The sequence below is a fragment of the Sulfurovum sp. AR genome (assembly GCF_000296775.1).
Lineage (GTDB): Bacteria > Campylobacterota > Campylobacteria > Campylobacterales > Sulfurovaceae > Sulfurovum > Sulfurovum xiamenensis.
Map to the genome: position 1 here is coordinate 1 of NZ_AJLE01000007.1, position 112,814 is coordinate 112,814.

Genomic DNA, 112,814 nt, shown 5'->3' on the forward strand with positions numbered 1-112,814 from the left:
TGAAGTTTAAAATTTCATAAGATTTACTTATCTAATTTTATTTGACAATTAATTTAAATGATTGTACACTTTGTCATTAAACATATTATGTTGATAACTACTAGGAGGAAGGGAAAGATATGAACACTCATTATGAAGAAACACCTACTATTTCTGCTATAAGAGAAGGATTTACAATGATCGAATTGATCTTTGTCATTATAGTTATAGGTATACTAGCTGCCATTGCGCTTCCTAGGCTGGCTGCAGTGAGAGATGATGCGGAACTCGCCAAGGATGTCTCTAATATGAGAGTTTGCATTGGTGATGTTGGGAGTCATTACACTTCAACTGGTCATAACTTAGCGGCAGGTGATTCTGAGTCCTGTGATAATGTTGTATGTTATACGATAACTTATGGAACAGACAATTCAGACTTTACAGTGACCGCAAATCCTGATGGTGCCGAATTTTGTTCAAATATAGTTGAATTTGGCGGATACTTAGAAGGCACATACCAAGTTAAGGGCACTGGTATCAGTCTTTAATTATTTCTAAAAATACAAAATCAAAACAAAGGAAATTTTATGCAGAAAATGCAATCTTCATTCAAAATAACACTTTTACTTTATCTTCTTGTGCTCATACTCCCTTTTAGTTTTTATTTTACCTATACCTCATTCCAAACAATGCAAAATGATACAAAGGTTGTACGACTTGTCAGCCAGATATCTGGTGCTATAGAAAATCTTGCAATCCGTCCTTCAGAACAGGAGAGTACGCAAATGATCACAGAGGTCAATAAAAAACTTCAACATATCTCTGAATGGGTGATGGATAATGATGATTCTGAACTCTATATAGGTGCAACAAAACTTTCTAAAGATTTTTCAGATGTGCAGTCTTGTTGGAATGCCTATATAGAAAAACTTTCAGGAGAAGATGAAAATACTATCAAACCGCATTCTCTTGACTGTTATGATTTAACCGAGAATTTAGCCATTATTATCGAAAAAATGGTTTATCTGAAACAGAATAAGATCATCAATGTATTTTACATGAGTCTTGCACTTGCTATGATCTTTGCTCTTTTGATGATCTATCTAGTAAGAGCCTATATTCATCAACAGATGAAAAAACATGCCATTCATGACCATGAGACCAAGCTCTTTAACAAACAGTATTTTTGTGCTGAACTGAAAACCTCTTGTGCCAGAGCGGTACGGAACAACGCTCCCCTCTCTCTTCTCTCTATTTCTATCGATGATTTTGGAAAAGAGAGTAAACACTATAGTCAAAAGATGCAAGCATACCTGCTTAAAAGCTTTGGAGGGTTGATCACCTCTTTGATCAGAGAAAGTGATGTGGCATGCCGATATGACGACAATCACTTTTCTATACTTCTGCCAGATACATCAGAAGAAAATGCATTGATTTTGGAGAAACGTGTACGTGAAACACTTGAGAAACACGATTTTGGTGCGATACCGGAACTCAACTTCAAGTTTGCAACAGCTCATCTTCACTACAAAGAGACACCTGAAGCATTCATGGGGCGTATCGAAACGTTGTTAAAATAAACCCCGGAATGGTTTTTTATAGACCATCCAGAGTTTCAATAAGCAGTTCGATCTCATTTTCATAAGAGGTCGCCTGTTTGGCTAACCGCAGATAGGCCTTAAGCAGCTTATCTGGCTTGTTGTCTTGATGTAAGTTTACTCCTGCTGCTTCTAAGTCCTTGTTTACAAAGTCTGCAAAATCATCTTCAAGTTTGATCTCATAACGATTTCCTGAAACAGTAAGTCCAACATTTTTCATGGTATACCTTTACTTATACTTATCTTTATGCTAAAAGTGCTTCAACCTGTGCAATGATCTTCTCTATCTCTGCATCTTTCTCTTCAAGTTCTGTTCTGAGAGCTGCTATTTGTGCCTCTTGTGCATTTTGAGATCCAGATACATTTGCAAGTTCTGCTTTAAGTTGAGCATTTTCACTTTTCAGTGCTTCATGGTCTGCTCTCCACTGTTCTATCTTCTCTTGTAATTTTTGTAATGCTGCCATTGTATTCTCCATAATTTCTTTGTGTTATAATAGCAAAAATTTAAAAAGAAACAACATAAAAGTAAAGGTTTATTTTGCCAAATTTCACGGTATCAAGTCCATACCAACCTGCCGGTGATCAACCCCAGGCCATAGAGACACTTTCACGCTCCATAGAGGCAGGAAATCAATACCAGACCTTGCTTGGTGTTACAGGTTCAGGGAAAACCTACACCATGGCAAAGATCATAGAGAAAACAAAAAAACCCACCCTCATCATGACCCATAACAAAACGTTGGCAGCACAACTCTACTCAGAGTTTAAAAGCTTTTTCCCCAACAACCATGTTGAGTACTTCATCTCATACTATGATTATTATCAGCCCGAAGCCTATCTACCACGACAAGACCTATTCATAGAAAAAGACTCTTCCATCAACCAGGAGTTGGAACGTTTGCGTCTAAGTACAACAGCGAACCTGCTCTCACATGATGATGTCATCGTCATCGCTTCAGTCTCTGCCAACTATGGGTTGGGTAGTCCTGATGACTACCGCTCCATCGTACAGAAACTTTGTGTGGGAGATGAGTATAACCAAAAAGCCCTACTTCTTAGACTTGTAGATATGGGGTACAAACGTAATGACGAGTTCTTTGACAGAGGTGATTTTCGTGTGACAGGTGAGGTCATAGACATTTACCCTGCCTACTCTGAAGAGTTTGCCATACGTGTAGAGTTTTTTGGGGATGAGATAGAAGCCATCTATGGCTTTAACTCACTCACTGGAGAAAAAGAAGAAGGTGTCAAAGAGGTCACCATCTACTCGGCCAATCAGTTCATTGTCTCTAAAGAGAAACTTGCCCGTGCCGTCAAAAGCATAGAAGAGGAACTTGAGGAGAGACTTGCATACTTCCAAAAAGAAGACCGTATGATCGAGTACAACCGTCTCAAACAGCGTACGGAGTTTGATCTGGAGATGCTGGAAGGTACAGGGATGTGTAAAGGTATCGAAAATTATTCCCGACATCTTACTGGGAAAAAAGCAGGAGAGACACCTTATACCATGATGGACTACTTTGAAGCAATGCACGATGATTATCTTGTTATTGTAGATGAATCCCATGTCTCTTTGCCACAGTTCAGAGGGATGTATGCAGGAGACAGAAGCCGTAAAGAGGTCCTGGTGGACCACGGTTTCAGACTCCCTTCTGCACTGGACAACCGTCCATTGATGTTTGACGAGTATATCCATAAAGCACCTCATTTTCTCTTTGTCTCAGCTACCCCTGCTCCACTTGAACTAGAACTTTCTTCCGCCGTAGCGGAACAGGTCGTACGCCCTACAGGACTGCTTGACCCGGAGATAGAAGTCATTGACAGTACGTACCAGGTCGAAAACCTCCATGACAAGATGAAACCGGTCATAGCACGCGGTGAACGTGTACTTGTCACAGTGTTGACAAAAAAGATGGCAGAAGAGTTGACAACCTACTACAATGATCTTGGACTGAAAGCCCGCCATATGCATTCGGATATGGATGCGATAGAACGTAACCAAACCATACGTTCTCTACGTTTAGGCGAGTTCGATATTTTAGTGGGGATCAACCTGCTTAGAGAAGGACTTGACATTCCAGAAGTCAGTCTGGTCGCCATTCTCGATGCAGACAAAGAAGGGTTTTTACGTTCACGAACCTCTCTCATACAAACAGCAGGAAGGGCTGCAAGAAATGCCAATGGACATGTGCTTATGTACGCGAAAAAGATCACAGACTCCATGCAGTTCACCATCGATACCACACAAGCCAGACGAGAAAAACAGATCACCTATAATAAAGAACATGGCATTACCCCTAAGACCACACTCAGGGTCCTTGACACAGACCTCAAAGTAGAAGATGCAGGCGAACTCTACAATAAACAGAGCAAACTGGACAAAATGCCAAAAGCAGAGCGCCAACAAATGGTCAAAGAACTCAAGGCAAAGATGCTTGCCGCTGCAAAAAATCTGGACTTTGAAGAGGCTGCCAGACTACGTGACCAGATAGCAAAAATCAAAAAATTGTAGGTTTTTGCTATAATACACGTAAATCTTAAAGTATATAGGCAAAATGCATGGCGTTAGATCTCTCTTCTTCACAACTCTATTTTAACCGTGAACTCTCATGGCTGCAGTTTAACTCACGTGTTCTGGCACAAGCACTGGATGAACAACTACCACCACTTGAACGTCTTAAGTTTCTTGCTATCTACGGAACAAACCTTGATGAATTTTATATGATACGTGTGGCAGGGCTTAAGGCACTCTATAAAGCAGGGATACAAGAGACCGGGCCAGACAAACTGACGCCAAGTCAGCAGCTCGAACAGATACATGGATACCTACACAAAGAACACAAAGTGTTGGAATCATGTTACACTTCTATCATCTCTGAACTGCACACACATGGGGTCAATGTAAAGAACCACGATGCACTCAACCAAGATGAAAAAGTGGAAATAAAAGAGAAGTTCTTTAATGAAATTTATCCTGTGATCATTCCCATAGCCGTCGATGCCACACACCCTTTCCCTCACCTCAACAACCTTAGTTTTGGTTTGGCGCTGACACTGGAAGATGACTCTAAACATATCAAACATGGACTTGTGCGTATCCCTAGGATACTCCCTAGGTTTATACAGTTGGGACAAACATTTATTCCTATAGAATCTGTGGTTGAGCACTTTGCCTCTGAACTTTTCCCTGGATTCAGCCCTTTGGCCTCTACACCTTTCAGGGTCACAAGAAATGCAGATATCGAGATAGAGGAAGAGGAAGCCGATGACTTTTTAGAGATCCTTCAAGAAGGGTTGCGTTCCAGAAATAAAGGTTCGCTTATCCGTCTTGAACTCATCGATGGTGCAGACGCTGATCTGATCAACTTTTTACTCTCTCATCTCAATCTTGATGACAAAGATATCTACTCTTACAAAACGCTCCCACTTAACCTGGGAGGTCTCTGGCAAATCGTAGGGGATAAAGCACTCTCGCACCTTGTCTTACCTACATTTAGCCCAAAGATCCTGCCTCCGTTGAACAGTGAAAATATCTTTGAGGCGATCGAAAAACAAGACGTACTGCTTTACCATCCTTTTGACAGTTTTGAGCCGGTCGTAAAGTTCATTAAACAAGCTGCCGTAGACCCCGAAACGATCACTATACGTATGACACTCTACCGAGCCGGTCCGAACTCTCCTATCGTCAAAGCCCTTATCGATGCCGTACGTGATGGGAAACAGGTGATGGTACTTGTCGAACTCAAAGCAAGATTTGACGAAGAGAACAACTTGCGCTGGGCAAGAGCACTTGAAGATGTGGGTGCACACGTGGTCTATGGTATACCTGGGCTCAAAGTACATGCCAAGATCGCACAGGTGATCAAAAGACAAAATGGAAAACTGAAGAGTTACGTACATCTTGCAACAGGAAACTATAACCCTAGTACCTCGAAGATCTATACCGATATATCATATTTTACAACAAAAGAAATTTTCAGTACAGATGCGACGCACTTTTTTCACTTCCTCACAGGTTTCTCTACCCATACCAAACTTGATACGCTTTTCATGTCACCTACACAGATCAAGCCAAAGCTTCTCAAGCTCATAGAGAAAGAGTATAAACATGGATCTGAAGGGCATATCATTCTGAAAGCAAACTCTTTGGTAGACGCCGATATTATCAAAGCACTCTATATCGCTTCACAAAAAGGGTGCAAGGTTGATCTTATCATCCGTGGTATCTGTTGTTTAAGACCGGGGATCAAAGGCATCAGTGAAAACATTACGGTCTCTTCTGTCATAGGGAAATATCTGGAACATGCACGTGTCTACTTTTTTAAACACGACAAAATCAAATGCTACATCGCCTCTGCGGACCTCATGCCTCGTAATCTTGTCAGACGTGTAGAGCTTATGACCCCTATCTTGGAAGAGAACCTGAAACAAAAGATAGAGCAGATCTTGATGTTGCAGCTTGCAGATAATACCTTACGTTGGAAACTGCAAGAAGATGGAAACTACACCAAAGTACCACCTCTTGGTAAAACGGTCAACAACCATACTGTGTTGGAAGAGTATGTCAACAAGATTCATGATAAAACAAAAAAAGAGACACCTGACTATGTAAGCCGTTTGGCAAATCGTATATTAAAGGATAGTTAATGATCATAAAATTTAAAGAGTGGACACCCAAGCTAGGACCTAATGCCTGGATCGCTGCAGGATCTTCTGTGATCGGACGTGTAACCATGGGAGAAGATGCTGCTGTATGGTTTGGCTGTGTGGTACGTGGAGATGTGCACCACATTACCATAGGAGACAGAACCAACATCCAAGACCTCAGTATGATACATGTCACACACCATAAAAAAGCGGATATGTCAGATGGACATCCTACGGTTATAGGTAATGATGTCACCGTAGGTCACCGTGTCATGCTTCATGGCTGCACAATAGAAGATGCCTGTCTCATAGGTATGTCTGCCACCATACTTGATGGGGCTGTCATAGGCAAGGAATCTATCGTGGGGGCAGACAGCCTGGTCACAAAGAACAAGGTCTTCCCTCCCCGAAGTCTCATCATGGGAAGTCCTGCAAAAGTCGTACGTGAGTTGACAGATGAAGAAGTAGCAGAACTCTATGCCTCTGCTAAACGGTATGTCAGTTTTAAAAATGAGTATCAGTAGACATCAGCTATTCAAAAATGAAACAGATCATCACAAAAAGTCTACAGGATATGCTCTCTAAAGATGTCATCCTTTTTGTCATCAAGATAGGATTCATTTCATTCGCTCTTATACTGCTGTTCGCATGGAATATGTGGGGTCTATTGACAGACATTATTGCTTCATATCTTTCATGGATCCCCTGGGAATGGCTACAGACATCAGGAGCATCTGTAGCAACTTTTTCATTGACCTATATGCTTTTTATCATCATGGTCTCATTGCTTACTTCACTTTACAGTGAAAAGTTACTTCTCGCCTTAGCCAAAAAACGTTATCCTGATGTGCCTGTAGTCGGCAGTGCGAATATCACGATTTCTCTTTTCTTAACCCTGAAAGCAAGTATCGTTTTTCTCATGCTCTTCATCCTCACACTGCCCTTACTTTTTATACCTATATTGGGTCAGGTATTGATACTCTACCTGTGGTCCATCTTGCTCAAGGAGCCTACCATTTATGATGTAGGGGCGCTCTTCCTCAGTGACAAAACGGTACGCAAAGAGAAAAGGAAAAACACAAGGATATTGGCTATGATAGCTGCACTCTTTAACTATATTCCCTTAGTCAATATCTTTGCCCCAGTATTTGCACAGATACTGTTCCTGCATCACATTCTGGGAAAAGAAAATAACCTTTAACGCTCTTTTTCTTTTTTGATCCTTCGCTCTTTCTTACTGGAGACGGAAAAACGTAACAGTTCATCTGCACTCTTGACATATTCCGGCACTGTTTCCAAGCTTTTTTCCATCACCTTTGCAGCACATAGCGCATCGCTAAAAGCACGATGATGCGTAGCCGTTTCTATCTCTAAAAAATCTATCAGATAGGCAAGACCATACCGTTCGCTCTCAAAGGTACGTCTGGCAAGATCGATCGTACAGAGCTTAGGGTTCCCGATGTGCCCCAGGCCAAATCTGTCAAAAGAGGCATTCAAAAAACTATAATCAAAATTTGCATTATGTGCGACAAACACCGCATCACCCATGAAATGTCGTAATGCTGTCAATGCTTCTTTTCTAGTGGGTGCACCGATAAGATCCGTGGGTTCTATACCTGTGATCTTCGTAATATATTCCGGTAAAAACGCACATTCAACAAAAGTTTCAAAACGGTCTATGATCTCCCCGTTCTGCACCATCACTGCACCGATCTCTATGACCTGTGAAGTCCCTGGTTTACTCCCGTTCGTTTCTATATCTATGACACAATAACGCTGTTCTTTATGTGAAGTAAAACAGGTTTCAAGTCTATAATGTTCATCACTTAATTGAGAGATAGGATAGCCTGAAGCTTGAAGAAGAATGAAGATCGTTTCGGCATCTTCCAGTAGGGTTGTATACTTTGTAACAATATGTTTGTATTGTTCTTCATGCAATATGCCTCCATGTTTACGAAAGGCTGTAGTAAGTTCCTCAAAGACTTTTTGCATTGGCTATAAATTGTTGCACTTTTTTAGGGTCTTTTTTCCCCTTAATGGATTCTACACCAGAACTTACATCCACACCGTAAAAACCAAGTTGTTTCACTTGTTCCAGATTCTCAGGGGTTAAACCTCCCGCCAAAATGATCTTAGAACAATCTATGCCATTGAACCATTCAAGATTCAGACGTTCTCCCGCACCGCCATAGACTTCACTGTAAGCGTCTACCAACCGGTATCTGTCTTGGAATTTTGTTAGATCCTCCGGACCTTTTGCACGTACCACAGGCAAAGTCTGTAAACCGATGGCAGCCAAAGACTCTTCATCAACATCAAAATGGATCTGTGCACGTGAAATATCAGAATATCTACACACCGTATCGATCGTCTCTACACCTTCATTGACAAAAAGCCCTACTCTTTCCACAAAAGGGGGAAGTTGATCGATGATTCTTTTCGCTGCTGCCGGTGTGATGTAGCGTGGTGATTTATTATAAAAAACAAAACCCAATGCATCTGCTCCACACTCTACGGCATGCAATGCATCTTTCAAGTTGGTAATACCACAAATCTTCACTCTCATATACACTTCCCTTTTATTCTTATTTTAATGCAGAAATGGCTTTTTCTATACCGTCTGGATGTTTATAGACAAACGAACCGGCCACCACAACATCAACACCTGCTGCTTCCAACTCTTTGACATTTTCATCATTCACTCCGCCATCTACTTCTATCAGACATTTTGGATTGCGTTTCTCTATCAATGCTTTTAAGCGCTTTGCTTTTTCTACAACCGAAGGAATAAATTTCTGTCCTCCATAACCTGGATTCACACTCATGAGAAGTACCATATCTACCTCTTCAATTAAAAACTCTATCGCTTCAATCGACGTATGTGGATTCAGCGTGATCGCAGGACGTATACCCAACGCACGTATTTTTTGGATAAGTCTATGAGGATGTTTCTCCTCTTCGATATGAAACGATATAAACTCCGGTTTCAAAGGTGCGAAAAGGTCAACAAAAAATGTATTATTCTCTACCATAAGATGTATATCCAAAGGTTTGGTTGCAACTTGAGCTACTGCTTCCACAACAACAGGTCCTATGGTGAGGTTTGGTACAAAATGGCCATCCATCACATCGACATGGACAAGGTCACATCCACCCTCACAAATGGCGGCAACATCACGCGCCAAATGTCCAAAATCGGCAGAAAGTATACTTGGGGCTACTAACATAAATATCCTCTTGTGTTATTTTAATTTATTATAGCAAAATCAAACTTTTGACCTAGTGCTATGATACCGCATTACAGTACCATTCATCCAAGAATATGCTTATAAAAAATGTGCTGATTCTCTTATAAACTTCTCTATTTGTCCCTGTTTTCTATTTTGATACTTGCCAAAGAGGTATCTTAAGCAAATTTTATGCTCTAATCGTCTATAATCCCACAAAATATTCATCGTTTTACATTTGACTGATACAAAAACGATTAACTTAAAGGACATACTATGGCAAGAAGATGTGACATTACGGGGAAAGGCCCATTGACAGGAAACAACGTTTCTCACGCAAACAACAAAACAAAAAGAAGACAACTTCCAAACTTAAGATCTGTAAAGATCACACTTGAAGATGGAACAACTAAAAGAGTTAAAGTGGCGGCTTCTACACTTAGAACAATGAAGAAACGCGCTGCTCAAGCTGCTACAGCTGAGTAAGTCCCTACCTTTGGGACTCTGGCTGTGAAAGCCACACAAAAATTTAAAAAGTTTCTCGGTTGGAGAAGCGCACCCAAACCTCATATTACACTAAATGATGAGTATTATGGTCATTTAGCCCCCTTTAGACTACCCCTTATACTTACTGTAATTGTTATGCTTATCGGTACGATGGGCTATATGCTTATTGACGGTTTTCCACTTATGGATGCCATTTATCAAACAGGTATCACATTTACTACCGTAGGTTTCGGAGAGATAAAGCCCATATCAGATATGGGACGTATTTTCACCATCACGCTTATTATCTTTGGCTTTATTGTCTTTTCTATCGCTATAGGTATTATCGCAGAAGTCGTCAAAAAAGGTGAATTTCAAAAAACTGTCAAGGAGCGTAAAATGCTTTACGAAATTGCTAGACTTAAACACCATTTTATTGTCTGTTATCATAATGAATTTACGATACAGGTAACCAAACAACTTCGTGAAAACCACATCCCTTTTGTGGTGGTTGACCCTAGAGAAGATATGGAAGAGATAGCAAAGAAATACCATTACCCTTACTTTGTAACAGCTGAACCCCATACAGAAGAAGGCATCTTAAAATCGCACCTCTCTTCAGCCAAAGGTGTGATCACGCTTGCAGACAACATTGCGGACAATATTGCGACCATTGCTTCTGCAAGACTCTATGAATCAGAGATACACCGCGGGAAAAAGTTCCTTATCATTGCTAATGCCAAAAGCAGTGAAGATGACCAAAAACTGCTTAAACTTGGTGCGGACAAGGTCGTCACTGCAACGAAACTCATGGCACAGCGTATCAATGCTATGGCAGCACGTCCGGACATGGAAAACCTTCTCCAAGAGTTCCTTTACAAAACAGATACCCCTCTTGATATGGAAGAGGGAAAAGTCTTTAAAACATCATGGCTTGCACTGAAAAAAATCAAAACTGCCCGTTTTAGAGATGTAGCAAATGTGACTGTGATCGGTATACGTCAGAAAGATGGCAGATTTATCCCTATGCCCAAAGGTGATACGATCATTATGCCAGAATCCAAGCTTTTACTTATCGGTACAGGTGAAGGTATCGCTAAAGCAAAAAAGATCATCCGTAAAAAAGAAAAACCTGAGGAACTTAAATATGTATAAGCTTATTCCACTTGAAAACGGTCTAGAGAATGTAGAAGGATTCTTCTGTGGAGCGACCAATGTTGGTATGAGAAAAAAACCTGTCAACTCTGATAGTTCTGAACTAGATGGTGATGTTGCCTTTATACGAAGCGAAAAACCTTGTGATATCTCCGCTGTCTTTACGAGCAATACATTTCAAGCGGCACCTATCAAACATTTTCAAAAATATCCTAAAGATTTTCAAACCAACTTTGTCCTCATCAATGCCAAAAATGCCAATGCCATGACAGGGAATAAAGGTATAGAAGATATAGAATCCATTATGTCTATACTCAGCACCAAACAAAAAGTACTGAACCCTGTAATGAGTTCTACGGGTGTCATAGGATACCGTTTGCCTATAGACAAGATCACCTCTGCGTTTGATACACTGGACTTTAATGCTTCAAATTCGCATCAGGCAGCCCGTGCCATCATGACCACTGACAGCTTCAAAAAAGAGTTGGCATATCAAGTAGAACTTGAAGATGGCAACACATTTAATATCGCAGCTATCTGTAAAGGTGCAGGCATGATAAATCCTGCGATGGCTACCATGCTCTGTTTTGTCATTACCGATGCCAACATCCCCAAGTCTGACATGGATGAACTGCTTACAGAGGCAACAAAGAGCTCATTTAACCGCATCTCTGTAGATGGTGATACCTCTACCAATGATACGGTCATGTTACTTGCAAACAAACAAAGTTCCCATTACAACAAAGAAGCCTTTGCTGAAGCCCTCAACAAGATTATGTTTGAACTGGCGATGCTTATACTCAAGGATGGAGAAGGGGCTAACAAACTGGTAGCCTTTGAAGTCAAGGGTGCCAAGAGTGAAGAAGACGCGAAGAGAGCAAGTATGGCATTAAGTAACTCTCTTCTGGTAAAGACTGCACTCTTTGGAGAAGATCCAAACTGGGGACGTATTGCTTCAACCATAGGCGCATCCGGTATAGCCTGTGATGATGAAACCCTTACCATACATTATGATGACCTTCTTATCTACTCCAGTGAATTTAGGGAGTTAGACAAAGTACGTGAAGAGAAGGCATACAAGGTCATGAAACAAGAGCGTTTTAAAGTCACTTGTGATATCGGCTTAGGTGATGCCAGTTATACATCCTATGGCTGCGACCTGAGTTACGAATATGTAAAAATAAATGCAGAATACCGAACGTAAAAAATTGTAATTTTAACTCTTTGCTAACCACAAAAAAGTTATAATTATAGAAATATTAATACTAGGAATTACCATGTTACACGAATACAGAGATGAAATACACGAACTTAAACAAAGTAATGCACATTTTGCAAATATCTTTGATAAACACAATGCACTTGATCAACAAGTAGAGGATGCAGAAGCTGGTCGTACGGTTTTAACTGATGCAGAGCTTGAAACACTGAAAAAAGAAAAACTTCTTTTGAAAGACGAAGCGTATAAAATGATCTTAGACTATAAAAAATCTAAAGCATAATTATAGTCCTTAACATCCTATGGGCTCTTGCCCATATCTGAATTATCTTACCCTATACTCTCTTGAAACAATCTATAGGAATACCCATGAAATTATTAACATTTATACTTCTTATCACCCTCTTTACAGCAACTCAAGCCGTAGGACCTCAAGCTATCTACTATGGAAAAGTATTAGAAGTACAAAGTGCTATGGGATACAAATACCTTAAAGTAGATGAAAATGGTACTAAACATTGGGTCGCCATAGCAAATGCACCAGTTGTTTTAGGTGATAGGATCGGCTATGACAAGAGAACTGTAATGCATGACTTTAAGAGTAAATCACTGGGGAAAACATTTAAAGAGATCATCTTCGCCTCAGATGTTTATCTTCCTCAAAAAGTACAAAGACCTAAAAGTATGAAAGAGATGCTGGGATTAGGCCATCAAGATCCCCACAAAGGTATGAGAAGAGGTATGTCACCCGAAGATGAGGAAAAACCTGCAAAGCCCTTTGTGAAAAAAGACTCTTATACGGTTGAAGAGGTACATATGTGGAGAAAAAGTCTGGAAGGTCAGATCATCTCTTTAGAAGGTACTGTCTTTAAAGTCTCTCATCAAATCATGAAACGTGACTGGGTGCACATGGGCGATGGTACAGGTAATGAGAAAAAACTTACCGATGACCTGGTATTCACAGCTGCTTCAACCAGTATAAAAGCTGGAGACAAGGTCATTGCCACAGGTAAAGTTATTGTCAACAAAGATTTTGGATATGGTTACTTCTATAAAGTCCTGATCCAGGATGCTACATTTAAGGTGAAATAATATGGCTACGTTTAAAAGTATAGAAGCATTCCCGGAAGCGCTTCTAGAGACACTGGATATACTGGATTTCACTACGATGACCGAAATACAGGAAAAGGCTATCAGTCCTATCCTGGAAGGTAGAGACATTTTAGCGCAATCCAAGACAGGTTCCGGGAAGACATTAGCCTTTGGCTTGCCCTGTGTAATACAGACAGATACCAATAACTATAAACCTCAGACCCTTATCATTACCCCAACACGTGAACTCTCCGATCAAGTAGCGGTGGAACTGAGAAAAGTTGCAGCCTACAAATCCAACCTCAAAATACTGACTCTCTATGGTGGTGTGCCACTTCGTGCACAAGCCGAATCACTCGCCAAAGGGGCACATATCCTCATCGGTACACCCGGACGGATACAAGACCACTTGGCGAAAGGGACACTGATCCTTGACACTGTCAAAACACTTGTACTCGATGAAGCAGATCGTATGCTGGATATGGGCTTTTATGATGAGATAATCAAGATAGGGTCCAACATGCCACACACAAAACAGACCCTGCTCTTCTCAGCAACATTCCCGGAGAAAATAGAAAAACTCGCCAAAGCACTATTGAAACAGCCCATGACCATCAAAGTAGACACGGTTCAAGAGGGCGATAATATAGCTGAGATAGTCTATGAGACATCTGATAAATTGAAGACACTTACTACCCTGATCCAATCCTATAAACCAGAGTCACTCCTTATTTTCTGTAATACTAAGGCAGAAGTCGTTTCTCTCACTGATATATTACATCAAAAAGGGCATTCTGTGATAGACATCCATGGTGACCTTGAACAAAAAGACCGTAACGAATCTGTGATCGCTTTTTCCAATGGGTCCAAACGCATTATGGTGGCCACAGATGTTGCTTCAAGAGGTTTGGATATCAAAGACATCGAACTGGTCATCAATTATGATCTGCCCTTTGACCAAGAAGTCTACACCCACCGCATTGGACGTACAGGACGCGCAGATGCCAAAGGTACAGCCATCTCGCTCTATGGTCCAAGTGAGAGTGAAAAATGCGCTTACATTACCTCTGCTGCACGTACAGCAGAGATGAAAGAGTTACGTGTAGATGCAACTTTTAAGATGCTCTCTGAGTATGATACACTTTGCATTAACGGCGGTAAAAAAACCAAGCTTCGTGCAGGAGATATACTCGGTACTTTATGTAAAGAGATAGGTATTGACCCTAAAATGATAGGAAAGATAAATATTACAGACACAAAGTCGTATGTTGCGCTACATCATACTGTCACAGACAAAGTATTGAAAGCATTAAAGAAAACACCGATCAAAAAGAAGAGATATATCACCTGGATATTGAACTAATCTTCCAATATCTTTTGTCTTCTTTTGTGTCTCACGATATAGAAAAGTGTGATCAATATGACACAAAATAGTGCGATCAATGTGGCAGAATGAAGATACTCAGAGATAAGTGCTTCATTTGAGCCCAGTAGGTACCCTAAGGCCACTAAAACGATCACCCATATTCCTGCACCGAATCCGGAATAAAAAGCAAATTTAGCCATATTCATACGTGCAAGTCCTGCAGGCAGAGAGATGAGTTGCCGTATACCTGGAATGAGTCTACCGTTGAAAGTGGAGAGTTCTCCATGTTTAGTAAAAAAGGCTTCGAGTTTATCTAACGTTTCTTCTTTAATAAAAAAGTATCTTCCATAACGTAAAATGAACTTTCTTCCAAAATGCATCGCCAGATAATAATTAAAAAGTGCTCCTGCTACAGAACCCACTATACCCGCTAAAACTACCATATACAGGTTCATTTCACCTTTAAATGCCAAATATCCTGCAGGTATCATAACAATTTCACTGGGAAAAGGGAAAAAAGTGCTCTCAAGGAACATAAGAAGGAAGATACCCCAGTACCCCATATCACCAATGTAACTTACAATGGTTTGGGCAATCTCGTGTATCATAAAAAGGTATTAGTCACTATTCGCTATATGCGCCAACAGCTGTAAGTCTTTTATACCGCTGATCAAGCATTTCATCTACAGAAAGTTCTTTCAGTGCTTGTACATTCTCTAGGAAATACTTTTTAAGTACCTCTGCTGCGGTTTCTTTATCACGATGTGCACCTATAAGAGGCTCATCCAGTACATCATCTACCAAATTGTGTTCAAGTAGATCTGTTGGTGTGATCTTCAGTGCTTTCGTCGCAGCTTCTACTTTGCTCGGGTCATTCCATAAGATCGCAGAACACCCTTCAGGTGAAATAACGGCAAATACAGAGTACCGCATCATAGCAAGTTTATCAGCAACACCGATGGCAAGTGCTCCACCTGAACCACCTTCACCTATCACAACAGAAACCATAGGTACTTTCACAGAAGCAAATTCAAACAGGTTTTTAGCGATAGCCTCACTCTGACCTCTCTCTTCTGCTCCAAGACCAGGGTATGCACCCGGAGTGTCTATCAGCATCAATACAGGAATGTCAAATTTTTCTGCCATTTTTACTGCACGTAGTGCTTTTCTATAGCCTTCAGGATTTGGCATACCAAAGTTTCTTTTGATCTTGTTTTTAACGCCACGTCCCTTTTGTTCACCGATAAGCATCGTCTTCTGTCCATTGATCCAACCAATATAACATAAAATAGCCGGATCATCTCTAAAGGCGCGATCACCGTGAATTTCATACGCATCATCCATCAAAAGTCTGATGTAATCCAAAGCATAAGGTCTATCCGGGTGGCGGGCAAGCTGAAGTTTTTGAAAGTCACTCAGTGAACCATACGTCTTGTGTACTTCTTTGTCCAGTTCAGTTTGATACTTATTTACAGCCTCGATATTTTCTATGGCTTGTGCCGATACAAGCTCTTCTTGTATCGATTCAATCTTGCTCTCAAAGTCTAAATAAGTTGCCATGCATATACCCTTATATCTTCTTAAAGATAACTACGCCGTTTGTTCCACCAAAACCAAATGAATTACTCATAACAATATTGATATCTGCTTTTCTAGCTTCATTAGGTACATAATCCAAATCACAGTTTTCATCTGGCGTTGTATAATTGATCGTCGGAGGAAGTACCCCATCTCTCATTGCCATAAGAGATACGACTGCTTCAATGGCACCTGCTGCACCAAGACAGTGACCCACTTGACCTTTGATAGAACTTACCGGAGGACAGTTCTCTTTCCCCCCAAACAACTCTTTAAGTGCTGCAGTTTCATTTTTGTCATTGATCGGTGTTGACGTACCATGCGCATTGACATAGTCTACTTTTGGCTCACCTGCCATCTTATACGCACCCTTCATCGCTCTGAGAGGCCCATCCATCGTTGGTGTAGTGATATGGTTTGCATCACCGCTTTCACCAAATCCGATCAGTTCACCATAAATCGTTGCACCTCTTGCAACCGCATCTTCATACGTCTCTAATACCAATGCAGCGGCACCTTCACCCATTACAAAACCGTCACGACCACTGTCGAATGGTCTAGAGGCAGTTTGAGGATCATCATTTCTTGTAGAGAGTGCTTTCATTGCAGCGAATCCACCGATACCCACTTCACAGATAGCAGATTCTGCACCCACGACCAACATTTTATCTGCCGTACCGACCATGATAGATTTTGCAGCCTCACCGATAGCATGTGTACCTGCAGCACATGCAGTCACAGATGAAAGGTTTGGACCTTTAAGTCCTTGATAGATAGAGATAAAACCACCCAGCATATTCACCAAAGAAGATGGGATGAAGAACGGAGAGATCCTTCTTGGTCCTTTTGTTGCACATACGACTGAGTTCTTTTCGATATTTGGTAATCCACCAATCCCTGAAGCAGAAGCCACACCGAATCTCTCCATATCTACATCTTCTGGAAGTTTAGCATCTTCCATAGCTTCCAACGCAGCTTTAAGGCCAAGTTGTATAAATCTATCCGCTTTCTTTGCCTCTTTTGCATCAAGCACAGTGAGTGGATCAAAGTCTGTAATTTCACCAGCGATACTGACAGCATGCTTTTCTGTATCGAACGTCTCGATAGTTTTGATACCACATTTCCCTTCTAAGATTGCAGAAAATGCACTTTCTTTATCTAGCCCTAGAGAATTTATCATCCCTAAACCTGTCACTACAACTCTTTTCACTGGCTCTCCTATTCCATTTTATATAAAATATATATGAATATTTTTTGAAATACTCATATCTATTTTATCAAATCCCCCGAAGGGAACTTAACTTATACGTTTTCGATAAATTTGATAGCGTCAGCTACAGTTGCAATTGCCTCTGCTTGGTCATCAGGGATTTCGATATCGAATTTCTCTTCAAGTGCCATTACCAACTCAACAACATCAAGACTATCAGCCCCAAGATCTTCTACGAATTTAGATTCCTCTTTCACCTCATCTGGGCTCACATTTAGTTGCTCAACAACTACTTCTTTTACATCATCAAATAATGCCATTGACTTTCTCCTTAAGTTTGTTAAAAATACGGGTAATTATAACAAAAAAAGTATAAAAAGCTTATACGTTTCATCAAATAGGTGTTTGTACTATCCTAAAGTTGATTTTTTAATGAGGTAGTGGGAAGAGAAAGAAACATCTCTTCCCGTAGTATTAGATTAGAATTTATATTTTATATTTGTATAAAAATAACGTCCAGGCTCATTAAGAAGCATTACATCGCCACCACCTGCAGTAAGTAAAGTCAAATCTTTATAAGTGTTTGATACTGCATAAGTCTCATCAAATACATTGTCAATACCTACGGTAAGTTCAAAGTTTTTACCAAATTGTTTTGTTCCCTTTAGATTAAGTACGGCATACCCATCTAATTCTTGTTCACCATTGTCTGAATCAAAATCTGACCATTCATCAGATGCGACTATTTCTGCTCTCAATGCCAAACTATCATCATAGTCATAGTTTACTGCCAAGTTAAGCTTAAATGGTGGGATCTCAGGCATATCTGTATCTGATTGTCCACTTAGGGCATTTTCTTTTTCACCTCTTTGGTAAGACATTCCATAATCAAAGTAGAGTGCATCTGTTGCAACATATGTTCCACTTAAATCAAAACCATAGATAGTCGCGTCTACATTTTCAAATGAATGCATCATGTTGTTTGCATTATAGGCAATAAAATCATCTAGTTTCGAATAGAATGCTTTTGCTTTGATCGTAGCATTTTCATACTTCTTTTCAACACCTAGATCAAACTCATAATTAACGGTATTTTCCAAATCTGAGGTACCAACCATTGGGAAGGAAGGTGGCATACTCATCATCATCATCTGAATAAAATACAACTCTCTTGCATCAGGTACTCTTGATGATTTACCAAATCCGGCAAAATATTGAGTACTTTCATTCGCTTGATACGTTCCAAATATATAACCATTAAGTTCATTATAGTCATTATCTGGCTGTTGTGTAGTATTAGGATTCTGAGAAGTGATCTTCGTATCATCATATCTTAGCCCAATATCTAGTGTCAATTTATCCATTTTAATCTCATCTTTAAGGAAAAATGCATAATTTTTAGTATCTACATCATCAATACTCTTTGTACCAGACCAAGACCCCATTCCTATATATGCTCCATCCCAATTACGTATGCTATAGTCTAACCCTGCAGTAATAGTATGATTATCTACATCAAAACTGTTCTTAAGTTTTGCTCCCTGCATCTTCGTTGTAAGTGCATGTGTCGTTTCCATATTATTAGCAGAGTTTCTATATTTATTTGACATTGGATGATCCACTTCTGATTGAAAGAGTTTAAGGTTTAACTCTTTAGAATAAGTACCTAAATCCTTTGCAATATACTCGATATTATAAATATCTGAATCATCATAAAGGGCATCCATTCCAGAAGATGGGTACAATACATCATCACTTCTATTTGCTGTATAGCTCAATCTTAACTCTTGATTATCTGTGATATCCCAGAAAAGTTTCGCCATAAATGTCTTTTTCGTATAAGCGTCCATATCCTTGTATGCTGGCTGATAACGTGTCATATTAGAAACTCCTGCCTCTTCCATCTGCTCTGCAAAATCGTTACCGTCACCATCTTCATACTGTTCACTTTTCTCAGTTGAACCAGAAAGTAAAACTCTTACATTGTCTGTGATACCCCCACTAAGTGAAAATGCACCTTTTTGGTAGCCCCAAGATCCTAAACCTACGTTCAATTCACCTGCAAACTCTTCTTCTGGTTTCACTGTATGGATCTTTACATCTCCACTGAGTGAACCAAACTCTTCTACATTGAATGGACCTTCATTGATCTCAATATAATCTACATTGTTTGTCAATACATGAGAGACTGGCGGATCCATTCTGTTTGGACATGCACCATAGACTTTTGCGCCGTCTATTGTAATATTGATATTGTCTTTTTTCTGTCCTCTTAAGATAATATCATTTGCGACACCCGATCTTCTTACAAGTGAAACACTTGCTGACTGTTTAAAAAGTGCTTCTCCCAAATCGGCTGACTTAATGTCTTCTCCACTTACATCTTTAACCACTTCTGTATCTACTTTTGTGGCTACGTTTATCGATTCTAACTCAACTTCGGCAGCATTCAAACACACTGAACATACCAAAGAGAGGTAAATTCCCTTTTTCATATAACTCTCCTCACTTAATTTGAGTTATGGTGTCATAGTTGTGTTAATTAAGTGTTAAATCTATCTGATTTGATAGAGAAGTTTGATGGTAATACTTTTTGGTAGCGAAATAGGTGCATTTTTGGTATCTATAGGAAACGCACTTTTTACAGCATTACGTGCAGAACTATGGAACACTTTAGGCCCGCTTACAGAGATATTTCCCACTTGTCCATTGCTCAAAATAGTAAATTCAATCTTGATCGTACCCTGCATGCCTCTTCTTTGTGCAATACGTGGATATGATTTGTGCTTGTTTATTTTATCCCTGATACTTGCAAGAAATTGATTTTTCTGTGCAAGAGTGATGTTTGCTCTTCGTGAAGAAGCTTTTTGTCTCCTCTGTTTTTTCTTGGCGATTTTCTTACTCGTTCTTGTCTTCGCTTTAGGTTTTGGTTTTTTCTTAACCTCTTTTACAACCGGTTTAGGTATTACTTTTTGCACTACAGGTTCATGCGTAGGTTCCTCTTTGACTTCAGGCTCCTCCTCAGGAACAAGTTCTTTAATGATCTCAGGTTCAACAACAGGCTTTTCTTCGACAACAGGTTCTTCTTTAACGATAGGTTTCTCTATCACTTTTTCTTCTTTTATCTCCTCCTTTTCCACCTGTTCTACGGAAGCAACAGCTTCAGCTTGAAAAGAACATAAGCATAGCTGCGTCGTTTTCTCTTCTGTTTTTTGTGTTGAGACAAGATAACGATCTTCCATATAAAAAAACAAACTTATCATGAAAAGGTATATAAGTGAAGTGCTAAAATAAGAGATAAAATGGCGATGTTTTAACATATTTAGCATAGAAGAGTCTTTTTTGGGATGTATTATGACGGAAAAACGTTAAGGAAGTGTTAAAAAGAACAGAAGGAGTTTGTATGTAATGAGGGGGGTCATCCATACAAGACACCTTCTATGTTCCACTTATTTCGACGTAAAAGAATTATGACGAAGAAGTGTTAATTTAGTGTTAAGCTAAATAAATATTTTGCATTACTTTGTATTTGGATACTCAGGATGACAATATTCAGTACCGAGTGAACAACATCCATCAGCAATACCTTGATTTTTCAGCCCTTTGTCAAATGACCAGTAATGGTTATAGCTACCATCGCGCAAGAAACTGAATACTGTAACAATATCTGTTGCATTTTCAGACTCTGCTAATGCAATATCTCGGTTCAAATCATTCACATCTACTACTTCAATAATACATCCAACTTTAAGCGCATCTATTTCTGATGGAGAACCCTGTGCAACAAGATTCTCATAGAGTGTTTGTATCGCTGAAATATCATAGGTTCCCGCATTCATCTCTTCTATGGGTGTGTTCATATATCCTAAAGGTTCCAAATCCACATTGGTAAAATTCACATCATCACTCAATTTATATTTTTGAATAAGCTCTTGTACCACAGCAATATGCTGATATTCTCCATTACTTGCAATTTTTGTAAACTGTTCTGTACCATATTGATCATACAAAGCATTGTAGACATCATATGCTAATCTTTCTTCATTTCCCATATACGCAAGTGTATTAGTTAATTCTTGAGACAGTTTTGCAACAGGTGCATCAAGCGCAATTTCTACCTCAGTAGGTATTGAAGAGGATTCAACCACACTGGAAGATCCACCACCACATCCCATGATACTCAACACTAGACCACCAACCAACACACTTTTGAATAAACTATTTTTTTTCAATGTACACTCTCCTTCTCTTTATATTTCTAATATCATAGTAGAGAAGTGTTAAGTAAGTGTGAAATTTATAATAAAAATAATATGAATTTATATTGTTAAGCGGTGTGAACTTTCTCCATGTTTAAACTCACCGTAGTACCAACACCTTTTTCCGACTTGAAATGGATCTCTATACCCTCTTCATCACAATATGCTTTAACCAACGCAAGTCCTATGCCTTCCCCGTCTTTTCTATCATCTGCCTGATAATAACGTTCATGCACACGTAAAAGTTCTGTACTTCCCATACCCACACCCTGATCTTCCACACTTAATATATGGTTATGCAGTGTCACATGTATCGGTGCATCCTTGGAAGAATACTTCATTGCATTGGAAACAATGTTGTCAAACATCTGTTCAAAACCTATTTTATCTACTTCTACCTCATACTGTTCCAGACTGAGTTCAAACGGATTCCGTCTCTGATCTTTGAATACTTCGATCCTATCTTCAATTAATGATTGAAGATCAAAACGTTCTTTTTCTATCGTATGCATCTCTTTATGAATACTATAGACCAACTCATCATAGAGTTTTTTGAGTCTTACACTGGCATCTTCTATACGTTTGATACGCTTTAAGGATTTTTCATCTTCCATGGTTTTTTTTAACATGGATGTATTGGCTTTGATCGTAGAGAGCGGAATGTTAAGTTCATGAATAATATCATTGGTAAGAGAAGTCAGCGTATCTTCCATCTGTTTTTTAGGTGCAAAAATAAGTGTAGAGAGCACATATCCCCATCCTATGGCTACGAGTAGAACCAAAGCACCTGCTATAAAAAAATTAATCTCAATGATATTCCAATTCCCTAAAAAACGATACACGGCAGTCAGCAGCGTGAACATAGTCACAAAGTAGATGACCGTACCAACAATAATCTCTTTTCTCATTTAATGCTCATCTGGTACCCTACTCCGCGTACATTCTGTATCTGCGTAGGGAAATATTTTTTAAGTTGTGCGATATAGACTCTCAAGGCACCATCACTGGCTTCCTCTGAAGCACTCCAAAGACGTTCTTTGATTTGATCTAAAGGGACCACGCGTCCCTGACCTTCTAACAAAGTGAGAAGAAGTTCACTTCCTTTCATACTCAACTCCAGTACCTGACCATTTTGATACAAAGTCTTTGTCAATATATCGAACTGATACGCTCCTATCTGTACGATCTGACTGCGTACCTGTCTACGCAACACTGCCTGTATTCGCAGGAAAAGTTCATCCAGGTCGACAGGCTTCTGGATGTAATCATCTCCTCCTTTTTCAAACCCCTCTTTGAGCGATGCTTTATCTTCTCTGGAGGTAATAAAGATACAAGGGGTTTCATCTCCGCTTTGACGTAATTTTTCTAAAAGTTCAAAACCATTTTCATACGGCAGATTGACATCAAAAAGATAGAGATCAAAAATATGCTCATAGGTGAGATCAAGTGCACTATAGGGATCTAGGGCACAGTGTAGAACATGTCCCTCTTCTTCCAAAAAGTCTTCCAGGGTTTCATTGAACAGTTTATCATCTTCTAATACCAGTATCCGTGCCAATACTTTCCTTTGCTTGGATATTTCATCTATGATTATACCTCAAAGTTATTTACATGCTAATCCAATTTCATGCTATACTTTGATTTCAAACCCAGATGGAAGGTAAATTATTGAAACTCGATCAATCATTTTTAAAACATAAAGAGGGGCAGATCTTGCTGCTTGGACTTATGTTATTAGGCGGCTACTTCATTCTTGTTTTACTTTGTGCTATTTTTTATTCAGATTATTTTCAAGAATTACTCAGTATCACGGTCACGAATGTTATATTTGGACGAATGGCAGGACTCTCTATAGGTGTAGCTTCACAGATGAACACGACGTTTCTTGTGCTCTTCAACTTTTTCATTGAAACGATCATGGTTCTCATTTTATATCCGCTTTTCGTATTCAGTTGGAACAAGCTTGACTTCCTCTCATACCCTCCCCTTAGCCGATACCTGGAACGCTCTAAAATAAATGCCCATAAATATGAGCCCCTTATTAAACGTTATGGGATCATTGGGCTTATTTTATTTGTATTGACACCTTTTGCCATGACAGGTCCGGTGGCAGGAAGTTTTGTCGGATTTCTGATCGGATTTAGACATCGCGTGACTTTGACTATTGTACTTACAAGTACCTTTGTGGCGATCAATATATGGATCTATTTGATCAAGAATTTTGAAGAAGAACTGGTTGCATACAGTGACATACTTATGATAGGTCTGTTCATAGCTGTCGCTGTATTACTGTTGTGGTATTTTGTTAAGAAAAATTTTCGTTGAAATTTTTCTTGGATATTACATAAACATCCCGCCATTGACTTTAAGTGTCTCACCTGTAATGTAAGAAGAGTGATCAGAGAGCAAAAATGCCACGGCTTCAGCGACCTCTTTAGGTTCACCGAATCGACCCATCGGTATCTTGGCTGTGAATGCATCTTTGACCTCATCTTTAAGCACATCTGTCATCTCTGTCGCGATGAAACCCGGAGTGATCGTATTGTAACGGATATTCCTAGGTGCTGCCTCGATCGCAAAACTTTTTGTCATTGCGATCGTTCCGCCTTTACTTGCCGAATAATTCGTTTGCCCGGCATTTCCTGTTTCACCTACGATGGAAGAGATATTTACCACAGAACCAAAACGCTTTTTCCCCATCACTTTGAGCGCTTCACGACACCCTATAAAGGTCGATGTTAAGTTTGCATTGATCACATCCATGAACTCTTCCGTTTTCATACGCATCGCCAGTTTATCTTTAGTAATACCTGCATTATTCACAAGATATGCAAGTTCACCGTCTGCATCAACAATGCTTTTTATCCCCGCTACAAAAGCTTCATCATCACTTACGTCAAATCCTATCACTTCAGCTCTACCGCCTTCAGCTTCTATCCCTGCTTTTACAGCATTTGCTTCAGCCTCTCCGGAACGATAATTAATCCAAACTTTCAAACCGAAAGTTGCAAGCCTTTTCGCTATCTCTGCACCTATCCCTCTGCTTGCTCCTGTGACTAAAACATTGTGACCTGTAAATTTCATTTTGACCCTTTTTTTATACTTTTGATAAAATTGTACCATGTTTTTATGGTACAATTGCAGAAAGGACAGATGCATGGAAAATAAAATTAAAAAATCAGTAGCTACCTTACTTGCTCATATCATCAAAATTGATGATAGAGATATCGAAAAAGAAACACCGCTTTTCTGTAAACTGATGGAAATTGATTTTGGTTGTGGTCCTGAAGAAGCAAAAACCTTTTTAAAAGAAACCTTGCAAGAAGAGTATGACCTTGATGAGCATATTGCTATCATCAATGAGGCTTTATGTGATGACAAACTCAGCAAAATGCATATCCTCGAGCAACTGAATCATATTATCTACTCAGATACGATCACACCAAATGATTATGAAGAATTTGAAAAGATCAAAAAGGCACTTTTCTCCTGCTGATCTAAAAATCTGTCTTAGATCAGCGGTGCATCCATCTCTTCAGGTATATCCAACCCCATCAGTTTCAGTACTGTAGGTGCAACATTATTCAATCCACATCCCTCTTTTACTTCTGTGACGCCTTCAGCGATGACAAAACACCATACTTCACCTACCGTATGGTTGGTTAGTACATGTCCTTCACTGTCTTTCATCTCCTCACAGTTTCCATGATCAGAAGTAAGTACCACCGCATACCCATCCTCTTTTGCTTTATCGAGTATTAAGCCAAGTTCCGTGTCAACTGCATTTACCGCTTTAAGTGCTGCTTCATAGTTACCCGTATGACCTACCATATCTCCATTGGCAAAATTCACTACGATAAGATCATAGGATTCATCCATCGCCGTTCGTACGGCTTCACCCACCTCTGTTGCAGACATCTCCGGTTTCATATCATAGGTCTTCACATCAGGGCTTGGGATGAGTACCCTACTCTCTCCTATCATGGGCTCTTCCACACCGCCATTCAAAAAGAACGTAACATGTGCATACTTTTCTGTTTCTGCCGTGTGAAGCTGTCTCAGCCCTGCATCACTGACCACTTCTGCCAAAGTATGCTTCGGTGTCTCTTTAGGAAAGAGTATCGGATAAGGGAAAGTTGCATCATATTTTGTCATCGTTGCGATATTAAGGGGTGTAGCCTTGCATGCAAACTCATCAAAATGTGCATCTCCCAAAGCTGTTGTGATCTCACGTACTCTGTCTGAACGGAAGTTCGTGATAAGTACCACATCATCCTCTTCCATCCCTCCATACGATCCAAAGGCAACAGGTTCCATAAACTCATCGGTTTCATTCTTTGCATAACTCGCATCAATATACGCTTCCGGGCTCAATGAGGTTAACGGTGTGGCCTCAGCAATAGCACGATACCCTTTTTCCACTCTCTCCCAACGGTTATCACGGTCCATCGTAAAGAAACGACCGCCTATAGTTGCAATAGAGATATCTTCATCGCAGATCTCTTGTATTTGATCCACATAGGTTTTCGCCGAAGTAGGACTCACATCTCTCCCATCCGTGATCAAATGTAAAAAGACTTTTTTCCCTCTGCTTTTTGCAAGTTTTGCCAAACCGATCGTATGTTCGATATGTGAGTGTACGCCTCCATCACTCAGCAAACCTATCAAATGTACACGGTCACTCTTCTCCAAAATATCATTGAGCGCTTGGTTTTTTTCTATACTTCCATTTTCAAGTGCCAAAGAGATCTTTACCAGATCCTGGTACAAAATACGACCAGATCCTATGGTCATATGTCCTACTTCAGAGTTCCCCATCTGTCCTTCAGGCAGCCCTACGCTCAAACCATGTGTAGAGATAAGTGCTCTTGGTGCTGTTTCAAAAAGTGTGTCATAGGTAGGTTTAGTCGCATCCTTAAATGCATTACACGTACTGTCAGGTTTACACCCGATACCATCGGTGATGATTAAAACTGTTTTTTGTCTCATATTTTTTCTTTTCGTAGTATTTAATTGAAATAATAGTAAAATAAACTTTCTTAAATCTTTAATACAAAATTTTAAACGAAAGTCGCCCATGCTATACGAACTCTCCCAACTCTTAGATATTAATCTATTCGGATACATCTCAGTACGTGCAGGCGTTGCATTTTTTCTCGCTTTTATACTGACACTCTTTATCATGCCAAAATACCTTGCCTGGGCTATCTCAAAAAAAGCAAATCAACCCATCAGCAAATATGTGCCTGCACATGAAGGGAAACGTCATACACCAACCATGGGGGGTGCAATATTCCTGGTCTCTACACTCATTGCTGCCTTACTTACTGTAGACCTATCCAATATCTATATACTGGGCGGCCTAATCACGCTCATTGGTTTTGGTTTCGTTGGGTTTAAAGATGACCTGGGAAAAGTACTTGCAGGGGACAACCTGGAAGGCCTTACACCCAGAGGAAAGATGGGATTACAGATCATCGTTGCAGCAGTTTCCACAGGGCTGCTTCTCTACGGAGGGTTTCCAACAGAGTTCTATGTACCCTTTCTCAAAACACCTCTATTTGATCTAGGGTATGCAGCCATCCCTTTTTGGGTACTTGTGTTTTTGGCTACGACCAATGCGGTCAATCTTACCGATGGGCTTGATGGACTGGCAACGGTACCCTCTATCATTGCATTGGTTTCACTCGGCCTGATCATCTATGTGACAGGTCATGCCATCTTCAGTGAGTATCTACTGGTCCCGAACATCAAAGGTGTAGGGGAAGTGATGATACTTGCTGCCGCACTGATCGGTGGTCTGTTCGGTTTCTTATGGTACAACTGCTACCCTGCGGAGATCTTCATGGGAGATACCGGCAGCCTTGCGATCGGTGGTTTTCTGGCCTATCTTGCCATTTTAGGGAAAAGTGAGATCCTGCTTATTCTTATAGGTCTTATCTTTGTTATTGAAACTGTCTCTGTCATACTGCAGGTAGGAAGTTTCAAACTGCGTGGAAAACGTGTCTTCCTTATGGCTCCCATTCACCACCATTTTGAACTCAAAAAATGGGCAGAAAATAAGATCATCATCCGTTTTTGGATGATCTCTTTCATTGCAAACATCCTTGCACTCATCTCATTTAAGTTCAGATAATGATGAAACAGACAAAACCCACACTCTTTGGATATGGTCTTACTACCAAAGCGATCGCAAAAAAACTAGGCGGCGGTTGTACTTTTTTTGATGACAATGTCACAGAAGCCTATACGGACGAAGCAGGTAATCACATACTCCCTTCTGCTCTTTTTGATCCCGAAAAAAGTCTTTTGGAAGTCACTACCCCTAGCCTGAAACCTGATCACCCACTGATCAGATCTGCCAAAAACCTGCTCAGCGAATATGATTACTTTGAAAAAGAGATGCCTTTTAGCATCTGGATATCAGGGACCAACGGTAAAACAACGACCACGCAAATGCTGACCCACCTCTTGGCCAAACGTGGTGCACTCAGTGGAGGGAATATCGGTACACCTTTGGCAGAGCTCGATCCCAATGCCCCTATCTGGGTACTGGAAAGCTCTTCCTTTGCGCTTCATCACACCAAGACAGCCTCACCGGACATTTATCTTCTGCTTCCTATCACGCCGGATCATTTAGACTGGCACGAAACACCTGAAGCATACGAGGCAGACAAACTCAGACCTCTGCTCACTATGAAAGAGGGGGAACTGGCACTGGTACCCAAAGGGTTGAACCTTCCAAAGACCCATGCCTATGTCGTTGAGTACGACAGCAATGCATTTATTGAAGCATATTTTGGGCTGGATAGTAGCCAGTTGCGCTTCAAAGGTGCATTTTTGCAGGATGCGCTCCTTGCACTTGCCGTGACCAAAGTACTGTTTGATGAAGCAGATTATGACTTGATGAATGCATTTATACTGGATGCCCATAGACAAGAAGAGTTCAAAGACGCAAAAGGAAGACTCTGGGTCAACGACTCCAAAGCAACCAATCTTGATGCTACGATACAGGCTGTCAAAGGCTATGCCGACAAACACATCCATCTCATCCTGGGCGGAGATGACAAAGGTGTAGATCTGACCCCTCTTTTTGAAGTCATGGAACCGCTTAACCTTACACTATATACTATAGGGGCAAATGCTGACAGACTTTTAACCCTTGCCAAGAGATACCATGTGAAGGCTATAGAATCACTAACCATACAGAATGCTGTAAATCAGATAGACAATGTGCATACACAAGAGAGTGTTGCTCTTTTATCTCCTGCTGCAGCCAGTTTTGATCAGTTCAAATCTTATAAACACAGAGGTGAAACTTTTATGGCATTGGTAAAAGAATTAAAAAAATAATTTATTTTTTATTTTATGTGTCGATTTTTAAGTTTCAGCTGTTATAATTCTATCCACTTAAACAGACATCCCGTCTTTAAGTTGGCTCCATAGCTCAGTTGGTAGAGCAAAGGATTGAAAATCCTTGTGTCGGCGGTTCGATTCCGTCTGGCGCCACCATTAACCTTCAATAATCACCCAAAAAATATTAAAATCATTAACTAAAATCTTTAAAAATCTGTACATTTGCTTAAAAATCATTTAAAATAAGCTTCCTTCTGTAGATTATTTCCTATATGAAACCCTCTAAACCATACGTATACACGGGGCTTCTATACAATTATTAACTTTTTGTTAACTATTTATTAATTTTATTGACATTATTCAAGAATTTAGGTTATACTTGTGCTGTATTCAAACAAATTCAAGGAGATTACAATGAAAAAAACATTATTACTTTCAGTAGTAGCGTCAACAATGATCATGGCGGGTGGAGATATCGCTCCAGTTGAGCCAGTAGTAGAAGCACCAGCAGCGGCGTCTGCATGGGAATTCAGTGGAAATGCAGTAGTTTACTACCAATCAAATGATTACAATACATCAGATGTATTTGATCAAGAATCATCTCTAGCAACTGCTGGTATTGAGCTTAGAGCTACAAACAGCGATGTTTTCGCAGGAATCGGTGCAGGTGTTGCAGTAAACGGAGTTTCAACGCTTAACTTAGAAAACTTCATGGTTGATGGTGTTATGCAAGGTGCAGGTAATAACGTAGCTGGGAATGATGTTGATGATATCACTGATGGTGGGTGGATCTCAGAAGCTTACTTGACTTACGGATTTGGTAACACAGGTATCAAAGCAGGTCGTCAAACACTTCCAAAAGCACTTTCTCCATTTGCTCACTCTGAAAACTGGAACGTATTTAAAAATACGTATGATGCAGTGACAGTTGTAAATACTGATATTACAGATACTACTTTGGTATATGCATTTGTATATGGTGCAAACCAAAACGGTTATGGTACTAATATGTCTGACTTCAACCATGTTAATAACGATAAGACTGCTGGTGTACATATGTTAACTGCTCAAAACAAATCATTTGAGGGTCTAACATTGACTGGTACATGGTATCATGGTGCTGATCATTTACAAACTGAAACAGAAGATATGGATATCCTTTGGGGTGATGCAAGATTTACTGTTGCTGGTGTGAATGTAGCACTTCAAGGTGGTTCTGTAATGGGTGATGCTATTGCAGTTAATCCTGAGGACACAACTGCATTTGGTGCGCAAGCAGGTTATGACTTTGGTATGATCAATGCTTCAGTTGCATACTCAACTGTAAATGATGGGGATCTAGGTGTATTTAACATTGGTGGTCAACAAACAGTACTTTATACTCAAATGATCATCAATGAAGGAGCTATTGCTTCTGATAATGATACATGGGTAGTTAGAGCAGATATGGACGCACTTGGTGGTAACTTTGCTGCTGCATATGGTATGACATCTGATAATTCAGCTGCTAATTTAGACTACAATGAGTTTGACCTTACTTATACAACAAATGTATTTGAGAATGTTAATATAGCTGCTTCATATGTAAATATGGATACAGATGTACCTGCAGGTGCTGCAGATATAAATGCAGAAAATCTTGTACGTTTTGTTGCTAGATATAACTTCTAAGAATCACTCTTAACAACTTTAGGGTTCAGGCTTTTGCCTGGCTCTATCCTTTCTTTTTTTCTTTCCAAATTTTTACATTTTTTCTCTCTTATACATTTATCCTCTCTTTTTGCTATAATGCTGAAAAAGTTTAAAACACAAATGAGATATGTATGAATAAAAAATTACACTTGGTCAGCCTCGGCTGTACCAAAAACCTTGTCGACAGCGAAGTGATGCTCGGTCGTCTAAAAGAGTATGAGATCACCGATGACAATACCGAGGCCGATGTCATCATCGTGAACACTTGCGGCTTCATCGATGCGGCTAAAGAAGAGAGCATTAACACTGTACTGAACCTCCATGACGAGCGTAAAGAGAACTCCATCCTGGTAATGAGCGGATGTCTAAGCGAGCGCTACAAAGAAGAACTTCAGGCAGATATGCCAGAGATAGACATCTTTACAGGTGTGGGTGACTATGAGAAGATCGATGAACTCATCGCTTCCAAACAGAGTACCTTTTCTCCGGAGGTCTACCTTGCTACGGAAACATCCGGAAGGGTCATCACCGGTTCCAACTACCATGCCTACATCAAGATAGCAGAGGGGTGCAATCAAGCCTGTTCTTTCTGTGCTATTCCAAGTTTTAAAGGAAAGCTGCACTCACGCTCGCTCTCTTCTATCGTCAAAGAGGTAGAAAACCTTGTATCCCAAGGCTTTTATGACTTCTCTTTCATTTCACAGGACAGTTCCAGCTACGGACGTGACATGGGTCTAAAAGATGGACTGGTAGAACTCATCAAAGGTGTAGAAGCCATAGAAGGTGTACAATCTGCACGTATACTATACCTCTACCCTAGTACAACGACATTTGCACTTGTTGATGCCATCGCGGACTCTGAGGTATTCCAAACCTATTATGATATGCCTATTCAGCATATCGATGATGGAATGCTCAAAACTATGAAACGCGGCTTTGGAGAGAAGAAGACCATCGAATTGCTTGAGTACATGAAAAGTAAACCCGGTGCTTTTTTACGTACCTCTGTGATCGCAGGACACCCTGGCGAAAGTGAAGAGAGTTTTAATCGCCTATGTGACTTCATGGAAACCTTCGAATTCGACAGATTTAACACCTTCCACTATTCTAATGAAGAGACAACCGCTGCCTACACCATGGATCAGGTCGACGAAGAGACCATTGACCAAAGAGCACAAATTCTTGGAGAGATAGCAGAGAAGAGTACGCTCAAGTCACTTGAAAAGATGGTAGGTCAAACAGTCACTGTTGCTATAGATGGGGAAAGTGATGAACACGAGTACCTGCTTTCAGCTAGACCGCTTATCTGGGCCGTGGATATCGATGGAGAGATACTCATCAATGATACTTCTGATCTACCTGTGGAGTATGGAAAAAGATATGAGGCAAGAGTCACAGAGTTAGTGGGTACCCAGCTGCTTGCTACATTGATCAAGGCACTCTAAACAAGCTTATGTTTACACTCGACCTCTCACACCTCAAAGAGAAAAAGAATTTATTGGCTTTTTCTGGGGGTGTGGACTCCTCTGCACTCTTCTTTTTACTCTTAGAGAACCATATAAAGTTCGATATTGCCATAGTCAATTATGGTACACGCGAAGCAAGTGATGAAGAAGAGATGCATGCAAAAGCCCTTGCTAAAAAACATAAACTCTACTGTCACAGCATTAAAGCTCCATCATTTCACAGCCATTTTGAAAAACAGGCTAGAGACTTTCGCTATGAATTTTTTGAGTCCCTTATTACCATAGAGGGATACGATACCCTCATTACAGCACATCAGCTCAATGACCAGTTGGAGTGGCTGCTTATGCGACTTAGTAAAGGAGCAGGCTTAAGTGAACTGCTGGGCCTTGAACCTGTGACAAAGAAGAGACACTATGCCCTCATACGTCCGCTGCTCGCCTACAGCAAACAAGAGTTGCTGCATTACCTTCAAACCAATGGACATCCCTATTTCATTGATGAGAGCAATGCGGATGAAACCTATGAGCGCAATAAATTCAGAAAACACTTCTCCGATGCACTGATTGCTGAATACAAAGAAGGCATCAAACGCAGTATGGAATACTTGAGAAAAGACAAAGAGGTACTTGAAAGCGGATTTGAAACGCTCTACAATAACAAACTGCTACACATTGTCAAACTACATACTCCATCTGCCAAGGTCAAAGCAGCGGATATCACCCTCAAAAAACTCGGCTATCTCCTCTCGGCGAAACAGCGTCAAGAGATCGAAAAAGAACCCTCTTTGGTCATAGGTGGAGCTTGGAGTATAGTACAACAAGATGACCTGCTCTTTGTTGCCCCTTATCTCACTACTGATATGCCAAAGAAATTTAAAGAACTATGCAGGGTGTTAAACGTACCAGGTAAGATCAGGCCCTACCTTTTCAAGGAACATATTGATCCTTCAGAACTTGTTTTCAACTAGTGATCTTTTGCATCTGCCAAAGGATGCGCTTTCATATACTCTTGCATTTTTTTCACGCTTCCAAGCTTTGTATAAACCTGTGTAGTTGCCATCGTTCCATGCCCTAACAGTTCACTTACATCTGCGATACGTGCACCATTATTGAGCAGATGGGTGGCAAAAGAGTGTCGCAGTTGATGCGGTGTTACTTTCAGACCTTGTGCCTTGAAAAGTTTTGTAAGCATATAACGTAACTGTGCAGCGTTCATATGTGAATTTCCTTTTTCAAACAGATACTTTTTAGGAGATCTGCTCTTGATATATAGAGTGATGAGTGCCTGCAAACTCTCCAATAGAGGCAACTCTCTTACCTTGTTTCCTTTCCCATGGATCTGTATCCAGCCCTTATTGATATCTTCAAGTTTAAGACTACTCAGTTCAGAGATACGCAATCCCAATCCATACAGCATAGAAATAAGCAATTTCTCCTCTAGATTGGCACGACTCAATACTTCTTCAATGTAGTTCTCTTCAATGGGCTTAGGGAGGCTTTTAGGTACCTTTATCGACTCATCCCCAATAAGTTTGATATTCATATGACACTGATCTTCGAGGTATTTTGTAAATGAATGTACCGCTGAGAGTTTTTTGACGATGGTCTTTTTATGATTTTTAACGATCTTGAAACGAAAAGGGGTGATATCCAGTACAGTGACGCCATCTTCTTCATACACATGGCTCTCTTCGAGCATCTGCCTTAAAGCGATCTCATACGTCACGATAGACGTTTCAGAATAACCTCTGACATCAAACAGATAATTCAAAAACTCCTCAGATGCCTCTTGAAGTTTAGATTTCATCTTTTAATGTACCGTATGTGCCAACATTTTTTCACGTAAAAATGTTCTGGCTTCATCCATTTCCATCCCTTCCAAAGAAACATTTTCCAAATAGAAATCGATGGTAGTGAAAGGTTTGGGAATGACAAATTTATCCCAACTGCCAAGTTGCCAATACGCTTTAGGTATATAATTCACTATCAATACTGGTGCTTTTGCCTTGTGTGCCAAGGCTATCGCACCATCACTGATACTGTGGCGTGGGCCTCTGGGTCCATCAGGGGTGACCAGAAGATCATCCCCTTTTTTAAGTGCTCTAAACGCTTCTAAGAGTACCTGTTTGGCTCCCCGACTGCTGGATCCTCGCAAAGGTGCTATAGAAAAATACATCAATATCCTTGCGATCATCTCGCCATCAAAATGCCTTGAGATGATCCCTGAAGCCAACTGTTTTTTATGAAAATAGCGATAGGCTTGGGGAGACATCAGCAGTTCACCGTGCCAACAGACGACAATAGACTGTTCCTGTGTGATCTCACCTATAACATGAAAGTTTTTTTTAGAGGTCAACCAATAAAAACGCATCAGAAGATAGCCCAGCGGGGGGAGTAAGACTTGAGCAATGCTTCTTGAGAGTGTTTTAAACATTGGCTTTCCTAAACAAGCACTCCATCAAGAGCACCCCGAGAGGTTTTCGTCACTTTGACATCTACTATTTTACCTAAAAGCTCTTCACTTCCCTGAACAAAAAAGAGTTTACCGTCATCCGAACGTCCAGAAACCCTTCCGTTAGGCTTGAGTTCATCAAAATAGACCTGATGTACCGTACCTAACTGTGCATCCATGATCTCATCCAGGATCTCTGTATGTCTTGCCTGAAGTCGTGTCAACCTCTCTCCTGCTACATCGCTGTCTATCTGGTTATCAAACTCTGCTGCTTCAGTATGCGGACGAGGAGAATACTTGAATGAGAACATCTGCTCAAAACGTACTTTTTCCAGTACATCCATCGTATCTTCAAAGTCTGCATCGCTTTCACCCGGGAATCCAACGATAATATCTGTAGAGATGGTTGCTTCAGGACACAGTGTACGGATCTTTTCACAACGGTTCAGGAAATTCTCTTTGGTATATCCTCTTTTCATTGCTTTCAATAGTGAAGTAGATCCGCTTTGCAAAGGCACATGTATCTGTTTACATATCTTAGGATTAGAAGCAAACTCCTGAATAAAAGTATCATCCATATGTAAAGGGTGAGGAGAGGTAAATCGTATACGCTCTAACCCTTCTATCTTAGAGATCTTTTGTAACAACTGCGTAAAATCACAGCTCTCTTCGGAGGAACCGAACCGTCTTCCGTAGTTATTGACATTCTGTCCAAGGAGCATCACTTCCTTTGCACCGGAAGCCACTGCTTTGGTGATCTCCTGGACAATGAGATCAGAAGGAATGGAAATCTCTTCTCCACGAGTTGCAGGTACGATACAGAAGGTACAGGATTTATCACATCCTATGGAGATATTGACCATCGCCTTGTAAGGGTTGCTTCTGTACTCACCAAAAGCATAGGTACTTTCATCAAAATCTGTACTGACCTCTACAGCATGCTTTTTATGGACCACTTCAGTGATCTTCGAGACATTTCTTGCACCCAGTACAAAGTCTACAGAAGGTGCACGTTTGATGATCTCATCGCCTAAATGAGAAGCGGTACATCCTGTCACACCTATTTTTGCAGAGGGTTTTTTGTGTTTGTTGAAGACACCGATCTCTGAAAAGAGTTTTGCTACAGGCTTCTCTCTGACAGAACAGGTATTAATGATAATAAGGTCAGCATCTTCTAGATTTTCAGTGATTTCGTAGGATTCTTTTTGGTTCAATTCTGCGATCATATGTTCACTATCACGAACGTTCATCGCACAACCAAGTGTTTCTATAAATAATTTTTTACTCAAATGTTATCTCTTCTTTAATGGTGTAGTTTTCTGGACTAAAGCCCAAAAACTATGCTTACGCCAAGCCTACCTGAGAAGCAGTCTTATGCAATAATGTGTACTTCGTAGATATATTCATTATCATCCAGCCCGTACTTGACTTCTCTCATATATACAGAGAACCCTTTTTCTTCAAAATATTCAATTAACTCTTTCAGCTCTTTATGCGAGTTATCTTTATCAAAATAAAAGATAGATCTATTCGCTAGCTCGTCTTCTATTTTTTGCAACTCAATCGTTTTCGGCTTCGCTTTAAGTGTTGTTCTAGCAAGTTTCAGTTTCATCGATGGGTACCTTTTAAATTATATTATTTATTCTTCCGATTTATATAACAATTATACTTTATTTTCTGTAAAGCTTAGGTTAGCTATAATAATCAACTTCAAAAACAACACCTCCCAAGACGTTATTGACACTGTTATGTTACCTCTTGTAGCGGTATATTGTATTGATTAGAAAAAACATTTATAAATAGGAAAAATCATGGAAAAAATATTAGACATCATTGAAGCGATCGCACATGAAAAAAATATCTCCAAAGAGCATGCGATAGAAGCCTTTAAAGAAGCTTTGATCAATACAGCTAAGAAACTTACAAATTTTACAAGTACCTTTGAAGTGATCATTGACAATGATACAAAAAAATATTCTATCTATAAGGTCATCACCGTTGTAGCTGATGATGATGAACAACTTTATGTAGAAGTCGGGAAAGAGGGAAACAAGCAAGAAATCGAGTCTGACAGTTTCATTGCCCTATCCGATGCACAAGAGTTTGATGACTCTTTAGAGATTGGAGACCAGTTAAAAGAGGAATTTATCCTGGAAGAGCACGGACGTACAGCTTCAGCAAATCTTTTCAGAGAACTGGAGTATCATGTACAAAGACGTATAGAACAGGACTTGTTTGAAAAATACAAAGAACAAGTAGGTACAGTCATGTTAGGTACCGTTAACCGTGTGGATGCAGATGACAACACGCATGTTGAGATCGGTGAACTTAAAGGTATTCTTACACAGAGAAACCGTATCAAAGGTGAGAAGTTTAAGCGTGGAGACTCCATCCGTGCACTTCTCAGATATGTCAGTGTTGACCCGGATCATGGTCTTTTCCTGGAGCTGACAAGAACTTCACCTAAATTCCTGGAAGCACTTATGGCCAATGAAGTTCCAGAGATCGATGATGGTGTAGTGGAGATCGTTGCTGCAGCAAGAATCCCGGGAGAAAGAGCAAAAATAGCACTGAAGACAGAGCAGATGAATGTTGATCCTATCGGTGCAGCTGTGGGTGTCAAAGGGGTACGTATCAATGCAGTAAGCCAAGAGCTTAATGGTGAAAATATCGACTGTATCGAATTTTCTCCGATCCCTGAAGTTTTCATTACACGTGCATTGAGTCCTGCTATTTCACAAAGTATCAAAGTAGATGCAGATGCGAAAAAAGCAGTGGTCAATATTACAAGCGATCAAAAAGCAAAAGCGATCGGTAAATCTGGAATTAATATCCGTCTAGCCTCGATGCTTACAGGATATACGATAGAGTTGAACGAAATTGAAGGGGTCACAGAAAGACAAGTAGACAGTTCAGAAACTGCAGAAGCGACAAAAACAACTGATACATCAGCACTCGAAGATCTCTTTAGATAAAAGAGATGCGTAAAAAGTGAGTCGTTAACTCACTTTTTAATGCGACAAGTCGTACTTTATTTTACTTCTCGCCTATCATCGTAGCAAAACTCTCCACATCCAAAGACGCAGATCCAACCAAAACACCATCCACACCACGAATTGCAGTGATCTCTTGAATATTTGCTGGCTTGACACTGCCTCCGTAGAGTAATGGTTTTTGTACGGTTTGCTTTAACGCTTGATGGGTAGAAGCTATCTCTTCAACCGTGGCAGATCTTCCTGTTCCTATCGCCCAGATAGGTTCATAAGCAACAATAAGATCTTTATAGCTGATATCAATACCGTCAAACTGTGCCAACAGATACTCCATCACAGCTTCATCACCCTTTTCTCTTATCTCAAGCGGTTCACCGATACAGTAGAGTATTTCATATCCCTGCTCTTTAAAAAATGTAAATTTTTGGGCTACTTTATCTTGAGACTCACCTAAATGTTCTCGTCTTTCACTGTGTCCGATGAGTATGGTTTTGATACCAAATTCCTCAAGCTGCTCTGTACCTATTTCTCCGGTATATGCACCGTTTTGTGTCGGATAGGCATTTTGTGCACCAATCGTAAAATCACCTTCATACTTGCCTAAGGCTGTTGCAGGGGGGAAGATATAGACTTGGTCTTCGGGTTTTTTTGCAAGCAACTTTTCATTCAATACTTCAATGTATTTTTCCGTTGATGCTCTGGTATGATTCGTTTTAAAATTTGCTGCAAAAATCAATCAAAATCCTTTTAATCAAGTGCTTCAATTCCTGGCAGAGAAATACCTTCTATCAATTTCAGGCTTGCTCCACCACCTGTACTTACGAAGGTCATCTCATCTGCATCACCGGCACGTTGTGTTACATCGGCAGTGTCCCCACCCCCTACAATCGTCGTTGCATGTGTTTGTGCAATGTTATTTGACATGGCGAAACTACCTTTTGAATATCTATCCATCTCATAGACTCCCATAGGACCATTCCATATGATCGTTTGTGCATCATTGAGTGCTTCACGGAAAAGCCTTGAAGATGCAGGACCTATATCCAGTCCCATCCAACCTGCAGGGATCTCTTGTATAGGAAGAAATTTCACTGTCGTCTTCTCTGAAAACTCTGGCGCTACCACCACATCAACCGGTAAATAGAGTTTAACCCCCAGCTCTTTGGCTTTGGTCATAATACCTTTTGCTTCATCCAACAGATCATCTTCAACCAATGAAGTACCTACTTCATACCCTTGTGCCTTAAGGAAAGTAAAGGCCATTCCACCACCGATGATGATCTTGTCTACTTTATTGATAAGGTTTGTCAATGCCTGTAGCTTCCCAGATACTTTGGAACCTCCAACAACTGCAATAAAAGGACGAACAGGATTTTCAAGTACTTTAGAGAAGAAATTAATCTCTTTACTCATAAGGAAACCGGCTGCTTTATGGTCTGCATCAAAGAATTTGGTGATCGCATCGATAGATGCATGTTTTCTATGGCAGGCACCAAAGGCATCATTGATATAAAACTCTGCAAAACTTGCCAACTGTTCTGCAAATACCATATCATTTTCTGTTTCCCCTGCTTCATAACGAAGATTTTCAAGTAAAAGCATATCGCCTTCTTTCATAGCCGCTGCTTTCGCTTTAGCATCTTCACCCACGACATCTTCTGCCATAAAGATATCATTTTCTACTTTGAGTAAGGTGCGCAGTCTTTTTGCGATAGGTGCCAAGGAATACTTCTCTTCATACTTCCCTGGTTCCGGTCTTTCATAGTGTGAAGCAAGAATGATTTTACAGTCTCTGTCGATACAATAACGGATTGTCGCCAAAGCAGAACGTATACGTCTGTCATCTGTAATGTTCCCAAATTCATCCTTTGGTACATTAAAATCACATCTTATAAAAACTCTTTTACCATCAATCTTTAAATCTTTTAATGTTTTCATCTATTCCCTGTCTTACTTTTTACTTACATGTACTGCCATATCTACTAAACGGCGAGAGTATCCCCACTCATTGTCATACCAAGAGAGTACTTTTACCATGTTGTCTCCAATCACCTGTATAGTATCGAGCGGTACAACTGTACTTAACTCTTCACCCACAAAATCTTGAGAAACCCTGTACTCTTCATCTACACCTAAAATACCTTTATGTGATCCTTCACTGGCTGTTTTAAATGCAGCCTGTACCTCTTCAACTGTCACGTTTGTGTTAAGGGTTACCGTCAGGTCGACCATAGAAACATCCGGTGTCGGTACTCTTATCGCCTGCCCGTTCAACTTGCCTGAAAGTGCCGGAAGTACTTTAGAAATGGCCTTAGCTGCACCCGTTGTTGTAGGTACCAAATTGGTTGCTCCAGCACGTCCTTTTCTCGGGTCTTTTTTATGTTTTGCATCCAAAATAGGCTGCGAAGAGGTATAAGAGTGGATCGTAGTCATCAACCCTTTTTCTATACCAAATACATCATCCAACACTTTTGCTACAGGCGCCAGTCCATTGGTCGTGCAACTTGCATTGGAGATGATCGCTTCACCTGCATAATCCTCTGCATTTGCTCCAAGTACGAATGTTGCCGTGTCATCTTTTGCCGGTGCAGAAAAAATCACCTTCTTTACACCATTGTCCAAATAAGGCTGTACACTCTCTGCTGTCAAGAATGCCCCGGTACACTCTAGAACAAGATCAGCACCACAAGAGGCAAAATCCAGCTTAGAGAGATCACGTTCTGCAAATATCTTTGCTTTCGTTTTACCGATGTTCAAATATCCGTCGGCTACAGTGACATCATTACGTCTTCCATGAACGGAGTCATATTTTAGGTTGTACTGGATCATCTCATCGGTACCCGAAGCATTTACTGCAACAAGTTCAATATCATCCCTATCTGCAATAATACGCGCCACACATCTACCGATTCTTCCAAGTCCGTTAATTGCTACTTTTACAGCCATACTTTACCCTTATGATTATTATGCTAAAATTACGCAATTTTACAGTAAATGAGGTTAGTATTTGGTTAATCATCAAAAGCCTACTATAGCTATCTTTGGAGGGAGTTTTGACCCTCCTCACAAAGGACATCAACTTATCGTTGAAAAAGCTGTAGAAAAGTTGCAGATTGATCAACTGCTTGTCGTACCTGCTTATCTGAACCCTTTTAAAACATCTTCACTGGCTGATGCCTCTGCAAGGCTTGCTTGGTGTCATACACTGTTTGATCCCATAGAGCATGTGAAAGTAGATGATTATGAGATCAAAGAAGGCAAAAGTACCGTAACCTCACAAAGCGTAAAACATTTTAACCAGAGATACCATGTCAAGTATCTGATCATAGGATCTGACAACCTGTCAACATTGACAAAATGGCATGAATTTGAATGGCTGAATGATACAGTGACCTGGGTTATAGCAACACGGGATGATCACCATTTAGCTACGGATGAGCTAAAGAACTGGGAGGTTCTTCCTATAGAAGCACCTATGAGTTCAACGCAAATAAGAGAAGAAAAAGATTTACAATTTATTGACGAAAAGATCAGAGAATCTGTCAAACATATATTAGAAGGGCAACACCATATGACAATAGACGAAAGAATAGCAAACATCGTAAAAATACTTGACGATAAGAAAGCCGAAGAGATTGAGGTATTTAACCTTGATGATGCAGATTATATAGCAAAACGTGTAGTGATCGCTAACTCACTCAATGGAAAACACACGCTTGCACTTTTTGACCATCTCAAAAAAGAACTCAAAGAACAGGGGGAAACGTTTATCGCTTCAGACGCTACAGACGAATGGACCGTAGCTGACCTGGGAGATATCCTTATCCATATCATGATACCTGAATACAGACAACGCTATTCACTTGAAACATTTTTGAATGAACTTGTTGAGAATCAGAAAAAGAAAGATAGTGATCCTGCATAGATGAATTTCACTTCCAATACTGCAAATGACAATGATCTGTCATTTGCCTAACCTAACTCATGCCCTGAACCTGTCAACCACTCCAATAACAAAAACAAGCCTATGGTCACCAGCGGCGAAAAAATGATCCACCCAACATATCTCTCCCTTACAAGATAGAGTATCAATCCTCCCCATGAAATAATCATCAAGATCAAATGTGCCAGATATATGGACATGACCGGACGTGTTACATTCCCCGCAACTGCCAATGATAGGATAACAACAAGCGTAAGAAGTGCTGTAAAAAGTTTTTTGAGATTTTTACTTCGATGGTATTGAAAAAATATGATGCCAAGTGTAGCAAAGGTCACTAATATAATGAGTGCTTTCATCAATACTTCTCTCCTTTGAAGAAGCCAAATCCCTTCAAATTTTTGCTAAACGTTATAGATATTATAACTTATCGACCGTCTCGATCCCGAGTATATCCAATCCTTGTTTGATGGTCTTAGCCGTCAAGTCAGCCAAGAGTAAACGACTCATCTTAGTTACTTCATCAACACCCTCTTTGAGGATAGGATTCTGTTCGTAAAAACGCATAAAGAGTGTTGCCAGTTCATAAAGATAGGTCGTGATCTGGTTAGGTGCCGCATCTACTGCAGCACGGTCAAGTACATCTTCAAAACGGAGCAACATCGTAGAGAGTCTATGCTCCAATGCATCACCGATAATGATATCACCCTCCATAGGACCATCATACTTTCTGAAGATACTCTGGATCCTTGCATAGGCATACTGCATATAGAGTGAAGTGTTACCCTCAAAGCTCAACATCTTGTCCCAGTTAAAAATATAGTTGGATTCACGGTTGATCGAAAGGTCCGCATACTTTACGGCCCCGATTCCTATGATCTTGGCCAATCTTTCCAACTCTCCTTCCGAATAGTTCTCTTTGTCATTGATCGTCTCTTTGGCTTTTGCAACAGCCTCATCAAGCAATTCAATGAGTTTGACTGTACCGCCTTCACGTGTTTTGAATGGTTTTCCGTCTTGACCCATCATTGTACCGAATGCGATATGTTCAAGCTTCACATCTTCAGGAACAAAGCCTGCTTCTTTTGCCACCCTGAAGACCTGTTTGAAGTGCTCTCCCTGTCTTGCATCCACCACATAAGAGATACGCTGTGCCCCTAATGTCTGTGCTCTGTAGCGTAATGCAGCAAGGTCTGTAGTGGCATAGAGGTACCCCCCATCACCCTTTTGAACGATAACCGGGACTTCCTCGCCTTCCAAGAATACACATTGTGCACCGTCACTCTGTGTCAATAATCCTTTTTCATCCAGATCGCTGATCACACTATGCAGGTCATCATTGTAAAAACTCTCTGCACGAACATCTTCACGTGTCAGATTGACACCGAGTTTTTCATACACCTCTTCACAATGTCCCAAAGAGATATCTATAAATTTTTGCCAAAGTGCCAAACAATGGGTATCACCGCTTTGAATTTTTACCACATACTCTCTGGCTTTATCGGCAAATGCCTGATCCTCATCGAAACGTCCTTTTGCATCTTTGTAGAACTGCTCCAGGTCTTTTAAACTTACCGATCCCTCTTCATGTATCTCTTCGAGGTAGGCAATGAGCATTCCAAACTGAGTACCCCAATCTCCGATATGGTTTTGACGTATCACATCATCCCCTAGATAGGTTAAAAGGTTTGCCAGCGTATCACCGATGATAGAAGAGCGCAAGTGTCCTACATGCATTTGTTTAGCCATGTTCGGACCAGAATAGTCTACCACTACCTTGACAGGTGTTTCACGTTTTTCTACACCCAATCTGCTATCTTTACGTGCTGATTCACATTGTGAAGCAAGCCAAGAGGGATTAAGCCATAGGTTGATGAAACCGGGACCTGCTATCTCTGCTTTTTCGAGTATTCCGGTCAGATCAAGGTTTTCTATGATCTCTGTAGCGATCATCCTAGGATTCTTACCTAAGGGTTTAGCTAAGGCCATTGCCCCATTGAACTGGAAATCACCGAATTCGGCTTTGGTCGCTTCGGTGACACTCATAGGCTCGTGTTCTATACCCGCCTTGGTAAAAGCTTCTTTGATAACGTTATTGATCTGTTGTTTTAATTTCATTGGTCTTCCGTCATAGTTAATATGGAATTGTAGTAGAAAATAGCTTCATAGCTATTTGGAGGAATAATTATTTCAACACTGAGCAATGAACTGCTCAGTATCGAACTTAAGCGTTTTCGCTTTTTTTCTCTTCTTTTGAAGCTTCAACCTTAGGCTCTTCTTTAGAAGCGATCTCTTTAGGCTCTTCTTCATCTTCTTTGATTGCTTTCTTGAAGTCTTTGATACCTCTTCCCATACCTTTAGCAAGATCTGGAATCTTTTTTGCTCCGAAAAGAAGTACAACAATCGCTAATACGATCAATAGTTCCGGCATACTTGGCATACCCATGTTAATCCTTTATATTTCGCTACAGAGAGCATTAATTTGAATAATTATACTGCAATATGTTTAATCTTAGTTATTTGCCAACCAATGTTCAACAAATTTTTCCTCATCTTCTGCACTTTGTTTCAATCTCGCTGCCTTGGCCACGATCACAAAACGCTTTGTCGCTTCCTCCACTGTATCATTGATAATGGTGAAGTCATACTCACCCACTGCTTTGATCTCACCTTTTGCATTTTCAATACGCTTGACTATGACAGACTCATCATCGGTTGAGCGTGCACGAAGTCTTGTCTCCAACTCTTTGAGGGTCGGCGGTGTGATGAATGCGGATGTCGTAATATCGTTCATCTTTGCACGTACAAGCCTGTGGCCCTGCACATCGATATCGAATATCACCAGTTTTCCCTCATCCAAGGCTTCTCTTACAGGTTTGAGTGATGTACCGTAATAGTTACCGTGTACCTCCGCATACTCAAGAAAATTTCCTGCTTTGATATCTTCTTCAAAACTCTCTTTACTTACAAAAAATAATCTTTACCATCCTCTTCGCCTACTCTGGGAGCACGTGTGGTCGTAGATATGGAAAAATAATATTCACCGATCTCATCTGACGCTGCGTTGATAATGGTGCTTTTACCTGCACCGCTTGGACCTGAGAGTACTAAAATAGCCCCTTTTTGCATTATTGATCATCCTCTAATTTTATTTTGATTTTCGTCTCTTTGCCTTTTAAAAGTTTTTTTATCTTTTTAGGTTTCATCTGACCCAGTGCAACCCAGATCGCTACTTCGATACGAGAAAGTTCCTCTTCATTTACTCCTGTCTCCTGCTTTGTCTTAGAAAGTGTCCCCTCTCTCTCTTCTGGAGCATTTACAGCATCATAACTCAATTCTTCGACTATTTCATTCTCTTCTACGATCTCCAATCCGTCAGCGATCAGTTGTTCTTTGATCACTTCCACTTTACGCGCTTCATAGTCATCATCGCTCAAAGAGATGGTATTTTCATTCTCTTCTATCTCATCATCCATCTCTAACAATGCTTTGATCTTTGCTACTTCATCCCTGTCCAGTACTTCTGGAAGGCTCATATCCTCTTCCAGTTCCGACATAGTATCATCCTCTTTCTCTTCTGTAGATCTAGAAACAATATCCGGTAAAATCTCATCCTCTGCCTCTTCATTTTCTAAAGAGAATGGAAAAATAGAGATATCTTCTTCTATTGCAGTTTCTTCTTCTCTTTCATCAGCATCATTCGGAGTAATACTTTCAATCACATTGATGATCTGCGAAGGTAAAAATGGTTTCTTGATAGTCTCATCAAAACCCATCATCGCTTCACCAGCATAAGAGATAAAAACTTTTTTTCTTGCATCTAATACTTCAAGTAACACTTGCACATCATTGACATAAGAGACTTCATCCACAAAAATGATATCATATGACGCTTTCTTCACTGCATCTGCACTCACTACTTCATCCAGTGCTATATTTTCATCTCTTGTACAAAGTGCGAGCAATCTTGAGACAACAGGATTGATGTTAATGAGTAGAATGTTCATAAAAAGCTCTCTTGGATAATTTGTTATTATTATAATATAAATCTGGTTAGGAGTTGGTTGTTTAAAGATAATGTATTGAAGTAAAATAGGCCTTCTTATACGTTGTGTTCAGATTTTACGTGATTTTATTGCGTTATACATTCAGCAGTAAAAGAAAACGCGTGATTGATACAAAAAAGAAGTGGTACACCCATCAGGATTCGAACCTGAGACCTTCGGTACCGCAAACCGATGCTCTATCCAGCTGAGCTATGAGTGCACATTTAAAATGTAGTAGCGATAATTTAGAGCGCAATTATAGCAGAGAAATCTTTATTTATCAAGTAAATTCATAGGGCCAAATAATTTGATTGCTTTGGGGTTGGAAATGAATGTATGATTGTAGGGATGTTCCAGTTCGATCGTTTCAAATCTATCGAGTGAAAATTGTCTCTTTAAGTCCTTTGCATGCGTACCGAACAAGATAAGTTTTGGTGCATTCTCTTCCATAGCATTCAACAGTGTTTGGATAAAAGGTTTCCATGCTTTGATATGTTTTTTCGTACTTTTTTTGTCTGTAAATATCAGTGCCGTATTTAAAAGAAGTACCCCGTTTTTTTCAAAGTTACGCCGAAGGTCATCTATAGAATCGATCATTGCTGTTTTATCTAATTTGGTAATGGCTTCCTGGGAAGTATCATCTGTTGTCAACCTATGGCTAGCGACGAGGGCCATCTTCATAAAATTACGCAGACTTGTTGCACGGTTGACCTCTTTACTTAAACCAGAGGCTGAAAAAAGGTTCTGCACTTTAGTATCGATAAAAGCATACCCCCCGGCGCTCTCTTTTCTTGGATAAGGGTCCTGTCCAAAGAGGATGTATTTTACTTTCTCCTTAGGAAGTGTGTTAAAGGCATTCAGGTAGTTTTCTTTGGTAGGGAAGTAGTCCGCATCTTCTTCTAAAAATCTCTGATACTCTGCTTCAAGAGAGGCATACGCTTCAGATAAAACTCTTTCCCATGAGCTCTTGGACATTAATCTCTCTTTTTGAGTTTATCAAACTTGATGATCAGTTCTATCTTACTTACAGGGATACCCAGTTTTTCAGAGACAGAAGCTTTACTTTCACCTGCATTGATCAATTCCATCACATCATCCAAAGAGGAGAAGTTCTCTATCACATCTTTCACTGCAACACGTGATGCTTCATAGTTTGCTATCGTCACATTTTTGACGTCCAGTATTTCATTGAGTTTTTTATTCTCTTTTGCTAATTTACTGTTTCTACCCACAAGCATCAACAGTATGATCACCAACAGTGCCAATAATCCTAAAACTGTCATATCCATCATTTCCATCTTATAGAACCTCCACGATAATTAAAATTAAAAAACAAATCCCAGGTAACCATTCACTGTAAAAAAGGCTTTGTCTATTTTTGTAAAATCTTTGTTGACGATGTAGTGTTCATAACCCAACATGATAGTAGAAAAAACTATAGCGAGCTGTGCCCAAAAAGCCAACCCTGCAGCCACTACAAAAGCAGCCCAAAACACAATGGCAAAAAAGTGGAATAGCCTTGCGATCCACATGGTCTTGTTTGCCCCAAACTTAGAAGGGATAGAGTGCAACCCATGGGCTTTATCAAATTCGATATCTTGCAGAGAGTATAGCAGGTCAAATCCTGCGACCCAGAACATCACACCCATTGCCAGATAAATAGACCATAAAGTGATCTCGCCGTTTACTGCCACTACACCTGCTATAGGTGCCAGTCCCAAACTTACCCCTAAAATAAGGTGTGCCATTGAAGAGAAACGCTTAAAAAATGTATAGGCCCCTAGTACAATCAAAATAGGCAATGAGAGCTTAAAAGCCAAACTGTTCACGAAATATGCAACCACCATAAACAACAAGGCATTCAATACTATAAATCCTACCATTTGTTCATTTGACACTCTGCCGTCTACAGAAGGACGACCTTTGGTACGAGGATTCAGTCTGTCAATATCTCTATCAAGATAACGGTTCACCCCCATAGCAAAGTTTCTCGCAGTGACTGCTGCCATTGTACCTAAAAACAGCAGCTTCCAGCCAAACCAACCTTGTGCAGCAACAAGCATTGCTATAAAGATAAAGGGTAAGGAGAACACTGAATGCTTAAACATGACCAATTCTGAAAAATGGTTCAATTTCTCTTTAAAACGATTCACTGTTTCACTCTACGGATGAGGGATTTTCAGTTTAGAGTTCAGTGACCATGCGATGATCAGTACTAAAACAACGATAACGTATACATTTGTGATCACTCCATAAGCATTCAGGAGATAGAGGATCCATAAAAGAATAGCACCTAAAGGTGTAGGCACACCTTCAAAGTACTTTTCAACCTCTCCAACATCCACTTTAAGGTTAAATTCTACCAGTCTTCTCAAACCATTGATGATATACCAGATAAATACCAAACCCAACAGCAGTTCTTCTACACCACTAATACCACTATAGTGTTTGACTGCATAAAAAAGTAAAAACGGCGGCATGACCACAAAAGAGAGGAAATCTGCAAAACTGTCAAGTTGGATCCCAAACTCTGTTGAAAGACTGTATTTACGTGCCAGCTTGCCATCAATAATGTCACAGGCACCGCCTATCCATGCTAAAACGATAGCGGTGAAGAAATCACCTTTCACGATAAAAAATATTGCCATGATACCTGCTGAGACATTCAAATAGGTTACCAGGTTGGCAATGTTAAAACGGTTGTTCTTGTCAAATAAATTCATTCCTGCCCTTCTATATCTATAGTGGTATTTTATCCTTTTTGGGGTTATGGTATGATTACGCTATGAGAAGTATCAAAATACACTACAGTGAGGCACTAAATGCCGAGTCTTAAAACCTTTAAACAGCTTGCACTCATCGGTCCTACTGCCTCAGGAAAGACAGCACTTTCCATCAAAATAGCACAACAGATGAATGCCTATATTCTATCACTGGATTCACTCTCTATCTATAAGGATATTGATATTGTCTCTGCAAAACCTACGTTGAGTGAACGAGAAGGTATTGTACATTTTGGTATAGATCACCTCTACCCTAATGAAAATTTTGATGTCACGACCTTTATCAGGCTTTATCATGAGGTACATAGACGCTGCCTGGAGGGTAGGAAAAACCTTGTGATCGTTGGTGGGACCAGTTTTTACCTCAAAATGCTCATAGAAGGTATCAGTGAATTACCCAACATTTCAAATGAGACCGATGCAAAAACCAAAATATATTTACAAGATTTACAAAAGAGCTATATGTGGCTTCATGGGTTAGATACACAGTACATGTCAAAGATCGAGCCCAATGATCCCTACCGTATAGAAAAAGCATTGAACATCTATTTGGAAACCGGCCTGACCCCCACACAATATTTTAAACAATTTCCACCGCAACCTACTGTAACTGAACCACTTCCTATCTATCAGATAGAGATTGAAAGAGAAAAACTTCGTGAACGTATCGCCTTGCGTACTAAAATAATGATCAATGATGGTTTGATTGATGAGATATGTACACTGGAGAAGAAGTATACACGCTCACCCAACTGTATGAAATCTATAGGGATCAAAGAGACATTGGCTTACCTGGACGGGATCTATGACAAAAAAATGCTTAGTGAAAAAATCACTACCAATACTGCACGATTGGCTAAACGCCAGACAACGTTTAATAACTCTCAGTTTGATAACGTGATAAAAGGGGATGTAAAAATGTTGGAAAAATTGTTATTGTAAGAGAAAAGGTCGGAACATCAACCTTTCTACACGCTCAGCGCTCAACGCTGAACGCTAAATCTTAGTACCCGCTGGCACTGATCATATAATAGATATATGATACAAGCGGCTGTACATAGAAAATGGCTGCAACAGTTGCAACAGTCGCGAAACCGACCATGGCCATCAATGGTTTAGAGATGTTATAGTAGACTACATCCACATCTTTTACCGGATCTTTCAAGAACATATACACCACAAGTTTCATATAGTAATATGCAGCGATCGCTGAGTTAAGCCCCATGATGATCGCTAACCAGATATAACCAGCATTTACCGCTGCCTGCATCACATAGACTTTACCCCAAAACACTGAGAATGGAGGTACACCCGCAAGCGAGAACATAAAGAGTCCCATGATAACTGCACCCATCGGCATGATCTGGATCAGACCTGCAAACTTTTCATACGGATGGTCATAACGTGAATCAAATCTTCTCTTTTTATGACGTGAGATCCACAACATTGAGAATGCACCAAGGTTTGTAAACATAAAGAGTGCATAGTATAAGAATATTGCTGTGTTACCCTCTGTGGTATCTAGAGCCAATGCTGCGATGATAAAACCTGCATGAGATATAGATGAGTATGCAAGCATACGCTTGACATCATTTTGTACCAATGCCATGATATTTGAAAGTGTCATCGTAAGTACTGCAATGATAAGGATCGTCCATCTTACCCATTCGATACCAAGATCAATATACATACCAAAGAGTCTGATACTCACTACAAACGCAGCAATTTTAGGTACCACTGACATATATCCAGCCAACGCTGCAGATGCCCCTTCATAAACATCCGGTACCCATGTATGGAACGGGAAGAGAGAAAGTTTGAAAGCAAAAGCAACAAGTAACAATACGGATGAACCAAATACAGCGATCATTAATCCTGTTTCATTCAAGCGCGTCGCCATAACCTCTGCCACTTTATAAAGTTCTACTGAACCTGTGAGTGCATAAACAACCGCTGAACCCATAGCAAAGAATCCTGCTGCCAGTGCACCCATAGTAAAATACTTCACTGCAGCTTCATACGAGTTCGCTCTGTTATGCAATGCGATCAGTGTATAGAGTGCAAGCGATGCTGTCTCAAGTCCAACAAAGATAAGGATTAAATTGTCTGTCGCTACCATGAACTGGAATCCTGCGATCATAAATAAGAAAAGTGCAAAGAATTCAGGATAAGAATACTCATGGAATCTTTTGGATGTCAATGCTAATGGTATGAATATCATTGAACCACCAATGATCATCAGCTGAGATACAATAGATATACCATCAATCAACATCACATCAAAGAATCCGCGTTCATTGACATTGAGTCCCAATACAGAACCAAAATCAACGAATAGTACCAAGATCGTTAACATGACATACAATGATTTATGTAATTTTCCATTAAGAAGATCAATGATCAAAATAATCAAACCACCAGCAATCGCTATAAGCATAGGTGCTAGTGTAATAAGGTTCAGGCTTTCTAAACTCACATTAATTGGCTCTAACATTAGTTTGCCTCCTTACTTGATTTTGCAACACTTATCATATCTTTTGCCTCTTGTGTAATTGCTTTTTCATCCATAAAGCTTAACAATGCTTTTACAGAGTTGTCTATCGGTTCAAGTACTGGTTTAGGATATACCCCTAACCAAATGACTATTGCTACCAATGGGATAAGTGACCATGTTTCTCTACCATTGAGATCTTTGAGTTTTTTGTTCTCTTCATTATTCAATGGACCAAAGAAAGTACGTTTCATGACTCTTAGCATATAAACGGCACCTAATATAATAGAGGTTCCTGCCAAAATAGTCATTATTGGTGATACTTGGTAGAAACCAAGAAGTACAAGGAACTCACCGACAAAACCGATAGTCAACGGTAGTCCGACCGATGCCATCAGCATGATCCCGAATATCACCGCAAACTTAGGCATCACGGATGCTATACCACCAAATTCAGACATTAACTTGGTATGTCTTCTATCATAGATCATACCCACAAGCATAAAGAGTGCACCCGACACGATACCATGAGACAACATTTGGAATACTGAACCTGACAAACCTTCTGCATTCATTGCAAAAAGACCAAGCATAATAATACCCATGTGTGATACTGAAGAGTATGCAATCACTTGCTTCATATCTTTTTGCGCATAAGCGATCATTGCTGTATAGATAATCATAATAAGTGATAACACTGCAATCGGTGTGATAGCCAAGACAGAGGCATCCGGGAACATTGGAAGCGAGAACCTTACAAATCCATAGGTACCCATTTTAAGAAGTACCGCAGCAAGAATAACCGAACCGATCGTAGGTGCCTGCCCGTGTGCATAAGGGATCCATGTGTGGAACGGGAACATCGGTACTTTGATCGCAAATCCGATAAAGAATGCGGCAAACAACCATAACTGGTAATTCACAGGTAAAACCAATGCATACCAATCTGTAATGGCAAAACTCCATACTCCTGTAAGGTTATGGTAAATGTATGCGACAAACAACATACCTACAAGCATGATAAGTGAACCCATGAATGTATAAAGGAAGAATTTGATCGCCGCATAGACTCTTAATGGTCCACCCCACGCACCAACGATATAAAGCATCGGTACAAGAGAAAGCTCCCAGAATAAATAGAAGATGATCGCATCAAGTGCAACAAATACACCTACCATTGTCATCTCTAGGAAAAGAAGTGTTACGATCATATTTTTGATATTTTTTGTTTCACCCATACTTGCCATACCGATCAGTGTCATCAATGTTGTCATAAGAATAATGAACAATGAGATACCATCAGCACCAAGATAATAGGAGATACCCATATCAGGGATCAACGGGATCATCTCTACAAACTGCATACCTGCGTTTGATGTATCAAAACTAAACCATAACCATAAAGAAAGCAAAAATTCAATTGCAGCTACAGTAATACCATAGGTTCTTGCACTCTCTTTATCTACTATAAACCCAAGCAATCCTGCAACTGCCGGGAAGAAGACCAATATACTTAAAATATTTTCCATTTTTACCCCTTAACCTATCATCGCTGAAATCGCAGCGATTACCAATAACAGTACAGCACCAACAGCCATCCAGTTTAGATAGTTTGAAAGGTTACCTGTTTGCATACTTCTTGTTTTATCACCAGAACCGTAAAGGAACTTCGCAATGTTGTCTACAGTTGCATCTACTATTTTCAGATCCACCTGTGTCCAGAATTTCTCAGAGATCATCATATATGGTTTAGTGATGAACTCTTCATAGAATTTAGGCACATAATATTGGTTAGCAAGTAGTTTATAGAAGAAACCGTTCTCAACTTTCTCACTTCTTTCCCAAGCATTCTCACCTGTTCTTGCATATCTATAGTACGCATACGCGATACCTGAAATTGCGAAAAAGATAACAATCAGCCCTAAATAGGTTGCCAGGTGGTGTGTATGCTCAGACATTTCATACTGTACACTGTTTCCTATCTCATAGATAAATGCTTTGTATTGTCCCATAAACCAACCGGTGATGATAGCCAATACTGCAAGAGGTGACATTGCTACGAGTACAAACTTATACATTTCATGTGGATGGAATCCTAACGGCGTATGGCGGTCTTCACCATGGAACGATAGGAATATTTGTCTAAATGAATAGAATGCTGTCATACCAGCTGTGATGACCAACATAGCCCATAAAACATAGGTATGTTCGTTAAATGCTGTCTCAATAATCGCATCTTTGGACCAGAATCCTGCAAGTGGCGGTAGACCAGCAAGTGCAATCGAAGCGATGGTCATGTAGATCCATGTCCCTCTCATCTTCTTTCTTAGTGCACCCATCTTAAAGAGATCTAGTTCATCATGCATTGCATGCATTACGTTACCTCCACCAAGGAAGAGGAGTGCTTTAAAGAATGCGTGCGCTGCTAGGTGGAACATTGCGATCCAGTACGCACCAAGTCCTGCTGCTGCAAACATATACCCTAACTGTGAAAGTGTAGAGTATGCAATAATTCTTTTCAGGTCACGTTCAACCAATGCCATAGAGGCTGCGTAGAATGCAACAAAGGTACCAAGGGATGCAATGAAGAAACTCACCCCTGCAACTTCTTCCATACTGTACAGAGGGTTAGATCTAATAACCAGGAAAACCCCTGCTGTTACCATTGTTGCTGCGTGGATCAATGCAGAAACAGGAGTAGGACCTTCCATTGCATCTGTTAGCCATGTGTGAAGCGGGAATTGTGCTGATTTACCCATCGCACCGATAAAGAGTGCGATCGCAGCCGTTACTAACACTGTTTCACCAAGATATGGAAGTTGTGCAAATACTTCATCATACTGCAAAGAACCCGTGTTCCAATAAAGGATAAAGATACCGACCAACATACCAAGGTCAGCGATACGGTTCATAATAAATGCTTCATTTGCTGCCCATGAAGGGGAAATAGAAGGATTGTCTTCTCTTGCCTGGTCCGGCTTATGGTACCAGAAACCAACCAGTAGCCATGAACAGACACCAACACCTTCCCAACCTATAAACAGACCGGCAAAGTTATCTGACATTACAAGTATCATCATAGAGAATACAAAGGCAGAGAGGTATGAGAAGAATCTGTTGAAACTCTTATCATGGTCCATATAACCAATCGCATAGATATGTACTACAGTAGAAACCAAAGTCACCACTGTCATCATCGTTACCGAGATCTGATCAACCACAAAACCAAACGGTATGTTAAGATCTCCTGCATTGATCCAATCCATCATCGTTACATGTACAACTGTACCTGTCGTGTAAAGATTGTATGCCAAGGTTGCAGAAGCAACGAATGCTACACCTATAAGTATAGAACCAACAATACCTACAAATATTTTTCTTTCACTCATACCAAATAAAGCTGCAAAAAGAGAACTTACAAATGGTGCAAAAAGTGCTACATATACTAAATTTTCCATTATTATCCTCTCATACTTGCAAGGTCGTCAAGATCAAGACTTCCCTGTTTTTTATACAACACGATCAATATACCCAGACCCACTGCCACTTCACTCGCTGCAATCGCAATGATAAAGAATGCAAACATTTGACCTGTCAGATCATTGTAATAGTGTGAAATCGCTGCAAAGGCTATATTGACTGCATTCAGCATTACTTCTGTTGCGAAGAAAAGCATTAAAAGGTTTCTTCTTCTAAGTACACCGACCAATCCTATAGAGAAGAGTATCGCAGATACGATCAAATAGTGAGAAAGACCTATCATCATTTTTCATCCTTTACTATCATAATTTCATCATCTGCACCCATATCTTCAGTGAGACTCACATCCATTTTCTTACCAGCAAGTATAATTCCAGCGATCATTGCTACGAGCAACATGAGTGCTGCTACTTCAAACGGTACAAGATACTTTGTAAAGAGCACGATTCCAACATCTTGTGCATTACCTACACCTTCATGCATTGGGTAAAGTGCCTGGATATTCTCGCTGAAGATCGGTGCTGCGAACATCAGTACCAATACCAATGCTGAGAGTCCGCCAAGCAAGAAGACTAAAGCATTGTTTGTATTTTTCTCTTTGATATCTCTTGTTGCATCAAAGAACATCATCGCAAAGGCATAAAGGGCCATGACAGCCCCAACATAAACAACAAGTTGAACGACACCAAGGAAGTCTGCACCCAAAATGAAAAAGAATCCAGAGATAAGTACCATGCCTGCTGCGAGAGATGTCATCGCATAAAGTATGTTTTTACTCATCACTGTGATCAAGAAAAGTCCTATTATTAAAGCCGAAAATAGGTAAAAGGCTACGATTTCATACATTCTACTCTCCCTAATATGCTAGTGGTGTTTTTTTAATGTTTTCATCTGCATTTGGAGATATTGCACCAAATCCGTCATACTCTTGCTGTAAGTTCAGTTTGTCAAGAGGTGTTAACATATCTTCAAAAAGAGAGAATCCAGCCCTTTGCTCTGCAGCGTTCTCATAACGCGGTCCGTGAACAATAGCAAGTTCCGGACAAACCTCTGCACAATACCCACAGAAGATACAACGACCGAAGTTAATGGTATATTCACTCACTTCTTTACGTTGGTTTTCATCATATCTTGTATCCATAGAGATACAATTCGAGATACATATCTTTTCGCAAAGACCACAACCGATACATCTGTAGTTACCTGATTCAAGTAATCTAAGCATGTCATGGATCGCTCTGTATCTCGGAGAGATTGGCATTTTTTCAAATGGGTACTTGACTGTATGCATATCTCCTTTAAACAGTGCTTTAAACATTGATCTCATTGTAACCCATAACCCTACAAAAAGCTCACCTTTCACGGTTCTTTTCGCCACTTGCGAGAACTGTTCCATCGCTGTTTCGGGTTTACGCCCTACATCAACTGTCATGTAGTTCTGCGTGCCTACATTTCTGTTTTTAAATTGTTCTAAACTCATACCTACTCCTTATACCATTACCACGATAGCAGTGATCAAGATATTGATGACTGCGATTGGCATTAATACTTTCCAACAAAGCCACATTAACTGATCTGGTCTAATATGTGGCCATGATGCTCTTACCCATAACATCAAGAAGAAGAAAAATGCAATTTTAAGGATAATAAACAACCATCCGAAGGCACCTGCTGCATCAAATCCACCTAAGAATACGATCGATGCAATAATAGCAACGGTGATCATGTTCGCATACTCACCGATAAAGAACATACCCCATCTCATACCAGAATACTCGGTTGCATAACCAGAAACAACTTCTGCTTCATGCTCAAGAAGGTCGAATGGTGTTCTGTTCGTCTCTGCGAATCCTGCAATGAGGAACAGTACAAACGCTACTGGTTGTTGCCAGATCAGCCATGAACCGATACCACCAGCTTGTGCTTCATTAAAGTCCACAAATGACAGTGAGCCCACTAACATGATCGGTGCCAAGATAGAAAGCCCTGTGACTACTTCATAAGATAAAAACTGAATCGCTGTTCTCGCTGATCCTATAATACCCCATTTATTTGCCTGTGACATACCTGCCAAAAGCGGTCCGTAAAGTCCTGCTGCCATCATACCAAGTACAAACAACACACCGATGTTCAAATCAGATGCAATAGAGGGTACAAAGGTACCACCAAGCAAAGGAATAAACTCAGGAATTGTAAAGTCTGGAAAAACCGGTACAGCAGAGAGAGCAATAAATGCTGTTGCTGCTGTAATCACAGGTGCAATCATAAAGATGAATTTGTTCGCATTCTGCGGGATGATATCCTCTTTTGTGAAGAGTTTAATACCATCTGCCGCAATTTGTAGTAAACCATACGGTCCTACGTGCATCGGCCCAAGACGTCTTTGCATAAATGCAAGCACTTTTCTTTCTATGTATGTACCAAAACCTGCAATTGCTGAAATCACTGCCAAAATAATAATGGCCTTAATGATCACACCTAATGCAGTAACTTCTGGTAAGTTTTCTATAAGTGTTGTTTCCATATTACACCTTTCTCAATGTTACTGTTTGATATCTAGATCCGCCAAAGAGACCATATACATCTTTAGCAGCTTTAAAATCTGGAACTTTTACAATGTCACCTTCGATCTTTTCATCAGCAACTACATCTAAAGTAATGCTTCCATTTTCAAAGACTACTTCTACTTTTTCGCCCAAGCTCTCTGCTTTGGCTGGACTTGCATAAAGTGCGAATGCTTCAAAGATCTCATGTGCTTTATCTGTAAAGTCATTGAACTGTCTCGCAGGGTTACATCTGTATGCGATCTCACCTTCAAGTGCTGCACTCTCATCAAACTTCTCAACTGTCGGTAATCCTACCTCTTGCACGGTGACATCCAGTTTATATCCGCGGTTATCTACACCGGCATTCGTATATGAATTTGGTAAAGAGTCAAATGCTACAGCTTTAAAGCCTTTAGACACAGGAAGCATCTCTGTCCAGTCAATCGTTAACTCTGGTGCACCTACAAGTGCTTTTACAATGTCATTTAACTCATATCCATCGTATTCTAATGCCGCATTGGTAGGGAGTACTCTTTTCGCCATAGAGGTCAATGTTCCCTCTTGTTGGTTCATTGCCGGCATATCCAGGTCGCCATCACCCAGTGCAGAGAGTCTAAAGTCACCATTTTCGTTGTACCCGACTGTATAACCAGAACATTCATCATCAAGATCACAGATCAATGCAACACCCAGTGCATTTGACTTTGGTGGCGTCATCACAACATCAATGTTACAAGTTGCTTCAACAAGTGCTACAAGTTTAGCAAGATTTTCAGCTTTTTCATGGAAGTAAAGATCTTCACCTACCATCAATGAGAAAGCCTCTTTTTTCTTCATCATTTTGTCAAATGCATCATCAAATTTCTCAGAATCCTTACCTAAAAGTGTCACAAGTCCGTTGATCGTTACAGTGATCTCTTTTTCAACAGTCTCTTTTACTTTTTTAGATACTTCTTCCTCTTCACCAGTCTCTTCATTTTTTACCATCTCTTTGACAGTCTTCATGACCTGCTCTTTTACTGTTCTTGTCTCAGAACTCTTAAAGCTATCAATATACTCTTTTACATCTGCAGGAAGTTTCTCTTTGTCTGCAAATAGATCTAAGATAAGGTAAAGTGCTGCTTCTTCCAGACCTGCTTTGTGAACAAATGTTTCAACCGTCTTACCAAATGTAGGGATCAATGTGTCACCTACCGGGTGGAAGTAAAGTCCTGCACCTTTGTTAAGCTTTTGTACGTTGTTGAACGCATATTTAAGTGCTGGAGAGTCATTTCTAAGTGCCGCACCTACAGAAATAACAAAATCACTCTTCTTCATGATCGCATCTGTATCTGTAGAGTATAAAGAGCTACCTGATGCGGCTGCATAGTGACCTAAGAATTTTTGGAATGCTCTGACCTCTGGATTATAGAGTTTAAGCCCCATTTTTTCTTTCAGTGTCTGAAGCATCATCGCTTCTTCATTGGTGATCATAGCATTAAAACGGATAGTATCCGATTTTTTAAACGCTTCAAGTGCTGCATTGAATGCTGCTTCATCTTTCGTTACATCTCTGTTTTCAAAGTCATAGGCAAAACGTGCTGAACCATCCAATGAGACATAAGACCATTCATTCGTAACACGGTAGATCTTTTCAGATCTGTCTTCAATCGATGTATGTTTCACTTCATAATAAATTTGTGCACCATCACTCGAGTGTGCTGCTACAGCAGGTATTCTTCTTAAATCCCATGCATTTGACTGATAGACAAAGTCACGGCTTACGAGTGCACCCACCGGGCATACTGCGATACATTCACCACAGTCTGAACAGTTTGTCTCACCTGTACCATTGCTCGGTGCGATCACAGACTTTTGAAGTTTATTCCACATCGCGTATGCATCTTTAGGCATCGTGTCTTTATAACCCTTATCAAGATCTGCACCGCCTCTTTTTGCCGTAGTGATCGCTGCATCCCCTACCATATCTTTACAGACAGTAGTACAACGTTCACACACGATACAGAGACCCGGGTCATAATGCAATACTGATGACCAGTTTGTTGTCTCTCTTTTTGTATCCGGGATCATATACGATTGTGAGTCTACCCCAAGTTCAAGTGTATAATTCTGTAATTCACACTCACCAGACTTATCACATACACCACACTGAAGTGGATGGTTAACATCATAGACTTCCATGATAGCTCTACGTTCTTCGAGGATATTTGGTGTCTCAGTAGTGACTTCCATACCCTCTTTGACTTTAGCGTTACATGCATATACCTGCTTACCATCTGCCTCTACTAGACAAATACGACATGCCAATGTTGGCGAACATCTTGTAAGGTAACATATAGCCGGGATGAAAACATCATTAGCACGAGCAGCATTAAGGATATATTCACCTTCCTTTGCTTTGTACTCTATACCATCAATCGAAATTGAGACCATATTATCTACTGTTTGTACTTCACTCATCGTTGTTTCCTATTTTTTGATTATTTATTTTTTCAAAAGCTAGTCTGCTAAATCTATAGGAGGATAGCAAAGATGCACTTAAGTTTATGGCAAAAGTCGGATTTAATGCAATGGTTCCTTTCATAGATGTATCAATTTTAAACACACGTACAAATTTAACCCCCTCGATCTCAAAAGAAATCAAGTCCCCATCTTGTAATTTTGTGGCCGTGGAAAACTGTTTAGAACCGATCAAAACATCCTCTACTTGACCCTTTTCGATAGCATTTTCAACTTTTTTATAGGTATAGATCACTGCACCATCATACACCGGGAGATCATCGATTTCATCGAGGGTAAAATCCCTTATTCTCTCTTTGGGTATCACTCTGCTGATACAAGGATTCTTTAGATCATCATCACTAAGTATCTGAAAGCCTTTATCTTTAGGTAATTGGTTGCTGTAGTCTATAAAATTCTTGGCATCCAGTCCTACTATAGTGGCAATGTTATTTAATCCACTTATATTTAAGGTTTCTGTATCATTATTAATATACACACATTTATCACTATTTACATAAGTGCCTTCTTCGCAAGTATCATAGTTCACACTTTGCCCCTGGACGTCATCATCGAGGTCACAAATCAATACTACACCTAAAGCATTTCGTAGGGGTGGTATACATAAAACATTGATTCCTGCGTATTTTTCCAGCAACGCTATCAACTTTGCTATCTGTTCTGCTTTTGGATGCGTATAGAGATCATTTCCTATGATCAAAGATACTGTCGTTTTATTACCAATGAGGCTATGCATCGATTCCAGCTCTTCTTCTCCTACATTGCTTTCCGCACTGAGATAACCGATATCAAGGTCATCCAAAATATCTTCTGTCTCTTCAGGAAGTGCTACATCTTGCAGTAGTGCATATGCCAACAGTGCCGCTACACCCTCTTCACTCCCTACTTCGTATTTTATAAACTGTGTGATACTTGTTTGAAGTCTTGCATCTTCTATAGGATGCATGTAGACAAATTGAGGCTTTTTTTCTCCCAGCACTTTGTGAATCAAAGATGTTGCCTCTGTACTTTCATCCTGAAACCATACACCAAAAGATATCACTACATCCGAAGCAGACAACGTATCTACATCTCCTTTAAAAATATGATACCCGCTACTGCTGCTATATGCCTTTAAAAAATCCTGATACACTTTTGCTTCAGGGCATATCAAACGTTTACCCTGTCTCTCTTTTAATAATTGAAAGATATATGCTTCTTCATTCGTAATAGCTGCTGAAAAAACTATACTGTCAGCTTCAACTATTTTCTCTTTTTGACTTTCATATGTGGACTCCACGATCGTCTCTTCCTCCTGCTGATCTTGCCTTTAATTACCTTGGACAATCCTACCCTATTGTCTTTGTATAAAAATGCTTGGGGTGATTGTATTAGAAAACAAATTAAAAAACAAAGTTCTGTGTTAAAATGTATCACTAGTGATTCATAGAGCTCTGTTTTAAGCCTTTATCATACTTCCTTATGTTACGTATACTCACATCGAAGCTCAACTTATGAAAATTATAAATTCCATATAGATATTTTTTCAATTCTCTATGTTACAATTTACATCAAAATAAAGTTTTATAAGGGTAAATCATGATACATGAAAACGGAAAAGTAGTAGACATTGCAATTATTGGTGCCGGACCTGGTGGTATGGCAGCTGCTATCGAAGCAAAACTTGCGGGTATTGAGAATATTGTTGTGATCGACAAAGCGCCTCACCACAATGATATGATCCACAAGTTTTACAAAAAAGGTAAACGTGTTGATAAAGACTGGATGGGTATCAAATTTGAATTCACTGGTAACGTTACTTTTGAAGAGTGTTCTAAAGAAGAGTACATTGAGCAAATGGATAAAAAACTTACTGATGCTGGTGTACTTGACAGATTTGAGTATAACCATGAGATCATGAGAGTTGAAAAAGGTGAAGATGGTCTTTTCTCAATTATTTATGGTACTGACGGTGTAGATGAAGCGTTGGAAACGTTGAGAGCTAGAAACGTTATCCTTTCAGTGGGTCGTATGGGTAAACCAAACAAACCTAAATATAAGTTCCCTAGAGAGCTTAAAGATGTGCTTAACTTCAACCTTTCAAAAGTTCAAAACGGCGAGCACGTTATGGTTGTTGGTGGTGGGGACACTGCAGGTGAGTACGCGTATGGTTTAGTAGAATTAGAAGGTATGGAAGATTGTGTGGTAACACTTAACTACCGTAAAGCTGAAATTACACGTATGAACCCGATCAATACTGAAATGTGTACAAAGTATCTTGACAATGGCAAAATTGTTAACAAAATGGGTGTAGATGTTGAGAGCGTTGAGCCTTCAGCAGCTGGTAAGATCCAAGTAAACTTTACTGATGGTTCAACTGGTGAGTACGACAGAGCGGTATATGCACTTGGAGGAACAACTCCAAAAGATATCCTTGTAAACTCTGGTGTCAAAACTGGTGAGTGGGATGTACCTGTATACAATGAGGCAACATTTGAGACAAATGTAGAAGGTCTTTACACTATCGGTGATGTTGTAACAGATCAAGGTAGTATTGCACTTGCATTCAACCATGCAAGTGATGCAGTAAAAGATATCGCATCTAAACTAAAATAAATCCACTATGCTATGCTCTTTATTGAGCATGGTATGCTATAGACGTACTCTAAGACTTTTTTAGAGTACATACTCCAACTTTTAATTTTCCACTTAACAATATTATACAGTATAGTTTGATTGATATTTTGTGTTGTAGGATCATATAACATCTTCACACAAGAGAAGATGCTATATTATATAAAAACAGCAGGCTTCTATTCAGCCTTTTCTGTTTCAGCTTCTGTCTCAGTCTCTTCAGATTCAGCTGCAGCTTTTTCAGCCTCTAGCTTTGCAGCTCTCTCCTGCTTTGTCGCTTCATCTACTTTTTTGACGACGATCGTCCAGTCCACTTCATTGAACTTAAGAGAATTCATCAAATCATGGCCAGTAGCCTTGATGACATCTGCAGACTTTTGGATAGAAGTAAAATCCCCTACTTCAAAAAGGAAAATTCCCACTTCCCCTACTTTTAGTCCCTGATCAATAAGCTCGACCATTCTATCATAGAAATCATCTTTTAAGTGTCTTAAATCATATCTTTTCATGGCCTCTCCTTATCTATCAACTTCACCGAATACGATGTTGGTAGAACCAATGATCGTAACGACGTCTGCAATGTATGTACCAACGAGAAGCTCTTGAAGCAGCCCTGTATGGAAGAAACTCGGTGCTCTACATTTCAGTCTGTAAGCGTACGGCTCACCCTCTGACTTGATATAGAACCCAAGTTCACCCTTTGGTGACTCTGTCGGACTGTACACTTCCCCTTTAGGTGGTCTCATACCTTGAGTCACAAGAACAAAGTGCTGCATCAATGCATAGTTTTGTGTCATGATCTCTTCTTTTGGTGCTGAGATATACTGTGGCGAGTGTGCCATCAACTGAGGCTCAGTCTCAGCATACATAGGAATGAGCTGTCTTATGATTCTTGTGGATTGTCTTATCTCTTCCATATAAAGTCTATAACGTCCATAAGAATCACATCTTTCACTCACTGGAACATCAAAGTCAAGCTCTGAATACAATTCGTACGGCTCTTCTTTTCTGATATCATACTTCACACCAGAACCTCTAAGCATAGGACCTGTACAACCCCATGAAAGTGCATCTTCCGCAGAGATAACCCCTACATCTTCCAAACGCATTTTCCAGATACGGTTTTCTGTAAGCAGTGCTTCATACGTATGCTCTACCTCATAGTCTACTTTATCACAGAATGCTGCGATATTTTCTAGCCAACCCGCAGGTAGGTCAAGAGGTACACCTCCGATACGTACTGCAGAGTGTGTCAATCTTGCACCACAATAGTCTTCCATCAAGTCCATCGCAAATTCACGTTCACGGAATGCATAAAGGAATACGGACATTGCACCGACATCCAGAGCATGCGTTGCAATGAAGAAGAGGTGTGAAATAACACGGTTAAGTTCAAGCAACATCGTTCTGATCACTTGTGCTCTTCTTGGTGCCTCTACCCCGATCAGTTTTTCAACAGCCAATGCATACGCATAGTTGTTTGAAGTTGAAGCAATATAGTCAAGTCTATCTGTCGTTGGCAAAAACTCATTATACGTCATGTTTTCTGCCATTTTCTCGATACCTCTGTGAAGGTAACCGATATCCGGATAGGCTTTAACTACTTGCTCACCGTCGAGTTCAAGCACAAGTCTTAACTGACCATGTGCCGAAGGGTGCTGAGGACCAAAGTTGATAACCATAGTGTTGTCGTCACGCTCAAAATTGAGGTTCTCAAAAAATGGCGTTAATTTATTAGCTACTTGCATCGGCTCCCCTATTTTCTTTCGTCTAATTGCTTAGCTGATTTTTTATTATAGTTCACTAAGAATGTTTCACTATATTCAACTGCTTGTTCTTTTTCACCTTCAGAAATATCTGCACCGAACGGTACTTCATATCCTACTCTTGAGAAACGTTTTGTATCATGTCTGTCTACTTTTGCAGGGTCTCTGTTTTCTGGTCCGATGATATCTCTATACTCTTTTCCAAAGATCTTATCTACTTCATACCATGAAGCGAACTCATCTCCATGTAGAGGATAGGTTTTAAGTAATGGATGTCCTTCCCAGTCATCAGGCATAATGATACGTTTAAGGAATGGATGATTGTTTACTTTGATACCGAACATATCATACATTTCACGCTCTGCAAAGTTCGCAGATTTGAAAAGAGGTACGATACTCTCGATCGCTTCACCCTTTTTAATGCGACATACAACCCTTACTCTTTTAGCTTCATTCACATTGAGAAGTTGATAAAAAAGTTCAAATTCTCCGTCTTTTGCCAAGTAATCTACAGCAGATTGCTCAGAACATTGTGTATATCCGCATTTTTCTTTCAGTGTTTTAAGTACAACAAAATTATTTGTTGCATCTATATGTACAACAAGCTGTCCCAATTCTAGATAAGACTCTTTTGCTTGTTCCCCCAATGCTTCAACGACTGAAGTAAAATGTGCATCTTCTACTTCACTTCTTGGTACACGCGGGGCAACCCAAAATCTATCTGTATAGTATGCTTTTCCCTGAACGTTGTCTTTTGGTACATATTTTCTCATTAGATTAACCTCGCTCTTTTACCCGTTTGATTGGTCAAGTCTTGTTTTGTATTCTTCTTCATATCTGCAGACTCTTTACGGATCTTCTTTTGAAGCATCATCAGTGCATACTGCAGTGTTTCAGGTCTTGGTGCACATCCAGGAAGATAAATATCTACAGGAATAATACGATCCACACCTTGCACGGTTGCATAGGTGTTAAACATACCACCGGTATTTGCACATGAACCCATGGAGATGACCCATTTAGGCTCTGTCATTTGATCATAAAGTCTTCTAGCGAACTCAGAGTGCTTCTTAGAAAGTGTTCCTGCAAGGATCATCACATCTGCCTGTCTTGGAGAAGCTCTAAAGATCGTTCCCATTCTATCGAAGTCATAACGTGAAGCTCCCGATGCCATCATTTCGATCGCACAACATGCGAGTCCATATGTAAGCGGCCAAAGTGAATTTGAACGCCCCCAGTTTACGAGTTTGTCTACCGAAGTCAGTGCTATCGGCAAGCCAGCAGAACTGGCATAATTTACTTGATGCTGTGCCATTCAAGTGCTCCTTTCTTCCATGCATATACGAAACCAATCGCAAGTAGTAAGATAAATAGTATCATCTCAGCAAAACCAAACCAACCGAGTAATTTAAAGTCAATTGCCCAAGGGAACATAAAGATGATCTCTACATCGAACAAGATAAACAAAAGTGCTATCAGATAAAACTGTGCAGAAATGGCATTAGGTTGCTTAGTCACCTCTGGTCCACATTCGTATATACTTAATTTAAGTCTTTCCGTATCAAGTCTTGCAAATTTTCTACTAACGAAACGTGCAGCCCATAGCGTCGCGGGGAACGCCACTGCTGTCAACGCAAATAAAACAAATACACCGAAATACGGATGTTCTGTAATTACATGAGTCATGTTAATCCCTTTAATTTCATAAATTCTCTTTAAAAAACAAGCAAAGCTCGTTTTCAATTCCTCACACTGAAGTTCACCTTAGACTTAAGTTTTCACTTGCTTTTTCCAGTAGAGAAATTCCTTTAGAATATTAGCTTCATATTATCTAAAAGATGATTAAAAGATTTTGGGAGGACTCAGTCCTACCCATGATTACGCTTTGGTATGTAACAAGATGTAACGATGCATAAAGAAAATAGCGCTACAATATCAAATAAAATTATAATAACTATAAGGAACGGCAAGATGACTCTTGTAAAAAACCCTATGAATGTACTCTATTGGATCGCTATGGCAGGCTTACTTTTTTGGTTTGCCTACTCAAAAGGATGGATACTTGCCAACTTTGAATCCATAGATGCCAAACAAGCCATATATTTGCTGGAAAATGACGACAATGTTACACTTCTTGACGCAAGAACCATAGAAGAGTATAAAAGTGGTCATCTCAGAGATGCAACACTCATTCCCGTAGATGCACTGAGTCAAAATCTGGGTATGCTCAAGCAGGATAAAGATAAAAAGATCATTGTCTATTGTAGAACAGGAAGCAGAAGTGTTACTGCCTCACGCATATTAGAAGAGAACGGCTTTACCCCTCTTAATGTCAAAGGAGGGATCATCCAGTTGATCGGTGCAGGCGCTACACTTGTAAAATAACTGTCTATGCACCGCACTCTATACAGTACTGAATATGTTTGGGTGTCCTCTTATGACATACGCTGCACACTCTGTTTAACTCCTCTTGGCAAAAACCACAATAGTTTTTACTATAGTCCACCCTGTTTCTACAGTTTGGACATCTGCTTTGGTTATAGGCATCAATATAGAGTGTCTTTTCTTTCATCTCTTTTCTTAATTTTTCTCTCTTGGCCACACTTCTTTGTATAAAGAAAACAACCAAACCGATACTTACAATACCAAGAAACATCAAAAAGTAGTATCCCAAGAAGATAAAGCCGTATTGATATAAAAAAGTAATGATCTTCTCTAAAAACCTTTTGGGGATGATATGAAAGATCAAACGCAATACATCCATCAAGATAGGAAGTAGCGTAATGATAATGATATGGGAACTGATCAATGTAACAAGTTTATTTGGCACCGATACCTTTCTTACAGGACTTATAGAGAACCGATGGGCCAAGAGAGATAAAAGCAATAAAGGCAGGGTAAATTTTAATAAATACAAAAATGATATGAAGGGTTGCCAAAAGGCATAAGAATCATACTCTTTGTTGAATGTCTCTCTATTTGTGTTGACAAAATCAGCATACTCCTGGTAGCCTTTATAGGCGGATACTGCCTTGATCTCTTTGATCTGCTTATCAATACTCTTCTCTTTTTCAAGCAAAGTGTAGTATTTATCTCTGATCTTTTTATCTCTATCTTGCTGGGTAGAAGATATTTTTTCGAAAAGTGCAGTATTGTATCTTTTTTCAATGCTATTGATCTCAGAGAGCACATTTCGTTTGTCATTTCTTAAATTGTTTTTGAGTTCTTTGTTATTTTTAAATAGATCAGATAGTGCAAAAACAGCTATTTTCTCATAAAGCTCTGTACATAGCGGTGCCACTCTTTTGTCTATATAGGTTTGAACTTTTTTACCACTGTAGTATGCTGAATGGGTAGGAATATAAAATGATTCATATTCAGAAAAAGGGAATGTATCATAGATATATCCTCTTGTGGCACTGTTCCAGACACTCCTTTGGTATTCTGGATCAAAATGGTTCTTGCATTGGTAAGGGTACTTAACACTGACCGAGGGAGACATATCTTTTTCAGAGTCTATCCCCGTTAAAATGGTAACAAATAAAAAGATATCCAGTATAATGATCAACAGTATGGAAAATTTAGAAAAGGGTTCATTGTTGAACGTAAAAAGTGTTGATTTCGTTTTTGTCATGAATGATCTTATGTGAGAAAACATCTGAATCCTTTCGTTAAATCGTTAAAATCACACTTTAAAGCCCATACTCTTAGTGCCTTCAAAACTGCTTCCAAGCTCTTTCTCAATCTCTTCAAGGAAGTCCTGATTTCCAAACACACTCTCTTCACGTACAGCGACTTTATAGGCTGTGTTTTTAATGATAAGATTAATCTGACCACCTGTAAGTTCGTATTTGGCAAGCTCTGAGATATCAAATCCCTCTTCATAATCTGCATTTTCTGGAAGCATGAACTGCCAAAGTCTGAGACGCTGTTTTTTCCCTGGTTTTTTGAATTCGATCTTGTAATTGAAACGTCTTGAAAAAGCCTTGTCTATATTACCAAGCAAATTGGTGGTAGCGATGAGTATACCTTCAAATTTTTCTATCTGTTCGAGGAAGATATTCTGCATTTGGTTATGCATTTTATCTGCCGAACTTCCCGTACCTTCGCTTCTTGCACTCAAAAACTGATCTGCCTCATTAAGCAGTAAGATAGGATCTACTTTTGCTTTTTTACTTAACTCTTTAAAGTCATCAAATATCTTACGTACGTTCTTTTCGCTTTCCCCTACATACATAGAGAGGATCTTGGAACAGTCAAATGAGAGTATAGGGCGTTTGAGTGTTTTCGCCAGACTCATCGCTGTCATTGTTTTACCTGTTCCTGCAGCTCCATAAAAAATGATACGTGCATCAATGCCTTTACGTTTGTCTTTGATTCCCCATTCTCTGAGTTTCTTAAACACCTCTTTGTCAACCTGTTTGACAACATTCTCCAGTGTCTCTCTTGTTTTAGGATGCAGTACAACATCATCTAAGGTCGTTACCGGTTTCAAAAACTCGAAAAGTTCTTGTTCCTGTACCAGTGCATCCAACTTGAGTTTTATTACTTTTTTGCTTTTTGTAGGATGTATGATACGCTGCATTACCTCTTCTTGCAAATAAAAAGAACGGCTCACCCCACCGAACATGTTCAGTATCTCTTCATAATCGATGATATCCTCATTGATAAGTTTCGCACCATCTTCAAGCAAGGCACGGTTTTTTATCTTTTCATACTCATCAAAACTTATGAGCTCTATGAGTGTATTCATGTCTCTAAATTGTCCTTCTCCTCCACTGTACTCTTCTTTAAGTAACGCCAGAAAGATACGTTTTTCTTTCTCATCAAGTTCCTTTTCTTTAAAGAACTCTTCTACAACAATAGGTGTTTCTGTCATTTTCACACGTTCTTCTATACGTGTAGTCAAAAGTGTCAATTTATTTTTCAACCGTCCTATGCTCAGTGAATTATCTGCAAAACCTTGTTTAAATGTAGCTATTTGATGTAAAAGTGACACCATATCAAACTGATCTTGGAGATACTCCAAGTGGTCTGTGTAAGGTTTGACTTCCGGAAGGAAAATTTCCAATGACCCTTCTTCCAGCAGACGTAGTAAAGAGATACTTGGTGTCACAGAAGTACTGAGCAGTTCCAACGTAGATGCTTCATGTGCTTTAACCTGTCCGAAACTCACCTGGATCATCCATCCTAGGTCCAAAAGGTTTTTGATCAATCCAAGTTTTTGCAGATAGACATACCCCTCTGATGAAAAATTCTCTTGGAGTATCTCCAGTACAGAGACTTCTTCTAGTCCCCTCACGTAACGTTTACAGATATACTGTACCAAAGATGCCTCTTCTTTCGTACATTTCAAATGTTCAAAGATCAATGTTTTCTTCACATCTTTTGTTTCAATGAAGTCAATAAGGTATTTCAATGTGTGTTCCTCATAGTTAATAATTTGAGTATAACAAATATTTGCTATACTTTGAGTAATACATTCACATATAAAAAGGGGAGCAGGTGCGTACAGTCTTGTTGATGACTCTAACATGTTCTATAGTCATATCTGAACCTGTCTATGCAAGGGATAGTAAATAAGCGATGTTCCTGTTTAAAAATTTGTTTTTGAAACCTCTTTCTGTACCACTTACCGTCACTTCAAATAATGGCTTTCATCTCAGACCCGTTGCACAATTTGCTTCATTAGCCAAATCGTTCTCGTGTCAGATCACTGCAACCTTTAACAATAAGAATGTTAATACCAAGAGTGTTAATACTCTGCTTTCACTCTCTTTGGAAAAAGGAGATACCTTCACGTTGGTTGCTCAAGGCAAACAGGCAGATGAGGCACTCGAAGCACTGCAACAGCTTTTTGAAACACTGATGCAAGATGACAAAGAGATCAAACAGATCGAAAAAACTGCTTACAGTTATGAAGGTTTAGTCATAGAGGGAGAGATCATCTCTAAGGGTATTGCCATGGCTCCTGCCTACACTTACCGTACGACAGAGATACAGCATCAAAGTGAGATGGACTTTGGTACTGCGCTGTCTAGAAGTATAGGGGAACTGGAAACACTCTATCGCAACAAAGAAAAGGATGAAAATGCCGCTATCTACCTTGCACAAAAAGAACTTTTGATCTCTCTAGGCACACACTGTCACACTTTGAGGGAACTTGAAGTGAAAGTAGAAGAGGAAACCAAAAACCTTAGAGGTACAAAACTAGATGCGAAAAAAAGTGATTATCAAGATATACTCCAGCGTGTCAAAAAACATTTGGGGCTGGAGGTCAAAGTCACTTTCCCAGATAGACCTTTTATACTTTTGTGTAATGATCTGCTTCCCAGTGAGATCGACCAACTTCAGCAGACACAAGTAAAGGGTGTGATCTTAAAAGAGATTTCTATAAATTCACATACAGCCATTCTGCTCCGTGCTGCAGGTATTCCTTCTCTTGTTGCAGACACCCAAAGCCTTACTGAAAATGAGAAGATCATACTTGATACCCCTGCTGGTGTAGTTGTTCAGGATCCAAGCTCGGATGATTTCAAAAGAGCAAGAAAACGCAGATACGAAGATGAACAACAAAAAGAGCGTAGTAATACAAAACGTTTTGAACCTGCCATAACACAGAAAGGAAGACATATTAAAGTCTTTGCCAATGTTACAAACATACAAACCGCAGAAATAGCCAAAGAAGAGGGTGCTGAAGGGATAGGTCTCTTACGTTCCGAGTTTTTATTTACGGATATCAAACCTTCATTTGAAAAGCAATACAAAGCCTATCAAAAGATCTTTGAACTGTTTGATGACATTACCGTTCGTACACTCGATGTAGGAGGAGATAAACCCCTGTCCTATATACAAATACCTTCAGAAGAGAACCCTTTTTTAGGTATACGCGGTGTACGTCTCTTTAAGACTCATCCCGAACTCTTAGAAGAGCAACTGCATGCCATTTTTCTGGCTGCGGGAAATAAACCTATAAAGATCATGTTCCCTATGGTCAGTTCTGTTGAAGAGTTTAACCAAACAAAATCTTTTGCCCAAAATGTCGCTGAAAAATACCAGCTTGATATTTCACACCTTCGCTTTGGTATCATGATAGAAGTACCATCGGTACTTTTCTTGCTAGAATCATTTAATGATGTGGTGGACTTCTACTCCATCGGTACCAATGACCTTACTCAATACCTTTTTGCCATAGAGAGAACACACTCTACTCTCAAAGCAGATGAGCTCTCTCCTGCAGTATTTGCTGCGATTGAGACCATCCTTAATAAAGCGACAAAACCTGTGAGTATTTGTGGGGAGCTGGCCGGAAATAAAGATGCACTACCTAAACTTTTAGATCTAGGCATGGAAACGCTCAGTGTTACTCATAAATGCATAGCCCAAACAAAAGAGGAGATAAGAGATGTTTAATTTACTTCAGCGCATTGGTAAGGCACTGATGACCCCTATCGCAGTACTTCCTGTTGCTGCACTTTTACTTCGTTTAGGTTTTGGCGACATCTTTGATGGGCAGATTGCCCTGATCATGAAAAGTGCCGGAGATGCGATCTTTTCTCATCTTGATCTTCTTTTTGGGATAGGTATCGCCTATGGATTGGCAAAGAACAATGATGGTGCCGCAGCACTTTCAGGTGCAATCGGTGTACTCATCGCCAAAGCGGTCTATCTCAGTATAGACAAAGAGGTGAATATGGGTGTTTTTGTCGGTATTATCATCGGAGTCATTGCTGGTACCCTCTATAACCGTTATCATGCCATCAAACTGCCGGAATTTTTAGGCTTTTTTGGAGGGAAACGTTTTGTGCCCATTATCACTGCGATCTCTGCCATTGGGGTCGGTATACTTGCCGGATATTTCTGGCACTTCGCGCAAAGCGGTATCGATGCATTTTCAAATGCCATTATTGGCTTAAAAGAAACAGGTACCTTCATCTACGGTACACTCAACCGTCTGCTTATCCCTCTAGGACTGCACCATATACTCAACTCTGTGTTCTGGTTCCAGCTTGGAGAATATACCTATCTACAAGAGGGAGTACAGGTAGTGGCTAATGGAGATCTGCATCGTTTTTTTGCCGGTGATAAAACCGCAGGTATCTATATGTCAGGTTTCTATGTCGTCATGATGTTCGGTCTGCCTGCAATGGCCTATGCTATCTACCTCAACACCCCAAAACACTACCGTAAAAAAGTAGGTGCCATTTTGGCCGGTGTTGCCTTTACCTCATTTCTTACAGGTATCACAGAACCCCTGGAGTTCCTCTTCTTGTTCGTAGCCCCTCTGCTCTTTGTACTGCATACCCTGCTTACCGGTCTGGCACTTGCAGCAGCACAGATGTTGGACATTCATGCAGGATTCGGGTTCTCGGCCGGCTTCATAGATTATGTGATCAACTACAAACTAGCAACCAAACCACTGCTTATCCTCCCTCTAGGCGCAGTGTTTTCACTGATCTATTTTGTCACTTCCTACTACACGATTAAACTCTTTAAGCTCAATATCTTTGAAGAGATGATAGAAGACAAAACGATCGAATCGGATGAGGAAACAAAAGCATTCATTTCTGCTTTGGGAGGAGAAGACAATATTATTCATACCGATGCATGCATTACACGATTGCGTATGCAAGTACATGACAGTTCACTGCTTAAGGATGATGCCTTGATACGTTTAGGTGCAAAAGGGGTCATCCGTCCGGATAGACGTAGTGTCCAAGTGGTATTGGGGACGAAAGCAGAGGGTGTCGCAGAGAAGATCAAGGCATTCCTACATCGAGGCTAACTCTTTGTTAAGATTGTATTAGCCGTATATTAACTTATACGTATTATACTTATAACAAAAACTTCAGGATATATCTATGCGTACAGTCGTCTTGCTTTTCTTCTTTTTACTCCTGAGCGGCTGTTCTCTGATGAGCCCATATGTCCCAGGGGAGATCAATAAAGTCAATATTGTAGAGTATACACCCTACATGAAACACCACCGTGCATACTTTACAAGAAGCGAACTAGAAATGATCAAGGAGGATCAGAAATACCTCTATCTTTATGATAAAAAGAAGAAGGAGGTTGGCCTGCTACTTCATCGTAAAAACGGCTATATACTCTACAATCTCACCAAGCCAGAACAATCAGCACTTACACTACATGTGACTCCAAAAACAACCTATGCCCGTGTACTGAAAACTTTCAAGCATAAGGGATTTACCCCCGTAGATTCTTTAACCGATGTAGGGGTTATCGTATCTGTAGCACCCAGAAGATACAAAGGAATCAAAACACTTTTGGTTGATGTTCAAGACTATTCATCTCTTCAAGATCTCTACAAAAAGGCCATTCGGACCTATGATACAAACGGGATCAAAGACATTCAAACCAAACTGCCAAAACAGTTAGTCTATGAGTATTATAGACGCTACGAAAAGCGGGCCCGCACACGAAGACAATTAGTACAGCTGCAGATAATCGCTCAAAAGCTGCAGATAAAAACACAAGAAGAGATCTATACCTACTATTTGAAGGAGGCAGATCAAGATGCATTAACTGCGTATCTTTCACAAAAAGAGACAAGAGATTCACTCTCAAGCCGTCAGTACAGACTCTTAAAAAAAAGAAAAAAATTCTTACAAGAGGAAAAACTCTTCAATGAAGGATCGCTTGAAGATCTCATTGCTGCATACAAAAAAAATAAAAACCCAAATACAAAGAGCGTATCCTGTCACTGATAAAAGAGCAGCAGGAAAATAAATAGGCACTACTGCTATTTGGCAAAGATCACATTGTAAAGATTCAATTCGATCTTTGTTCCTTTATTTTTCTTACTTTGTATCTTGATCGGTATGGTCAATTCATCACACAGTTTTTTCACAATATGCAATCCTATCCCTATACCTCTATCTTGTTCTTTATAATATCGATCAAATACCCTCGAAGGGTGTTTAATACCTTTTCCCGTATCTTGTATGGTTAAGCTACTTCCTAGCAATACAATATCCACATCACCATTGACACTATTATATTTACCCGCATTGCTTAAAAGATTATCCAAAATACGGGTAAATGCATCTTTGTTTGTCTCCAAAGTCGTTTTGTCTATTGCTATTTTATAGCTCACATCAGGGTAGAGTACCTCAAAATAGTGTACACGATCCTGTACCAGCTCCTTCAATGAAAATCTTTCTGATTGTGCTGGAACTCCCTTGAGAAAGATACGTAGATTATCCTGTAATGAGAGTATACTTTGGATGTTATTTTCAAGTCTCTGTATTTTTTTGTTGTCTCCTATCTCTCTTTTAAATAGTTTTAAGTTGATAAGCATAGAACTCAAAGGGGTATTGAAATCATGAAGGATATCTTTTACGAACTCCTCATTGATACGAAGTGCTCTTTGCAACGGCATCAGTGCATAGATAGAGAAGAGAAGGGAGACAAATGCAGCGAAGACTGAGTAAAACAAGAACTTTCCATACAGTTTATTGGCCAACTTTCCAACCCTCTGTAGATAATTTTCTTGTGAGTACATCACTTTCATCAAATACTTTTCTGATGTCGGTACCTTGAAATAGCTATAAAAACCGCCATCCTGATACAGAATGTTTTCCTCTTTGTTTTCATCCTTATCCACAAAGTCTGTTGTCAGCCCTGCACACTGTAGGGTAAAGGCACAGAGTTTCATCTCTATATGAATCTTATCTTCTATCTCCACTTTTTTAATTTGATATTCATTCCAAAAATTAATCGCCAGTAAGACTTCCAAAAGTATCAGGAATATCAAAAAACTTTTGAGAAATGATTCTCGCTCATATCTTTTCAATCATATACCCCTTTCCGCGTATATTTTTGATCTCTATGCCTAACTTGTTCTTTAACTTTGCAAGATTTACACGCAGGGCATTGGCTGAAGGCTGTTCTAAAAAGTCCATCAATAGATAACTCTCTACAATTTTATTTTGTGATGTGATAAGTGCATGAAAAAGATTCTGCTGCACATCTCCCAGACCTATGGTCTGTCCAGATTTTTGCAACACTCTTGTGACCGGATTATACGTGATGTCCTTCAGACAAATCAGTTCATCCTCTTTTTGATATTTTCGTTTAATGCGTATCACTAGTTCTTCAGGATCAAAAGGTTTTTTGATATAGTCTTCCGCTCCTAAGGCAAAACCTTTGGAAATGGAGTTGATATCCGTGAGGGCCGTGATGTAAATAGCAGGGGTTTCATCTCCTGCATCTTTGAGTTCCGAGAGCACATCAAACCCATCGACCTCAGGTACATTTACATCTAAAATGTACAGGTCATACGTATGGTTAAACGTAAGGTCAAATACTTCAGGTCCTCGATGTGCCACATCTATAGTATAGCCTTCAAGTTCCAAGAACTCTTTCAGGCTATCGCATAGGATCTGGTCATCTTCAAGTAATAGTATTCTCATAATATTAGAGTATACTACCAGTAATATTAATTAAATATTATATGAAATTATTTCTTTTTCTTAGGCATTTTAAGCACGATAAGAAATGCGACCAAGATCAACCCGTAGATCACATAATAATAGATATTGTCACTCATAGGCATTAGTTGACCTCCATGATGATATCTTGGCTTTTGACGATATTCAATCGTTTGTCGATACTTTTCACATCACTTTCCTCAGCAATGATCACAGGTGTGATGATGTCTTTGGCATGCTCACGAACGTAGGATAGATCGACACTAATGATAGGGTCTCCTGCCTTGACCTCGTCTCCTTCATTCGCGAGGCGTTCAAAACCTTTGCCCCCAAGTGTCACAGTCTCCAAACCGATGTGGACCATGACCTCCAGATCTTTTGTACTTTTAATGCTATAGGCATGGTTGGTAGAAAATATTTTTGTGATCTTCCCATCTATGGGTGCAGTAAACACATCTGACATAGGTATGATCGCTACACCATCTCCTACTAGTTTTTGTGAAAATACCTCATCCTTCACACTTTCCAGTGCTACGACCTGTCCATCTACAGGTGCCTTGATCTCTCTTACTTTGCGCTTTAAAAATCCGAACATCGACCTACCTTCTATACTTTACTTCACCATTCACTATGGTTGATATGATACTGAAATTTTCATCAAAGATGACTATATCCGCATCATAGCCTTCCCGCAGTACCCCTTTAAGTATACCCAGTTTTGCTGCCGGTATCTTTGTCACAGCATTGACAATTTCAACAAGTTCCATTGAGGTATGTTTACTCATATTTGACAATGCTTCATTCATTTTCAGTATAGAACCAGCAAGTGTCCCATCTTCAAGTACTGCTTTGCCTCCATCTACCTCGACACGCTGTCCACCCAGATCATAGATGCCACATTTCATACATCCCGCCCGCATCGCATCGGTGATAAGTATCAGCTTCTCTTTTTTGATCTTCTGTACCAGTTCAAGCGTAGTAGGATGTGTATGTACCAAATCAGCGATAATGTCACAGGTCACATCCGAGTCAAAGACCGCGCCTACGATCCCGGGTTTTCTGTGATGATAGGGGTTCATAGCATTGAACAGATGTGTTGCATGAGAAATCCCCCAGGTAAAACTCTCCTGCGCTGCTTCATAGCTGGCATCAGAATGTCCGATACTTAAAATAATATGCGGATACTCTTTTGCCACAAGCTTGATAAAATCTTCACCTCCCTCTACTTCGGGTGCCAATGTGATCATTTTGATCTCTTCCATATAGTTTTTTATCAGTGCCATGTTCGCTGGTTGGACATAGGCTTTGTCCTGTGCACCATGTTTGGAAGCATTAATAAAAGGTCCCTCAAGATGGATACCCAGTATATTCGCCCCTGTGACTTTACTGGCATGTCGTTGAATGTTTTGTAATGCCTTGTCAATCGCTTTAACTGACATGGTCATCGTGGTAGCCAAAAAAGAAGTAGTTCCCGTATGAAGCAACGTAGTCGAAAGTGTTTCAAGAGCAGTTGGCGTAGCGTCCATCACATCACTCCCGCCACTCCCATGTATATGCAGATCGATAAATCCTGCACTCACATAAGCACCCTTTGCATCAATCGTCTCAATGCCTTCCAAGTCTGTCCCCTCTGTAATGTTGACAATCTTGTTGTCAAACAGAAGCGTCTTACCCTCTACGATCTCATCATTGATAAGAAGTTTTGCATTTGTGATCGCTTTCATCTGTTTGTCACACTTCATCCCTAAGATGTTCTTTGAGCACACGTTTTAGTACTTTACCCGTAGCATTTTTCGGCAATGTTGGTATTACATGCGTCTGTTTTGGTATTTTATAGTTGGCAAGATGCTCTCTCATATATGTTTTTAAGGCAACTTCATCAAGATTCTCTATCCCCTCTTCAAGTTCCACATAGGCAACAGGCACTTCGCCGCTCTTTTCATCATGAATACCTATGACAGCAGATGCGGATATCCCCTCAAATCTGTCTATGACCTCTTCTACCTCACGAGGATAGATATTGATACCTTTTGAGATAATAAGATCTTTTTTTCTATCTACGATGAACAAAAAATCTTCATCATCCATATATCCCACATCACCTGTAAGCAACCAACCATTGATGATCGTCTCTTCTGTTGCAGTGGGACGGTTAAGATACCCTTGCATGACATTGTCACCTTTTACAATAATATCTCCTATGGCACCACGATGCACTTCATTCAACTCATGATCTACGATCTTGATCTGATAGCCATATAAAGCTGTACCTACAGATCCTGCCTTTTGTTTTTTCAGCGTATTCATACACACTGCAGGACTTGCTTCGCTAAGGCCATACCCCTCAAGCAGTGTAGCTCTTTTAAACTTTTTTGCCATCGCATCCAGTGTTTTAGCCTGTAGGGCAGCGGCTCCGGAAATAAATGCCCGTATATTATTGAACCAAATAAAATACCATGGGAGTTTAGCCTTTGCCAATGCATTATAGACATCAGGGATACCAAAGAAAAGTGTCACCCGTTTTAACAGTGTCTGTTTAAAGATATTAGAGAAAGGTTGGATCGATTTGATGATCACGATACTCATGCCTACATACATAGGGAGCATCACAGCGATTGAAAAGGTAAAAGAGTGGAACATGGGAAGAAATACGATCCCTCTGTCTCTGGGTTTCACATTAATGTGCTTCATACCAGAACTTCCGTTTGAAAAAATATTCTTATGGCTCAACATCGCACCTTTGGGTTTACCAGTCGTTCCAGAAGTATAGATGATCACTGCTGTATCTTCCAAGGCGGTATCGGTATGGGCAACAGACAGGTCTGTTTTTAATGCTTCTTCAAACGTGTAATGTTGTTCTCCCTGAACACTCTTATCCCCTTCCCAAATAATACAGTTACACAAGTTGATCGCTTTGCTGCTGTTGACAACTTTCTCGTGTATAGCAGAGGCGACAAGTACGGAAGCCCCACTGTCCTCTAGAATATAACTCAGTTCATCTTCTTTTAAAAAGGTGTTGACAGGGACAACAATAGCCCCCAGTTTTGAAGCAGCAAAGATCGTATAGACGAACTCAGGAGAGTTACGTAAAAAAAATGCGATCTTATCACCTTTTTTAACGCCTTTATCCGATAAAAATCCTGCCAGATTATCTACTGCTTCTAATATCTCTGTATAAGTGATCTTCTCATCATCCACAAATAGCGCGACTTTTTTTCCCCGTTTTTTAGCCTGATAGGCAATAAGTTCATAAAAGTTGTTAAACTTGTAGTCCATCTTAGTACTCGTATGCCACGCCTACAGTTGTTAAGAATGCTCCACCTTCATGAAAGGTACCCAAACCCTTGATAGAACGTGATTCTTTACTGTCATATAAGAATGCAGCACCCAAAGAAAGGTCTTCTGATTGTTGATAGCGGAATCCCATAGAGAAGACCTTAGCATCACTGTCTGGCAGTTCAAACCCTATGGTTTCTTCTGGTACAGGTGTCTCATCGATAGCAAACCCCATCATCGCTGTGATCTTGTTAGCCATTTCAATCGTCGCACCCACCCTAAAGGTATTGGTATCTTTCCAATCTTTTGCGATCGGATCATCAAAGGGGGCAAGGACTATACCTGTTCCTGTATATTCAAAATCCAAAGCTTTATATTCTGACCAAAATGTTCTTTCATAATTAAACTCTAATGTAAATGTATCATTCCATGTTTTAGACACAGCCAGATTAAGTGCCGCAGGTAATGGAACAGATACACTTGCATCATCATGATATAATTGATCACCCCCGCCATATAATGTAGCTGTACCCTCTTCATCTAAATCAATATTAGATCGATACGTTACAGCTAGATTAATATCTGAAGTCGGCTTATACGCCAGTGCTAAATTATAACCTAATTCAAACGTATCACCTTCCATATCACGTGCTATATCCGCTAGAGCAAGCTGTTGATTATATGCATCGGCAGAATTACTTTGCACCACCCCTTCGCTATAAATCAATCTTACACCACCACCAACACTAAAATGATCAGAAACTTTATAAGAAATACTTGGATTTAATTCTATGACTTTTAAAGTAAACTCTTCTGCGATTGCTTTTTGTACCGGAGTCGTCCACCTTTTAGTCAAGCCTCCTGGTACCACTAAGCTCACACCCCATCTAAAATCACCCATAGCTTCAGAAACATAATGCAAAAATGGAATAGGAATATCTTCTACTTCTGATTCACCTGAATATGCGGGTAGACTTTGGAACTCATTTGATGGAAGATGTGCCAAAGTAATACCGCCCTCTACATAACGTTTACCTCCATCCATAAAAGCCATATTTGCAGGGTTAAAATATGCTGTATCAGCACCACTGGTATGTGCAACGTATGCTGCACTAAGTGCCATTGAATTGAGTGATTGTTCAGGGATCTTGTATCCTCCGGCCATGACGACTGAACTTGTGATCGTACTTAGTGCTAAACCTCTTACTATTCTATCCATCATTCTTCCTTCTATTGCAACTTTAATCTTCTATCAAAGTATACAATGCATTAATCTCCTGCGCCCAGATCGACTCATCGATCGTTTCTAAGACAAGGGGTATATCATCCATACGCGAGTCATTCATGATGAATTTAAAAGCATCCCATCCGATCTCTCCCTGACCTAACGAATCGTGCCTATCAACCCTTGAACCCAACTTTGGTTTAGAGTCATTGATATGCATACCCATGAGATACTCTCTTCCTACTACTTTATCAAAAGCGTTCCATGTTTCATCATAGGTTTCCTTGGTACGAATATCATATCCTGCTGTAAACATATGACAGGTATCGATACAAACACCTACACGTCTTTTATCCTCTACCTTATCTATGATATGTGCCAAATGTTCAAACTTATACCCAAGATTAGATCCCTGACCTGCCGTATTTTCTATGACCAGTTTTACATTGGAATCTTTGGTCGCTTCTATGGCTCTATTTAATGATTCTGCTATGACATCAAGACACTGCAACTCTGCATGTATGAGCTTGTCATGATACTCGGGGTCTTTTTTAGGGATCTTTGTCAAATGAGAACCTGGGTGGAAGTTAAGCCTGTCAAGTCCTAAAATACGGCAACGTTCCAACTCATCAATAAAGGCTTCTCTAGATTTCTCAAGTTTTTCTACTTCCGGGTGCCCCAGATTGATGAGGTATGAGTCATGCGGTAAAATATGTTTCGGCAGTATCCCGGATTTTTCAAGATTTTGATGAAATGCATCAATGGTTTTTGTTTCTAACGGTTTCGCAACCCACTGTCTTTGATTTTTCGTAAAAAGTGCAAATGCTTTGGCCCCTATAGCCATAGCATTTAACGGTGCATTATCCACACCTCCACTTGCACTTACATGTGCTCCGACAAATTTTGTCATCTTTGTACCTTAATATTGTTTTTTCACTTGTATAAGTATAGAATTGATTGTATCACGGAAAATAATCTGCTGGTTTAAAACACTATAATCGATGTTATATTTATCCTTTTTTACGATCTTCTGTGTAAACCCGTCACCCTTTTTTTCTAGTCCCATCCCATGAACCAGAGCTCTTCCTCTGAATATATTTTCCAATAAGTCTTCCGGGTACATTGCACTTAAGACTTTTTGGTTGAAATCACGTTTTCCCATACACTCTAGCAGACTCATACATACCGAAGTTTCAGATATTTCCAGGGACATCAATGCCTGTCCGGTACCATAGATCTCTATTTTGATCTCTTCCTCATTCTCATAGATGAACCCCATATCGGCATACTTGAAAGTAGGTGTTTTGAACATGATATAGGCAGAATTTTGCTGCACATACTCTTTAGATGCACAGGCACTCAAAAGAAAACCCATGATAAAAATCGAAAATGTTCTTTTAAAATTCATCTTTTTTCCTTATTTTAGATAAATTATACACTATCTTAAGAGATTTTTAAGCACCCTATCTATATAATGCCATCCACAAGTTACAGATGGCCCCATCGTCTAGCGGTTAGGATCCATGGTTTTCATCCATGTTACCGGAGTTCGAGTCTCCGTGGGGTCACCATTTTTAACTTGTAACAACTCAATATAATGTGGCCCCATCGTCTAGCGGTTAGGATCCATGGTTTTCATCCATGTTACCGGAGTTCGAGTCTCCGTGGGGTCACCATCTATTCACACTATTATCTTCAATTTTATGCAAATCCTGTTCTCATACAAATTACATAGAGCCTTGATATCTCTCTAGACCTCTTACATCATCAAAAGCATTCAGGGTTTTCTTATTTTTAGCTTCTAAGAAGAGGGTTTCAAACGCGTCATCCTGTACAGGTTCTGAGAAATAATACCCCTGTAAAATATCGCATTTTTGATCTACAATGAACTTGCGCTGCTCTTCGTTCTCAATCCCCTCTGCAACGATCTTCAACTTGAGATTTTTAGCTATCGTAAAGATCGTTTCAACAAAGCATTTATCTTCCTCATCTTCAAGATGGTGTAATTCAGAGATGAATGACTTGTCGATCTTGATCTCATTGATAGGTAACTGTCGAAGATAACTTAAAGAGGAGTACCCTGTTCCAAAGTCATCCATTGAAAAACGAATACCGTAATTTTGAAGGACCTTCATGTTTCTGATCAGTTTTGTGATATCTTCTGCAACAGAGGTCTCTGTGATCTCAAAGATGATCTTTGACCGTTGTGCCTTGGTAAGATAGGTGTCACAAAGATATTTCACATCATTGATAAATTGATAATGAAAGAGTTGCCTCATACTGACGTTAATAGACATTTGTTCTAACACAATACCCTTTTCATCCCACTTTTTAAATGTGATAAAGGCCTCTTTTAATATATAATATCCCAACTCTATGATGAATCCTGTTTTTTCAGAGATTGGTATAAACTCAGTCGGGCTCACCTCTCCCAATGTTTCATTATCCCAGCGGGAAAGCACTTCACAACCGATAATTTCATTCTCAGGGCTGTACTGTGGTTGGTAGGTCAATGTTATTTCATTCCTTTGAAGTGAGAAATGTAACAAGCGTTCTATTTCAAGTTTCCATTCGACATGTTTTGCAAGTGTATCATTGAAGAAGATAATGCCATTCCTTCCCTTTCCTTTAGCCTCATACATGGCGATATCCGCTTCTTTGATAAAATTACTGGCTTCCATTTTGGGATCACTAATAATACTCACACCGATACTGGCACTGATGTATAAAGAATGCTCTTCAATATGGTAACTTTCTCTGATCGATGTCAGTAACTCCTCGGCAAACTGAGATGCATTATGAAGACACTCCTGTTCCGTTGCAAATGAAGTACTGAGAATACAAAACTCATCTCCGCCCAGACGGGATACAAAATTTTGATGCTTTTTACTAAGCACGCGCATACGGTCTGCTGCTTGACAAAGCAACACATCCCCGATATCATGGCCCAAAGTATCATTAATAGTCTTAAAATGATCAAGATCGATCAATAACAGATAAATATGCTGATGATCATGTTTTTGGCTTTTCATGGCGTCATTAAGCAGTTCGATAAAATAGCGTCTATTCCCCAGTGTCGTTAAAGCATCATGATAGGCCTGGAATTGACTTTTAATAAGATAATTAAAGGTATTGTGCGCAGCATAGAGCAAAACACCACCTAAAACGATGGTAAAAAATGCCAATAGATAACTGTAGAACTCACTTACAAAGATAAAATAGAGGGTCAAAGGCAGCATAAGCGTGACCAAAGTAAACACAGCCAGCTTTTTTTGTGAGGCCAAAATGGTCGCAGAGACAACAGTAACCCCCAATTGTGTTGCTATGGCCACATAATGTAACTCTATATCACTACGTGATGTATATATCAGAAACATAATCGTCCAAACAGAGAAATAACTGAATAAAAAGTATCTCAGTTGCCCAAGCCACTGTTCTTTTTGTTGCATATTAAGATCATTCTCTAAAAAGCTCCTATGTAATCTATATCCCCAAAAAGAGAGTAACAGTACAAAACAAAACCATAAAAGTTCAGGAAACAAAGAAGAAGAATAGAGCCATCCGATATAAAGATAGCCTATACCGGTACCGGCAAATAATGCGATCACCACAAGTATCTGTTTGTGCATAAAATCATAAAAGTGCATATTGTCGAGCATAGCATACCTTGAAATCGTTCTGTATGAGTTTTTATACTGATTGTGTGACCTGGCGATCTTTTCATCCACATCTATAAATAGAGTATGCAAGACCCATGGCTTTCTGGCCCCGTCTCACGACAGGTGTAGCTTTTTTACAAAAGTATCATATATTATAAATCATTTACATTAAACTAATATGATAATTCTAAACATAATACATTATATTTACTTATGTTACTTTTTTCAGTAGTAAAAATGTTACAATCATTGAATGTATAATCCATTTTAGCCGATGTATAGCTGGCTGGATAGATCGTATTGGTTATTTAAATGAAGTTTGGTGGAGCATAACGGGATCGAACCGATGACCTCTTCGCTGCCAGCGAAGCGCTCTCCCAGCTGAGCTAATGCCCCAAAGATGTGAAACATAGGATTCTAGCACAAGATAGATATATTTTTACCTATCTTGTAAATTTTTTACGAACGTTCTGTGATTTCAAGCAGATGGTACCCAAATTGTGTTTTTACCGGACCGTGTACGACACCTACCTCATCATTAAACACGACTCTGTCGAACTCCGGTACCATTTGTCCCTGACCAAATCTTCCCAGTTCTCCACCTCTTGCGCCTGAAGGACACGTGGAATTCTGCTTCGCTGCTTCTTCAAAGGTAATCTCCCCTGCATTTATCTTCTCTTTGAGTTCCCTACAGAGTGCTTCGTCATTGACCAATATGTGTCTTGCTGATGCTGTTGCCATTATTATCTCCTTGCTTTTGATTAAATCTGCATCGTTTATATACTATTTGTCCTTGATTTCAAGTAAAATGATCATATCCCCGCTTCAAAAGCAACCAATTCACCTTTTTTCAATCTAGGTATGATATCGGTTCTTATCTTGCGTATGAGAAAACTCTTTTTTTCAAACGGTATCTGTTGTGAACTTGCGATACTTTTTAATTTCAGATCATAATGCTTGATGAGAAAATTGCGCAGTACACTGTTGAGTTCTTCTTCATTCATGACTTCCAGACTATCATCTACACTGAGCCCTACCAGTCCGGGATGTTCACTCTCTCCATTGATAAGTGCCGTAAACAGTTCGGCATAGGTACCGAACATCTCTATATCCATGACACTGAGCACATTATCTATAAGGTTTGGATTTTCAATGAGTGTCTTTAAGATGCTCAAGTGCGCCACATCATCCATTTTTTGTGTAAAACTCTCTCTTGCTCTGGCTACATTGGTCTCTTTACCAAAAAGTGAAGGGGCTATGCCCACCAATGTCGCTGCCATAGGAATGTACGCGTCTTTGATGATCTGGCTAAGTGTATCAAGATACTGTTTCACTGCACCAAAAGCGGCTTCTTTTGCTCTAGGATCATTTAAATTATACATCGAAACGATCATCTCCAGTACAAAAGGGATCAACGGTTTGGCATTACGAAGCAGCTTCGCTACGGTCTCACTCTGCCCTTTGGCTATGAGATCCGCAGGGTCCTGTCCATCAGGAAAGAGTACGACCCCACCGTCAAAACCTGCCACTGACAACATCTGGGCCGCTTTCAGTGCTGCTGCCACACCTGCTTTGTCACCATCATAGGCCAGGATCACTTTTGGATCTCCTTTACGCAGTAGAGGCAAATGCTCAGGTGTCAGTGCTGTCCCCATCCCGGCGACCGCTTCTTTAAAACCTGCCTGATGGAACATCACAACATCCAAATACCCCTCACATACAATGATCTTTTTATTCTTATAGATACTCTCTTTTGCCAAGTGATACCCATAAAGGAGTCTCGACTTATTAAACAATTTCGTTTGAGGGGAGTTAATGTACTTTGCAGGATGGTTCGAAATGGTCCTGCCACCAAATCCTACCAAAGAGCCACTTGTAGAATAGATAGGGAAAGTGATCCTTTCCACCAAACGTGCATAGTAACCACTGCCGTTTTCATTTTGGGCGATGATCCCTGCCTCAGCTGCTTTAGGTAAAGGAAGCAGAGCCCTTTGTAGAAACTGCATCACTTCCCCTCCGCTTGGCACATACCCTATCTCAAACGTTTCAATGGAGTTTTGGGATATTCCCCTGTCAAGCAGATACTTCATCGCTGTTTCATTATGATTGAGATTTTTCACATACCACTGACCTACGGCTTCAAGTACACGTTTTGCATCAGAATAGTCCGAGCTCCCTTTGGTATAGGTCAACGAAAAGTTATGCATAGAAGCAAGCTTCTCTATCGCTTCAGGATAGGAAAGTTTTTCTAACTCCATCACAAATTTAATGCTGTCTCCCCCTACACCACAACCAAAACAGTGGTAGATCTGTTTACTTGGACTGACAACAAAAGAAGGGGTTTTTTCTCCATGAAAAGGACAGTTTGCTTTGTAGTTCGCTCCGGCTTTACGTAACTCTATATAGCTACCGATCACATCTACAATGTCAATACTGTTCTTTAAGGATTCTATCGAGGCATTATCTATCATTCTAAAATTATATCTAATTAGATATAATTTAAGGACGTAAACAGAGTAAAGCGCCTATAACTGGTGATTTGAATCTTTTCTTCATTGCTCTGTTTCTCATAAGGATTATTTTGGAACATATATTACCTGCGTATAATGACCCTCTTTTCAGCATTATGCTTATTGTGGTGATCTCTCTTATCATTGCACTCGTTACCTATGGCTGGGGGTTGCATAAACAGCAAAAAGAGGAAGGGAACCTGCTCAAGTTCTTAGAAAAGTTTGACACTGCCGAGTGTGCGTTGGAAACAGCGGACATGCCTTTTGAACCGCATATGCTTAAACCACTTACCATTCTGGCAAAAGCATTTGAAAATGCCGGAGAGTACCACAAAGCCATTAGTATCTATCTTTTCCTTATTAAAAACATTACCCACGATTCAGGGAAAATAGAACTGATGGAACGTCTGGGCAGTACCTATCTTCATGCAGGATTTCTAGAACGGTCCCAGTCCATTTACACAGAAGTTTTACGCAAGAAACCTCGTAATATTCAAGCCCTTTATGAACTGGGGATCGTGTATGAGATCATGCAAAAATATGATAAAGCCAAAGAGGTCCTAGGCCCTCTGAATATGTTAGGAGAAGAGACAACATCACTGGAACAATTCCTGGATCTCTCAGAGCTCCTTGCAAATAAGACCTTAGCCATACCAGAGAAAGTGGAGAGACTCAAACAGCTATTAAACGAGGAGCCAAGTCTCTATAGACACATCATCAAAGCGCTTTTAATGCTTGATACAAAAAGTGCCTGGGAGAGCATTGATCCTGAACGTATCATGGAGATTCTTGACATCCTTTGGTTCTTACCAAATTCACAACTCGATTTAGATATAATCACATCAAATAAACAGCTGAAAACACTTTATTATGCGAAAGGTTATTTGCAAAAACCTGAAAAACAAAGTGGTATTTTCAGTGTAGATATGTTAGCCACTGCAAGAGAAAATGGGTTTGAAGAGGGAGATCTGGTTTTCTCCTACCTCTGTAAAAAATGTAAACAGAGTTTCCCTGTCTCTTTCAAGCGCTGTCCGAATTGTATGGCGATAAATACGGTTAAAGTTGAGGAAAAAATTGCAAAATCAAGTCCGAAAACAGATTACTCTTTACTCTGATGGTTCCAGTCTGGGAAATCCCGGACCTGGTGGTTACGGAGGTATCTTGGAATTTAAGGGGGTCCGTAAAGAGTACTTTGGCGGAGATGCGCATACCACCAACAACCGCATGGAACTTCAAGCTGTCATAGAGGGTCTGAAGCTTCTTAAAGAGCCTTGTGATGTAGAGATCATCTCTGACAGTTCCTATGTGATCAAAGCTATCAATGAATGGTTGGATGGCTGGGTACGCAAGAACTTTTCCAAAGTGAAGAATGTAGACCTATGGAAAGAGTATCTTGAAATATCAAGCCCGCACACTATACGCGGTACATGGGTCAGAGGGCACAATGGCCATCCTGAAAATGAACGTTGCGACGAACTGGCACGTAACGAAGCAGAAAGAATAAAATTAACACTATAGGAGAAATTTATGAATGATTACAGTCAACTGGAAGAACGACTGAACTATACATTTAAAAATAAGCAATTGATTATTGAGGCTCTAACCCATAAGAGTTATAAAAAGCCTTACAATAATGAGCGGCTTGAATTTTTAGGAGATGCCGTACTTGACCTCATTGTAGGAGAGTACCTTTTTTCCAAATTCCCCAATTCAAATGAAGGTATTCTCTCAAAGATCCGTGCTTCACTTGTCAATGAAAGCGGTTTTACCTTGTTAGCAAGAAAACTCGATCTTGGTTCCTATATCTACCTTTCACTGGCAGAAGAGAACAACAATGGTCGTAACAAACCTTCATTGCTTTCCAACGCCTTTGAAGCGATCATCGGTGCGATCTACCTTGAAGCCGGTTTAGCTACGGCCAAAGAGATCTCTATCAAACTCTTAGAAGAGAGTCACCCCAAAATCGACCTTGACTCTCTCTCAAAAGATTACAAAACCGCTTTACAGGAACTCACACAGGCAACCCACGGCGTGACACCTAACTATACGCTTTTAGACTCTTCAGGCCCAGACCATAAAAAAGAGTTCGTGATCGCAGTCACACTTGATGACAAAACCATTGCTACAGCAAAAGGTAAAAGTAAAAAAGAAGCTCAGCAAAAAGCAGCGGAACTTGCATTAAAGGAATTAAAAGCATGAACACCTTTGGAAAAAAACTGACCCTCACTACCTTTGGTGAATCCCACGGTAAAGCGCTTGGGTGTATACTTGATGGTGTACCTGCCGGACTTAAGATCGATGAAGCATTCATACAGAGTGAACTTGACAGACGAAAACCCGGAAAATCAAAACTGGAAACAGGACGTAAAGAGGCAGACAAAGTAGAGATCCTTTCTGGAACATTCGAAGGGGTGAGTACAGGGACCCCTATCGCCATGATCATCTTCAACACCAACCAAAAATCCAAAGATTATGAAAATGTGAAAGATCTCTTTCGTCCAGGACATGCAGATTTTACTTACTTTCATAAATATGGTCTGAGAGACTACCGTGGTGGAGGAAGAAGTTCGGCAAGAGAGACCGCTGCACGTGTAGCAGGCGGTGCCATAGCAAAACTGATGCTCAAGGAACTGGGGGTCTCGATACAGAGCGGCCTTTGTGAAGTCGATGGTATCAAAGGAAGCGTTCAGGATTTTGAATATGCAAAAAATTCCAAGATGTACGCCCTTGATCCTACCAAGGAAGCGGCACAGGAAGCTGCGATCTTAGCAGCAAAAGAGAATCATGACTCTGTGGGTGGTGTGGTCCTTACGACTGCCACAGGGGTGCCTATAGGATTGGGTGAGCCACTCTACTACAAACTCGATGCCATACTTGCAGAGGCAATGATGGGCATCAATGCAGCCAAAGCGGTGGAGATAGGGGACGGTGTTGCCAGTACCCATCTCAAAGGAAGTGAGAACAATGATGAGATCACACTCAATGGATTTACTTCTAATCACTCCGGCGGTATGCTTGGGGGTATCTCCAATGGGGATACGATCGTGGTGAAGACACACTTCAAACCAACACCTTCTATTTTTCAAGAACAGCAAACGATCACGACCCACAATGAAGAGGTGAAATGCAACCTCAAAGGAAGACACGATCCATGTGTTGCTATCAGAGGGGCAGTGGTATGTGAAGCGATGATGGCACTGACATTAGCAGATATGACGTTGCTGAACATGGGTAAAAAAATGGATCACCTTACGGCCATTTATCAAGCTTAAAAAGAGTCCTGTCAACTTTTAAAACAGTGCAGGTTCATCCAACCCTTTCACTCTAAACGTTTTACGATGCATTTCGCATCGGTCATATTTGAGTAAAGCCTCAATGTGTGCTTTGGTCCCATAGCCTTTATGTTTCTCAAAGCCGTATTGGGGATATTTTTTTGCCATCTCTATCATCTCTCTGTCATGTGTGACTTTTGCCAAAATACTTGCTGCACTCACTTCAGCTACTTTCGTATCTGCCTTGACCATCGTGCTAATATTTGGAACTCCAAAACTGCTGTTCCCGTCAAAAAGATACGCTGCGTCAGCCAAATGCTTCTGTATACTTTGTAAACCTGACTGTAAACACTTGGAGATACCCATCTCATCGACCTCTTTGGCCGAAAAAGTGACGATATGATACGCTGAATTTTCGATCACGATCGGGTAAAGTGCCTCACGCCTTTTTTCTGTCAGTTTCTTGGAATCCATCAATCCCTCAATAGGATTTTTCAACACCACCCCAGCTATCACCAATGAACCGGCCAAAGGACCACGGCCAGCTTCATCTATCCCGCATAATGGTTTAGAGGTCATCATTCAAAAGAGTCAAAAACTCTTCCCCGTATCGTTCAAATTTCACTTCCCCGATCCCGTGTACTTCGAGCATCGCCTCTTTATCCTTCGGTACCTTCATACTCAAATCTTTTAACGTTTTATCTGAAAACACGATATACGGAGGGATACCTTTTTCTGAAGCGATACGTGTACGCAGATCTCTAAGCTTGTCATACACTTCCACATCGTAATCATCAAAATAGGTCACACGTTTTTTAACCTCAGATTTTTGTACCGTCAATCTCTCTTTTTTCAGTTCTATCTGGTGTGCACCTTTGATCACTTCTATACCAAAAGCTGTCAACCGATAAACCTTGAACTCGCCTATCTCCACAGCATTCAACTCTAACAGCTTGTCACCTATTGTCAACCATTGTGATTTACTGTATTCATCACCTATGCCATAAACAGAAAGGGTATCATGCCCATTTTGGAGTACCCTCTGCTCTTTACTCCCTTTCAATACATCTATTACATAGTGTAAACCAAACTTCTGATCTGTACGTAAGATGGTAGAGAGCAGCATACGTGCTGCTGTGGTGATGTCTACCTTCTCACTTGCTGGTGCTGCACAGTTGTCACATTTGTCTCCACATTCATCTATACGGTCATCAAAATAGGCAGCGATACTCTGATGCCTACAGTTTTCAGAATTGGCAAAACGGACCATACTGTCCAGCTTGTTGAATGCATGTTGTTTGTAAGGTGTTTCGGGAAGATCTTCTATGAACATTTTTTGCTGTACGATATCCTGTGCCGAAAAGAGCAGAAGTGTTTCAGATGCCAATCCATCCCTTCCTGCACGTCCAATCTCCTGATAATAGTTTTCCAATGTCTTTGGCATGGTCATATGTACCACAAAACGGATGTTACTCTTGTCAATCCCCATACCAAAAGCGATCGTTGCTACCACTATCTGCACCCTGTCAGCTACAAAATCCGCATAAGTCCGGTTCTTCTCTTCAGTAGGGAGTCCAGCATGATATGCTCTAGCTTCTATGCCTTTACTTTGCAAAAAATGTGCGACAGCCTCTGTAGACTTTCTTGAAAGTGTATAGATGATACCGGACTCATCTGTATGCAGTTTCAAAAACTCCATTAACTGTGCTCTACCATCTTTGATACGGTGTCGCGCATGAATGGTCAAATTTTCACGGAAGAGTGAACCCCTCACACGTTTAGGATCCTGTAAACCAAGATTGCTGGCAATATCACTTTCCACCGCATGGGTTGCGGTGGCTGTAAATGCTGCGATAGGTGTCGTGGCAAACTGTTCTTTCAGTAACGACAGACGCCTATAGTTCTCTCTAAACTCATGCCCCCACTCACTCACACAGTGTGCCTCATCGATAACGAAAAAGTTGATCGGAAGCTGATGCAACAGGTTTAAAAAGTACGCATTGGTAAGGCGTTCAGGTGCCACATAAAGCAATTTTATCTCACCTGCTCTCAAACGTGTTTCTATCTGCTGACTCTCTTCCAGGTCTTGCATCGAAGAGAGCATCTCTGCAGCGATACCATTTTCCTTCAGTGCGACTACCTGATCATGCATCAATGCGAGCAATGGTGACACCACCACGGTAATGCCTTCCATCAACAGTGTAGGGAGCTGATAACAAAGCGACTTCCCACCACCCGTAGGGAGTATCATCAATACATCTTGTTTTGCCAAGATAGCATCAACGACCTCTTCCTGCAAAGGTCTAAATGAGCTGTGTCCAAAATAGTGTTCAAGGGTTTCTAATTTATTCATACAAGAAGTGTAGCCTTTCTAAGCTCAAAGAGAATTATAATATGTCAAATTGTCATGTTTTTAGGAGAACTTGTACCCTACTCCCCAGACAGGATGAAAATAATTCTGCTCATTTTTGGGGTCAATTTTGTTTTTGAGCCGGTTAATTGCCACATTCACCGCATTGTCATTGACGCCTTCTCCATCCGATCCCCATACCTCATCACGTAGGAAATCTCTTGTCAATGCTTTATCGATATTTTTCATAAAGGTATGCAATAAATTGAACTCGAGGTTGGTAAGTAAAACACTCTGTCCGTCAACCGTAAGCGCTTTATTTTCCAGATCCATAGTCAGTAATTTATATTTGATACGTTGTTGTTTTTGCAGCACCCCGGAACGCTTAAGCAGTGCTTTGACCCTGAGTGTCAATTCTTTAGGGGAAAAAGGTTTACTCATATAGTCATCACCACCTGCTTCAAATCCCTCTTCAAGTTCAGACTCTTTATCCTTGGCAGAAAGGAATATCACAGGAATGTCATAGCCTATCTCTCGAAGATAGGCTACAAAATGGCTTCCCTCCATTCCAGGGAGGTTACGGTCAACAAGCATGAGAGAAGGGGTTTCCTCCTCTAAGAATTGTTCTACATTTTCCGTCGAGAGAAAGCCTGTCACGGCATACCCCTCTTTACTCAAATGATACTCTATAAGTTCTAAGATATCTTCTTCATCTTCGATGACAACTATTTCTATATTTTCATTTTGCATATGCGCATTATAGCATACACTGCATCGTTTCTATTTAGAGTTTTCCACCCATTCGTGCAAATATGACACGCTGTGATACACTTTCTAGACGGTCAATGATCTTAAGGTTCTTACGTATATGTTTCAAAAGATTAAAATACTCTTCTGCAAGCCCGTCTGCATTGCCTATTTGTTGTATGACATCTTTTTCGAGTAGTGTATAGATATCATCTGTTTTACTGTACTCCACATCAATTCTTGCAGCCAATGCTTTAACTTGGTCATTGTCATCAAATGTTTGCAACATTTCAATGGTATAATCAAAAGCATTCAGTGTACAACGATTAATGCTCAAGGAATCCTGGATGAGTTGTGTCATCTTGTCATTTTTTTCCATGAGCATACTTTGCATATTTTTCAGATAGCTATTGATATTTGTACGAATACGGTTCAAAGCAGACGTAATTTTCAAATAAGAGACCAGTTCCCTTAGATCTCTTGCTTCTGGTGTATATTTTGCAAAGATAAGTACAATATCATTGTCTATCTTCTCTGTCTCTTGACTGATATCTTTCAGTCTGCTTCTCGCCTCTTCCAACTTCACTGCATCGATTGCCTGAAGTGCCTCAAGTCCCTCTTTATTTGCTGTAGCCAAACCTTCCAGTACATTCAGTACGTCCGCTCTTACAGCCAGTCTTGCCTCTTGATATCCTGGTAACATATTTTATCCTTTATCCAAATCTTTTTTCTTTTTGCTCACTTCTAGTCCAACAGACTGATACAGGAAATTACTAAATGATTTCTCGTAAAAGTTTGCCTCTGGCAAATAGATTTATCCAAATCTACCTGTGATGTAATCTTCTGTCAACTTCTGTGAAGGATTCAAAAAGATCTTATCCGTTTTATCATATTCTATCAGATCGCCCAGATACATAAACGCAGTATAATCACTCAAACGACTGGCTTGTTGCATGTTATGTGTCACTATCACCACAGAGACATCTTTTTTCAGTTCCGCGATCAACTCTTCGATCGCTCCTGTTGAGATCGGGTCAAGTGCAGAAGTTGGTTCATCAAAAAGTAAAACCTCTGGTTTGAGTGCCACAGCCCTGGCGATACAAAGTCTTTGCTGTTGTCCTCCACTGAGCCCAAGTGCACTTTTGTTCAATCTATCTTTTGTTTCATTCCAAATAGCAGCATCTTGCAATGCTTTTTCTACACGTTCCTCTATCTCGACCTTATCTTTTATCCCTGCAAGCTTCAAACCATAGGCAACATTATCAAAGATACTCATAGGAAAAGGTGTAGGCTTTTGAAAGATCATTCCTACTTGTTGGCGCAACTTAATGAAATCATTCTCTTTTTTTAAGTCCAAAATATTTTGTTTTTCATCATTGCTGCCATAAAGATTGATCTCACCTTCATACTTGTTCCCGGGATAGAGATCATGGATGCGGTTCATGGCACGCAAAAGTGTGGATTTACCACAACCGCTAGGACCGATCATCGCTGTAATTTTATTTTTCTCTATGGGAAGGTTGATCTTCTTTAATGAAGGCGCATCCACACCCGCATAGGTAAAATAAAAATCTTTAATATCCATTATAATGTTATTTTCTGCCATATTATTTACTGACCTTTTCTATTATTTTTTATTTCTTGTCATATATCGACCTAATAGATTGATACATAAAACGATGACTGTAAGCACAAAAGATGCCGCCCATGCCAACTCTCTGCTCTCCATATCCGGGTACGTCGCTAGGTTGTAGATACTAACGGTAAGAGAGGGGAACTGCTCTGTTAGATTCATAGTGAAAAACTGGTTATTGGCTGATGTAAAAAGCAAAGGAGCCGTCTCTCCGATGATACGTGCAAAGGAGAGAAGAATACCTGTTGTTATCCCTACTTTTGCAGCTTTAACCACTATCTGCAAAATGATCTTATGTTTACTTCCGCCCAATGCGATCCCAGCTTCTCTGAGCTCCTTAGGTACAAGTGCCAACATATTGTCCGTAGTACTGATGATGATAGGTATCATCATTATAGCCAATGCAACAATACCTGCCCAACCATTATAGCCACCAAAAGGGTCCACAAACAATGCAAAAACAAATACACCGATGACAATAGATGGAGCTGACATCATCACATCACTAAGATTTCTTATAACAGAGGCTAACTTACTATTATTACTGTACTCTCTCAAATAGATACCTGCCATCATACCAAGCGGTACTGCCACAGCACTTGCCATAAGTGCCATAGTAAACTGCCCCACAATAAGGTTTCGTATCCCACCGGCAACAAGATCGTTAGTAAAGGTCGTAAAGTGTAAACTTGTGATCCCTTTATAGCTCAAGGTCACAAGTATCCAGAACAAAAAGCCTATCCCTATCACTGCTGAGAGTGTAGAGAGAATTAAAATGATTTTATTGAGTATGAGTCTATTCATGATGCTGCTCTTTTCATACTGTTTTTCTTCCTAAAAAATAAAACTTAGCCACAGAGATAATGGCAAAACTGACTATAAATAAAATAAGCGCAAGGTAATACATACTACTCATCTCAAGATCTTGCGCTTCTGCAAAGTTATTTGCAAGTAAAACCGGGATGGAAGTCGTAGGGTCTGTTATTTTACTTGGAATGCTCATGACCGAACCGATAAGGAATGCCACTGCCATCGTTTCACCCAATGCACGTCCAAGCGCTAAGATGATAGACCCGATAATCCCACCTCTAGCATAAGGCATGACCACATCCTTGATCACTTCAAACTTCGTAGCACCCATAGCATAGGCTGACTCTTTTAGAACAGAGGGTGCAGTATTCATCGCATCTCTGGTGATCGCTGCCATAAAAGGAATGATCATGATCGCTAACACGATGCCCGCGGTCAATAACCCTACACCGTTACCGCCTACTGTCGCCTGTACAATAGGGGCAAAGTAAAAAAGTCCCCACATACCATAAATGATGCTTGGAATAGCTGCCAGTAATTCAATGGCTATCGAGACAGGCTTTACCAGTTTTTCAGTCGCAATTTCTGTTAGAAAGATTGCAATTCCCATCGCCAATGGTGTCGCAATGACCATCGCAATAAGTGTACTGAGTAAAGTACCGATGATAGGTATATATCCGCCAAAGATACCGCCTTCATCATCTTCATCAGCTTCCCAAATTTCATTGTATAAGAAATCAAAGCCAAATTCATGCAATGCATCTTGCGCATAAGAAAAAAGTACTGCAAAGATCCCTACCAAGATAAAAAAGGAGAGTGTTGCAGAGAAAAAAGAGAAATTCTTAAAGAGTTTACCACCCATGTATTGCCTTCGTAATTAATTGGAAAGGATTGTAATAAAAGTTGGTTACATTTTAGTTACAAATTATATCTATTATACTATAACATATTCAAGGAGTATAATGATAGTAGGATGATAAATGTGAGATTGAAGAAGCTCTCCAAGTGGAGAGCTTGAGGTTATGTGGTTGCTAAAACGTTTTATTTAATGTTTTTAGCTTCCCAATATTTTCTAATTTCATCTTTAGTCGATGCAGGAAGTGGAACATAACCAAGATCTGTTGCTGCTTTATCACCATTGGTGTATGCCCAGTCGATAAATGCTGTTACTTGTTTATTTGTTTCCATTTTTTCTGCTGGAAGCAAGATAAATGTAGCTGCAACAATTGGATATGATGTTGCACCTGCTGGGTCACCGATCACTGCATAGAAATCATTGTCAGCTGTCCAGCTTGCGTATTTAGCTGCATCTTGGAAAGATTGTAGCGTTGGGTTAATATATTGACCTTCTTTGTTTTCGATCTGTGCTGCAGCCAATCCTAATTTCTCTTTATATGAGTACTCAATATACCCGATAGAGTTTTTGATCTGTTGGATGTTTGCTGATACACCTGAGTTTGATTTACCTGCAACTACTTTTGGTGCTTTCCATGTAGGTTGTTTACTTACTTTGATATTTTCATCCAATTTGTTCAAGAAGTAGGTAAAGTTAAATGTTGTACCTGACTTGTCAGCTCTTACAGCTACTGTAATAGGCTCATGTGGTAATTTTAAACCGGCATTTTGTGCCATGATCGCTTTATCATCCCAGTGTGTAATGCTTCCGCCAAAGATACCTGCGATCGCTGCACGGCTAAGTTTAAGTTCTCCGTCTTTCACACCATCGATGTTATACGCTAGAACCACTGAACCTACGACTGTAGGGAACATATACAGTTTGTCTTTTTTAAGTGCTTTTGGCTTAAGTGGCTTGTCTGAACCGGCAAAATCAACCATTCTTTTTGTAATAGATTTAACCCCGTCACCAGAACCTGTTGGTGTGTAGTTCACTTGATTTTTTGTTGCAGAGTAATACTCCGCTGTCCAAGCTTTATATACAGGTCCAGGGAATGATGCTCCTCTACCTTTAAGTTCATCAGCATTGACTGCTGAGAGTGCTACTGAAGCTGCCACTGCTGCTGTAAGAATTTTTTTCAATGTCATGGTTTTTCTTCCTTAAGAAATATGTTATCCATTTTGGATTGTGCGAAGTATAAAACAACTTGGAAACATTTTGGTTACAGAATGTAATCAATGAGAAAAATATCGCTTTCTTTTTGTCTCTTTGAGTAACTTTAGATCTGTAATGATAAAGCCATCTATACAATGGTTAAAATCTTTATCATATCCAAAATCCAAGAACTGTACACCACCCTCTTCACAAAGCTCAGAGTACTGTTTAAACAATGTAGGTACAGTATATCCCATAAACCCTAACTCTTCCTTGAGTGTTCTCATATCCGCTCTGTAATCCATGCCTGTAAATATAGTTTCACAATGTTCCTGCACCCATTGTGATTGAATATAAGGTACTTTATGTTTTGCCAGATTCTCGCTTGAACTAAAATACTTTTGATAAAAATAGATGATCATTCCCTGGGCCTTTTGATTAAATGCATTACTTAAACTCACCGCACCAAAAAGGTACTCTATATCAGGACGACTTTTTATATACGCCCCTATACCCTGCCAAAGATAGTCTAATGCCCTGGAGTTCCAGTATTTTGGCTGTACAAAACTTCTTCCAAGTTCTACACCTTTTTCCAAATAGGGTTCAAACTTCCGATCAAATTTAAATAGTGTACTGGTATAAAGCCCTTCCATGTCAAAATCATGAATGATCTCTTTACATATCCCCAGGCGATAGGCACCTGCGATCTCCAGTGCTTCATCATCCCATATGATCAAATGCTTGTAGTAAAAATCATAGCCGTCTATGTCACGTTTTTTACCGCTTCCTTCCCCTACATGACGAAAACTGATCTCACGTAATCTTCCTATCTCTTTAATGACACAGTTCTCTCTTTCGGATTCATAGATGATAATACTTTTACCATCCATTGTTTTACCTAAAGGTATACCATTTTTAAGTTCTGCTTTCAGTTCACTTCGTGCTTCTGGCACAGATATCTCATTATAGGTTGCAAATATCGGTTTGTGATTTTTTGATACTTTATAGAAGTGTTTTCTTAAAAGCTTCACTGTCTCTTTTCGTGAGATATTTGGTACATTATAGGCATCAAAAGGGATCGTTTTCCCTATAGTAAATTCGATATTTTTCCCTTTTGCTTTAAACATCTCATGTGGCAAGGTTGCCGTTGCCAAAGAACGATTCAACATGGAAAGTAGATAAAAATTGTTAGAATTCTTCGCTCTGATGTAAATAGGAAGGATAGGTGCCTGCATCTTGGACGCTATCTTTAAAAACCCGCTTTTCCATGGTGTGTCTTTGATCCCATTGGGCTTTGCTCGGCTTACTTCTCCCGAAGGGAATATAATCACTGCCTGTTCTGCTTTCAATGCATCATATATATTTTTAACAGTCTCTTTATCCATTTTCCCATTGATATTGTCTACAGGGATAAGAATATCTTTGAGGTTATCAAACTGAGACAAAAAAGAGTTTGCAACGATCTTGATATCTTTTCGTACATTTTTAAGTAAATGCAGCAATGCCATAGCATCCAGCGCACCCAAAGGATGGTTGGCTATGATCACAGTACGTCCATAGGCAGGGATACGCGTCAGTTCATTGGTCTTCAAACCGATAGAGATGTCAAAATAATCAATGATCGCTTCTACATAAGAAAAAGTATCCTTGTGTCTATTCTCTGATATAAAAGTATTGATCTCATTTTCATGAAACAATTTTTTCATACCGCTGAACAGTACCTTTTTTGCTATATTTGGAAAAGTCTCAATTTCAGGGTAATGGTGTACCATATAATTTTCTACACTGATCTGCATTAGGCTATCCTATACGCATGATTGATCGCATCAACAAGATGACTGTGTACAGCTTTCACCTTCGTATGTGCATGAAAAAGTGCTTCAACCAGCTCCCACTCTTCATAGATAGTACTTATAGCCTCTTCTTCATCTATCGAAAAAGTTTTTGCAACCCTTTTAGAAAGTTTTGCTATATGTTCATCCGATATTAAGATTTCATCTTTCATAGATATCTCCATTAAACTTATATAATACAATAAGATAAAGTGATAACATATTTATAACAAGAGCATCTCCATAGGGAAGTATTTGAAGGTCATACTAATAAAATAATGGGAAGGACATAAACTGTCTCGCTAGTCTAGCTGGGAAGAGATGCTCTTGTATATAGTAAAATAAAATGGTTTCATTTTAGTAACATATACGTGGAGAATCTATCACTTACTTATGAGAATTAGGTATTATTGAAACTTATATCCTATCCCTCTTACAGGAATGATATACTCTTTATCTTCATGGGGATCGATCTTTTTCTTCAAACGGTTGATCGTCACATTGACAGTACGTTTTTGGATATCTTCATTCTCATTCCATATGTTCTGAATCAGATATTCTCTTCCAAGGGCTTTATTTTTATTTTTGATGAACAGGCTAAGGAGTTCAAACTCCAACTTAGTCAGTTCTATCTCCTGACTGTCTATATATGTCTTACGCGTATTAAAATCCATGATAATGTCTCTAGCTGTTAACCTCTCATGCTCTATCGCATTGGTACGTCTAAGGATCGCTTTGACACGATAGAGCAGTTCTTTCATGTTAAAGGGTTTTCGTAAGTAATCATCTCCCCCGCGTAAGAACCCCTCTTCTATCTCCTCATCTTTATCTTTTGCAGAGATGAACATTACAGGTGTTGTTACCCCTTTATCTCGAAGATAACTCACAAATTCGCTTCCTTCCACCCGGGGAAGTGTACGGTCTACAAGCATCAGATCTATATTCTCTTGTTCCAGTATAGACTCTACACCTTTGGTAGAAGTAGATCCGATGACCTTATACCCCTCTTTGAGAAGATGAAACGTTTCTAATTCAAGTAAATCTTCATTGTCTTCAATACTTAAAATTGTTGCCGTAGGATCGATTGCTTTTACCATGAACAAACCTTTTTGATCTCTATTTATCTTCATATGTCGTCCAAGTACATATTATTCATGAAAGCATAGTATAAAAAAGTGGTTTCATTTTGGTAACATTTTCTAGAGGAATCAATCCATGTATCTGGTTATCAATCTGTTATCCATTGCCTCTACAATTTTATATGCATTTTATAAAAAAGAATTACGAATTACTCCTTGCGTCTATGATATTTGTAGGGATAATAGGTACACACTACCCATTTTACAAAGCGATTATCTTGATGCTGGAATTTATTGTTATTATAGAAGTGGTAAAAATGATTTCGGAATTCATAAAAAAGAAAAGATTACGCATGAGGTATGTGATTGATGTATTTATTATCTTTTTGACACGAGATGTGATCATATTGACAACACATCCAAACAAAGACCACAAAGAGATACTCTTTTTACTTTTGGTGATCTTTGTCTTTTTTCTCTTTAGAATTTTATCCGTACAGTTTTCACCTGCACACTCCAAAAGGAAAAAAGCACAGACAAAATTTTAGAGTAATTTATATCCAACACCCCACACAGGAGCAAAATACTCTTTCACTCCTTCTGGATCGATCTTCTTTTTGAGTCTGTTCATTGCTACATTGATGGTTTTATCATGAAAGTTTGCACTGTCATCACCCCAAACTTCATCACGTAAAAAATCTCTGTCCAAAGGCTGATTTGGATTCTTGACAAAGGTATGGAGCAGTTTAAATTCCAAGTTGGTCAACTCTATGCGCTGATCCTCTATGAAAAGTTCACGTTTCTGCAGATCCAATATGAGGTCTCTGTATTTCACTTTATCCCCAGATGTAGCACCACTACGCTTCAATAGTGCGGCTATTCTTAAAAGGAGTTCTTTACTGCTAAAAGGCTTGGTCATATAGTCATCACCACCGGAATTGAAACCTTCTTCCAAGTCACTCTCTTTGTCTCTCGCGGTCAGGAACAACACTGGGATATCATATCCAAGGTCGCGTATTTTTGAGACAAATTCACTGCCTTCTACACCAGGAAGGTTTCGATCGACGATCATAAGAGAAGGATTTTCCTCCTCTAAGAACTGCTCTACATTTTCAGTAGAGAGGAACCCTGTAACCGTGTATCCTTCTTTTTCAAGATGATACTCAAGAAGTTCTAAAATATCTGGTTCGTCTTCAATGACGATGATTTCTATATCTCTGTTTTGCATGTTATAGCATAGTATATCTTGATAACAATTTGATTACAAAAAAGCGAGAAAAAGAGGGGTTTTTAGGAGGATAACGCAGGTATTTCTACCCACGTCAAAATGATACATACTTTGTGTAAAAGCTGATACTGTACAGCAAATTTTTCTTAGCTCGCTACACCTTTAAGTATGAAGAAAATAATAGCAGAAAGCCCTGCTGCTGCCGGTACAGTTATGACCCATGCCGCTACGATCTTTTTCACCATACCACGCTTCACATAATTTTCACGCAATGCTCGTTTAAGGCTTTTTACTTTTTTCTTTTGCACTTTCACCGCTTCAATTAATTCGACTTGTCTTTTATAATCCCCTGCCGCTTTCAGTTCTGCAAGTTCTGCTTTCAGTGCATTGTGCTGTTCTACTTCTGTATGAAGTTTCTCTTGCTTGACACTCATATCTTTACTGTCAAGCCACTCTCTAAGAAAACCTACACCAAATACTGCACCTACTGCAATATGCGTTGAAGATACAGGAAGTCCAAGCTGAGAAGCGATAACCACTGTGATCGCCGCAGCCATCATAATAGAAAAGGCTCTCATTTGATCAAGTTCAGTGATCTCAGATCCTACCGTTCTGATGAGTCTTGGTCCAAAAAGTGCAAGACCTACAGAGATACCCACACCACCGACAACCATCACCCATAAAGGGATTGCTGCTTTTTCAGAAACCGCAAGTGTAGTCAGTGCATCATTGACTGCAGCCAAAGGACCTACAGCATTGGCAACGTCATTTGCACCATGTGCAAAACTCAAAAGTGCCGCTGCAAAAATAAGAGGAATGGTAAAAAGCATATTGACCGCTTCTCTGGTGTTCTCCAGACCAACCACTTTTTTTGCTACGCGAGGCTTAACGATCAAGAATGTGATCACCCCTCCGATCACACCTAAAATCAATGCCACAGAAAAAGGTGGTTTCTTGGTTTGAGGCAAGAAACTCAACAATTCTGTAATCGTTCCCCAGATATGTTTAAACCCTTTAAGTGTCAAATAGGTAACAAAGGCTGCCGACATGATCGCAACAAGGGCAGGTACCACCCTTTTAGCTGCAGTTAATCTATCTTCCTTATAAATGATCTGTGATTTGATCACATAGAGGAAAATAGCTGCGATCACTCCACCAAGTACAGGTGAGATCACCCATGAAGCAGCGATCTTACCCATGGTTCCCCAAGACACGATAGCAAACCCACCTGCAGCGATACCACCTCCAAGAACACCACCCACGATAGAGTGTGTGGTTGAAACCGGTGCCTTAAGCCATGTTGCAAGATTCAGCCATAGTGCTGCGGCAAGTAATGCCGCTGACATACCATAGACAAAAAGCATAGGGTCATTTCCAAAGGCATCTGGAGAGATGATCCCTTTTTTAATGGTCCCCACGACATCTCCACCTGCGATCAGTGCACCACCTGCTTCAAAAATAGAAGCGATAAAAACAGCCCCACCTATGGTCAAGGCACCAGAACCAACCGCTGGTCCTACGTTATTGGCAACATCATTGGCACCGATATTCATCGCCATATAGGCACCAAATACAGCTGCCAGTACTAAAAAGCCTCCATGTGTTACTTGTCCCATGACGCTATTTGCATAAAATGCTACGGCTACAGCAAAGCCCGCACCCAGCATCATCTTTAATGTATTGTTCATCTACATTCCTTCATTTATGTATTAATCGTGGAAGTATAGTAGAAAAGTATTACAATTTTGTTACCAAAATGTAACCAAATGAATGTGAATAAAAAATGGAGGTTAAAGGAGTCAAGATGGGCAGATGCCCATCTTTAGGAGTTTACATGATATTTTGGACTAGAATGTAATAATCGCGTCTAACTGTACACGCTCATAATCCACATCTCCTGTTGACTTTGAACCATCTTTACTATCATAGAGTGTATTAAAGAAGAAAGTACCAGCAAGATATGTGTTTTTGCCAAATTTATATTTTGTTCTAATAGCATGACCTTTAGCAGCCGTACCACCACCGAAGTTATCTGAGTCAGAGTGTGCACCAAGTACCGCATCTTCTTGGATATCAGTATAAGAATATTTTAACTGCCAGTCACCAACTTCTTTAGCCTTACCGAGTTGAAATGCCAAATCGTATCCAAAGTTATTATCATCTGCAGCTGTGTTATATGCTACACCGGCAGCGATTGCAAATGGTTTGCCAAGTACATCTTTGAACTTGAGTTCTCCAAATCCTTCTACGATATGATAGTCATTTGCAAACACACCATTTACTAAAGTGTTACCCATACCTGTACCTTTATTATCACTATAAAGAGGTGTATTCCCTTTAACACCATCATAATAGTAGATACCAGCACCTAGATTCAATGTTGCGCTCTCTAACTTTGTTTTTTGTACATATTGTGCTAAGAAAAGGTTAACCGTATCTTTAGCAACAATATTTTCCGCATACGTTGGCTGGTTAATACCTGCAGTGATAATCTTTGTATCATCTTGGTACTGATAGTTAATACCATCTAATGAAAGATCGTTATCCCAAACAAGTTGTGATTTAATAGGTCTATACATCATATATGGTGATCTACCTACTTTCCAAATAGAGTTACCAGTTGTATAATCAAGCGCTAAAGCATTGAATCTAAGCGACTGAAAAAAGTAGTCTGCCAGACCTTCAGTAGGCTTATTCGCCTCAGCAAAAGTTTGGTTACCTGAAGTTGGGTTACCAAAACCACTTCTCATACCAACTTCAAATTGAAGATGATCTGTAATATCAATATGTGCGCCTAGTCTTAAACGATATCGACCAAGATAAGTATTTTTTTCACTACCATCAGTATAGTCATTCTCTTTACTCTCATATCTTAGTCTTAAGTCACCTTTAAAGTGAACTCTATCCATAAAGCTTTTTTCAGCTACTTGAGTTGCATCTTTCACTTCTTCTATTCGTTCAATTGGATGACTAATGTCAGATTCAGCCATTGCTACTGTTGCCATAGTCGCCACTGCGACTGTTGAAAGTAGGATTTTTTTCATTTTGTTTGTTCCTTGTTTTATGAATTGCGGAAGTATAAAACAAATTGGTTACAAATTGATTACTGTATGGTTACAAGAGTGAAACCCTTTAGAACTTAGTTGATATTTTCATATCCAATGTTACCAAGAGGGGTGCGATCCTTTTTGCTGATTCCAATTTATTTTCTTTATAAAGAAAGATCGCTGCTATGACTCCTTGCATTACTTGAGAACAAGTGTTTAGTGCCTATTTAGTACTTATAAGATGCTTCAAATGAAAAAGTTCTTCCTGTTTTATATTTGTCTGTAATAAAATTATCTCTTGCAAAGTCCTGTGAAGTACCTTCATCCTTTAATAAAGACCCCCCATATCTGTACCAAATAGTCTCTTCATCAAGTAAATTTCCAAACTTTAATTTAAGATCAATTCCATTAGAGAATTTTTCTTTCCAAACTAAATCAAGTACTTGAGGTGGTATTTCATATGTGTCGGGTATACCTTTCGTCACATCTGTTGTAGGTACATCTTTATATCCTATTTTCCTGATCCTCTCACCCATCTTATTATAGGCCATAACGACAGATCGGTCTTCTGTCTCATACTCAAATGCCAAATTGAGTATATGTGGCGACAACCCTTGGAGTTGACGATTATTTGTTGTAAATTTTAATGCCTGTTCCTCTGTTAAAGTCACTTCTGAATCCAAGTAAGTATAATTCCCGGATAAATAAAAGTTTGAAAGTTTATCCGTTAGAAATCCAAGTCCAGTTCTTCCATCAAGTTCAACTCCATAGATTGTAGCTTTATCACTGTTGATAAATGTATAGACTGAAACATCATCACTCGCTGATTTTATTTCTGCATCTTCTATAGGATTTTTCATTTCCTTGTAAAACCCGCCCAGTTTCACAAAACTACTGTCACCGAAATAACGACTATACTTCAAATCGAAATTAGAAATCATTGTAGGTACAAGTTCAGGATTTCCCTTGATATCAATTCTTTTTTCGGTTGGAGCAACAATAATCGCATCAGCAAACTCTACCAAATCTGGCATAACATATGTTTTTGATACTGCAAAATCAATATGATTGTCTTTATTATACTTATATCTCAAAGAAAAACTTGGGAAATATTTCTCTAGGTCAATCGTATCTAAGGTATTATTTGACGGGTTCAAAGGGTCTATGGTACTAGTAGTTTGCGTAATATCTGCATACCTGACACCTGCGATCATTTCCAGTTGTTCATAAGGATTCATAAAAAATTTGGTATAAACATTTTTCTGGTCTACTGATGCTTTGATGTTTGCACTGTTGTTAAGTGGTGACTCTTCAAATGTCATCACACTCCCGTACTCATCAATAAGTGCTTGAATGTCACCAATATAATCTCCGTTACTATCTCTCTCATAATCACTGATTTCACTTCTTTCAATAAACCTACCTGGCGAACTTGTAAAATCACGTGTTTTTTTCATTTTGCTGAGACCTATTTCAAAGTAATCTTCTTCGCTAAAGAAAGAAGTGTCAAATCTATTTTTTATATAATAGGTATCTATCACATCTTCAGAGCTTTCATCTCGACTATTTAAATTTGGTACACCTGAAGGTAAACGTCTTCCCGTAGTACACTGAGGTGTTCCCCTCAAATGTTCAGGACAATCTTCAAAGATATACTCCATTGTATTAGGGTTACTAAACATGGAAGTAGCCCTCTGTGCACCAAAGTTCAATTTTGATGCCAAGTCAAACATTTTATAATCAAATTCTCCATTGAGCTGATCTACATCCAATGTTTTCTCGATCCAGCGTAAAGTATAGGTATAGGTCGTAAGATCCGAACCACTAATATCATCAATCGTTCTTAGAGATACACTATCTTCTCCACTATGTGTATAGAGTTTTGTATAGTTTAAATGAAATACATCCAAATAGTTATACCCTATATCAAAAACTCCACCATGACTATAAGTGGAACGTGAGGATTCTGTCGTAGTCGTGTTTAACTGCTTCACATAATAAGGACCATATATCGCTGAAGGAGGACTTGTAGTAAAGTCTATTCCTAATACATCCCTCGACATATCAACAGTGAACTGCTCCAATATATTCGCTATATGTTTTTGTTCATATTTATATGTCCCAAACAAGCTTATCTTATGGTCTTCATCTATCGTATAACTCTTGGCTGCTTCTATCTTCCCTCCAAAGTTTACTGGTAGTGATTGATAAGGAGTGGTAAAATCTCGTTTAAAATACGCTTGTGTAAACTCACTCTCTGATAGAGCAGAAGATGGCCGTGCCCAATAACCATCATCATATCCAGTCCAGTCATTAGAACTTCCATTTTGTGAGATCACATTATCTCCTGTGTAACTATTTCCTCCCATACCTAAAGTGATTTTGATAAAGTCATCTGTTACACTCTGTTTAGTACGTATGTTGATGTAGCCACCACCAAAAGCAGCTGGGATATCTGCTTCACCACTCTTTTGTATCTTCATTGCACCAATGACACTTGAAGGAAAAATATCTAAAGGAACCAATCTTTTTAAAGGGTTGGGGCTGGGTAGAGGCATAGAGTTCATTTCAATATTACCATACCTGTCTCCTAAACCCCTAACATATACATTCCCACCTACCAATGTAATACCTGAAGCACGCTTAAGTGCTGCAGCAGCAGAGCTATCTCCTTTCTTAGAAAATGCTTCGGCACCGATAATGTTAGCTATAGAGTTTGTATTTTTTTCTTCTGCTATAGTACTGGCAATACTACCTTCTATCTTTGGAGCAAGGACGACAAACTCTTCTAGCTCCATACTTGCTGGAGTTAACTTCACTGTTTTTGAAGTGGTCCCGTCTTTTTTAACCACTATCCCTCCGATCGTCTGTGCACTGTAGGCTGAATGCACTACGGAAATGCTTAACGTTTTACCTGATGGTACCTTAGCAGAAAAACGACCGTTATCATCTGTTCTTACGTCTACTGCTGTACCTCTTACAAAGACTCTTGCACCTGCAATCGGGGTATTGCCTTCTGAAGAGAGAACCTGACCTCTAAGTATCCCCTCTCCTGTGGCTTTTTCTTCCTTTCTCTCGACAGATTTTGCTACAGCAACAGGAACATCGATATCGATGCTGTCTGCTCCAGTTTTAGAGAGTGCTGCTATGATCTCTGTATCTCTTCCTTCTTTGATAAGTACAGGTTTTTTAAAATAACCCAGATTTTCACCTGAAGTATTTTTACCAAAGATTTCGACCTGGTGTCTTCCTGCGATAAGCGGTATCTTTACTGCTCCATCCTCATCTGTCTTGAACACTTTTTTGCCATCAATCTTTATTTCATTATTAGGCAGGGGTTTCCCCTCACTGAAAAGCAACACTGAAAGCGTACCCTCTTTTAATTCACTGGCCATGACTACCAGTGGCAGTGTCATTAAAAGCAATAATTGCACTAATTTCTTCATCTATATACACTCCAGACTGTTACTTCTACATTTTTCAATATTCTTACGGATCACCGTTGCTTTAGAGAAGAGTTCATCATCTTCAATCTTTTTAAGATGTGCTTCTGCACTATCATAATCTTTTACCATATAGTATGCATATGCTAGTGCATAGCGCATATTGTCATTTTTCAAAAGACCATATCTATCCAAAGCATCGTTGAGTCCAATGATCTTCTCAAACTCACCTTTTCCTATATAGATCGCTACTTTCTGTTTGGTCTTTTCTTCTTTATCTGTCATCATTGAATTGAGATACAATGCATGTGCAAGTTCTCCGTTTCTTCTGTACATCTCTGCTGCTTCTTTAAGATAGTTCGAGTCATACAAAGAACCCTTCTCAAAAAGGTCAGCAGTGACATGAGGCATCTCTTTTTGGTTATAGTAATGTCCCAGTAGTATGTATACTTTTGCTGAAGACGGGAACTTTAGCTTTGCTTCTTCAAGTACTTTAATTGCCTCCTCTAACTCACCGCCACTTTGAAGCATCTGAGCTAAAGAGATATACTCCTGCGCATTTGCCGGGATTTTTTTCATATAGGCTTTCGCCGCAGCGATCGAAGCTTGATAAAGTTTTAACTCAGCAAAATAGTAAAACTTCTGTTTCAACAACGTTGCATCGTCAGGGAAAAGCTTTGCTCCTCTGCTCAGTGCATCGATCGCAGCACCTTTTTGATCAGCCTTCCAGTAACACTCTGCTCTAAGCGTAAACAGAGATGCACTGGCTCGCCCTTTTTCTCCTGCTGCATCTAGTGCATGCACGGCATTGATATACTCTTCTGCTTTATAATATGCCTGAGAAAGGTAGATGTTGATCTCTTCTATCTGATCTTTTCTTAGTTTTTCAGGATCAAACACCGGTTTTTTTACTACAGGCTCCTCTACTTTCTTTGTTGTAGAGAAAGCACTAAAGAGATACTCTCTTTTAGGCTTCTCTTCTACAGGTGGCGTATAAGACTTTTGTTGAGTTGCAACAATCGCTTTTTTAAATGCATTGATAGAGGCGTCATAGTTCTCATTTTTTAAGAAGATCAATCCTCTCATATTATGATATTTATCCCACTCGATCTTAGTATGGGAATCTTTTGCCATTTGTAACTCTTCAAGAGCTTTATCATACTTGCCATCATAGTACATGATGGTCGCGATCTCCATATGATTGATCGTCTGTTCATCAGACTCTTTTGCCTGGAGTGTAAGAACACAGAACAAAACCACTGATAGTGTCATTACTTTTTTCAACATTTTTTTACCTTAATTAAAATCAAAGCGGACTTTCTGCTTCGCCCACACTTTGACCGGGTTACCCTTATATTTTGCCGGAGTAAAGCGCCAGCTTCTTACACCTCTCAGTGCTGCTTGATCAAATACACCTGCCGGGCTTGAAGCGATCACTTTAGCCAGTTCAACACTTCCATCCTTTCCAATAAGCAGGTTCACCACAACATACCCTTTGATACGTTTTTTCGCTGCTGCAGGCGGATACTCCAGTGGCGCACGCGAAATAACCCTTGGCTTACTGTCAACGGTTCCTTCACTCATCGCTGCATCTGCTGCCATATCACCTAAAAGGCTACTACCGTCACCGATGATATCGCCTGTCGCAAATTCAGGAATGTTCATAGCGATCCCACCAAGCATCGCACCAAGGTTTGGCAGTGGCGCCTTTGGCTGTGCTTTTGGCTTCGGTTTTGGTTTTGGTTTTGGTTTCTCCATCTTTGGTGGCTGTTTTGCCATCTTCATATAACGCATAGGGTCTTTGACTTTTTTCTCTTTTTTCTCAACCTTTGCATTAAATGAAACAACAAGCAACATCATCAAAAGAGCACCGATTCCCATTGCCCATAAAGCAGAGGTTTTGGCACGATCTCTGTTAAACTTTGTAGTCGCCATAATAGATTATCCCATCTCTTTTGATGTAGATACAGCTACATCTTTTGCCCCTGACATACGACACTCATCTACTACATCGATCAATGTCTCTACAGGGATCGTATCGTCAGAGATGACCAACACTGACTTCTCAGTAGATGTACGTAACAGGTCTCTTAATTTACTCTGGATCGCCCATAACTGTACCGGTTGGTTGTCAATGTAAACCTGAGAAGTATTGTCAATATAGACACGTACTACTTTTGCATCTGACTTGCTGGCACTTGCTGCTGAAGGACGCTCAATGTCCAATTTCATATCTTTTACGAATGTAGTCGTTACCATAAAAAAGATCAATAGGATAAAAACCATATCGATCAATGGAGATACATCTACATTGTCTACTTCTTGTTTCTTTGGTCTAATTCTCATTCCCCGCCCTTCGTGGATATAATATCTGTGATCTGCTCAAATTCAAGCTCATATCGTTCTGCCTGCTTGTCAAGCACGCGTCCAACGATCAATCCAGGAACGGCAACTACCAATCCCAGTTCCGTGGTAAAAAGCGCTTTGGAGATACCACCGGAGATGCTGGCTCCCTGAGCAAACATTGAACTGCTTTGCAGTGCATCAAATGTCTCGATCATCCCCATCACTGTTCCAAGCAGACCTATCAGTGGTGCTAGCACAACGATCGTCTTGATCATGATCCTGTAACTGTTTACATCGCTATAGTATGGAAGCAAAACACCGCTAATGTGTTTTCTGACATTTGCCCCTATCGTTTTTGCTTCTTGTGCAGCATGCAGTGCATCAGCTACAGCATAGTCAAGCATGCCTCTCATAGCTTGAGTTTCGCCTCTTGTTTCATGTTTATTGATCAAACGGCGAACATTACCTTTGGTTCCCCTCTTAAGGATAAAATAACGATATCCCAACCCATACCAAAGGAAGAAGTTGAGTACAAAAAGCGCCCACATGACCACTCCTCCAGCATTCATAAGCTCGACAAATCTGCCGATTAACTCAAATGGTGAAAGCATCTTAGCCTCTATACTTCTCGTAAAGGTTTACTATGTGCAATGCTTTTTGCTCCATAGAGTCCTTAATACTCTGTGCCCAACCTGACAATAGGTTTCCGATCAACAGAAGCGGGATCGCTACTATAAGACCTTGCATCGTTGTCACAAGCGCTGCAGAGATACCGCCTGAAAGTAGTTTAGGATCCCCTGTACCAAACTCTGTGATCACTTCAAATGTTTCGATCATCCCTGTTACGGTACCCAAAAGTCCCATCAATGGTGCAACCGCTGCAATGACCAACACAAAGCTACCAAATTTATCGATCTGTGTACTTTCATTGAGGATATTTTCCATAATAACATCTTCAACATGCTCTCTGTTTTTATCGATATTTCTCAGTGTAGACTTAATGACTCTTGCTGTAGATCCTTCAAATCCTTTGATCGCATCTAGCGCTTCATCTTTTTTACCGCTCTCTACTTTTTCCACCACGATCTGCGTAATATCTTGCACATTCGTACTTGCTCTCATCAAGTTGATCACTCTTAATCCTAAAAGGACCAAACCAAAAAGACCAAGTGCAAAGATGATATACCCAATCACACCACCATCTTCCATGGTATCAGTAAATGTTTTCTCTGTCACATAATCTACCTCTTTATCAAGGTTTTCATAGACAAAAACATCGATCGACTCAGTCTTTTCTTTAGCGAACATTGCCTTGGCATCGTCAGATGAACCTACAGCATTCCAAAGTTTATAAGCACCATTTCCTGCTGGTGCCAGTGCACCGGCTGCTTCTTTAGCGATACCGTATGCAGCGATATTCCCTACTTTTACGATATACCCTTCAACTTTTTTTCCATCTGGAAGATAGAACTCACCTTTTTCATTTCTCAAAGAAGAAAGTTGGCTATAGAGTTTAATAGAGGTACCAAATGCCTGTTGTACCTTCTGAACATCTGTTGTTTTATTGTCATCTGAAACTTTTACACCGTACGGTTCAAGCGCCAAACGTGCCTGGTTGACCACATTACCGGTAAGCCCTCCATTGTCCTCTTTCTCTGCTAAAATCTTTGTAAGTTTTTCTAGTTTTTCACTACTTACTTTTGTCTTTGCAGATACTTCAAGCAGTTTTGCCTGAAGTGCTTCTACCTTCTCTTTAGACGCTTGAAGTTCATTTGTCTGCTGTACTTCCTCTGTTTCAAGTCTCTTTTCCAGTTCTGCTTTTTGTGCTTTAAGGAATGCATACTCTTTTTGATATGCTTTCTCAAGTTCACCTGCCTCTGCAGCTAACGAAAGCGATACGAATGTTACAAGTACAAAAAATAGTTTAGTCATAGATAATGCTTTCATTAGTTAGCTCCTCTAAGTAGTAGTGCATTCGGAAGTGTAAAGTATCCTGTACGGATCTGTTTTTGCAGTGCATCAAAAAGATCAATGATCTCATCACGCTCACTGCTATCTGTTGTTACGACATAGTTGTAGTCGTTACCCTCTTGTTTCACATACCCGACTCTATCATCCGGTGTTGCAAAGAACATCATCACTGAACCTACTTTAGCGATCTTAGCTATAGTCGCTTCCCCATCAAGTGTGATCTCCTGTTTAAACTGTCCGATCTCTTTGGTCAAACGAAGTGCATCATCATAACTTGCCCATGTCAATGCAAGTGCTTTCTCTTGTGAAATGTTTCCATTTTTAAGATCATCTTTGATCTGATGAAGTGCAGCTACTCTCTCTTCGACTTTGAAAGGGATACCAGACTTGATCTCTTTTTCAAGTGCTTCAAGTGCTTCATTCACAACAGGTTTAAGATCTACTGTCGCACTTCCCATCTCTTCAAGCTTTTTCTCTGTTTTTTCAATGTTTTGTTGTGTAAGTTTCAGTGAAGTATCTTGTCTATTGATCTGTGCTTCATTATCAGATATTTGAAGTGCATAAGATTTCATCTGAGATTTGTAGGTATCTTTGTTTTCATCTATCTTCGTATAGAGAGATTCTACATCTGCTCTCAGTTCCATGATAGACTTGACCATATCATCTTTTGCCATAAGCATTGGTGATAAAAGTGTACTCGATACTGCTGCCAAAAGTAGTATCTTCTTAGGGATAGTAACCATAATGTCTCCAAAATTATTAAAGTGAGCGAATGTTATCTCAATGCGGTAACAGATTGGTAACATCTGTGTAAAAGGTATGGAAGAAGTGTGGATTTTGTAGGATGCTAGACAGGTAGGATTTCTACTTGTCTAGTCTATGATAAAAATTATTTTGTATTACCAGTACCATTGTTGAACAAC

111 protein-coding genes, 5 tRNA genes, 1 pseudogene and 1 riboswitch are annotated in these 112,814 nt (G+C 39.8%); of the genes and pseudogenes, 35 read left to right on the forward strand and 82 right to left on the reverse strand.

Going from position 1 to position 112,814, the window contains the following annotated elements; all coding sequences use genetic code 11:
* Positions 1-119: 119 nt before the first annotated feature.
* Both SULAR_RS11460 and SULAR_RS07290 read left to right on the forward strand, forming a co-directional pair.
* On the forward strand, positions 120-527 hold the full coding sequence (locus SULAR_RS11460) for a prepilin-type N-terminal cleavage/methylation domain-containing protein (RefSeq protein WP_008244590.1): 408 nt from the start codon (positions 120-122) through the stop codon (positions 525-527).
* 39 nt (positions 528-566) lie between these two features.
* The gene (locus tag SULAR_RS07290) at positions 567-1,559 is read left to right on the forward strand and encodes a diguanylate cyclase domain-containing protein (RefSeq protein WP_008244592.1); all 993 of its coding nucleotides are present in this window, start codon (positions 567-569) and stop codon (positions 1,557-1,559) included.
* Positions 1,560-1,575: 16 nt separating this feature from the next.
* Here the strand turns inward: SULAR_RS07290 and SULAR_RS07295 are convergent, their stop codons facing one another.
* Positions 1,576-1,797, reverse strand: coding sequence for a hypothetical protein (locus SULAR_RS07295; RefSeq protein WP_008244593.1), 222 nt, complete (start codon positions 1,795-1,797; stop codon positions 1,576-1,578).
* 25 nt (positions 1,798-1,822) lie between these two features.
* Positions 1,823-2,041 (reverse strand): hypothetical protein, encoded by a 219-nt coding sequence (locus SULAR_RS07300; protein WP_008244595.1) that lies wholly within the window; start codon positions 2,039-2,041, stop codon positions 1,823-1,825.
* Between the two features lie 74 nt (positions 2,042-2,115).
* Between SULAR_RS07300 and uvrB the strand changes: the two genes are divergently transcribed.
* From uvrB to SULAR_RS07320, 4 genes are read left to right on the forward strand one after another with little or no spacing between them, the layout of a single operon-like run.
* On the forward strand, positions 2,116-4,089 hold the full coding sequence (uvrB, locus tag SULAR_RS07305; RefSeq protein ID WP_008244598.1) for an excinuclease ABC subunit UvrB: 1,974 nt from the start codon (positions 2,116-2,118) through the stop codon (positions 4,087-4,089).
* 47 nt (positions 4,090-4,136) lie between these two features.
* Entirely contained in the window at positions 4,137-6,224 is a 2,088-nt protein-coding gene (locus tag SULAR_RS07310; protein ID WP_008244600.1) for an RNA degradosome polyphosphate kinase, read from the forward strand.
* Complete coding sequence (locus SULAR_RS07315; RefSeq protein WP_008244601.1) at positions 6,224-6,748, forward strand: gamma carbonic anhydrase family protein; 525 nt, start codon at positions 6,224-6,226, stop codon at positions 6,746-6,748. Before SULAR_RS07310 ends, SULAR_RS07315 begins: the two co-directional genes overlap by 1 nt.
* Before the next feature lie 17 nt (positions 6,749-6,765).
* The gene (locus SULAR_RS07320; protein ID WP_008244602.1) at positions 6,766-7,425 is read left to right on the forward strand and encodes an EI24 domain-containing protein; all 660 of its coding nucleotides are present in this window, start codon (positions 6,766-6,768) and stop codon (positions 7,423-7,425) included.
* On the opposite strand, the gene SULAR_RS07325 is transcribed toward SULAR_RS07320, so the two are convergent.
* From SULAR_RS07325 to rpe, 3 genes are read right to left on the reverse strand one after another with little or no spacing between them, the layout of a single operon-like run.
* Entirely contained in the window at positions 7,422-8,162 is a 741-nt protein-coding gene (locus SULAR_RS07325; RefSeq protein ID WP_238536373.1) for a 3'-5' exonuclease, read from the reverse strand. The two genes, SULAR_RS07320 and SULAR_RS07325, sit on opposite strands and share 4 nt — an antisense overlap.
* A 37-nt stretch (positions 8,163-8,199) precedes the next feature.
* Positions 8,200-8,790, reverse strand: coding sequence for a phosphoribosylanthranilate isomerase (locus SULAR_RS07330; RefSeq protein WP_008244604.1), 591 nt, complete (start codon positions 8,788-8,790; stop codon positions 8,200-8,202).
* 19 nt (positions 8,791-8,809) lie between these two features.
* Entirely contained in the window at positions 8,810-9,451 is a 642-nt protein-coding gene (gene rpe, locus SULAR_RS07335; protein WP_008244605.1) for a ribulose-phosphate 3-epimerase, read from the reverse strand.
* Between the two features lie 276 nt (positions 9,452-9,727).
* Between rpe and rpmB the strand changes: the two genes are divergently transcribed.
* The 6 genes from rpmB to dbpA all read left to right on the forward strand — a co-directional run bounded on the left by rpmB (position 9,728) and on the right by dbpA (position 14,766).
* Positions 9,728-9,937, forward strand: coding sequence for a 50S ribosomal protein L28 (gene rpmB / locus SULAR_RS07340; protein WP_008244606.1), 210 nt, complete (start codon positions 9,728-9,730; stop codon positions 9,935-9,937).
* 24 nt (positions 9,938-9,961) lie between these two features.
* Positions 9,962-11,092, forward strand: coding sequence for a TrkA family potassium uptake protein (locus tag SULAR_RS07345; RefSeq protein ID WP_008244607.1), 1,131 nt, complete (start codon positions 9,962-9,964; stop codon positions 11,090-11,092).
* Positions 11,085-12,296: a bifunctional glutamate N-acetyltransferase/amino-acid acetyltransferase ArgJ gene (gene argJ, locus SULAR_RS07350; protein ID WP_008244608.1), complete on the forward strand. Its 1,212-nt coding sequence runs from the start codon at positions 11,085-11,087 to the stop codon at positions 12,294-12,296. Before SULAR_RS07345 ends, argJ begins: the two co-directional genes overlap by 8 nt.
* A 73-nt stretch (positions 12,297-12,369) precedes the next feature.
* Positions 12,370-12,594, forward strand: coding sequence for a YdcH family protein (locus SULAR_RS07355; protein ID WP_008244609.1), 225 nt, complete (start codon positions 12,370-12,372; stop codon positions 12,592-12,594).
* 86 nt (positions 12,595-12,680) lie between these two features.
* Complete coding sequence (locus tag SULAR_RS10935; protein WP_008244610.1) at positions 12,681-13,403, forward strand: hypothetical protein; 723 nt, start codon at positions 12,681-12,683, stop codon at positions 13,401-13,403.
* A 1-nt stretch (position 13,404) separates the two neighbouring features.
* Positions 13,405-14,766 (forward strand): ATP-dependent RNA helicase DbpA, encoded by a 1,362-nt coding sequence (gene dbpA / locus SULAR_RS07365; RefSeq protein WP_008244611.1) that lies wholly within the window; start codon positions 13,405-13,407, stop codon positions 14,764-14,766.
* Here dbpA and SULAR_RS07370 read toward each other — a convergent pair.
* From SULAR_RS07370 to SULAR_RS07410, 9 genes are all read right to left on the reverse strand, one after another.
* Entirely contained in the window at positions 14,763-15,377 is a 615-nt protein-coding gene (locus SULAR_RS07370; protein WP_008244612.1) for a DedA family protein, read from the reverse strand. The two genes, dbpA and SULAR_RS07370, sit on opposite strands and share 4 nt — an antisense overlap.
* Before the next feature lie 16 nt (positions 15,378-15,393).
* Positions 15,394-16,329, reverse strand: coding sequence for an acetyl-CoA carboxylase carboxyl transferase subunit alpha (accA, locus tag SULAR_RS07375; protein ID WP_008244613.1), 936 nt, complete (start codon positions 16,327-16,329; stop codon positions 15,394-15,396).
* A gap of 10 nt (positions 16,330-16,339) precedes the next feature.
* Complete coding sequence (locus SULAR_RS07380; protein WP_008244614.1) at positions 16,340-17,557, reverse strand: beta-ketoacyl-ACP synthase II; 1,218 nt, start codon at positions 17,555-17,557, stop codon at positions 16,340-16,342.
* Between the two features lie 92 nt (positions 17,558-17,649).
* Positions 17,650-17,877, reverse strand: coding sequence for an acyl carrier protein (gene acpP / locus SULAR_RS07385; RefSeq protein ID WP_008244620.1), 228 nt, complete (start codon positions 17,875-17,877; stop codon positions 17,650-17,652).
* Positions 17,878-18,036: 159 nt separating this feature from the next.
* The gene (locus tag SULAR_RS07390) at positions 18,037-20,052 is read right to left on the reverse strand and encodes a TonB-dependent receptor (RefSeq protein WP_008244621.1); all 2,016 of its coding nucleotides are present in this window, start codon (positions 20,050-20,052) and stop codon (positions 18,037-18,039) included.
* A gap of 60 nt (positions 20,053-20,112) precedes the next feature.
* Positions 20,113-20,799, reverse strand: a complete 687-nt coding sequence (locus tag SULAR_RS07395) for an energy transducer TonB (protein WP_188084892.1) — start codon at positions 20,797-20,799, stop codon at positions 20,113-20,115.
* 276 nt (positions 20,800-21,075) lie between these two features.
* The gene (locus SULAR_RS07400; protein ID WP_008244623.1) at positions 21,076-21,789 is read right to left on the reverse strand and encodes a DUF2202 domain-containing protein; all 714 of its coding nucleotides are present in this window, start codon (positions 21,787-21,789) and stop codon (positions 21,076-21,078) included.
* A 95-nt stretch (positions 21,790-21,884) separates the two neighbouring features.
* Positions 21,885-22,724, reverse strand: a complete 840-nt coding sequence (locus tag SULAR_RS07405; protein WP_008244624.1) for a HAMP domain-containing sensor histidine kinase — start codon at positions 22,722-22,724, stop codon at positions 21,885-21,887.
* Complete coding sequence (locus SULAR_RS07410; protein WP_008244625.1) at positions 22,721-23,374, reverse strand: response regulator transcription factor; 654 nt, start codon at positions 23,372-23,374, stop codon at positions 22,721-22,723. Before SULAR_RS07410 ends, SULAR_RS07405 begins: the two co-directional genes overlap by 4 nt.
* 110 nt (positions 23,375-23,484) lie before the next feature.
* On the opposite strand from SULAR_RS07410, the gene SULAR_RS07415 reads away from it, so the two are divergent.
* The gene (locus SULAR_RS07415; RefSeq protein WP_008244626.1) at positions 23,485-24,141 is read left to right on the forward strand and encodes a small multi-drug export protein; all 657 of its coding nucleotides are present in this window, start codon (positions 23,485-23,487) and stop codon (positions 24,139-24,141) included.
* A 15-nt stretch (positions 24,142-24,156) separates the two neighbouring features.
* On the opposite strand, the gene fabG is transcribed toward SULAR_RS07415, so the two are convergent.
* On the reverse strand, positions 24,157-24,900 hold the full coding sequence (gene fabG / locus SULAR_RS07420) for a 3-oxoacyl-ACP reductase FabG (RefSeq protein ID WP_008244628.1): 744 nt from the start codon (positions 24,898-24,900) through the stop codon (positions 24,157-24,159).
* 73 nt (positions 24,901-24,973) lie between these two features.
* Between fabG and SULAR_RS07425 the strand changes: the two genes are divergently transcribed.
* Positions 24,974-25,312, forward strand: coding sequence for a hypothetical protein (locus SULAR_RS07425; protein WP_008244629.1), 339 nt, complete (start codon positions 24,974-24,976; stop codon positions 25,310-25,312).
* 14 nt (positions 25,313-25,326) lie between these two features.
* Here the strand turns inward: SULAR_RS07425 and gpmI are convergent, their stop codons facing one another.
* Positions 25,327-26,805, reverse strand: coding sequence for a 2,3-bisphosphoglycerate-independent phosphoglycerate mutase (gene gpmI / locus SULAR_RS07430; protein WP_008244631.1), 1,479 nt, complete (start codon positions 26,803-26,805; stop codon positions 25,327-25,329).
* Positions 26,806-26,893: 88 nt separating this feature from the next.
* Here gpmI and mraY point away from each other — a divergent pair, with 88 nt between their 5' ends.
* The 6 genes from mraY (at position 26,894) to tilS (ending at position 33,298) form a co-directional block, all read left to right on the forward strand.
* Positions 26,894-27,952 carry a phospho-N-acetylmuramoyl-pentapeptide-transferase gene (mraY, locus tag SULAR_RS07435; RefSeq protein ID WP_008244633.1) on the forward strand — a complete coding sequence of 353 codons (1,059 nt, stop codon included), beginning with the start codon at positions 26,894-26,896 and terminating at the stop codon, positions 27,950-27,952.
* On the forward strand, positions 27,952-29,169 hold the full coding sequence (gene murD, locus SULAR_RS07440) for a UDP-N-acetylmuramoyl-L-alanine--D-glutamate ligase (protein WP_008244634.1): 1,218 nt from the start codon (positions 27,952-27,954) through the stop codon (positions 29,167-29,169). The genes mraY and murD overlap by 1 nt, the downstream gene beginning before the upstream one ends.
* A gap of 83 nt (positions 29,170-29,252) precedes the next feature.
* Positions 29,253-29,328 (forward strand) — tRNA-Phe (locus tag SULAR_RS07445).
* A 258-nt stretch (positions 29,329-29,586) separates the two neighbouring features.
* The gene (locus tag SULAR_RS07450; RefSeq protein ID WP_008244636.1) at positions 29,587-30,843 is read left to right on the forward strand and encodes a hypothetical protein; all 1,257 of its coding nucleotides are present in this window, start codon (positions 29,587-29,589) and stop codon (positions 30,841-30,843) included.
* A 152-nt stretch (positions 30,844-30,995) separates the two neighbouring features.
* Positions 30,996-32,309 carry a 30S ribosomal protein S12 methylthiotransferase RimO gene (gene rimO, locus SULAR_RS07455; RefSeq protein WP_008244638.1) on the forward strand — a complete coding sequence of 438 codons (1,314 nt, stop codon included), beginning with the start codon at positions 30,996-30,998 and terminating at the stop codon, positions 32,307-32,309.
* Positions 32,310-32,317: 8 nt separating this feature from the next.
* On the forward strand, positions 32,318-33,298 hold the full coding sequence (gene tilS / locus SULAR_RS07460; RefSeq protein ID WP_008244639.1) for a tRNA lysidine(34) synthetase TilS: 981 nt from the start codon (positions 32,318-32,320) through the stop codon (positions 33,296-33,298).
* Here the strand turns inward: tilS and SULAR_RS07465 are convergent.
* The 4 genes from SULAR_RS07465 to SULAR_RS07480 form a co-directional block, all read right to left on the reverse strand.
* Positions 33,295-34,137, reverse strand: coding sequence for a tyrosine-type recombinase/integrase (locus SULAR_RS07465; protein ID WP_008244641.1), 843 nt, complete (start codon positions 34,135-34,137; stop codon positions 33,295-33,297). The two genes, tilS and SULAR_RS07465, sit on opposite strands and share 4 nt — an antisense overlap.
* Before the next feature lie 3 nt (positions 34,138-34,140).
* A complete protein-coding gene (locus SULAR_RS07470) occupies positions 34,141-34,764 on the reverse strand; it encodes a lysophospholipid acyltransferase family protein (protein ID WP_008244643.1) in 624 nt (207 codons plus the stop codon).
* 8 nt (positions 34,765-34,772) lie between these two features.
* Complete coding sequence (gene miaB / locus SULAR_RS07475; RefSeq protein ID WP_008244645.1) at positions 34,773-36,071, reverse strand: tRNA (N6-isopentenyl adenosine(37)-C2)-methylthiotransferase MiaB; 1,299 nt, start codon at positions 36,069-36,071, stop codon at positions 34,773-34,775.
* An 83-nt stretch (positions 36,072-36,154) separates the two neighbouring features.
* On the reverse strand, positions 36,155-36,394 hold the full coding sequence (locus SULAR_RS07480; protein ID WP_008244647.1) for an HP0268 family nuclease: 240 nt from the start codon (positions 36,392-36,394) through the stop codon (positions 36,155-36,157).
* Positions 36,395-36,593: 199 nt separating this feature from the next.
* Here SULAR_RS07480 and nusA point away from each other — a divergent pair, with 199 nt between their 5' ends.
* Entirely contained in the window at positions 36,594-37,757 is a 1,164-nt protein-coding gene (gene nusA, locus SULAR_RS07485) for a transcription termination factor NusA (protein WP_008244648.1), read from the forward strand.
* A 61-nt stretch (positions 37,758-37,818) separates the two neighbouring features.
* Here the strand turns inward: nusA and SULAR_RS07490 are convergent, their stop codons facing one another.
* From SULAR_RS07490 to gap, 3 genes are read right to left on the reverse strand one after another with little or no spacing between them, the layout of a single operon-like run.
* The gene (locus tag SULAR_RS07490) at positions 37,819-38,511 is read right to left on the reverse strand and encodes a triose-phosphate isomerase (RefSeq protein ID WP_008244651.1); all 693 of its coding nucleotides are present in this window, start codon (positions 38,509-38,511) and stop codon (positions 37,819-37,821) included.
* 11 nt (positions 38,512-38,522) lie between these two features.
* Positions 38,523-39,713 carry a phosphoglycerate kinase gene (pgk, locus tag SULAR_RS07495; RefSeq protein ID WP_008244653.1) on the reverse strand — a complete coding sequence of 397 codons (1,191 nt, stop codon included), beginning with the start codon at positions 39,711-39,713 and terminating at the stop codon, positions 38,523-38,525.
* Between the two features lie 12 nt (positions 39,714-39,725).
* A complete protein-coding gene (gap, locus tag SULAR_RS07500; protein ID WP_008244654.1) occupies positions 39,726-40,721 on the reverse strand; it encodes a type I glyceraldehyde-3-phosphate dehydrogenase in 996 nt (331 codons plus the stop codon).
* A gap of 61 nt (positions 40,722-40,782) precedes the next feature.
* On the opposite strand from gap, the gene nadD reads away from it, so the two are divergent.
* Positions 40,783-41,700, forward strand: a complete 918-nt coding sequence (gene nadD, locus SULAR_RS11040) for a nicotinate (nicotinamide) nucleotide adenylyltransferase (RefSeq protein WP_008244656.1) — start codon at positions 40,783-40,785, stop codon at positions 41,698-41,700.
* Between the two features lie 47 nt (positions 41,701-41,747).
* Here nadD and SULAR_RS07510 read toward each other — a convergent pair whose 3' ends face one another.
* The 10 genes and pseudogenes from SULAR_RS07510 to SULAR_RS07555 all read right to left on the reverse strand — a co-directional run bounded on the left by SULAR_RS07510 (position 41,748) and on the right by SULAR_RS07555 (position 48,484).
* Positions 41,748-42,074 carry a hypothetical protein gene (locus SULAR_RS07510; protein WP_008244659.1) on the reverse strand — a complete coding sequence of 109 codons (327 nt, stop codon included), beginning with the start codon at positions 42,072-42,074 and terminating at the stop codon, positions 41,748-41,750.
* A gap of 61 nt (positions 42,075-42,135) precedes the next feature.
* Positions 42,136-43,833 carry an arginine--tRNA ligase gene (argS, locus tag SULAR_RS07515; protein ID WP_008244661.1) on the reverse strand — a complete coding sequence of 566 codons (1,698 nt, stop codon included), beginning with the start codon at positions 43,831-43,833 and terminating at the stop codon, positions 42,136-42,138.
* Between the two features lie 106 nt (positions 43,834-43,939).
* Positions 43,940-44,161, reverse strand: a complete 222-nt coding sequence (locus SULAR_RS07520; protein WP_008244663.1) for a twin-arginine translocase TatA/TatE family subunit — start codon at positions 44,159-44,161, stop codon at positions 43,940-43,942.
* 66 nt (positions 44,162-44,227) lie between these two features.
* Positions 44,228-44,844 (reverse strand): annotated as a pseudogene (gene gmk / locus SULAR_RS07525) (guanylate kinase).
* Positions 44,844-45,722, reverse strand: a complete 879-nt coding sequence (locus SULAR_RS07530) for a hypothetical protein (protein ID WP_008244664.1) — start codon at positions 45,720-45,722, stop codon at positions 44,844-44,846. Before SULAR_RS07530 ends, gmk begins: the two are co-directional and overlap by 1 nt.
* 182 nt (positions 45,723-45,904) lie before the next feature.
* A tRNA-Arg gene (locus tag SULAR_RS07535) sits at positions 45,905-45,981 on the reverse strand.
* 53 nt (positions 45,982-46,034) lie between these two features.
* Positions 46,035-46,736, reverse strand: coding sequence for a uracil-DNA glycosylase family protein (locus SULAR_RS07540; RefSeq protein WP_008244665.1), 702 nt, complete (start codon positions 46,734-46,736; stop codon positions 46,035-46,037).
* Entirely contained in the window at positions 46,736-47,059 is a 324-nt protein-coding gene (locus SULAR_RS07545; protein ID WP_008244666.1) for a hypothetical protein, read from the reverse strand. Before SULAR_RS07545 ends, SULAR_RS07540 begins: the two co-directional genes overlap by 1 nt.
* Before the next feature lie 27 nt (positions 47,060-47,086).
* On the reverse strand, positions 47,087-47,914 hold the full coding sequence (gene mqnP, locus SULAR_RS07550; protein WP_008244667.1) for a menaquinone biosynthesis prenyltransferase MqnP: 828 nt from the start codon (positions 47,912-47,914) through the stop codon (positions 47,087-47,089).
* Positions 47,915-47,923: 9 nt separating this feature from the next.
* Complete coding sequence (locus SULAR_RS07555; RefSeq protein WP_008244668.1) at positions 47,924-48,484, reverse strand: phosphatidylcholine/phosphatidylserine synthase; 561 nt, start codon at positions 48,482-48,484, stop codon at positions 47,924-47,926.
* Positions 48,485-48,583: 99 nt separating this feature from the next.
* On the opposite strand from SULAR_RS07555, the gene miaA reads away from it, so the two are divergent.
* Positions 48,584-49,486, forward strand: a complete 903-nt coding sequence (miaA, locus tag SULAR_RS07560; protein ID WP_008244670.1) for a tRNA (adenosine(37)-N6)-dimethylallyltransferase MiaA — start codon at positions 48,584-48,586, stop codon at positions 49,484-49,486.
* A 61-nt stretch (positions 49,487-49,547) separates the two neighbouring features.
* On the opposite strand, the gene nuoN is transcribed toward miaA, so the two are convergent.
* From nuoN to SULAR_RS07605, 9 genes are read right to left on the reverse strand one after another with little or no spacing between them, the layout of a single operon-like run.
* On the reverse strand, positions 49,548-51,038 hold the full coding sequence (gene nuoN, locus SULAR_RS07565; protein ID WP_008244672.1) for an NADH-quinone oxidoreductase subunit NuoN: 1,491 nt from the start codon (positions 51,036-51,038) through the stop codon (positions 49,548-49,550).
* On the reverse strand, positions 51,038-52,564 hold the full coding sequence (locus SULAR_RS07570; protein WP_008244675.1) for an NADH-quinone oxidoreductase subunit M: 1,527 nt from the start codon (positions 52,562-52,564) through the stop codon (positions 51,038-51,040). The genes nuoN and SULAR_RS07570 overlap by 1 nt, the downstream gene beginning before the upstream one ends.
* 9 nt (positions 52,565-52,573) lie before the next feature.
* Complete coding sequence (gene nuoL / locus SULAR_RS07575; RefSeq protein ID WP_008244676.1) at positions 52,574-54,493, reverse strand: NADH-quinone oxidoreductase subunit L; 1,920 nt, start codon at positions 54,491-54,493, stop codon at positions 52,574-52,576.
* A 2-nt stretch (positions 54,494-54,495) separates the two neighbouring features.
* Positions 54,496-54,798, reverse strand: a complete 303-nt coding sequence (gene nuoK, locus SULAR_RS07580; protein WP_008244681.1) for an NADH-quinone oxidoreductase subunit NuoK — start codon at positions 54,796-54,798, stop codon at positions 54,496-54,498.
* The gene (locus tag SULAR_RS07585) at positions 54,798-55,361 is read right to left on the reverse strand and encodes an NADH-quinone oxidoreductase subunit J (RefSeq protein ID WP_008244683.1); all 564 of its coding nucleotides are present in this window, start codon (positions 55,359-55,361) and stop codon (positions 54,798-54,800) included. Before SULAR_RS07585 ends, nuoK begins: the two co-directional genes overlap by 1 nt.
* Positions 55,362-55,371: 10 nt before the next feature.
* Positions 55,372-55,995, reverse strand: a complete 624-nt coding sequence (gene nuoI / locus SULAR_RS07590; protein ID WP_008244684.1) for an NADH-quinone oxidoreductase subunit NuoI — start codon at positions 55,993-55,995, stop codon at positions 55,372-55,374.
* Positions 55,996-56,004: 9 nt separating this feature from the next.
* On the reverse strand, positions 56,005-57,039 hold the full coding sequence (nuoH, locus tag SULAR_RS07595) for an NADH-quinone oxidoreductase subunit NuoH (RefSeq protein WP_008244687.1): 1,035 nt from the start codon (positions 57,037-57,039) through the stop codon (positions 56,005-56,007).
* Position 57,040: 1 nt separating this feature from the next.
* Positions 57,041-59,521, reverse strand: coding sequence for an NADH-quinone oxidoreductase subunit G (locus SULAR_RS07600; RefSeq protein ID WP_008244689.1), 2,481 nt, complete (start codon positions 59,519-59,521; stop codon positions 57,041-57,043).
* Positions 59,514-60,860 (reverse strand): hypothetical protein, encoded by a 1,347-nt coding sequence (locus SULAR_RS07605; protein WP_008244690.1) that lies wholly within the window; start codon positions 60,858-60,860, stop codon positions 59,514-59,516. Before SULAR_RS07605 ends, SULAR_RS07600 begins: the two co-directional genes overlap by 8 nt.
* Positions 60,861-61,159: 299 nt before the next feature.
* Between SULAR_RS07605 and SULAR_RS07610 the strand changes: the two genes are divergently transcribed.
* Positions 61,160-62,176 carry an NAD(P)-binding domain-containing protein gene (locus tag SULAR_RS07610; protein WP_008244691.1) on the forward strand — a complete coding sequence of 339 codons (1,017 nt, stop codon included), beginning with the start codon at positions 61,160-61,162 and terminating at the stop codon, positions 62,174-62,176.
* Positions 62,177-62,373: 197 nt separating this feature from the next.
* Here SULAR_RS07610 and SULAR_RS07615 read toward each other — a convergent pair whose 3' ends face one another.
* The 5 genes from SULAR_RS07615 to SULAR_RS07635 are packed head-to-tail and all read right to left on the reverse strand — an operon-like array spanning position 62,374 to position 65,646.
* The gene (locus SULAR_RS07615; RefSeq protein ID WP_008244692.1) at positions 62,374-62,703 is read right to left on the reverse strand and encodes an NADH-ubiquinone oxidoreductase subunit E family protein; all 330 of its coding nucleotides are present in this window, start codon (positions 62,701-62,703) and stop codon (positions 62,374-62,376) included.
* Positions 62,704-62,712: 9 nt separating this feature from the next.
* A complete protein-coding gene (gene nuoD / locus SULAR_RS07620; RefSeq protein ID WP_008244694.1) occupies positions 62,713-63,942 on the reverse strand; it encodes an NADH dehydrogenase (quinone) subunit D in 1,230 nt (409 codons plus the stop codon).
* An 8-nt stretch (positions 63,943-63,950) separates the two neighbouring features.
* Positions 63,951-64,733 (reverse strand): NADH-quinone oxidoreductase subunit C, encoded by a 783-nt coding sequence (locus SULAR_RS07625; RefSeq protein ID WP_008244695.1) that lies wholly within the window; start codon positions 64,731-64,733, stop codon positions 63,951-63,953.
* The gene (locus SULAR_RS07630; RefSeq protein WP_008244697.1) at positions 64,733-65,275 is read right to left on the reverse strand and encodes an NADH-quinone oxidoreductase subunit B family protein; all 543 of its coding nucleotides are present in this window, start codon (positions 65,273-65,275) and stop codon (positions 64,733-64,735) included. Before SULAR_RS07630 ends, SULAR_RS07625 begins: the two co-directional genes overlap by 1 nt.
* The gene (locus tag SULAR_RS07635) at positions 65,257-65,646 is read right to left on the reverse strand and encodes an NAD(P)H-quinone oxidoreductase subunit 3 (protein ID WP_008244699.1); all 390 of its coding nucleotides are present in this window, start codon (positions 65,644-65,646) and stop codon (positions 65,257-65,259) included. Before SULAR_RS07635 ends, SULAR_RS07630 begins: the two co-directional genes overlap by 19 nt.
* Before the next feature lie 285 nt (positions 65,647-65,931).
* On the opposite strand from SULAR_RS07635, the gene SULAR_RS07640 reads away from it, so the two are divergent.
* Positions 65,932-66,345, forward strand: a complete 414-nt coding sequence (locus SULAR_RS07640) for a rhodanese-like domain-containing protein (protein WP_008244701.1) — start codon at positions 65,932-65,934, stop codon at positions 66,343-66,345.
* Positions 66,346-66,349: 4 nt separating this feature from the next.
* Here SULAR_RS07640 and SULAR_RS07645 read toward each other — a convergent pair whose 3' ends face one another.
* Positions 66,350-67,594 (reverse strand): zinc ribbon domain-containing protein, encoded by a 1,245-nt coding sequence (locus tag SULAR_RS07645; RefSeq protein ID WP_238536374.1) that lies wholly within the window; start codon positions 67,592-67,594, stop codon positions 66,350-66,352.
* Between the two features lie 51 nt (positions 67,595-67,645).
* Positions 67,646-69,379, reverse strand: coding sequence for an ATP-binding protein (locus tag SULAR_RS07650; RefSeq protein WP_008244711.1), 1,734 nt, complete (start codon positions 69,377-69,379; stop codon positions 67,646-67,648).
* A 167-nt stretch (positions 69,380-69,546) separates the two neighbouring features.
* Between SULAR_RS07650 and SULAR_RS07655 the strand changes: the two genes are divergently transcribed.
* The 3 genes from SULAR_RS07655 (at position 69,547) to SULAR_RS07665 (ending at position 73,688) form a co-directional block, all read left to right on the forward strand.
* A complete protein-coding gene (locus SULAR_RS07655) occupies positions 69,547-71,373 on the forward strand; it encodes an HPr family phosphocarrier protein (RefSeq protein ID WP_008244713.1) in 1,827 nt (608 codons plus the stop codon).
* On the forward strand, positions 71,366-72,745 hold the full coding sequence (locus SULAR_RS07660; protein ID WP_008244722.1) for a PTS transporter subunit EIIC: 1,380 nt from the start codon (positions 71,366-71,368) through the stop codon (positions 72,743-72,745). Before SULAR_RS07655 ends, SULAR_RS07660 begins: the two co-directional genes overlap by 8 nt.
* 76 nt (positions 72,746-72,821) lie before the next feature.
* On the forward strand, positions 72,822-73,688 hold the full coding sequence (locus SULAR_RS07665; protein WP_008244725.1) for a hypothetical protein: 867 nt from the start codon (positions 72,822-72,824) through the stop codon (positions 73,686-73,688).
* A 35-nt stretch (positions 73,689-73,723) separates the two neighbouring features.
* On the opposite strand, the gene SULAR_RS07670 is transcribed toward SULAR_RS07665, so the two are convergent.
* From SULAR_RS07670 to SULAR_RS07705, 8 genes are all read right to left on the reverse strand, one after another.
* Positions 73,724-74,776, reverse strand: a complete 1,053-nt coding sequence (locus SULAR_RS07670; RefSeq protein ID WP_008244727.1) for a HAMP domain-containing sensor histidine kinase — start codon at positions 74,774-74,776, stop codon at positions 73,724-73,726.
* Positions 74,763-75,395, reverse strand: coding sequence for a response regulator transcription factor (locus tag SULAR_RS07675; protein ID WP_008244729.1), 633 nt, complete (start codon positions 75,393-75,395; stop codon positions 74,763-74,765). Before SULAR_RS07675 ends, SULAR_RS07670 begins: the two co-directional genes overlap by 14 nt.
* Before the next feature lie 142 nt (positions 75,396-75,537).
* Entirely contained in the window at positions 75,538-76,008 is a 471-nt protein-coding gene (locus SULAR_RS07680) for a PTS glucose transporter subunit IIA (protein WP_008244731.1), read from the reverse strand.
* 4 nt (positions 76,009-76,012) lie between these two features.
* Positions 76,013-77,155: an N-acetylglucosamine-6-phosphate deacetylase gene (gene nagA / locus SULAR_RS07685; protein WP_008244733.1), complete on the reverse strand. Its 1,143-nt coding sequence runs from the start codon at positions 77,153-77,155 to the stop codon at positions 76,013-76,015.
* Positions 77,145-78,689, reverse strand: coding sequence for a long-chain-fatty-acid--CoA ligase (locus SULAR_RS07690; RefSeq protein WP_008244734.1), 1,545 nt, complete (start codon positions 78,687-78,689; stop codon positions 77,145-77,147). The genes nagA and SULAR_RS07690 overlap by 11 nt, the downstream gene beginning before the upstream one ends.
* Before the next feature lies 1 nt (position 78,690).
* Entirely contained in the window at positions 78,691-79,908 is a 1,218-nt protein-coding gene (locus tag SULAR_RS07695; protein ID WP_008244736.1) for an OmpP1/FadL family transporter, read from the reverse strand.
* Between the two features lie 22 nt (positions 79,909-79,930).
* On the reverse strand, positions 79,931-80,824 hold the full coding sequence (nfo, locus tag SULAR_RS07700; RefSeq protein ID WP_008244738.1) for a deoxyribonuclease IV: 894 nt from the start codon (positions 80,822-80,824) through the stop codon (positions 79,931-79,933).
* Positions 80,825-80,833: 9 nt separating this feature from the next.
* Positions 80,834-81,322: a hypothetical protein gene (locus tag SULAR_RS07705; RefSeq protein WP_008244741.1), complete on the reverse strand. Its 489-nt coding sequence runs from the start codon at positions 81,320-81,322 to the stop codon at positions 80,834-80,836.
* A gap of 88 nt (positions 81,323-81,410) precedes the next feature.
* On the opposite strand from SULAR_RS07705, the gene SULAR_RS07710 reads away from it, so the two are divergent.
* Together SULAR_RS07710 and SULAR_RS07715 are read left to right on the forward strand one after the other, a co-directional pair.
* Positions 81,411-81,485, forward strand: a tRNA-Glu gene (locus tag SULAR_RS07710).
* Positions 81,486-81,515: 30 nt separating this feature from the next.
* A tRNA-Glu gene (locus tag SULAR_RS07715) sits at positions 81,516-81,590 on the forward strand.
* Positions 81,591-81,641: 51 nt separating this feature from the next.
* Here the strand turns inward: SULAR_RS07715 and SULAR_RS07720 are convergent.
* The 4 genes from SULAR_RS07720 to dnaG form a co-directional block, all read right to left on the reverse strand.
* The gene (locus tag SULAR_RS07720) at positions 81,642-83,573 is read right to left on the reverse strand and encodes an EAL domain-containing protein (RefSeq protein WP_008244743.1); all 1,932 of its coding nucleotides are present in this window, start codon (positions 83,571-83,573) and stop codon (positions 81,642-81,644) included.
* Positions 83,574-83,613: 40 nt separating this feature from the next.
* Positions 83,614-83,713, reverse strand: a riboswitch (cyclic di-GMP riboswitch).
* 180 nt (positions 83,714-83,893) lie between these two features.
* A tRNA-Ala gene (locus SULAR_RS07725) sits at positions 83,894-83,969 on the reverse strand.
* 63 nt (positions 83,970-84,032) lie between these two features.
* Positions 84,033-84,314, reverse strand: coding sequence for a peptidylprolyl isomerase (locus SULAR_RS07730; RefSeq protein ID WP_008244744.1), 282 nt, complete (start codon positions 84,312-84,314; stop codon positions 84,033-84,035).
* Between the two features lie 71 nt (positions 84,315-84,385).
* Complete coding sequence (gene dnaG, locus SULAR_RS07735; protein WP_008244745.1) at positions 84,386-86,044, reverse strand: DNA primase; 1,659 nt, start codon at positions 86,042-86,044, stop codon at positions 84,386-84,388.
* A gap of 110 nt (positions 86,045-86,154) precedes the next feature.
* Between dnaG and SULAR_RS07740 the strand changes: the two genes are divergently transcribed.
* Genes SULAR_RS07740 through aroC form a run of 4 tightly spaced genes read left to right on the forward strand, consistent with a single transcriptional unit; the run spans position 86,155 to position 89,355 of the window.
* Positions 86,155-87,198: a lipopolysaccharide assembly protein LapB gene (locus SULAR_RS07740; RefSeq protein ID WP_008244746.1), complete on the forward strand. Its 1,044-nt coding sequence runs from the start codon at positions 86,155-86,157 to the stop codon at positions 87,196-87,198.
* Positions 87,158-87,601 carry a ribonuclease HI gene (gene rnhA, locus SULAR_RS07745; protein WP_008244747.1) on the forward strand — a complete coding sequence of 148 codons (444 nt, stop codon included), beginning with the start codon at positions 87,158-87,160 and terminating at the stop codon, positions 87,599-87,601. Before SULAR_RS07740 ends, rnhA begins: the two co-directional genes overlap by 41 nt.
* A 9-nt stretch (positions 87,602-87,610) precedes the next feature.
* Complete coding sequence (gene rnc / locus SULAR_RS07750) at positions 87,611-88,282, forward strand: ribonuclease III (protein WP_008244748.1); 672 nt, start codon at positions 87,611-87,613, stop codon at positions 88,280-88,282.
* Complete coding sequence (gene aroC, locus SULAR_RS07755; protein WP_008244749.1) at positions 88,279-89,355, forward strand: chorismate synthase; 1,077 nt, start codon at positions 88,279-88,281, stop codon at positions 89,353-89,355. Before rnc ends, aroC begins: the two co-directional genes overlap by 4 nt.
* Before the next feature lie 18 nt (positions 89,356-89,373).
* Here the strand turns inward: aroC and SULAR_RS07760 are convergent, their stop codons facing one another.
* The 11 genes from SULAR_RS07760 to SULAR_RS07810 form a co-directional block, all read right to left on the reverse strand.
* Positions 89,374-89,937, reverse strand: a complete 564-nt coding sequence (locus SULAR_RS07760; RefSeq protein ID WP_008244750.1) for a ribonuclease HII — start codon at positions 89,935-89,937, stop codon at positions 89,374-89,376.
* Positions 89,924-91,708, reverse strand: coding sequence for a DNA helicase RecQ (recQ, locus tag SULAR_RS07765; RefSeq protein ID WP_008244751.1), 1,785 nt, complete (start codon positions 91,706-91,708; stop codon positions 89,924-89,926). The genes SULAR_RS07760 and recQ overlap by 14 nt, the downstream gene beginning before the upstream one ends.
* A 60-nt stretch (positions 91,709-91,768) precedes the next feature.
* Positions 91,769-92,455, reverse strand: a complete 687-nt coding sequence (locus tag SULAR_RS07770) for a response regulator transcription factor (RefSeq protein ID WP_008244752.1) — start codon at positions 92,453-92,455, stop codon at positions 91,769-91,771.
* Between the two features lie 34 nt (positions 92,456-92,489).
* Positions 92,490-93,155, reverse strand: coding sequence for a PhoU domain-containing protein (locus SULAR_RS07775; protein WP_008244753.1), 666 nt, complete (start codon positions 93,153-93,155; stop codon positions 92,490-92,492).
* A gap of 111 nt (positions 93,156-93,266) precedes the next feature.
* Positions 93,267-94,058, reverse strand: coding sequence for a phosphate ABC transporter ATP-binding protein PstB (gene pstB, locus SULAR_RS07780; RefSeq protein WP_008244755.1), 792 nt, complete (start codon positions 94,056-94,058; stop codon positions 93,267-93,269).
* A gap of 21 nt (positions 94,059-94,079) precedes the next feature.
* On the reverse strand, positions 94,080-94,889 hold the full coding sequence (gene pstA, locus SULAR_RS07785; protein WP_008244757.1) for a phosphate ABC transporter permease PstA: 810 nt from the start codon (positions 94,887-94,889) through the stop codon (positions 94,080-94,082).
* A 13-nt stretch (positions 94,890-94,902) separates the two neighbouring features.
* The gene (gene pstC / locus SULAR_RS07790) at positions 94,903-95,757 is read right to left on the reverse strand and encodes a phosphate ABC transporter permease subunit PstC (protein ID WP_008244758.1); all 855 of its coding nucleotides are present in this window, start codon (positions 95,755-95,757) and stop codon (positions 94,903-94,905) included.
* A gap of 179 nt (positions 95,758-95,936) precedes the next feature.
* Positions 95,937-96,938 carry a phosphate ABC transporter substrate-binding protein PstS gene (gene pstS / locus SULAR_RS07795; protein ID WP_008244759.1) on the reverse strand — a complete coding sequence of 334 codons (1,002 nt, stop codon included), beginning with the start codon at positions 96,936-96,938 and terminating at the stop codon, positions 95,937-95,939.
* A gap of 87 nt (positions 96,939-97,025) precedes the next feature.
* Positions 97,026-98,741: a lysophospholipid acyltransferase family protein gene (locus tag SULAR_RS07800; RefSeq protein WP_008244761.1), complete on the reverse strand. Its 1,716-nt coding sequence runs from the start codon at positions 98,739-98,741 to the stop codon at positions 97,026-97,028.
* Positions 98,741-98,950 carry a hypothetical protein gene (locus SULAR_RS07805; protein ID WP_008244765.1) on the reverse strand — a complete coding sequence of 70 codons (210 nt, stop codon included), beginning with the start codon at positions 98,948-98,950 and terminating at the stop codon, positions 98,741-98,743. Before SULAR_RS07805 ends, SULAR_RS07800 begins: the two co-directional genes overlap by 1 nt.
* Before the next feature lie 234 nt (positions 98,951-99,184).
* Positions 99,185-99,874, reverse strand: a complete 690-nt coding sequence (locus SULAR_RS07810; protein ID WP_008244770.1) for a response regulator transcription factor — start codon at positions 99,872-99,874, stop codon at positions 99,185-99,187.
* Positions 99,875-100,080: 206 nt separating this feature from the next.
* Here SULAR_RS07810 and SULAR_RS07815 point away from each other — a divergent pair, with 206 nt between their 5' ends.
* Positions 100,081-100,404 (forward strand): phosphate-starvation-inducible PsiE family protein, encoded by a 324-nt coding sequence (locus tag SULAR_RS07815; protein WP_008244774.1) that lies wholly within the window; start codon positions 100,081-100,083, stop codon positions 100,402-100,404.
* Here the strand turns inward: SULAR_RS07815 and SULAR_RS07820 are convergent.
* The 10 genes from SULAR_RS07820 to SULAR_RS07865 form a co-directional block, all read right to left on the reverse strand.
* Positions 100,401-101,084: a response regulator transcription factor gene (locus tag SULAR_RS07820; RefSeq protein WP_008244775.1), complete on the reverse strand. Its 684-nt coding sequence runs from the start codon at positions 101,082-101,084 to the stop codon at positions 100,401-100,403. The two genes, SULAR_RS07815 and SULAR_RS07820, sit on opposite strands and share 4 nt — an antisense overlap.
* 146 nt (positions 101,085-101,230) lie before the next feature.
* On the reverse strand, positions 101,231-102,772 hold the full coding sequence (locus SULAR_RS07825; protein ID WP_008244776.1) for an inorganic phosphate transporter: 1,542 nt from the start codon (positions 102,770-102,772) through the stop codon (positions 101,231-101,233).
* Between the two features lie 159 nt (positions 102,773-102,931).
* Positions 102,932-104,128 (reverse strand): putative porin, encoded by a 1,197-nt coding sequence (locus SULAR_RS07830; protein WP_008244777.1) that lies wholly within the window; start codon positions 104,126-104,128, stop codon positions 102,932-102,934.
* 230 nt (positions 104,129-104,358) lie between these two features.
* Positions 104,359-107,577 carry a carboxypeptidase regulatory-like domain-containing protein gene (locus SULAR_RS07835; RefSeq protein ID WP_008244779.1) on the reverse strand — a complete coding sequence of 1,073 codons (3,219 nt, stop codon included), beginning with the start codon at positions 107,575-107,577 and terminating at the stop codon, positions 104,359-104,361.
* Positions 107,578-108,861, reverse strand: coding sequence for a lipopolysaccharide assembly protein LapB (locus SULAR_RS07840; protein ID WP_008244781.1), 1,284 nt, complete (start codon positions 108,859-108,861; stop codon positions 107,578-107,580).
* A 9-nt stretch (positions 108,862-108,870) separates the two neighbouring features.
* On the reverse strand, positions 108,871-109,509 hold the full coding sequence (locus SULAR_RS07845) for an energy transducer TonB (RefSeq protein WP_008244783.1): 639 nt from the start codon (positions 109,507-109,509) through the stop codon (positions 108,871-108,873).
* 6 nt (positions 109,510-109,515) lie between these two features.
* Complete coding sequence (locus SULAR_RS07850; protein WP_008244785.1) at positions 109,516-109,920, reverse strand: biopolymer transporter ExbD; 405 nt, start codon at positions 109,918-109,920, stop codon at positions 109,516-109,518.
* On the reverse strand, positions 109,917-110,531 hold the full coding sequence (locus tag SULAR_RS07855; RefSeq protein ID WP_008244791.1) for a MotA/TolQ/ExbB proton channel family protein: 615 nt from the start codon (positions 110,529-110,531) through the stop codon (positions 109,917-109,919). Before SULAR_RS07855 ends, SULAR_RS07850 begins: the two co-directional genes overlap by 4 nt.
* A 1-nt stretch (position 110,532) precedes the next feature.
* Positions 110,533-111,867: a MotA/TolQ/ExbB proton channel family protein gene (locus tag SULAR_RS11370; RefSeq protein WP_008244793.1), complete on the reverse strand. Its 1,335-nt coding sequence runs from the start codon at positions 111,865-111,867 to the stop codon at positions 110,533-110,535.
* Positions 111,867-112,634, reverse strand: a complete 768-nt coding sequence (locus tag SULAR_RS07865) for a DUF3450 family protein (protein WP_008244796.1) — start codon at positions 112,632-112,634, stop codon at positions 111,867-111,869. The genes SULAR_RS11370 and SULAR_RS07865 overlap by 1 nt, the downstream gene beginning before the upstream one ends.
* Between the last annotated feature and the right edge of the window lie 180 nt (positions 112,635-112,814).

Bases quoted from the DNA above. Each gene is read 5' to 3' on its own strand.
- SULAR_RS07850 (WP_008244785.1), bottom strand. From the start codon at position 109,920: ATGAGAATTAGACCAAAGAAACAAGAAGTAGACAATGTAGATGTATCT.
- dnaG (WP_008244745.1), bottom strand. From the start codon at position 86,044: ATGATAGATAATGCCTCGATAGAATCCTTAAAGAACAGTATTGACATT.
- SULAR_RS07295 (WP_008244593.1), bottom strand. From the start codon at position 1,797: ATGAAAAATGTTGGACTTACTGTTTCAGGAAATCGTTATGAGATCAAA.
- SULAR_RS07330 (WP_008244604.1), bottom strand. From the start codon at position 8,790: ATGAGAGTGAAGATTTGTGGTATTACCAACTTGAAAGATGCATTGCAT.
- SULAR_RS07775 (WP_008244753.1), bottom strand. From the start codon at position 93,155: ATGTTACCAGGATATCAAGAGGCAAGACTGGCTGTAAGAGCGGACGTA.
- argS (WP_008244661.1), bottom strand. From the start codon at position 43,833: ATGAAATTAAAACAACAGATCAATAACGTTATCAAAGAAGCTTTTACC.
- aroC (WP_008244749.1), top strand. From the start codon at position 88,279: ATGAACACCTTTGGAAAAAAACTGACCCTCACTACCTTTGGTGAATCC.
- mraY (WP_008244633.1), top strand. From the start codon at position 26,894: ATGCTATACGAACTCTCCCAACTCTTAGATATTAATCTATTCGGATAC.
- SULAR_RS07660 (WP_008244722.1), top strand. From the start codon at position 71,366: ATGTTTAATTTACTTCAGCGCATTGGTAAGGCACTGATGACCCCTATC.
- SULAR_RS07540 (WP_008244665.1), bottom strand. From the start codon at position 46,736: ATGTCCAAGAGCTCATGGGAAAGAGTTTTATCTGAAGCGTATGCCTCT.
- SULAR_RS07370 (WP_008244612.1), bottom strand. From the start codon at position 15,377: ATGATACACGAGATTGCCCAAACCATTGTAAGTTACATTGGTGATATG.
- nfo (WP_008244738.1), bottom strand. From the start codon at position 80,824: ATGACAAAATTTGTCGGAGCACATGTAAGTGCAAGTGGAGGTGTGGAT.
- murD (WP_008244634.1), top strand. From the start codon at position 27,952: ATGATGAAACAGACAAAACCCACACTCTTTGGATATGGTCTTACTACC.
- SULAR_RS07675 (WP_008244729.1), bottom strand. From the start codon at position 75,395: ATGAGAATACTATTACTTGAAGATGACCAGATCCTATGCGATAGCCTG.
- SULAR_RS07865 (WP_008244796.1), bottom strand. From the start codon at position 112,634: ATGGTTACTATCCCTAAGAAGATACTACTTTTGGCAGCAGTATCGAGT.
- argJ (WP_008244608.1), top strand. From the start codon at position 11,085: ATGTATAAGCTTATTCCACTTGAAAACGGTCTAGAGAATGTAGAAGGA.
- SULAR_RS07355 (WP_008244609.1), top strand. From the start codon at position 12,370: ATGTTACACGAATACAGAGATGAAATACACGAACTTAAACAAAGTAAT.
- SULAR_RS07705 (WP_008244741.1), bottom strand. From the start codon at position 81,322: ATGAATTTTAAAAGAACATTTTCGATTTTTATCATGGGTTTTCTTTTG.
- SULAR_RS07645 (WP_238536374.1), bottom strand. From the start codon at position 67,594: ATGACAAAAACGAAATCAACACTTTTTACGTTCAACAATGAACCCTTT.
- SULAR_RS07815 (WP_008244774.1), top strand. From the start codon at position 100,081: ATGATATTTGTAGGGATAATAGGTACACACTACCCATTTTACAAAGCG.
- SULAR_RS07635 (WP_008244699.1), bottom strand. From the start codon at position 65,646: ATGACTCATGTAATTACAGAACATCCGTATTTCGGTGTATTTGTTTTA.
- SULAR_RS07310 (WP_008244600.1), top strand. From the start codon at position 4,137: ATGGCGTTAGATCTCTCTTCTTCACAACTCTATTTTAACCGTGAACTC.
- SULAR_RS07320 (WP_008244602.1), top strand. From the start codon at position 6,766: ATGAAACAGATCATCACAAAAAGTCTACAGGATATGCTCTCTAAAGAT.
- SULAR_RS07425 (WP_008244629.1), top strand. From the start codon at position 24,974: ATGGAAAATAAAATTAAAAAATCAGTAGCTACCTTACTTGCTCATATC.
- SULAR_RS07845 (WP_008244783.1), bottom strand. From the start codon at position 109,509: ATGGCGACTACAAAGTTTAACAGAGATCGTGCCAAAACCTCTGCTTTA.
- nuoK (WP_008244681.1), bottom strand. From the start codon at position 54,798: ATGATAGGTCTTTCTCACTATTTGATCGTATCTGCGATACTCTTCTCT.
- SULAR_RS07520 (WP_008244663.1), bottom strand. From the start codon at position 44,161: ATGGGTATGCCAAGTATGCCGGAACTATTGATCGTATTAGCGATTGTT.
- tilS (WP_008244639.1), top strand. From the start codon at position 32,318: ATGTTTACACTCGACCTCTCACACCTCAAAGAGAAAAAGAATTTATTG.
- SULAR_RS11370 (WP_008244793.1), bottom strand. From the start codon at position 111,867: ATGAAAGCATTATCTATGACTAAACTATTTTTTGTACTTGTAACATTC.
- SULAR_RS07720 (WP_008244743.1), bottom strand. From the start codon at position 83,573: ATGCTCGACAATATGCACTTTTATGATTTTATGCACAAACAGATACTT.
- SULAR_RS07470 (WP_008244643.1), bottom strand. From the start codon at position 34,764: ATGTTTAAAACACTCTCAAGAAGCATTGCTCAAGTCTTACTCCCCCCG.
- SULAR_RS07800 (WP_008244761.1), bottom strand. From the start codon at position 98,741: ATGCAGATCAGTGTAGAAAATTATATGGTACACCATTACCCTGAAATT.
- SULAR_RS07395 (WP_188084892.1), bottom strand. From the start codon at position 20,799: ATGGAAGATCGTTATCTTGTCTCAACACAAAAAACAGAAGAGAAAACG.
- nagA (WP_008244733.1), bottom strand. From the start codon at position 77,155: ATGAAGTGTGACAAACAGATGAAAGCGATCACAAATGCAAAACTTCTT.
- dbpA (WP_008244611.1), top strand. From the start codon at position 13,405: ATGGCTACGTTTAAAAGTATAGAAGCATTCCCGGAAGCGCTTCTAGAG.
- SULAR_RS07830 (WP_008244777.1), bottom strand. From the start codon at position 104,128: ATGAAAAAAATCCTACTTTCAACAGTCGCAGTGGCGACTATGGCAACA.
- SULAR_RS07545 (WP_008244666.1), bottom strand. From the start codon at position 47,059: ATGGAAATGATGGATATGACAGTTTTAGGATTATTGGCACTGTTGGTG.
- SULAR_RS07835 (WP_008244779.1), bottom strand. From the start codon at position 107,577: ATGAAGAAATTAGTGCAATTATTGCTTTTAATGACACTGCCACTGGTA.
- pstC (WP_008244758.1), bottom strand. From the start codon at position 95,757: ATGGGTGGTAAACTCTTTAAGAATTTCTCTTTTTTCTCTGCAACACTC.
- SULAR_RS07810 (WP_008244770.1), bottom strand. From the start codon at position 99,874: ATGGTAAAAGCAATCGATCCTACGGCAACAATTTTAAGTATTGAAGAC.
- SULAR_RS07805 (WP_008244765.1), bottom strand. From the start codon at position 98,950: ATGAAAGATGAAATCTTAATATCGGATGAACATATAGCAAAACTTTCT.
- rnc (WP_008244748.1), top strand. From the start codon at position 87,611: ATGAATGATTACAGTCAACTGGAAGAACGACTGAACTATACATTTAAA.
- SULAR_RS07585 (WP_008244683.1), bottom strand. From the start codon at position 55,361: ATGTATGAAATCGTAGCCTTTTACCTATTTTCGGCTTTAATAATAGGA.
- accA (WP_008244613.1), bottom strand. From the start codon at position 16,329: ATGGCAACTTATTTAGACTTTGAGAGCAAGATTGAATCGATACAAGAA.
- SULAR_RS07770 (WP_008244752.1), bottom strand. From the start codon at position 92,455: ATGCAAAATGAAAATATAGAAATAGTTGTCATCGAAGATGAAGAAGAT.
- pstS (WP_008244759.1), bottom strand. From the start codon at position 96,938: ATGACATTGAAAAAAATTCTTACAGCAGCAGTGGCAGCTTCAGTAGCA.
- SULAR_RS07630 (WP_008244697.1), bottom strand. From the start codon at position 65,275: ATGGCACAGCATCAAGTAAATTATGCCAGTTCTGCTGGCTTGCCGATA.
- SULAR_RS07315 (WP_008244601.1), top strand. From the start codon at position 6,224: ATGATCATAAAATTTAAAGAGTGGACACCCAAGCTAGGACCTAATGCC.
- SULAR_RS07730 (WP_008244744.1), bottom strand. From the start codon at position 84,314: ATGGCAACAGCATCAGCAAGACACATATTGGTCAATGACGAAGCACTC.
- nusA (WP_008244648.1), top strand. From the start codon at position 36,594: ATGGAAAAAATATTAGACATCATTGAAGCGATCGCACATGAAAAAAAT.
- SULAR_RS07840 (WP_008244781.1), bottom strand. From the start codon at position 108,861: ATGTTGAAAAAAGTAATGACACTATCAGTGGTTTTGTTCTGTGTTCTT.
- SULAR_RS11460 (WP_008244590.1), top strand. From the start codon at position 120: ATGAACACTCATTATGAAGAAACACCTACTATTTCTGCTATAAGAGAA.
- nuoI (WP_008244684.1), bottom strand. From the start codon at position 55,995: ATGAGTTTAGAACAATTTAAAAACAGAAATGTAGGCACGCAGAACTAC.
- SULAR_RS07610 (WP_008244691.1), top strand. From the start codon at position 61,160: ATGATACATGAAAACGGAAAAGTAGTAGACATTGCAATTATTGGTGCC.
- SULAR_RS07825 (WP_008244776.1), bottom strand. From the start codon at position 102,772: ATGAACAATACATTAAAGATGATGCTGGGTGCGGGCTTTGCTGTAGCC.
- recQ (WP_008244751.1), bottom strand. From the start codon at position 91,708: ATGAATAAATTAGAAACCCTTGAACACTATTTTGGACACAGCTCATTT.
- SULAR_RS07530 (WP_008244664.1), bottom strand. From the start codon at position 45,722: ATGAACATTCTACTCATTAACATCAATCCTGTTGTCTCAAGATTGCTC.
- rimO (WP_008244638.1), top strand. From the start codon at position 30,996: ATGAATAAAAAATTACACTTGGTCAGCCTCGGCTGTACCAAAAACCTT.
- SULAR_RS07290 (WP_008244592.1), top strand. From the start codon at position 567: ATGCAGAAAATGCAATCTTCATTCAAAATAACACTTTTACTTTATCTT.
- acpP (WP_008244620.1), bottom strand. From the start codon at position 17,877: ATGGCATTATTTGATGATGTAAAAGAAGTAGTTGTTGAGCAACTAAAT.
- miaA (WP_008244670.1), top strand. From the start codon at position 48,584: ATGCCGAGTCTTAAAACCTTTAAACAGCTTGCACTCATCGGTCCTACT.
- SULAR_RS10935 (WP_008244610.1), top strand. From the start codon at position 12,681: ATGAAATTATTAACATTTATACTTCTTATCACCCTCTTTACAGCAACT.
- nuoH (WP_008244687.1), bottom strand. From the start codon at position 57,039: ATGGAAACAACACTTATAGAAAACTTACCAGAAGTTACTGCATTAGGT.
- rpmB (WP_008244606.1), top strand. From the start codon at position 9,728: ATGGCAAGAAGATGTGACATTACGGGGAAAGGCCCATTGACAGGAAAC.
- SULAR_RS07820 (WP_008244775.1), bottom strand. From the start codon at position 101,084: ATGCAAAACAGAGATATAGAAATCATCGTCATTGAAGACGAACCAGAT.
- gpmI (WP_008244631.1), bottom strand. From the start codon at position 26,805: ATGAGACAAAAAACAGTTTTAATCATCACCGATGGTATCGGGTGTAAA.
- SULAR_RS07640 (WP_008244701.1), top strand. From the start codon at position 65,932: ATGACTCTTGTAAAAAACCCTATGAATGTACTCTATTGGATCGCTATG.
- SULAR_RS07510 (WP_008244659.1), bottom strand. From the start codon at position 42,074: ATGAAAGCACTCATTATATTAGTGACCTTTGCTACACTTGGCATCATA.
- pgk (WP_008244653.1), bottom strand. From the start codon at position 39,713: ATGAAAACATTAAAAGATTTAAAGATTGATGGTAAAAGAGTTTTTATA.
- SULAR_RS07665 (WP_008244725.1), top strand. From the start codon at position 72,822: ATGCGTACAGTCGTCTTGCTTTTCTTCTTTTTACTCCTGAGCGGCTGT.
- SULAR_RS07465 (WP_008244641.1), bottom strand. From the start codon at position 34,137: ATGAAATCTAAACTTCAAGAGGCATCTGAGGAGTTTTTGAATTATCTG.
- SULAR_RS07855 (WP_008244791.1), bottom strand. From the start codon at position 110,531: ATGCTTTCACCATTTGAGTTAATCGGCAGATTTGTCGAGCTTATGAAT.
- SULAR_RS07405 (WP_008244624.1), bottom strand. From the start codon at position 22,724: ATGAGAAAAGAGATTATTGTTGGTACGGTCATCTACTTTGTGACTATG.
- nuoL (WP_008244676.1), bottom strand. From the start codon at position 54,493: ATGGAAAATTTAGTATATGTAGCACTTTTTGCACCATTTGTAAGTTCT.
- SULAR_RS07690 (WP_008244734.1), bottom strand. From the start codon at position 78,689: ATGGACTACAAGTTTAACAACTTTTATGAACTTATTGCCTATCAGGCT.
- rpe (WP_008244605.1), bottom strand. From the start codon at position 9,451: ATGTTAGTAGCCCCAAGTATACTTTCTGCCGATTTTGGACATTTGGCG.
- SULAR_RS07570 (WP_008244675.1), bottom strand. From the start codon at position 52,564: ATGGAAAATATTTTAAGTATATTGGTCTTCTTCCCGGCAGTTGCAGGA.
- pstA (WP_008244757.1), bottom strand. From the start codon at position 94,889: ATGAATAGACTCATACTCAATAAAATCATTTTAATTCTCTCTACACTC.
- gap (WP_008244654.1), bottom strand. From the start codon at position 40,721: ATGGCTGTAAAAGTAGCAATTAACGGACTTGGAAGAATCGGTAGATGT.
- SULAR_RS07600 (WP_008244689.1), bottom strand. From the start codon at position 59,521: ATGAGTGAAGTACAAACAGTAGATAATATGGTCTCAATTTCGATTGAT.
- pstB (WP_008244755.1), bottom strand. From the start codon at position 94,058: ATGGCAGAAAATAACATTATAATGGATATTAAAGATTTTTATTTTACC.
- SULAR_RS07680 (WP_008244731.1), bottom strand. From the start codon at position 76,008: ATGTTCGGATTTTTAAAGCGCAAAGTAAGAGAGATCAAGGCACCTGTA.
- SULAR_RS07625 (WP_008244695.1), bottom strand. From the start codon at position 64,733: ATGAGAAAATATGTACCAAAAGACAACGTTCAGGGAAAAGCATACTAT.
- SULAR_RS07615 (WP_008244692.1), bottom strand. From the start codon at position 62,703: ATGAAAAGATATGATTTAAGACACTTAAAAGATGATTTCTATGATAGA.
- SULAR_RS07695 (WP_008244736.1), bottom strand. From the start codon at position 79,908: ATGGATAGAATAGTAAGAGGTTTAGCACTAAGTACGATCACAAGTTCA.
- SULAR_RS07655 (WP_008244713.1), top strand. From the start codon at position 69,547: ATGTTCCTGTTTAAAAATTTGTTTTTGAAACCTCTTTCTGTACCACTT.
- SULAR_RS07300 (WP_008244595.1), bottom strand. From the start codon at position 2,041: ATGGCAGCATTACAAAAATTACAAGAGAAGATAGAACAGTGGAGAGCA.
- nuoN (WP_008244672.1), bottom strand. From the start codon at position 51,038: ATGTTAGAGCCAATTAATGTGAGTTTAGAAAGCCTGAACCTTATTACA.
- fabG (WP_008244628.1), bottom strand. From the start codon at position 24,900: ATGAAATTTACAGGTCACAATGTTTTAGTCACAGGAGCAAGCAGAGGG.
- SULAR_RS07450 (WP_008244636.1), top strand. From the start codon at position 29,587: ATGAAAAAAACATTATTACTTTCAGTAGTAGCGTCAACAATGATCATG.
- nuoD (WP_008244694.1), bottom strand. From the start codon at position 63,942: ATGCAAGTAGCTAATAAATTAACGCCATTTTTTGAGAACCTCAATTTT.
- SULAR_RS07390 (WP_008244621.1), bottom strand. From the start codon at position 20,052: ATGAAAAAGGGAATTTACCTCTCTTTGGTATGTTCAGTGTGTTTGAAT.
- SULAR_RS07760 (WP_008244750.1), bottom strand. From the start codon at position 89,937: ATGATGACCTCTAAACCATTATGCGGGATAGATGAAGCTGGCCGTGGT.
- SULAR_RS07555 (WP_008244668.1), bottom strand. From the start codon at position 48,484: ATGAATTTATTTGACAAGAACAACCGTTTTAACATTGCCAACCTGGTA.
- SULAR_RS07480 (WP_008244647.1), bottom strand. From the start codon at position 36,394: ATGAAACTGAAACTTGCTAGAACAACACTTAAAGCGAAGCCGAAAACG.